The sequence below is a fragment of the Kitasatospora sp. NPDC089509 genome (assembly GCF_044749365.1).
Lineage (GTDB): Bacteria > Actinomycetota > Actinomycetes > Streptomycetales > Streptomycetaceae > Kitasatospora.
This window is the reverse complement of the sequence record NZ_JBIVHS010000016.1, coordinates 56,882-151,437: the sequence shown is the minus strand read 5'-3', so window position 1 is coordinate 151,437 and position 94,556 is coordinate 56,882. Positions and strand designations below refer to the sequence as shown.

At 73.9% G+C, this 94,556-nt stretch carries 81 protein-coding genes and 1 riboswitch (1 of these 82 cut by a window edge); of the genes, 46 read left to right on the top strand and 35 right to left on the bottom strand.

Going from position 1 to position 94,556, the window contains the following annotated elements; genetic code table 11:
* Nucleotides 1-109: 109 nt before the first annotated feature.
* Complete coding sequence (locus ACIP4P_RS29095) at nucleotides 110-2,116, bottom strand: ricin-type beta-trefoil lectin domain protein (protein ID WP_400923429.1); 2,007 nt, start codon at nucleotides 2,114-2,116, stop codon at nucleotides 110-112.
* A gap of 228 nt (nucleotides 2,117-2,344) precedes the next feature.
* Nucleotides 2,345-2,941 (bottom strand): cysteine hydrolase family protein, encoded by a 597-nt coding sequence (locus ACIP4P_RS29090; protein ID WP_400923427.1) that lies wholly within the window; start codon nucleotides 2,939-2,941, stop codon nucleotides 2,345-2,347.
* 72 nt (nucleotides 2,942-3,013) lie between these two features.
* On the opposite strand from ACIP4P_RS29090, the gene ACIP4P_RS29085 reads away from it, so the two are divergent.
* A complete protein-coding gene (locus ACIP4P_RS29085; protein WP_350510532.1) occupies nucleotides 3,014-3,973 on the top strand; it encodes a helix-turn-helix domain-containing protein in 960 nt (319 codons plus the stop codon).
* A gap of 61 nt (nucleotides 3,974-4,034) precedes the next feature.
* On the opposite strand, the gene ACIP4P_RS29080 is transcribed toward ACIP4P_RS29085, so the two are convergent.
* Nucleotides 4,035-6,035, bottom strand: coding sequence for an alkyl/aryl-sulfatase (locus tag ACIP4P_RS29080; RefSeq protein WP_400923424.1), 2,001 nt, complete (start codon nucleotides 6,033-6,035; stop codon nucleotides 4,035-4,037).
* A gap of 498 nt (nucleotides 6,036-6,533) precedes the next feature.
* Here ACIP4P_RS29080 and ACIP4P_RS29075 point away from each other — a divergent pair, with 498 nt between their 5' ends.
* The 9 genes from ACIP4P_RS29075 to ACIP4P_RS29035 all read left to right on the top strand — a co-directional run bounded on the left by ACIP4P_RS29075 (nucleotide 6,534) and on the right by ACIP4P_RS29035 (nucleotide 15,054).
* On the top strand, nucleotides 6,534-6,920 hold the full coding sequence (locus ACIP4P_RS29075; protein WP_400923422.1) for a hypothetical protein: 387 nt from the start codon (nucleotides 6,534-6,536) through the stop codon (nucleotides 6,918-6,920).
* 263 nt (nucleotides 6,921-7,183) lie between these two features.
* Entirely contained in the window at nucleotides 7,184-8,239 is a 1,056-nt protein-coding gene (locus tag ACIP4P_RS29070; RefSeq protein ID WP_400923420.1) for a substrate-binding domain-containing protein, read from the top strand.
* Between the two features lie 44 nt (nucleotides 8,240-8,283).
* Nucleotides 8,284-9,930 carry a sugar ABC transporter ATP-binding protein gene (locus ACIP4P_RS29065; protein ID WP_400923418.1) on the top strand — a complete coding sequence of 549 codons (1,647 nt, stop codon included), beginning with the start codon at nucleotides 8,284-8,286 and terminating at the stop codon, nucleotides 9,928-9,930.
* A complete protein-coding gene (locus ACIP4P_RS29060) occupies nucleotides 9,930-10,958 on the top strand; it encodes an ABC transporter permease (RefSeq protein ID WP_400923416.1) in 1,029 nt (342 codons plus the stop codon). Before ACIP4P_RS29065 ends, ACIP4P_RS29060 begins: the two co-directional genes overlap by 1 nt.
* 155 nt (nucleotides 10,959-11,113) lie before the next feature.
* Complete coding sequence (locus ACIP4P_RS29055; RefSeq protein ID WP_400923414.1) at nucleotides 11,114-11,617, top strand: hypothetical protein; 504 nt, start codon at nucleotides 11,114-11,116, stop codon at nucleotides 11,615-11,617.
* Nucleotides 11,614-12,015 carry a transcriptional regulator gene (locus ACIP4P_RS29050; RefSeq protein ID WP_400923412.1) on the top strand — a complete coding sequence of 134 codons (402 nt, stop codon included), beginning with the start codon at nucleotides 11,614-11,616 and terminating at the stop codon, nucleotides 12,013-12,015. Before ACIP4P_RS29055 ends, ACIP4P_RS29050 begins: the two co-directional genes overlap by 4 nt.
* A gap of 131 nt (nucleotides 12,016-12,146) precedes the next feature.
* A complete protein-coding gene (locus ACIP4P_RS29045; RefSeq protein WP_400923411.1) occupies nucleotides 12,147-13,289 on the top strand; it encodes a DUF4157 domain-containing protein in 1,143 nt (380 codons plus the stop codon).
* Nucleotides 13,290-13,335: 46 nt separating this feature from the next.
* Nucleotides 13,336-13,947, top strand: a complete 612-nt coding sequence (locus ACIP4P_RS29040; RefSeq protein WP_400923409.1) for a hypothetical protein — start codon at nucleotides 13,336-13,338, stop codon at nucleotides 13,945-13,947.
* A gap of 114 nt (nucleotides 13,948-14,061) precedes the next feature.
* The gene (locus ACIP4P_RS29035) at nucleotides 14,062-15,054 is read left to right on the top strand and encodes a hypothetical protein (protein ID WP_400923407.1); all 993 of its coding nucleotides are present in this window, start codon (nucleotides 14,062-14,064) and stop codon (nucleotides 15,052-15,054) included.
* Between the two features lie 40 nt (nucleotides 15,055-15,094).
* On the opposite strand, the gene ACIP4P_RS29030 is transcribed toward ACIP4P_RS29035, so the two are convergent.
* Nucleotides 15,095-16,615, bottom strand: a complete 1,521-nt coding sequence (locus ACIP4P_RS29030) for an NAD(P)/FAD-dependent oxidoreductase (RefSeq protein WP_400923405.1) — start codon at nucleotides 16,613-16,615, stop codon at nucleotides 15,095-15,097.
* A 95-nt stretch (nucleotides 16,616-16,710) separates the two neighbouring features.
* Entirely contained in the window at nucleotides 16,711-18,360 is a 1,650-nt protein-coding gene (locus ACIP4P_RS29025; RefSeq protein ID WP_400923403.1) for an alpha/beta hydrolase, read from the bottom strand.
* A gap of 71 nt (nucleotides 18,361-18,431) precedes the next feature.
* On the opposite strand from ACIP4P_RS29025, the gene ACIP4P_RS29020 reads away from it, so the two are divergent.
* The 4 genes from ACIP4P_RS29020 (at nucleotide 18,432) to ACIP4P_RS29005 (ending at nucleotide 21,930) form a co-directional block, all read left to right on the top strand.
* Nucleotides 18,432-19,130 (top strand): response regulator transcription factor, encoded by a 699-nt coding sequence (locus tag ACIP4P_RS29020; protein WP_400923401.1) that lies wholly within the window; start codon nucleotides 18,432-18,434, stop codon nucleotides 19,128-19,130.
* 26 nt (nucleotides 19,131-19,156) lie between these two features.
* Nucleotides 19,157-20,467 (top strand): sensor histidine kinase, encoded by a 1,311-nt coding sequence (locus ACIP4P_RS29015; protein WP_400923399.1) that lies wholly within the window; start codon nucleotides 19,157-19,159, stop codon nucleotides 20,465-20,467.
* A gap of 89 nt (nucleotides 20,468-20,556) precedes the next feature.
* A complete protein-coding gene (locus tag ACIP4P_RS29010; RefSeq protein WP_350510545.1) occupies nucleotides 20,557-20,808 on the top strand; it encodes a hypothetical protein in 252 nt (83 codons plus the stop codon).
* Nucleotides 20,809-20,889: 81 nt separating this feature from the next.
* Nucleotides 20,890-21,930, top strand: coding sequence for a glycosyltransferase family 4 protein (locus tag ACIP4P_RS29005; RefSeq protein ID WP_400923397.1), 1,041 nt, complete (start codon nucleotides 20,890-20,892; stop codon nucleotides 21,928-21,930).
* Here the strand turns inward: ACIP4P_RS29005 and ACIP4P_RS29000 are convergent.
* The 5 genes from ACIP4P_RS29000 to ACIP4P_RS28980 form a co-directional block, all read right to left on the bottom strand.
* Nucleotides 21,923-23,167: a glycosyltransferase gene (locus ACIP4P_RS29000; protein WP_400923395.1), complete on the bottom strand. Its 1,245-nt coding sequence runs from the start codon at nucleotides 23,165-23,167 to the stop codon at nucleotides 21,923-21,925. The genes ACIP4P_RS29005 and ACIP4P_RS29000 overlap by 8 nt on opposite strands.
* A 62-nt stretch (nucleotides 23,168-23,229) precedes the next feature.
* Complete coding sequence (locus ACIP4P_RS28995) at nucleotides 23,230-23,997, bottom strand: phosphotransferase (RefSeq protein ID WP_400923393.1); 768 nt, start codon at nucleotides 23,995-23,997, stop codon at nucleotides 23,230-23,232.
* 94 nt (nucleotides 23,998-24,091) lie between these two features.
* Complete coding sequence (locus ACIP4P_RS28990; protein ID WP_400923391.1) at nucleotides 24,092-24,859, bottom strand: SDR family NAD(P)-dependent oxidoreductase; 768 nt, start codon at nucleotides 24,857-24,859, stop codon at nucleotides 24,092-24,094.
* A 4-nt stretch (nucleotides 24,860-24,863) separates the two neighbouring features.
* The gene (locus ACIP4P_RS28985) at nucleotides 24,864-27,218 is read right to left on the bottom strand and encodes a glycosyl hydrolase family 95 catalytic domain-containing protein (protein WP_400923389.1); all 2,355 of its coding nucleotides are present in this window, start codon (nucleotides 27,216-27,218) and stop codon (nucleotides 24,864-24,866) included.
* A gap of 43 nt (nucleotides 27,219-27,261) precedes the next feature.
* On the bottom strand, nucleotides 27,262-28,260 hold the full coding sequence (locus ACIP4P_RS28980) for a LacI family DNA-binding transcriptional regulator (RefSeq protein WP_400923387.1): 999 nt from the start codon (nucleotides 28,258-28,260) through the stop codon (nucleotides 27,262-27,264).
* 268 nt (nucleotides 28,261-28,528) lie between these two features.
* Here ACIP4P_RS28980 and ACIP4P_RS28975 point away from each other — a divergent pair, with 268 nt between their 5' ends.
* From ACIP4P_RS28975 to ACIP4P_RS28930, 10 genes are all read left to right on the top strand, one after another.
* Nucleotides 28,529-29,824, top strand: coding sequence for an ABC transporter substrate-binding protein (locus ACIP4P_RS28975; RefSeq protein ID WP_400923385.1), 1,296 nt, complete (start codon nucleotides 28,529-28,531; stop codon nucleotides 29,822-29,824).
* 4 nt (nucleotides 29,825-29,828) lie between these two features.
* A complete protein-coding gene (locus ACIP4P_RS28970) occupies nucleotides 29,829-30,794 on the top strand; it encodes a carbohydrate ABC transporter permease (protein WP_400923383.1) in 966 nt (321 codons plus the stop codon).
* Between the two features lie 32 nt (nucleotides 30,795-30,826).
* Entirely contained in the window at nucleotides 30,827-31,699 is an 873-nt protein-coding gene (locus tag ACIP4P_RS28965) for a carbohydrate ABC transporter permease (protein ID WP_400923381.1), read from the top strand.
* Nucleotides 31,696-33,582 carry a DUF5107 domain-containing protein gene (locus tag ACIP4P_RS28960; protein ID WP_400923379.1) on the top strand — a complete coding sequence of 629 codons (1,887 nt, stop codon included), beginning with the start codon at nucleotides 31,696-31,698 and terminating at the stop codon, nucleotides 33,580-33,582. Before ACIP4P_RS28965 ends, ACIP4P_RS28960 begins: the two co-directional genes overlap by 4 nt.
* A 160-nt stretch (nucleotides 33,583-33,742) precedes the next feature.
* The gene (locus ACIP4P_RS28955; protein WP_400923377.1) at nucleotides 33,743-35,932 is read left to right on the top strand and encodes an RICIN domain-containing protein; all 2,190 of its coding nucleotides are present in this window, start codon (nucleotides 33,743-33,745) and stop codon (nucleotides 35,930-35,932) included.
* Nucleotides 35,933-36,033: 101 nt separating this feature from the next.
* A riboswitch (cobalamin riboswitch) is annotated at nucleotides 36,034-36,239 on the top strand.
* A 70-nt stretch (nucleotides 36,240-36,309) separates the two neighbouring features.
* Nucleotides 36,310-37,326: an ABC transporter substrate-binding protein gene (locus ACIP4P_RS28950; protein ID WP_400923376.1), complete on the top strand. Its 1,017-nt coding sequence runs from the start codon at nucleotides 36,310-36,312 to the stop codon at nucleotides 37,324-37,326.
* Entirely contained in the window at nucleotides 37,323-38,402 is a 1,080-nt protein-coding gene (locus tag ACIP4P_RS28945; protein WP_400923374.1) for a FecCD family ABC transporter permease, read from the top strand. Before ACIP4P_RS28950 ends, ACIP4P_RS28945 begins: the two co-directional genes overlap by 4 nt.
* Entirely contained in the window at nucleotides 38,399-39,217 is an 819-nt protein-coding gene (locus tag ACIP4P_RS28940) for an ABC transporter ATP-binding protein (RefSeq protein WP_400923372.1), read from the top strand. The genes ACIP4P_RS28945 and ACIP4P_RS28940 overlap by 4 nt, the downstream gene beginning before the upstream one ends.
* A complete protein-coding gene (locus tag ACIP4P_RS28935) occupies nucleotides 39,214-39,948 on the top strand; it encodes a (2Fe-2S) ferredoxin domain-containing protein (RefSeq protein ID WP_400923370.1) in 735 nt (244 codons plus the stop codon). Before ACIP4P_RS28940 ends, ACIP4P_RS28935 begins: the two co-directional genes overlap by 4 nt.
* Nucleotides 39,949-40,070: 122 nt before the next feature.
* A complete protein-coding gene (locus ACIP4P_RS28930; protein WP_400923368.1) occupies nucleotides 40,071-41,294 on the top strand; it encodes a chitinase in 1,224 nt (407 codons plus the stop codon).
* A 17-nt stretch (nucleotides 41,295-41,311) separates the two neighbouring features.
* Here ACIP4P_RS28930 and ACIP4P_RS28925 read toward each other — a convergent pair whose 3' ends face one another.
* Both ACIP4P_RS28925 and ACIP4P_RS28920 read right to left on the bottom strand, forming a co-directional pair.
* A complete protein-coding gene (locus ACIP4P_RS28925; protein WP_400923366.1) occupies nucleotides 41,312-42,154 on the bottom strand; it encodes an NAD(P)H-binding protein in 843 nt (280 codons plus the stop codon).
* Nucleotides 42,151-42,312 (bottom strand): hypothetical protein, encoded by a 162-nt coding sequence (locus tag ACIP4P_RS28920; protein WP_400923364.1) that lies wholly within the window; start codon nucleotides 42,310-42,312, stop codon nucleotides 42,151-42,153. The genes ACIP4P_RS28925 and ACIP4P_RS28920 overlap by 4 nt, the downstream gene beginning before the upstream one ends.
* An 89-nt stretch (nucleotides 42,313-42,401) precedes the next feature.
* On the opposite strand from ACIP4P_RS28920, the gene ACIP4P_RS28915 reads away from it, so the two are divergent.
* Nucleotides 42,402-43,007, top strand: coding sequence for a TetR/AcrR family transcriptional regulator (locus ACIP4P_RS28915; RefSeq protein WP_400923362.1), 606 nt, complete (start codon nucleotides 42,402-42,404; stop codon nucleotides 43,005-43,007).
* Nucleotides 43,008-43,123: 116 nt separating this feature from the next.
* Here the strand turns inward: ACIP4P_RS28915 and ACIP4P_RS28910 are convergent, their stop codons facing one another.
* Complete coding sequence (locus ACIP4P_RS28910) at nucleotides 43,124-43,624, bottom strand: hypothetical protein (RefSeq protein WP_400923360.1); 501 nt, start codon at nucleotides 43,622-43,624, stop codon at nucleotides 43,124-43,126.
* A gap of 459 nt (nucleotides 43,625-44,083) precedes the next feature.
* Here ACIP4P_RS28910 and ACIP4P_RS28905 point away from each other — a divergent pair, with 459 nt between their 5' ends.
* The gene (locus tag ACIP4P_RS28905; protein WP_400923358.1) at nucleotides 44,084-44,560 is read left to right on the top strand and encodes an SPW repeat protein; all 477 of its coding nucleotides are present in this window, start codon (nucleotides 44,084-44,086) and stop codon (nucleotides 44,558-44,560) included.
* A gap of 70 nt (nucleotides 44,561-44,630) precedes the next feature.
* Here ACIP4P_RS28905 and ACIP4P_RS28900 read toward each other — a convergent pair whose 3' ends face one another.
* On the bottom strand, nucleotides 44,631-45,341 hold the full coding sequence (locus ACIP4P_RS28900) for an SDR family oxidoreductase (RefSeq protein ID WP_400923356.1): 711 nt from the start codon (nucleotides 45,339-45,341) through the stop codon (nucleotides 44,631-44,633).
* Nucleotides 45,338-46,309, bottom strand: coding sequence for an oxaloacetate decarboxylase (locus tag ACIP4P_RS28895; protein WP_400923354.1), 972 nt, complete (start codon nucleotides 46,307-46,309; stop codon nucleotides 45,338-45,340). Before ACIP4P_RS28895 ends, ACIP4P_RS28900 begins: the two co-directional genes overlap by 4 nt.
* A gap of 364 nt (nucleotides 46,310-46,673) precedes the next feature.
* Here ACIP4P_RS28895 and ACIP4P_RS28890 point away from each other — a divergent pair, with 364 nt between their 5' ends.
* Nucleotides 46,674-47,618, top strand: a complete 945-nt coding sequence (locus ACIP4P_RS28890; protein WP_400923352.1) for a glycerophosphodiester phosphodiesterase family protein — start codon at nucleotides 46,674-46,676, stop codon at nucleotides 47,616-47,618.
* Nucleotides 47,619-47,660: 42 nt separating this feature from the next.
* On the opposite strand, the gene ACIP4P_RS28885 is transcribed toward ACIP4P_RS28890, so the two are convergent.
* Nucleotides 47,661-48,296: a hypothetical protein gene (locus ACIP4P_RS28885; RefSeq protein WP_400923350.1), complete on the bottom strand. Its 636-nt coding sequence runs from the start codon at nucleotides 48,294-48,296 to the stop codon at nucleotides 47,661-47,663.
* Between the two features lie 366 nt (nucleotides 48,297-48,662).
* On the opposite strand from ACIP4P_RS28885, the gene ACIP4P_RS28880 reads away from it, so the two are divergent.
* The 5 genes from ACIP4P_RS28880 (at nucleotide 48,663) to ACIP4P_RS28860 (ending at nucleotide 53,647) form a co-directional block, all read left to right on the top strand.
* Complete coding sequence (locus ACIP4P_RS28880; protein ID WP_400923348.1) at nucleotides 48,663-49,343, top strand: YoaK family protein; 681 nt, start codon at nucleotides 48,663-48,665, stop codon at nucleotides 49,341-49,343.
* Between the two features lie 193 nt (nucleotides 49,344-49,536).
* Nucleotides 49,537-50,124, top strand: a complete 588-nt coding sequence (locus ACIP4P_RS28875; protein WP_400923346.1) for a universal stress protein — start codon at nucleotides 49,537-49,539, stop codon at nucleotides 50,122-50,124.
* 167 nt (nucleotides 50,125-50,291) lie between these two features.
* Nucleotides 50,292-51,569 (top strand): hypothetical protein, encoded by a 1,278-nt coding sequence (locus ACIP4P_RS28870; RefSeq protein WP_400923344.1) that lies wholly within the window; start codon nucleotides 50,292-50,294, stop codon nucleotides 51,567-51,569.
* Between the two features lie 205 nt (nucleotides 51,570-51,774).
* Nucleotides 51,775-52,251: an SPW repeat protein gene (locus tag ACIP4P_RS28865; protein ID WP_400923342.1), complete on the top strand. Its 477-nt coding sequence runs from the start codon at nucleotides 51,775-51,777 to the stop codon at nucleotides 52,249-52,251.
* Nucleotides 52,252-52,372: 121 nt separating this feature from the next.
* Nucleotides 52,373-53,647: an MFS transporter gene (locus tag ACIP4P_RS28860; RefSeq protein WP_400923340.1), complete on the top strand. Its 1,275-nt coding sequence runs from the start codon at nucleotides 52,373-52,375 to the stop codon at nucleotides 53,645-53,647.
* A 27-nt stretch (nucleotides 53,648-53,674) separates the two neighbouring features.
* On the opposite strand, the gene ACIP4P_RS28855 is transcribed toward ACIP4P_RS28860, so the two are convergent.
* From ACIP4P_RS28855 to ACIP4P_RS28845, 3 genes are all read right to left on the bottom strand, one after another.
* Nucleotides 53,675-55,060, bottom strand: a complete 1,386-nt coding sequence (locus tag ACIP4P_RS28855; protein ID WP_400923338.1) for an MFS transporter — start codon at nucleotides 55,058-55,060, stop codon at nucleotides 53,675-53,677.
* 290 nt (nucleotides 55,061-55,350) lie between these two features.
* The gene (locus tag ACIP4P_RS28850; RefSeq protein WP_400923336.1) at nucleotides 55,351-55,842 is read right to left on the bottom strand and encodes a universal stress protein; all 492 of its coding nucleotides are present in this window, start codon (nucleotides 55,840-55,842) and stop codon (nucleotides 55,351-55,353) included.
* A gap of 3 nt (nucleotides 55,843-55,845) precedes the next feature.
* Entirely contained in the window at nucleotides 55,846-56,298 is a 453-nt protein-coding gene (locus tag ACIP4P_RS28845; protein WP_400923334.1) for a universal stress protein, read from the bottom strand.
* 288 nt (nucleotides 56,299-56,586) lie between these two features.
* Between ACIP4P_RS28845 and ACIP4P_RS28840 the strand changes: the two genes are divergently transcribed.
* Both ACIP4P_RS28840 and ACIP4P_RS28835 read left to right on the top strand, forming a co-directional pair.
* Entirely contained in the window at nucleotides 56,587-57,120 is a 534-nt protein-coding gene (locus ACIP4P_RS28840) for a universal stress protein (protein WP_400923332.1), read from the top strand.
* 34 nt (nucleotides 57,121-57,154) lie between these two features.
* The gene (locus ACIP4P_RS28835) at nucleotides 57,155-57,658 is read left to right on the top strand and encodes a universal stress protein (RefSeq protein ID WP_400923330.1); all 504 of its coding nucleotides are present in this window, start codon (nucleotides 57,155-57,157) and stop codon (nucleotides 57,656-57,658) included.
* Nucleotides 57,659-57,682: 24 nt separating this feature from the next.
* On the opposite strand, the gene ACIP4P_RS28830 is transcribed toward ACIP4P_RS28835, so the two are convergent.
* The 5 genes from ACIP4P_RS28830 to ACIP4P_RS28810 form a co-directional block, all read right to left on the bottom strand.
* On the bottom strand, nucleotides 57,683-58,552 hold the full coding sequence (locus ACIP4P_RS28830; RefSeq protein ID WP_400923328.1) for a DMT family transporter: 870 nt from the start codon (nucleotides 58,550-58,552) through the stop codon (nucleotides 57,683-57,685).
* Complete coding sequence (locus ACIP4P_RS28825; protein WP_400923326.1) at nucleotides 58,549-60,798, bottom strand: FUSC family protein; 2,250 nt, start codon at nucleotides 60,796-60,798, stop codon at nucleotides 58,549-58,551. Before ACIP4P_RS28825 ends, ACIP4P_RS28830 begins: the two co-directional genes overlap by 4 nt.
* Before the next feature lie 150 nt (nucleotides 60,799-60,948).
* Nucleotides 60,949-62,172, bottom strand: a complete 1,224-nt coding sequence (locus ACIP4P_RS28820; protein WP_400923324.1) for a sensor histidine kinase — start codon at nucleotides 62,170-62,172, stop codon at nucleotides 60,949-60,951.
* Between the two features lie 72 nt (nucleotides 62,173-62,244).
* The gene (locus ACIP4P_RS28815) at nucleotides 62,245-63,495 is read right to left on the bottom strand and encodes an FUSC family protein (RefSeq protein ID WP_400923322.1); all 1,251 of its coding nucleotides are present in this window, start codon (nucleotides 63,493-63,495) and stop codon (nucleotides 62,245-62,247) included.
* Nucleotides 63,492-64,025 (bottom strand): universal stress protein, encoded by a 534-nt coding sequence (locus tag ACIP4P_RS28810; RefSeq protein ID WP_400923320.1) that lies wholly within the window; start codon nucleotides 64,023-64,025, stop codon nucleotides 63,492-63,494. The genes ACIP4P_RS28815 and ACIP4P_RS28810 overlap by 4 nt, the downstream gene beginning before the upstream one ends.
* 363 nt (nucleotides 64,026-64,388) lie before the next feature.
* Here ACIP4P_RS28810 and ACIP4P_RS28805 point away from each other — a divergent pair, with 363 nt between their 5' ends.
* A complete protein-coding gene (locus ACIP4P_RS28805; RefSeq protein ID WP_400923318.1) occupies nucleotides 64,389-66,806 on the top strand; it encodes a SpoIIE family protein phosphatase in 2,418 nt (805 codons plus the stop codon).
* Between the two features lie 9 nt (nucleotides 66,807-66,815).
* Here ACIP4P_RS28805 and ACIP4P_RS28800 read toward each other — a convergent pair whose 3' ends face one another.
* From ACIP4P_RS28800 to ACIP4P_RS28790, 3 genes are all read right to left on the bottom strand, one after another.
* Complete coding sequence (locus ACIP4P_RS28800) at nucleotides 66,816-67,628, bottom strand: hypothetical protein (protein ID WP_400923316.1); 813 nt, start codon at nucleotides 67,626-67,628, stop codon at nucleotides 66,816-66,818.
* A 195-nt stretch (nucleotides 67,629-67,823) separates the two neighbouring features.
* Nucleotides 67,824-68,741, bottom strand: a complete 918-nt coding sequence (locus tag ACIP4P_RS28795) for a LysR family transcriptional regulator (RefSeq protein WP_400923314.1) — start codon at nucleotides 68,739-68,741, stop codon at nucleotides 67,824-67,826.
* A 31-nt stretch (nucleotides 68,742-68,772) separates the two neighbouring features.
* Nucleotides 68,773-69,204, bottom strand: a complete 432-nt coding sequence (locus tag ACIP4P_RS28790) for a hypothetical protein (RefSeq protein WP_400923312.1) — start codon at nucleotides 69,202-69,204, stop codon at nucleotides 68,773-68,775.
* Between the two features lie 245 nt (nucleotides 69,205-69,449).
* On the opposite strand from ACIP4P_RS28790, the gene ACIP4P_RS28785 reads away from it, so the two are divergent.
* The 3 genes from ACIP4P_RS28785 to ACIP4P_RS28775 all read left to right on the top strand — a co-directional run bounded on the left by ACIP4P_RS28785 (nucleotide 69,450) and on the right by ACIP4P_RS28775 (nucleotide 73,228).
* A complete protein-coding gene (locus ACIP4P_RS28785; protein WP_400923310.1) occupies nucleotides 69,450-70,097 on the top strand; it encodes a response regulator in 648 nt (215 codons plus the stop codon).
* A gap of 174 nt (nucleotides 70,098-70,271) precedes the next feature.
* Nucleotides 70,272-72,392, top strand: a complete 2,121-nt coding sequence (locus tag ACIP4P_RS28780; RefSeq protein ID WP_400923308.1) for a SpoIIE family protein phosphatase — start codon at nucleotides 70,272-70,274, stop codon at nucleotides 72,390-72,392.
* A gap of 203 nt (nucleotides 72,393-72,595) precedes the next feature.
* Nucleotides 72,596-73,228, top strand: a complete 633-nt coding sequence (locus ACIP4P_RS28775; protein ID WP_400923306.1) for a histidine phosphatase family protein — start codon at nucleotides 72,596-72,598, stop codon at nucleotides 73,226-73,228.
* Nucleotides 73,229-73,250: 22 nt separating this feature from the next.
* On the opposite strand, the gene ACIP4P_RS28770 is transcribed toward ACIP4P_RS28775, so the two are convergent.
* Nucleotides 73,251-74,798 (bottom strand): MFS transporter, encoded by a 1,548-nt coding sequence (locus ACIP4P_RS28770; protein ID WP_400923304.1) that lies wholly within the window; start codon nucleotides 74,796-74,798, stop codon nucleotides 73,251-73,253.
* A 427-nt stretch (nucleotides 74,799-75,225) separates the two neighbouring features.
* Here ACIP4P_RS28770 and ACIP4P_RS28765 point away from each other — a divergent pair, with 427 nt between their 5' ends.
* On the top strand, nucleotides 75,226-76,584 hold the full coding sequence (locus ACIP4P_RS28765) for a ricin-type beta-trefoil lectin domain protein (RefSeq protein WP_400923302.1): 1,359 nt from the start codon (nucleotides 75,226-75,228) through the stop codon (nucleotides 76,582-76,584).
* 416 nt (nucleotides 76,585-77,000) lie between these two features.
* A complete protein-coding gene (locus ACIP4P_RS28760; RefSeq protein ID WP_400923300.1) occupies nucleotides 77,001-78,173 on the top strand; it encodes a cytochrome P450 in 1,173 nt (390 codons plus the stop codon).
* Here ACIP4P_RS28760 and ACIP4P_RS28755 read toward each other — a convergent pair.
* From ACIP4P_RS28755 to ACIP4P_RS28735, 5 genes are all read right to left on the bottom strand, one after another.
* The gene (locus ACIP4P_RS28755) at nucleotides 78,163-78,324 is read right to left on the bottom strand and encodes a hypothetical protein (protein WP_400923298.1); all 162 of its coding nucleotides are present in this window, start codon (nucleotides 78,322-78,324) and stop codon (nucleotides 78,163-78,165) included. The genes ACIP4P_RS28760 and ACIP4P_RS28755 overlap by 11 nt on opposite strands.
* Nucleotides 78,325-78,467: 143 nt before the next feature.
* Nucleotides 78,468-79,208 (bottom strand): pyridoxamine 5'-phosphate oxidase family protein, encoded by a 741-nt coding sequence (locus ACIP4P_RS28750; RefSeq protein ID WP_400923296.1) that lies wholly within the window; start codon nucleotides 79,206-79,208, stop codon nucleotides 78,468-78,470.
* Nucleotides 79,205-80,617, bottom strand: coding sequence for a hypothetical protein (locus ACIP4P_RS28745; protein ID WP_400923294.1), 1,413 nt, complete (start codon nucleotides 80,615-80,617; stop codon nucleotides 79,205-79,207). The genes ACIP4P_RS28750 and ACIP4P_RS28745 overlap by 4 nt, the downstream gene beginning before the upstream one ends.
* Nucleotides 80,618-80,644: 27 nt before the next feature.
* A complete protein-coding gene (locus ACIP4P_RS28740; RefSeq protein WP_400923292.1) occupies nucleotides 80,645-81,850 on the bottom strand; it encodes a phosphatidylserine decarboxylase in 1,206 nt (401 codons plus the stop codon).
* A 133-nt stretch (nucleotides 81,851-81,983) separates the two neighbouring features.
* A complete protein-coding gene (locus tag ACIP4P_RS28735) occupies nucleotides 81,984-83,372 on the bottom strand; it encodes an SGNH/GDSL hydrolase family protein (protein ID WP_400923290.1) in 1,389 nt (462 codons plus the stop codon).
* 215 nt (nucleotides 83,373-83,587) lie between these two features.
* Between ACIP4P_RS28735 and ACIP4P_RS28730 the strand changes: the two genes are divergently transcribed.
* Nucleotides 83,588-85,033: a sensor histidine kinase gene (locus ACIP4P_RS28730; RefSeq protein WP_400923288.1), complete on the top strand. Its 1,446-nt coding sequence runs from the start codon at nucleotides 83,588-83,590 to the stop codon at nucleotides 85,031-85,033.
* Here the strand turns inward: ACIP4P_RS28730 and ACIP4P_RS28725 are convergent.
* Nucleotides 85,008-86,363 (bottom strand): DUF2079 domain-containing protein, encoded by a 1,356-nt coding sequence (locus ACIP4P_RS28725; RefSeq protein ID WP_400923287.1) that lies wholly within the window; start codon nucleotides 86,361-86,363, stop codon nucleotides 85,008-85,010. The genes ACIP4P_RS28730 and ACIP4P_RS28725 overlap by 26 nt on opposite strands.
* Nucleotides 86,364-86,464: 101 nt before the next feature.
* Here ACIP4P_RS28725 and ACIP4P_RS28720 point away from each other — a divergent pair, with 101 nt between their 5' ends.
* From ACIP4P_RS28720 to ACIP4P_RS28705, 4 genes are all read left to right on the top strand, one after another.
* On the top strand, nucleotides 86,465-87,160 hold the full coding sequence (locus ACIP4P_RS28720; RefSeq protein ID WP_400923285.1) for a response regulator transcription factor: 696 nt from the start codon (nucleotides 86,465-86,467) through the stop codon (nucleotides 87,158-87,160).
* A 126-nt stretch (nucleotides 87,161-87,286) separates the two neighbouring features.
* A complete protein-coding gene (locus tag ACIP4P_RS28715) occupies nucleotides 87,287-88,240 on the top strand; it encodes a hypothetical protein (RefSeq protein WP_350510570.1) in 954 nt (317 codons plus the stop codon).
* Between the two features lie 5 nt (nucleotides 88,241-88,245).
* Nucleotides 88,246-88,890, top strand: a complete 645-nt coding sequence (locus tag ACIP4P_RS28710; protein ID WP_400923283.1) for a hypothetical protein — start codon at nucleotides 88,246-88,248, stop codon at nucleotides 88,888-88,890.
* Nucleotides 88,877-89,794 (top strand): inositol monophosphatase family protein, encoded by a 918-nt coding sequence (locus ACIP4P_RS28705; protein ID WP_400923281.1) that lies wholly within the window; start codon nucleotides 88,877-88,879, stop codon nucleotides 89,792-89,794. Before ACIP4P_RS28710 ends, ACIP4P_RS28705 begins: the two co-directional genes overlap by 14 nt.
* A gap of 74 nt (nucleotides 89,795-89,868) precedes the next feature.
* Here the strand turns inward: ACIP4P_RS28705 and ACIP4P_RS28700 are convergent, their stop codons facing one another.
* Nucleotides 89,869-91,071 carry an SLC13 family permease gene (locus tag ACIP4P_RS28700; protein ID WP_400923279.1) on the bottom strand — a complete coding sequence of 401 codons (1,203 nt, stop codon included), beginning with the start codon at nucleotides 91,069-91,071 and terminating at the stop codon, nucleotides 89,869-89,871.
* Nucleotides 91,072-91,167: 96 nt separating this feature from the next.
* Between ACIP4P_RS28700 and ACIP4P_RS28695 the strand changes: the two genes are divergently transcribed.
* Nucleotides 91,168-94,556, top strand: partial view of a TIR domain-containing protein gene (locus ACIP4P_RS28695; protein ID WP_400923277.1) — the 5' portion only. 2,638 nt of this gene lie beyond the right edge of the window; the window shows 3,389 of its 6,027 coding nt (coding positions 1-3,389); its start codon is at nucleotides 91,168-91,170; the stop codon falls past the right edge of the window.

The following is a 94,556-nucleotide window of genomic DNA, read 5'->3' as shown; positions in this document are numbered from 1 at the left end:
GGGGGGGGGGTTTGGGGCGGGGGGGGGGGGGGGGGGGGGGGGCCCCGGGCCCCCCCCCCCCCCCCCCGCCGCACCCGCTGGACCGGGTCACCCTCCCGTCAGGTGGCGGTCAGCGGAGCTGGAAGGTCCACTCCTGCTTCCAGCCGCCCTCACAGGTCCACACGCCGAGCTGCTTGAAGTCGGAGTCCTCGGTCAGGCAGTCGTCCTTGTCGATCTGGATCCGGAACTTGCCGCCGCCGAGGCTGACGACCTGCCACTTCTGGTTGTCGGTGCCGCCCCACGCCTGCTGCTCGGCGACGTAGGTGTCGGGGTTCTCGGTGAGGTTGTAGCCGAGGTCGTTGACGATCCGGTAGCGGTCGCCGCCCAGCGGCTTGATCGTCCAGGTGGACCCCTTGTAGCCCAGGATCCCGGCCGCGATCGGCGCGCCCCAGGTCGAGGTCTCGGTCGGTGCCGTCGCGCCCAGCCCGTTGGAGAGCTTGATGAACAGCGGCCGCTCGGTCGGGACGGACTCCGCCGGGTTCGGGTCCGGCTTGGGCTTGGGGTCCGGCTTCGGCTTCGGGTTCGGGTCCGGCTTGGTCGGGTCGGTCGGGCCGGTCGGCGTGATCACGCCGCCGGACGCGTTTTCGAGGACCCACCCCTGGTGCCAGTCCTGCTTGCAGGTCCACACACCGAGCTGCTTGAAGTCCTCGTCGTGGGCGAGGCAGTCGTCACCGGAGATCCGGATCTGGTACTTGCCGTTGCCGATCCCGACCAGTTCCCACTTCTGCCGGTCGGCGTTGCTCCACGGCTGGAGTTCCGCCAGGTAGCCGCTGTTCTCGGTGAGGTCCAGCCCGTACGAGCTGGTGATCCGGTAGCGGCCGCCGCCGACCTGGGTGAGCTTCCACTTGGACTCGTTGCCGCCGCGGATCCCGGCGACGACCGACGCGCCGGCCGAGCCGCTGACCGGGACGGCGCCCAGGCCGTTGTCGAGCTTGAGGGTCACGTCGGCGCCGTTGCCGGGCGTGGGCGGGTTGGTCGGGTTGGTGGTCGGCGGGGTGCCGCCCCAGGCCCAGTTCTGGTTGGGCGCGTCCCGGTTGGTCTCGGAGCCGCAGGACCAGGTCACCACCGGGCTGCCGTTGCCGGTCTGGCCGCTGTAGTCGTCGATGCAGGCGTCCTTGGAGCGGTCCTCCTGGTCCACCAGGTGCCGGAACCCGCCGCTGGCCGACATGTTCCAGCGCTGTCCGGGGTTGTCCAGGCAGTCCCAGATCTGCAGCTTGGTGCCGTTCCCGGTGTTGTTGCCCGGCACGTCCAGGCACTTGCCGTTGGCCGCCTGCAGCCGGTACCCGTTGTAGGTCCACCGCTGGGCGTCGCCGCCGTTGCACTCCCACATCTGCACGGGGGTGCCGTTCGCGGTGCCGTTGCCGCTGACGTCCAGACAGGCGTGGTAGCCGGGGCGGCTGGAGTCGGGGGTCAGGCTGCCGGTCCTGGTGCCGTAGCCGGAGCGCCCGGGAAAGTGGATGGTGCGCACGTCACCGTCGCACTTGTACGGCCGCGCGGTGCCCGAACGACAGGTCCACGACTCCTTCTTGACGCTGTCGCCGTCGTTGCCGACGAACGCCCAGTTCATGAAGCCGCCGTCGGTCCGGTTGCGGAAAGTCGAGTCCCCCTGGAAGACCCAGATCCGGAACACGTCGTAGCCGGAGGGGTCCCGCTTCTCCTTGTCCATGTAGTGCTTGAGCTTGTAGGTGGTGTCGAGCAGCACCCCCTTGATGTCCGCCTTGTACTCACCCTTGAACCATTCGGTGTCGTACAGGTCGGTGCCCACCGTCTTGTACACCATGACGTTGAATCCGGGGAACTTCTGGCTCAGCTTCGACGCGGTGTCCTGGGTGAACTGCGCATTGTCCAGCTTGTTGTTGTTCGCGGCGTCGCGCATGCCCCGGATCATGTCGAAGGCCGAATTGATCAGCGCGGTCATGCAGTTGCCGCCGCCCACCGAGGCGGGCGTTCCGCAGCTGGTGTCCACGGGGGCGGCCGCGGAGGCGGTCTGCGCCTGCACGGTCATTCCGCCGGCGAGCACGGCGACCGCGACGACCCCGTGAGCCAGGGCGCGTTTCAGTCGGAACAGGGACTTCATATCGGATCCGTCTTTCTACTCGGTAAAGACGGATCGTAGGCCCGGGAATCCTCGGAATGGATTCCCCATACGTAATCCATACGAAGGGATCGAGCGCCCTGACGCTTTTCGGACCGGCCCGCTAAAAATGCATTACCGAATGAACCGGAATTCCGGATCGTCCGTTCGCCGCCCAGGGCGCCTTCACCGGAGACGCTCCGGCGCCTCCGCATCCTCGCCTGCGGCCGGTCAGGCCTTGGCGGCCGCCAGGACCGCGTCCGTCGTCACGACCTTGGCGAAGCGCATCGCGTGCAGGGTCGTGGCGGTGGCGCGGGCGAACTCGGCGGCGCGGACGACGGTGCCGTCCGGGCCGGTCATGTCGAAGGCGTGCATGGCGTCGGTCGGGAAGATCGCGTCGTAGCCGAGGTTCCCGGCCATCCGGGTGGTGGTCTCGCAGCACACGTTGGTGATCATCCCGCTGATCACCACCTGCCGGACGCCGCGCTGCTGGAGCCAGGCGTGCAGGTCGGGGGTGCCGTAGAAGGCGCTGTTCACGGTCTTGGTGATGTGCAGTTCGGGCGTGAGCGCCGCCACGAAGTCCTGCAGCCGGTGGCCGGGCGTGCCCGCGGCCAGCGGCCCGCCCGGGGCGGTGTGCTGCACGGTGACGATCGGGCGCCCGGTGGCCTGCCAGGCGTCGATCAGGTCGGCCATCCGCTGCTCGGCCTGGGGGTTGTCGCGGGGGCCGAAGTAGTCGGCGTCGTCGAAGCCCTGCTGGACGTCGATGAGCAGCAGGACCGCGTCGGGGTCGAGGGTGAGCGGGGCGTCGAAGGCGTCGGTGTTCGTCATGACGTCCATCCTGGGCGGCGGCCGACACCGGGCGTGATGGGCAGGAATGCCAACCATCGATATATTCCTGCCATGCGAACGGTGGGATGCCTGATCTTCGACGGTGTACGGGCCTTCGACTACGCGGTGATCGGCGAGGTGTGGGCGCAGCGGTCCTCGCGGACCGCCGTGCCCGCCTTCGAGCTGCGGGTCTGCGGGCCGGACGGCGCCCGGGTGCGGCTGGACGGCGGCCTGGAACGCGTCCCCGACCACGGGCTGGACGCGCTGGCCGACTGCGACCTGGTCATGGTCCCGGGCGTCGAGGACCCGTCGGCCGTCCCCGGTCCCGACGTCCTCGACGCGCTGCGGGCCGTCCACGCCCGCGGCGTGCCGCTCGCCTCGCTCTGCGCGGGCGCCTTCGTGCTCGCCGAGGCCGGGCTGCTGGACGGCCGGGAGGCCACCACCCACTGGGCGCTCGTCCCCGAACTGGCCCGCCGCTACCCGGCGGTGACGGTCCGCCCCGAGGTGCTGTTCACCGGCGGCGACGGCCTGTGGACCTCGGCCGGGGTGGCGGCCGGGATCGACCTCTGCCTCCACCTGGTCCGCACCGCCCACGGCCAGCGGGCCGCGGCCGCCATCGCCCGGTCCATGGTCACCGCCCCGTTCCGGACCGGCGGCCAGGCCCAGTTCATCCCCAGCCCGGTCCCGCCGCCGACCGGGGACGACCCGCTGGCGCGCGTCCGCGCCGGGATCCTCGCCTCCCTCGACACCCCGTGGACGGTGGGCCGGATGGCCGCCGACGCCGTGATGTCGGAGCGCACCTTCGCCCGCCGCTTCACCGCCGCCACCGGCACCACCCCGCTGCGCTGGCTGCTCGACCAGCGCATCCTCGCCGCCCAACGCCTGCTGGAGGAGAGCGATCTGCCGGTGGACGCCGTCGCCACCCACTGCGGTTTCGGCTCGGCGGTCTCCCTCCGCCCGGTCTTCACCTCCCGGGTCGGCGTGCCGCCCCGGGAGTACCGCCGGGCGTTCCGCGGCCGGGAGGACGGGTGACCGGTGGATCCCCCGGGCGGCGGCCGACACCTGGTGCCGGCCGCCGCCCGAGTGGCCCGGGTCAGGGAGTGGTCAGACCGAACCAGTACTCGAAGGTGTCGAGCAGCGCATTGAGGGTGTCCAGGGGTTCGATGGTGCCGCTGGTGACGGTGAGCTCGCCGGACTCCACCAGCTGCTGGGGGGTGGTCTCTCCGATGGCGAGGTTGTTCAGGCCGTCCCGGGTGACGGTGTAGGTCGCGTCCGTGCCGTGCAGCGCCCGCCCGGGGCTGTAGACGAGGACGCCGTTGCGCAGCCGGACGGTGCAGTGGTCCGGGTCGTCGGGCAGGCCGCCGGTGACGGTGAGACCGAGCGTCAGGGGCTGCGCGGCGGCCCCGGGTCCGTTGAGCCGGATGCCGACGTAGTCGAAGAGCATCTCCAACGTCATGGCCGCCAGCGTCGGCGCACCGATGATCTGCGGGGACGGCAGCCCCGGCGGGGTGCCGTCGGCCGGCCGGGTGCGCAGTTCGTGGGCGGCGGCGAGGTAGAAGTTGCGCCACGGTCCGCTCTCGGCCTGGTAGCCGAGCTGTTCCAGGACGTCGGCCTCCAGTGCGCGGGCGTCGGTGTCGGTGGGGTCGGCGAAGACGGCGTGGCTGAGCAGTTCGGCCGCCCAGCGGTAGTCCTCGGCGCTCGTCGCGTTCTCGAAGGTCTTCCGGGCCACGTCCACCACCTTGGCGGCTCCGCCCATCGCCTCGACGTAGCGGGGTCCGGCCTTCTCTGGGGGCAGGGTGTGCAGGTGGGCGGCGTTTCCGTCGTACCAGCCCAGGTAGCGCTGGTAGACGGCCTTGCTGTCGTGGTTGACGGTGCCGTAGTAGCCGCGGTTGAACCACTGCCCGGACAGGCTCTCGGGCATCTCGCCGTCGAGGTCCTCGCCGATCTCGGTGATCGTCCGACCGTGGTTGGCCAGCCGCAGCGACTGGTCGTGGAGGTAGCGGTAGAGGTCGGCCTGGCTGGTGAGGAAGGAGACGATCGCGTCCGGCGCCTCGTCGGTGTTCCAGCGGGGCCAGAAGTGGCTGGCGAACAGGGTCTCGGCGCGCCCGCCGAACCACTCGATGGCCTGGTTGAGGTACTGCGACCAGGCCTTGGCGTCGCGGACCTGGGCGCCGCGCAGGCTGTAGAGGTTGTGCAGGGTGGGCGTGGCGTTCTCGGCCATGCAGACGGCCTGGACGTCGGGCAGGTAGAAGTTCAGCTCCGCCGGGGCCTCGGTGCCCGGGGTGAGCTGGAACTCCAGGTTCACCGGACCGACGGGGACCACCTTGCCCCGCTCCGCCACCTCCGTGGTGACGGTGAAGGTCGGGGTCAACAGGCCCGACGAGCCGGTCGAGTTGGTCTTGCCCAGCCCGGCGTCGACCTGCCCCTCGGCGGAGCGCTCCAACAGCGCCCCGTACATGAACAGCGCCCGGCGCTGCATCGCGTTGCCGGCGTAGACGTTCTCGCTGACCGCGTGCTCCAGGAACCCGTCGGGGGCGATGACGTCCACGCCCTCCGGCAGCACGCCGCCCTCGAAGAGGCCCAACACGCCACCGTAGTGGTCGATGTGGGAGTGGGTGAAGATCACCGCACAGATCCTGCGGTCCTGCCCCCGGTGTGCGCGGTAGAGGTCGAGGGCGACCTTCGCGCACTCCTCGCTGACCAGCGGGTCCACCACCACGATGTCCCGGGAGGCACCCGTGGGGTCCTCCAGGAAACTGATGTTGGACAGGTCCATCCCGCGGACCTGGTAGACGGCGTTCGCCACGACCTCGAACAGGCCGGTGTTCATGTTCAGCAGCGCGTTGCGCCACAGGCTGGGGTTGACGGTGTCGGGCGCCTCCCCGGTCAGGAACGCGTACGGGCCCAGGCGCCAGGCCGGGAACTCGCTCCCCTCCCGGTCCACCGTGAGGTCCGCGGGCAGCGCCTCGATGAGCCCGCGGGCCGCGAGGGCGGCCTCCGGGTCCTGGTCCGGCGACGGGACGCCGATCGCGGCGTTCAGATCCGCCGTCAGCGAGGTCGCCGGTTGGGGCTTGCGGTGTGCGGAACCGGTCAAGGGACTTCCCTTCGTACGGCCGGGCGGGCCCGGCACGGCTCGACCCCCGTGGTGGCGGACCGTTCCACTCACGGACAGGCGCCATGCGGGCGCGGTCCGTGATCGGTCCGGGCACGGATCATGTCAGGCTGTGACCGGCGTCACCAGGCCGCGAACCGGCCACCGCACACCTCGATCGCGCCAGAACGAACCCGAACCCCCAGGCCCGGCCCGCGGAAAGGGTTCACCAACCCGCCCGGGTGCACGACGGGGCGCGCGCAGCACGGGCCTTGCCGCTCCCGCGCCCCCGTGCGCTGTGCCCCGGGACCGCCGGGCCGGGGGCCGTGGGCGTCAGGAGTCCTTGGCCTGCACCACGTTGACGTATCCAACGGTCTTGATGGCGAGGCTCGGCTCCCTCACCGCCCTGCGAACTGCCTGGACGATCGGATTCCGATGCGGGAGGGTGTCCGGCGGCGGGATCGCATCAGGGCGTCCGATCTCGAAGGAGTGCTGACGGACATGAGACTCGACCACCACCCCACGTGGGGCTACGCCGACCTCTCCGCGACGGCGGAGGAGTACCAGCGCCTCGCGGACGCGATCGCCACCGGAGCAGGGAGGGCCGATGTCACGGTCTCGCCCGGCGACGACGCGTTGGCGGGGGTCGAGGTCACGGGGACGGCCGGCCCCGGAGTGCTGCTCGGTTACGACCCCGAGCGGCGGGTTCTGGTGATCAGCGGTGACGAGCCCGGCCGGGCGCTGTTGGCGAGCATTCTGCGCGACCTGGGCGACTACGACGACGGCGGCCATCTGCACATCGAGCACCACCCCGGGCACTACTACCTCGCCGAAGGGTCCCTGGCGTTGATCGCCAGCAGCCCGCACGGCGGCATGCCGCGCCGCTGAACGGACGTCAGGGCGCAGCGGGAGCGGCAAGAACCGATCACAACCAGACAGAATCAAACAGGGGTACGTCCGCCGGGGCACCACCCCTCCCGCCGCATCCGCACCGGGCCCCGGCGGGCACCTCGAAAGGTGCGTGCGATTCTGTTCGCAAATGTTGACTCCTGGGCAATTCCGCTTCATATTGGCCGTGTTCACGCAAAGGCACCTTCCCTCTCCCCCGGCCCACCACCGGCCGGGATCCCCAAGGAGCCGGCTTGTTCCCCATGGCCTCACCGCGCCGCACACCCTCACGCCCGCTGTCCGTCGCCGCGTTGGGGCTCGCCGCCGGGCTCGCGCTCACGGCCTGCTCCACCGGCCAGGAGTCGACCTCCGGGGGCGCCGCCTCGGTCGCCCCGGTGAGCGGGAAGATCTCGATCAGCTACCTGCAGAAGCAGGGCGACCAGGAGTACTTCGTCGGCGAGGCCGCCGGTGCCAAGGCCAAGGCCGCCGAACTCGGCGTGGACCTGCGGGTGGTGGACCTCGGCAGCGACGCCAACAAGACCGTGAGCGAGGTCCGGTCCGCGATCGCCCAGAAGAGCAACGGCCTGATCGTCGTCGTCCCGGACCCGGCCGTCGGCCCCCAGGTGGTCCAGCTGGCCAAGGACGCCAGCACCGCGTTGCTCACCTCGGACGACCAGGTCTGCGCCACCGGACCCGACCCGGCGAAGTGCGCCAAGGCCGACCTGGTGCCCCGGGTCGGGTTCTCCGGCACGCAGATGGGCACCGAGGTCGGCAAGCGGGCCGCCGAGGAGTTCACCAAGGCGGGCTGGAACCCGGCCGACACCCGGATCATCTCCGCCTGGCAGCAGGACGTCACCGTCTGCGGTGACCGGGTCAAGGGCGCCGAGGCGGCCTTCTCCGCGACGGTGCCCGGCGTGCGGACCATCGACGTGGCCACCGACAACACCCCGACCGGCGCCCAGGACAAGGTCGCCGCCACCCTCACCGCCAACCCGGGCGTCAAGCACTGGGTGGTCTGGGGCTGCAACGACGAGAACGTCCAGGGCGGCGTCACCGCGCTGCAGAACGCCGGCGTCTCCCCCGCCGACATCGACGGCGTCGGCCTGGGCGCCTACCTGGCCTGCAAGGACTGGGGCAGCGGCAAGCCGTCCGGGATGAAGGCCGCGCTGTTCATCAACGGCAAGGACGTCGGGGCGCTCGCCGTCCAGACCCTCTACGACCGGCTGAAGAACGGCAAGGAGATGCCCGCCGAGGCCTTCGCCCCGACCAAGATGGTCGACGCGGCGAGCTGGCAGTCCGTCGGCGTGCCCTGCAGCTGACCCTCCGGCCGAGAGGCCGGACCCGCTCCGTCAGGGAGGCCGCGATGACGCACCACTCCCCCGTCCCGCCCTCGGGACCCGCCACCGAGGGACCCGCCACCGAGGGACTCGCCGCCGAGGGCATCGGCAAGCGCTTCGGCGCCGTCCGGGCGCTGGACGACGTGACCCTGCGCTTCCCGCCCGGCCGGGTCACCGCCCTGATGGGCGAGAACGGCGCGGGCAAGTCCACCCTGCTCAGGATCCTGACCGGCGACCACCGCCCGAGCGAGGGCACGGTGCGCCTGGACGGCGTCCCGCTCGCGCTCTCCTCCCCGATGGACGCCCGCCGGGCCGGGATCCGGATCATCCCGCAGGAACCGGAGATCATCCCGCACGTCTCGGTCGCCGAGAACGTGTACGCCGGTTCGCTGCCGCGCCGCACCGGCCACCGCCTGGACCGGCGGCTCGACCGGGCCGAGCTGCGCCGCCGGATCACCGCCGACCTGGCCCGGCTCGGCTTCGCCAAGGTCCTCGACCCCGACCTGCTCGGCTCCGAACTCACCGCCGCCCAGCGTCAGTTGGTCGAGATCCTGCGCGCCCTCACCGGCCGGGTGCCGGCCCGCGCCATCGCCTTCGACGAGCCCACCTCGTCGCTCTCCGAGCAGGAGAGCGAGGCGCTGTTCGCCCTGATCGGACGGCTGCGCGCGGAGGGGATCGCGGTCGTCTACGTGTCGCACCGGATGAAGGAGGTCTTCCGGCTCGCCGACCGGATCGCCGTCCTGCGCGACGGTGCGCTGGCGGGGGTGGTGGACGCGGCCGGGGCCGACGAGGCCGGGATCGTCCGGCTGATGGTCGGCCGCGACCTGTCCGCCCTGTTCACCCGGGAGCGGGTCGCCACCGACCGCGTCGTCCTCGACGTCCGGGGCCTCACCACCGACGCCGTCCGCGGCATCGACCTGCGGGTCCACGCGGGCGAGGTGGTGGCCCTGGCCGGACTGATCGGCGCCGGCCGCTCCGAACTCGCCCTCGCCCTGGCCGGTGACGCGCCGATCCGCTCGGGCACCGTCCTGCTGGACGGCGAACCGCTGCGCCTGCGCGGCCCCCGGGACGCGATCGCGGCCGGGATCGGCCTCGCCCCCGAGGAGCGCAAGGCGCAGGCGCTGCTGCTGCACCGGACCGTCCGGGACAACACCGCCCTGGTCAGCTACCCCGCGCTGCGCCGCCGCCGGTTCGTCCGCCGGGCGCAGGAACGCGCGCTCGCCCAGGAGTACGCCGACCGGCTGCGGGTCCGCGCGCCCTCGATCGAGGCCGAGGTGCGCACCCTGTCCGGCGGCAACCAGCAGAAGGTGGTGCTCGCCCGCTGGCTGGCCCGCCGCCCCGGGCTGTTGATCCTCGACGAGCCCACCCGCGGCGTCGACATCGGCGCCAAGGCCGAGATCTACCGGATCATCGCCGACCTGGCCCGCGACGGCGTCGCCGTCCTGGTGGTCTCCTCCGAACTGCCGGAAGTGCTCGGCCTCGCCGACCGCATCGTGGTGCTGCAGAACGGCCGGGTCACCGGCGAACTCGACCGCGCCGGGGCCACCGAGGAGGCCGTCCTCGCCCTCGCCATGGCCGACGACCTGGCCGCCCCCACGATCGCCGACGACCTGGCCGCCCCCGCCCCGCCCCCGTCGCCCCAGGACCCCAACTCCCCGACCGGAGCCGCCTGATGAGCACCAGCGCCGTCCCCGACAGCGGACCGGAGCGGGCGCACCCGGCGCGCCGCGCGCTCGCCCGGCTCGCCGCCCTCGGCGGGCAGAACCTCAGCCTGCTCGGCGCGCTGGTCGCCGTCCTCGCCCTCTTCGGCTGGCTCAACGACAACTTCCTGAGCTGGGACAACATCCAGGGCATCACCGAGGCCGTCACCATCGCTGGCCTGCTGGCCGTGGTCCAGACCGTGGTCATCGTCTGCGGCGGCCTGGACATCTCGGTCGGCTCCCAGGCCGGCCTGGCGTCCGTCACCAGCGCGATGGTCTTCACCTCCACCGGGTCGAGCGCCCCGCTGGGCATCGGCGCGGCCCTGCTGATCGGGGCGGCCATCGGCCTGCTCAACGGCGGCGTCATCGTCTACGGCCGGGTCAACGCGACCATCGCCACCCTGGCCGGCCTGGCCGCGTACAAAGGCCTGGCCCAGCTGGTCTCCGGCGGGCGCGCCCAGGGCTACGTCCTCGGCGACCCGGTGTTCGTCTTCCTCAGCCGCGGCAAGGTCGCCGGGCTGCCCACCATGGTGTGGCTGCTGATCCTGGTCGCCGCGGCCGTCCACGTACTGCTCACCTACACCGACATCGGCCGCAACATCTACGCGATCGGCGGCAACCCCACCGCCGCCCGGCTGGCCGGCATCGCCCTCAACAAGTACCTGATCTCCGCCTACGTGCTGGCCGGCACCGTCGCCGCCCTGGCCGGCGTGCTGCTCACCGCCCGCACCGGCTCCGGGCAGCCGGTCTCCGGCAGCGAGGGCCTTGAGCTGCAGTCGATCACCGCCGCCGCGCTCGGCGGCTGCGCGCTCAAGGGCGGCAAGGGCGGGGTCGGCGGCACCCTGCTGGCGGTGGCCCTGCTGGGCGCGCTGCAGAACGGGCTCACCGTCGAGGGGATCAACTCCTTCTGGCAGAACGTCGCCCAGGGCACCCTGCTGGTCGCCGCCGTGGTCGCCCAGCAGCGCCGCAACCGGGAGCGCGCCATCGGCCTGCCGGCCTGAGCCGGGTGCCCGCCCCTGCCCCTGCCCCGTCCCTGTCCCTGCCCCCGCCCCCGCCCCCGCCCCTGCCTCGGATTCACCCTTTCGCCTACTTGCCCAGCGGGAAAGTAGGGCTTACTTTCCTTGTAGGAAAGTAAGCGTCCGAAGGGGAGACCACCATGAGTACGCCCACCCCGTCCGAGGCCCGCGACGCGCTGGCCCGCGTCCGCAAGGCCCGCCTCGACGCCGCCCAGTCGCTGCGCGCCCCCTGGTGGGTGTGGGCGGTGTTCGGCGCCGTCATGGCCTCGTTCCTCGCCGCCGACGACTTCGGCCCCACCGCCCGGAGTGTCGCCTCGCTCGGCCTCGGCGCCCTCGCCGTCGCCTGGGTCGTCGCCGGGCGGCGCAGCCCGCGCGTGGCCGCCGCCTCCGGCACCCCGCACCGCAGCGCCCTGCCCGGGTACGCGGGGCTTCCCGTCGCGCTGGTCGCCCTGCTCGCCGGCGCCGTCGGGTACGGCACCGGCCACGCCGTGCACAGCCTGCTGACCGACTCCGGCATGCCCGCCTGGATCCGCGAGCACCCGTACACCACCGCCGCCCTCCCGTACGCCGCCCTCTACGTCGCCGCGGGCCTGCTGGCCGGCGCGGTGCTGCGGCGGCTGGCCCGTCGTACGGCGGTCCGGTGAAGGTGACCGATCCGACCGCGGGCGCCGTGTCCGGACTGGACCAGCTCCTCCTGGACCCGACCAGGCTGACCATCGTCTCCCTGGTGTCCGCGACCACCTGGTGCGAGTTCGCCTTCGTCCGCGACCACGCCGGGCTGAGCGACTCGGCGCTGTCCAAGCAGCTCACCACGCTCGGCGGCGCCGGTCTCGTCGAGATCCGCAAGGGCAGGGTCGGCGCACACCGCCGCACCTGGGTACGGGCCACCGACGTGGGCCGGGAGCGGTTGCGCGCGCACATCGCCGCGCTCCAGCAGATCGCCGACCGGGCCGGACAGGCCGCGGCGGACCGTCCGGACGATGGCTCCGACCGCGGCCCCGACGACGGCGCCGCCGCCTCGGGGGCCGGCCGGCCGGGGTGACAACCACCGGGTGCCCCCGAATTTGCCCCCAACACTGCCCCTTTGGTCCTTGCGCGAGCCACGGCACCCGCCGTAGACCGGCATGGAACACAGAGCGACCGCGGTGCGAACCGCCTGTCCAGGAGGTGGATGTGCACGCGCACGACCCGAAGACGCAGAGCCAGTCCGAGCGCCGCGACCGCGGCCGGCCGGCCGCACAGCGGCAGTCCGTCCCGGCGGACCCCCGTTCGCTCGCGGCGTTGCAGCGCAGCATAGGCAACGCGGCCGTCGTCCAACTGCTCCAGCAGCAGCGGGAGTCGGAGGAAGCGGCGGTCCAGCGTTCGACGGTCCACCAGGTGCTGCGGTCGCCGGGCCGTCCGCTGGCCGACGGCGTGCGGACGGAGATGGAGGCCCGCCTGGGCGCCGACTTCAGCAGCGTGCGGGTCCACGACGGCCCCACCGCGGCCCGCTCGGCGGCCGAGATGAGCGCCCGTGCCTACACCTCCGGCGAGCACGTGGTGATCGGCCAGGGCGGCGGCGACAAGCACACCCTGGCCCACGAGTTGACCCATGTCATCCAGCAGCGCTCGGGCCCGGTGTCCGGCACCGACCACGGGAACGGCCTGTCCGTCAGCGACCCCGGCGACCGCTTCGAGCGCGCCGCCGAGGCGAACGCCGTCCGGGCGCTGAGCGGGCCTGTGCCCGACGCCGCCGTCCAACGGGTCGCCGCTCCGGCAGCGGGCCCGGCGCAGGAGCTGCCGGTCCAGCGGGCGTTCGCCGGCGCCCCGTACGTCAACTACGGCGGGACGAACGGCAACGGCGTCGGCACCACGATGCACGCCGAGCTCTGGCCCGGGCAGCTCGGAACGGGCTCCGCGCCCAAGGAGCAGCCGTCCTGGTGGCCCAAGAGCGGCGCGACCGGCACCTGGTTCTCGAACTACATGGTGCAGGGGCACCTGCTCAACCACAACGTCGGCGGCCCCGGCGTCATGAAGAACATGACGCCGATCACCGCGTCCGCGAACTCGGCGCACCACTCCAAGGTCGAGAAGAAGATGAAGGACGAGGTGCTGAACAAGGGCCACGTGGTCGAGTACTACGTGGAGGCCGATTACAGCAGCCACCCCTCCGCAGCGGACTTCAAGACCGGCAACGCCAGCGTGGACACCGACATCGACAACAACTACGCCGCCAAGCTCGCCGGCAAGATCCACGCCGAGTACACGGTCTACGACACCGCGGGCAAGGAACTGGGCGGCGACGCCTGGGAGATCGAGAACAACCGGCTGAAGTGACCGCACCCGATGGCGCCGCCGAAGGCGCCGAAGGAGACGTACGTACGTGATCGACCCCCGTGCCCGGCTGACCGCGATGATCGCCGACCTGGAGCGCAACCCCCGGGTGGAGCTCCTGGAAGCTACCCTCGCGCCACCGACCCCACCGGCCGACCTAGAGTCCGCCGTCCGCCAGGCCGACGGCCGCCTCCCGGCGGGTGTCGAGGCCTTCTACCGCGAGGTCGGCGCCGTCCGCGTCACCTGGCGGCACACCGTTCCCGAACTGCTGAACGACGACCTCTCCGACCAGGGCCTGATCAACCTGCTGCCGCTGCACCAGGTCCTCGGCGACTGGCAGGGCATCACCTGGCACTCGGAGGAGGACCAGGAGTTCCGCGCCGTCCGGCCCTTCGACCGGTTCACCTCCGAGGCCTGCGCGGCGTTCGTCCCCCCGCGCGACTCCGTCCACTACCACTACCTCGGCGAGGAACTGCACGACACCGGGTACTCCTTCGACGCCTACCTGGAACGGCTGATCGCCTCCCGCGGCTTCTGGTACTGGCCGCAGACGCTCTGCCCGGGCCTGGAGAAGACCGAGGAGGTCACCGCGTTCCGCCACGTGATGCCGGCCGTCTTCCCGGACTACGACGACTCGCTGTTCCACCCGGCCGGGCACTGAGCCCGCTCGCGGGGCCCGCCACCTCGGCCGGGCCTCGCGAGGGGTGGGTGCGTACGGGGCCCGACCTCCTGATAGAACGATCGGGCCCTGCTCACCAGCGCCCGGAGAAACACCGTGAGGAAACCGTTCAGCCCGCTGTCCTACACCTCCGAGGAGAGCGCCCGGGACCACGAGGACTCCGCCGCCGGCAAGACCGGCACGGCGCGCCTGCGGTACATGGCCCAGGCCGCGCAGGACTGGACCGATGCCGAGTTCCACGAGCGCGCACTGGCCCTGCTCGACGGAGTGGCGGCGGCCCGCCCCACCTTCCGCAAGCTGAAGTGGGCGCTCCCGGACTACGCGTCCGCCCTGTTCCGGGCGGGCCGGACGGAGGAGGCCTGGGCCACGGTCGAGGCGGCCGAGAAGCACGCGTGCAAAGCGGGCGGCTCCGACGCCTACGAGGACGTGGCCGACTGCCTGGCCGCCGCCGGCCACCCGGCCCGGGCCGCCGACCACTACACGACCGCCCTCGACCTCCTGCTGCTGCGCGGTGACGACCCGAACCCCGCCCGGGCCCGCGGCAACCCCCGGACCGAACCGATCCCCCGGATCCGCGCGGCCCGCCACCGCGTGCGCGAACTGGTCGGCCCGCCCCAGGAGGAGGACCGGTCGGCCCGGATCGCCGCCTGCCTCGACGCCGTCCGAACCGCCGGCCGGACCCCCGACCAGGGCCGGCGCGAGCTGGCCGCGAACCTGGCCGCCACGGTCGAGGTCACCGACCCGGCCGGCCCGGGCCACCTGATCCTCCAACACACCGAGAAGCACGCCGAGTGGCGGCTGGCACTGTCCGCGAGCGGCACCTTCGCCATGCTTTTGCGGGTGACCACGCCCGCTCCCCGCCGACTGCGCCGCCTCCGGACCGAGCCGGTCGAACCCGCGGTCACCGACGTCGAGCGGGCCATCCTGGACACCGTCCTGGAGGCCGGCTGCACGCTGCTCCGGGCCGAGGACGCCGAGTCCGCGGTGACCTGGCCCGGCCCCCTCGGCGAACCGCTCGACGGCCCGCTCCACCAGGCACTGTTCGGCACCCTCCCGGGCATCCGCAGCAGCCTCCCGCGGCGCGGCTGACGACCGGGCACGGGCTGCTCCCGCCGGGCCGGAGATCACGTCACCCGGCGGCCGCGCGTGGGCCGGCGTTGTCGTAGTAGATCCGCAGCATGTCAGCCAGTTCGGGGAAGGCGGGGATGTAGGCGAGCACCTCCGGGGGCGGGGTGACCGTGTCGTGCAACTGCTCGGCGACCGCCCGGTACTGCGCCTCGTACATCGGGTCGAGGAGGACGGGCCATTCGACCGGCAGCGACCAGTTCCACTCGTGGCCGATCGCCAGCCGGTGCACGGTGGCGTAGCGGACGGTGTCCCGGCGGTCCATGGTCTGGATCGGCGGCCGGGTCGGCTGGAACAGCTCCAGTTCCGGCACGGGCGGCTTGCCGTCGATGATCCAGTCGGCCAGCTCGGCGGCCAGCAGCGGTGAGGTGTGCAGGCCGTCGCGGAACGTCCCGGTCATCATCCACAGGCCCGCCAGCCGGGTCTCGCCCAACAGCGGGAAGCCGTCCAGCGTCATCGGCCGGTTGCCGACCCGGGTGGCGGTGATGTCGCTGTGCCACAGGTCGCGGCGCAACTGCCGGGCGGCACAGTCCAGCAGGAAGGTGAGGTCGCGGACGGCCGGGTCGCTGCTGGGGTACGGCCTGGTGGTGTTGGTGGCGCCCACGTACACGTGGTGCGGGCCGCGCGGCACGGTGTGCAGCCCGCAGCCGAACGACCGGTTCGGTGTGCGCACGACGCTGTCCGGCGGCGGCGCGTCCGGGCGGTTCGACAGCACGACGGAGACGCCGAGCCCGCTGATCAGGCGCGGGATCGGTGCGGAGACCTCCATGGGAGCGGTGTCCAGCAGCGCCTGGGAGCCGACTCCGGCGGCGAGCACGACCCGGTCACCGGCCAGGACCGTCCCGTCGGCCAGACCGACACCGCGGACGGCGCCCGCGCCGTACACGAGCCGAACGGCGTGCTCGGGCACGAAGGTGCCGCCGTGCCGCAGGACGGCGGTGTGCAGCGCGTCGAGCAGTCGGCCGGAGTCGACCCCGTGCTCGCCCGGGATGAACAGGGCGGCCAGCGGCCGGGCGGTGGGCTGAGGATCCAGCCAAGGGACGGCCTCGGCCGGATCGACGGCCTCGAAGGGCTCCCCGTAGGTCTCCAGCGCGGTGCGGATCGCCGTCATCCCGGCATCGTCGATCTCCGCCATTCCGATGGAGTTGTGGATCACGACCGTGCCGCTGGCACACCGGATCCCGCCGACCCCGGTGTCCTCCTCCAGCGCGGCCAGCCAGTCGTCCCACCTGCGGGTGGCGGCCACGTCCAGCTCCAGCTTCGCCAGCCCGTACGGGTTGTCCAGGGTGGCCGCGGTCACCTCGCCGAAGCACCCGTTCATCGCCCCGGCCGCCGCCGACGCGGCCATCGGCCGGCCCTCCTCACCGACCACCGTGACCCGCAGCCCGCGCCGGAGCAGGACCAGCGTCAGCGACAGGCCGAGCACCCCGTTGCCGACCACCACCACGTCGAACGTCGACCCCAGACCTCCAGGAACGCTCAACTGCGGCACGTCGGAGGGACCTTGGCCTAAGGAAGGTGTCATGGACGGCATCCTGCCCGATCACTCGCCCGCCCACCAGAACGCCTGACCGGGCCGGGGCACCCGGTCCTCCAACGGTAGGCATCAGAAGCGGCAGGTCAGCAACTCGCCCCGGGTTGAACGAGCTTGAGGTCCACGAGGTAGACGTCGACGGCGTCGGTCACGCAGGCGTTGCTGCGCCCGTAGGCGGTGTGGCCCAGGCCCTGGTAGGTGAGGAGCATGCCGCCGGGGAGCTGGGCGGCGAGGCTCCGGGCGTCCTGGTACGGGGTCGCCGCGTCGCCGGTGGTGCCGACGACGAGGACCGGTGGCAGGCCGTCGGCCTGGACGCGGTGCGGCTTCAGCGGTCCGGTCGGCCAGGTGCGGCAGGTGAGGTCGGCGAGCACGGTGGCGGCGCCGAAGGGGCCGGACTCCTGGTGGGCGCGGTCGAGCAGCTGCCAGTAGGCCTGGGGGTCCTCGGGGTGCGGGTTGTCCAGGCAGTTGACGGCCGTCAGGACCTCGCCGCTGTTGTCGCGCGGAGCGGGATCGGCGGTGGCCTCGGCGGAACCGTCGCCCTGGAGGTCCTGGCCGTGGTCGGCGAGGTCCGCGAGCTTGCCGCCGTCGCCCTTGCGCGCCGCGGTCAGGGCCTCGGAGAGCGGCGCCCACTGCGCCTCCGGTGTGTACATCGACGCGGTGAGGGCACCGTGCAGGGCGTTCTCGTCGAGCCGCCGGTCGCTGCCCTTGATCCGCAGCGGGTGACGGGCGGTCTTCGCGTAGAGGTCGGCGATGAGCGTGCGGATGCCGTCCGGGGTGGCGGCCGGGCAGGCCGGTCCGACGACCTTGGCGCAGTTGTCGGCGTAGTCGTCGACGGCCTTGCGGAAGGCGCGGCCGCCGCTCAACGCCTCCTCGGACCAGTCCTTCGCGGGGTCCATGGCGCCGTCGAGGACGAGGGCGCGCACCCGCTGCGGGAACTGCTCGGCGTAGATGGTCCCGAGGTAGGTGCCGTAGGACCAGCCGACGTAGCTGAGCTTGTCGTCCCCGAGCGCGGCGCGCAGCACGTCCAGGTCGCGGGCGGCGTCGAGGGTGCCGATGTGCGGAAGGATCTCGCCGCTGCGGGCCCGGCAGGCGGCGGCCGTGCGGTCGGCGTCGGCGAGGGCGGCCCGGCGTTCGGCGTCCGTACGCGGGTAGAGGGGCTGCGGCGCCTCGTCCCCGGCCTGGTCGGGCGCGTCGTCCGGCGGGGTGCAGTCCACGGCGGGCTTGCTGCCGGCGACGCCGCGCGGGTCGAAGCCGACGATGTCGAAGTGCGCCCTGGCCGCCTTGGTGAAGGAGTCGACGCCACCGTCCTTCAGCTGGTCGACGCCGGAGGCGCCCGGTCCGCCCGGGTTGAAGACCAGGTTGCCGATGCGCTGGTCCGGCATCGCGGTGGCCGCCTTGACCACGGGGAGGGCGAAGGTCTTCCCGTTCTCCGGGTGGGCGTAGTCCATCGGGACGGTCAGGGTGGCGCAGCGCAGGTCGCCGCAGGCGGTCCAGTCGAGCTTCTGCCCGTAGAAGGGCTGGAGTGCCGGCCGGGACGAGGCCTCGACCGTCATCGTCGCCCGTGCGGCGGTCGCGCCGGGGGTGCAGGCCGCGAGCGGGACGGCACCCAGCACGGTCACGGCCAGGGCGAGGGCGGCACGCTGCTGGAGGGCGCGGCCCGCTGTCCCGGGGATGCGCGCGGCCGACCGCTGCTCCCGGTGCTCGGCCGGCTGCCTGTTCCTGGTGAATCGCTGCACTGCTCCGGTCCCATCCCACGTCGGCTGTCGGGTACGGAACAGGAGCTTGACCTGGGCACCATGAGATTTCGATGAGGTCGGTGCGGCTATCCTTGGCCGCCGTGCGAGTACTGGTGGTGGAGGACAACGACGACCTGCGGTTCGCCCTGACCGCTGCCCTGCGGGCGGACGGCCTGGCGGTGGACGAGGCGGCGGATCTACCGGAAGCCGACGAGGCGCTGTTCATCACCGACTACGACTGCGCCGTGTTCGACCGGATGCTGCCCTCCGGTGACGCCCTCGACCACGTGCGGGAGCTGCGCCGGGCCGGCCGCACCGTGCCGGTGCTGTTCCTCACCGCCCGCGACCGGGTCGCCGACCGGGTCGACGGGTTCGCCGCGGGCGGCGACGACTACCTGGTCAAGCCCTTCGCCGTGCCCGAGCTGATCGCCCGGGTCCGCAACCTGTGCCGCCGGTCCGGCACCGTCGCCCCGCCCGTGCACCGCCTGGCCGGCCTGGAGATCGACACCGCCCGCCGGCAGGTGCGCCGGGACGGCGTGCTGCTGCTCCTGACCGCCAAGGAGTTCGCCGTCCTGGAACTGCTGGCGACCCGCGCCGACCGGGCCGTACCGCGCGGCGAGATCGTCGAGAAGTGCTGGGACGAGATGGCCGAGCCCAACTCCAACGTGGTCGACGTCCTGGTCTCCCAGCTGCGCCGCAAACTCGGCGACCCGCCGCTGATCCACACCGTCCGGGGCGTCGGCTACCGGCTGGCCGAGGCCGGCCCGTGAGGGCGCTCCTGCGCCGGCGCCGGCCCGTGAGGGCGCTCCTACGCCGGCGCCGGAACACGGCCGCCCGCACCCCGGCCGAGCACCGGGCCCGACGGCTGCGCCGGCGCCTCACCGCCCTGTACGTCCTGACCAGCGCCGTCGGCCTGGTCGCCCTGGCCGCCTTCGCCGTCCACAGCGACGGCGTCTCCCGGCGCCACCAGACCGACAGCGAGCTGAAGGTGCAGGCCACTCAGGCCCTCACGGAGCTCTCCTTCGACGACAACGGCGCCCTCGACACCCACAACCTGGCCGAGTTCGTCGACGTCTCCTGCCCCGCCGTGACCGTGCTCTCCGGAAGCGGCGCCGACCACCTCCGGACCGTCTACACCCCGCGCCAGCCCTGCGCCCGCACCCCCGCCCCCGACACCCTCGCCGCGGCAGCGGCGGCCGTCGAGGACGGCAGCACCGCCACCGTCGACGCCCACGACGACCGCGGCCACCCGCTGCGCCTGCTCGCCCAGGTCTTCACCGGCCCGGACGGCAACAGCACCGGCGGCGCCGTCGTGGTGGCCGCCGACACCGCCGCCGACCGGGCCGCTCACCGCGACCTCGCCCTTCTCCTGGCCGGCGGCTGCGCCGTCCTGCTGGCGCTCTCCGCCCTCGCCGGCCACCTGCTCTCCGGCCGAGCCATCCGACCCGCCGTGACCGCCGTGCACCAGCACGAGGCCTTCCTCGCCGACGCCGCCCACGACCTGCGCACCCCCGCCGCCTCGCTGCGCCTGCTCGCCGAGACCGCCCTGCGCGACGACGCCGCCCGCCCCGAGGCGCTCCGCCGCACCGTGAACCTGGCCACCCGGATGGGCGACCTGGTCGACGGCCTGCTCACCAGCGCCCGGCTGACCGCCGGGGTCACCACCCTGGCCACCGAGCCGCTGCGCCTGGACCAGCTCGTCGAGACCGTCGTCGAGGACACCCACACCGACGGACACAGCGTCACCCTGCGCACCGAACCGACCGTCGTCGTGGCCGATCCGGACCTGCTCCGCCGGGCCGTCACCAACCTGCTGGCCAACGCCCTCACCCACGGCCACGCCCCCGGCCGGCCCGCCGAGGTCGAGCTCACCGTCACCGCCGACGGCGTCCTCACCGTGGACGACGCCGGACCGGGCGTCCCGCCCGAGCTCGCCGACTCGCTGTTCCAGCGCTTCCGCAGCGGCTCCGACTCCGCCGGCACCGGCCTCGGCCTCTCCATCGCCGCCTGGACCGCCCGCGCCCACCACGGCACGCTCACCGTCACCACCAGCGCCCGCGGCGGCGCGCGCTTCACGCTGACGCTCCCGGTGAAACGGCGGCCCTGACACCGGACGGTTCGTACTCCCTCCGGCTCCTCACGAAAACCTCAGGTCACCTCGGACACGCTGCGCGGAGCACCGAGAGGGGAACACCCGTGACCACCACCGCCCGCCACCGCTGCGCCGTCGCCCTGCTGGCGGCCGTCGTCCTCGGCACCTTCCTCGCGGGGATCGGCGCCGCCACCCCGAGTACCGCGGAACCCCGCGGCGGAACGGTCCAGACCACGGCCGACCGGCTGCGGCCGCTCCACTCACTGCTCCGCCGGCACCACACGGCCCGCGCGTCCGTGCTCGGCCGACTGCGGCTGCGCCCGCTGACGGTGGTCCTCACCCGGACCGGCCGCTGAGCGGCTGCCGTCCTTCCGAAGGTGATCACCGGGTTCTCCGACCTCCCCACACCTCCGGGGTCGGCTACCTATCGTGGTCGGATGATCTCCCACGTCTGGACGCCCTCCTCGTTCTGGACCCCGCCGCTTCCGCTGCTGCCGGGCAGCGGCGGGACGGAGACCTTCACCTTGGGCCAGTGCCGGGAGTTGACGCGCCGGGGCATCGACAACCAGGTGGTCACCTTCCGCCTCGGTGAGCAGGACGGCCGGGCGCAGGCGCCCGACGTGCGCTTCAACGGCTACCCGACCCCGGACGACGTCGGCCGGCTGGACGGCGAGGTGGTGCTGGCCACCGAGCCGCTGCGAATACCGACCGTCCGGGTGCCGTACGTGATGATGCACAACCTTCCGCTGGTCGGCCGGGATCCGGCGTTCTACCGGGACGGCTACGCGGGTCACCGGCTGCTCGCGCCCAGCTCCGCCGCCGCCCTCGGGTGGGCCGCCTACCTGGGACTCGACCCGGGCGGGATCGGCGTCGTCCACCCGTTCGCCGGCGTCGAGTTCGCGACCGAGCCGGAGCCGGCGCGCGGGGCCGGCCCGGTGCGGGTGCTGTTCGCGGGACGGCTCGGCCCCGAGAAGGGGATCTACACGCTGTTCGAGGCGCTGCACGCGTTCGCCGGGGACGAGGACTTCGCGTTCACGGTGGTGCTGGCGGGCGGCCAGGACGCCGCCTACCCCCTGGTCGAGCCGCTGGTGCGGGCCCACCCGATGATCGAGGCGGTGGCACCGCGCACCTCCGCACGGGAGATGGCGCGGCTGCTGGTGACCCAGGACGTGGTGGTGATGCCCAGCCACAGCGCCCTGTGGGTGGAGCCGTTCGGCACCCTGTCCGCCGAGGCGCAGCACGCGGGCTGCCGGGTGGTGGCCAGCGACCTGGGCGGCCTGCCCGAGTCCGATTGCGGAGGCCTGTCGCTGTGCCGCCCCGACGACCCGCTGGCGCTGGCCCGGGCGATCCGCCGGGCGGGCGCGCTCGGCCGCCTGACACCCGCCGAGCGCAGGGCTGCCGCCCGCCACCGCACCGTCGCGCACTCGGTCGACGAACTGTTGACCGCGCTGAACGACGGGCTGCCCGTCCTCAGCTGAGGCCCGTCGCGCCGACGCGCGGGGCGGCCACCCGGCGGTAGACCTCCCGGATGCCGTCGACCCACCGCTCGGCACCGTAGCCGCGGGTGGCGCGGTCCACGCAAGCCTGTCGGCGCCCTGCCGAGCCTGACGCCAGCACGTCGACCAGCGCCTTCGCCAGCGCGGCCGGATCCCGCGGCGGCACCAGCGCCCCGACGCGCGGGTCGGCGACGCTCCAGCGCAGGCCGCCGACACCGGTCGCCACGACCGGTGTGCCGCAGGCCATCGACTCCACGGCGACCAGGCCGAAGGGCTCGTAGTGCGAGGGCACGGCCGTGACGTCCGCAGCGCTGTAGTAGCGGGCCGTGGCCGCGTGCGGAACCGGTCCACGCAGGTCCACGCTCCCGGTCAGCCCGTGCCGCTCGACCAGCGCCGCCAGCGGACCTGGGCCGGCCCGCCGCTCCGGCGCATCGCCGCCCACGACGACGAGGACCGCTCCGGGGAGCGTCCGCCGGACGAGGGCGAAGGCGGCGACGAGGTCCTCCCAGCCCTTGCGCGCTTCGAGCCGCCCGACGAACAGGACCACCGGGGCGTCGGCCGGGAGGCTCAGTTCGGCACGGGCGAGGGCGCGATCACGCGGGGTCAGGAGCTCGGTGTCCACCCCGGGCGGTACCAGGTGAAGCCTGTCCAGCGGTGTTCCCAACAGCCGCCGCAGATCGGCGAGTTCACCAGGGCTGCTGGCCACCACGGCGGCAGCGCGCAGCCCGATGCGGCGTTCGATCCGGTGCCGGGCCGCGAAGTGCTCCTCGGCCTCGTCCGCCTCGTCCCGCCCGATCGCCGCCCGGCGCACCGCCCCCAGGGAGTGGTGGGTGTGCACCAGCGGTACCCCGTGTCGGTCGCCGAGCCGCAGGGCCGCGACGGCGGAGTACCAGTAGTGGCTGTGCACCACGTCGTATCCGCCCACCTCCTCGTGGAGTCCGACGACACCCGCGCAGAACTCGTCGAGGACGTCGCCGAACCGCTCGCGCGGCAGCGGCCCGACCGGTCCGGCCGGCACCCGGACGGTCCGCGCGCCGGGGGCGATCGGCTCCTGCCGGGCCAGCCGCCCGTCCGCCCAGCGGGTGACGACGTCGACCGTGCAGCCGGAGCCGGCCAGCCGTCGCGCCAGTTCCCGGACGTAGACGTTCTGACCCCCGCAGAACTCGCCTCCCGGGGTGGCCAACGGGTCGGCGTGGTCGGAGATGTGCAGGACGCGCATGCTGCTACCTCGGCGGGACGGAGTCGGTCGGATTCGTCGTACGGGGGATGTCGGACGGGGGATCAGGGGCGCCGGCGGCCGAAGGTCTCCTCGATCCAGCGGGCATCCGTCAGGTAGCGGCGGTCGTGACCCTCCGCCACGTGTCGGCCGAACGCCGGATGGCCCGCTGCCGCCTGCTCGCGCATCCAGGCGACGAGCGCTCTCAACCGCTCCGCCGCCGTGGCGGGCAGTCGGTCCCGCTCGTCCTGGGAGAGACCGTAGGAGTCGGCGAACAGGAGGAGCCGGCGCTTCGCCTCGGGAACCGGCAGGGTGTGTTCCACCTCGTCCGGGGCGTACAGCGGCACGAAGCGGTAGGCGGTGTAGGCGGCGTCCCACAGCCGGGGGCCGGGGTGGGCCGTGTCGAAGTCGATGAAGGCGACCGGAATCCCGTCCCGGAAGACCGTGTTGTACGTCGCCGCGTCGCCGTGGCAGATCACCTCGGCCGGCTCGCGCGGGGCGAACTGCCAGACGTCGCCCCGCTCCCGGACGAAGCCGACGGAGGCGTCGTGGAGAGCGCGCAGCAACCGCCCCGCGGCCACCAGCGAGGCGTCGCTCCGCACCTCGGGCGCGGCGAAGTCGTGCCCCACCGTCCCGGGAAGGTACTCGACGAGCTCCTCGGCGCCGTCGTCGCCGATCCCGTACGGGCGCGGCGCACCGGTGAATCCGGCCTCGCGCAGCTGCGCCAGCAGGCGCTGGACGGTGCCGCTCCAGGGGCCGGCCGGGCGCCGGACCAGTCCGCCTTCCCGGGTGACCAGGTTCACGCCGCCGACGAACACTTCCCGATCTTCCACCGGGCCAGGCTAACGAGGACGCGCCCCCTCGGCAGCCGGAATCCCACGATCCTCCGTATCCGCACGCCCGGAAGTCCCAGGCGCAACGCCGTGGTCAGGCCGAGTCCTTGACGATCGACCAGCCGCCGTCCACCACCAGGCTCGCCCCGGTGATGTAGGAGGCATCGGAGGAGGCCAGGAAGGCGACGGCGGCGGCCACCTCCTCGGGGGTGCCGAGCCGCTTGGCGACCGTGCCGGCCACGCTGTCGGCGCGCCCGGCCTCGTCCACCCGGTCCCAGGCGGGGGTGAGGATCGGGCCGGGCAGCACGGTGTTGACGCGCACCCGGGGCCCGTACTCGACGGCGAGTTGGCGGCCGAGCGCGCAGAGGGCGCCCTTCGCGGCCGCGTACGCCGGGTGGCCGGGCAGGCCGACCAGCGCGTGCACCGAGGAGGTGAGCACCAACGATCCCTCACTGTCCGACAGTTGGGTGGCGAACGCGCGAACGGCGAGCCAGCTGGCCTTGAGGGTGACGGCGAGTTGGCCGTCCCACTCGGTCTCGTCGAGTTCGTGCGCGGGCTTCACCACGACGGCGTAGGCGTTGCTGTGCAGGACGTCCAAGCGGCCGTAGCGGCGGGCGACGTGCTCGGTCAGTTCCTCCCACATCGCGGCGGAGCCGACGTCGCCGTGGCGGTACTCGGCCCGGCCGCCCGCGCGGGTGATGGCGTCCGCCAGCTGCTGCCCGGCCTCGTCGGCGATGTCGACGGCGATCACCGCCCCGCCTTCGGCGGCCAGCCGCCGGGTGGTCGCGGCGCCGATGCCGCTGGCGGCGCCGGTGATCAGCGCGACCCGGCCCTGGAAGCGTCGGCAGGTGTGCTCGTTCATGCGGTCACCGCGGTCCTCGGTCGTGGTCGGGGAGGGGCCTCAGCCGGTAGCTCGTTTCGGCCTCCGCCTCGATCGTCATGATGCCAGGGGTGGTGGTGCGGACGGCGGACGTCACCGCCCGGATGCCCGGCGGCAGTTGAACGGTGAGGCGCTGGGCCCGGGTGACGTGGACGGTCGCTTCGGTGAGACGGCCGTCGGCCCAGGACAGGTCGACGGTGCTGCCGCCGCGCGCCCGAAGGCCGGTGGCCCGGCCGTCGGGCCAGGCGGCGGGCAGGGCGGGGAGCAGCCGCAGTACGCCGTTGTGGCTCTGCAGCAGCATTTCGGCGACGGCGGCGGTGAGGCCGAGGTTTCCGTCGAGCTGGAAGAGGTCCGGCGGGTGGAGGCCGAACAGGTTGGGCGCGGTGTAGTCGGTGAGCAGGGAGCGGAGGGCACGGTGGGCGAGGTCGCCGTCGCCGAGGCGGGCGGCCAGGGCGGCGGCCCAGGCGGCGCTCCAGCCGGTGCTGCCGCCACCGTGGGCCAGCCGGCGTTCCAGGGCGAGGCGGGCGGGCGCGACCAGGGCGGGCGCGGTGAGGGGGTCGATCGCGCTGCCCGGGTGGAGGCCGTGGAGGTGGGAGAAGTGGCGGTGGCCCGGGTCCTCCTCGGGCAGGTCGCGCCACCATTCCAGCAGCCGTCCGTCGGCGGCGGTCGCAGGTGGGCGCAGCCGGGCCCGGGCGGCGTCCAGCTCGGCGGTCAACTCCTTGTCGGTGCCCAGGAGTCGGGCGGCGGCCGCGGTGCTGGCGAAGAGTTCGGCGGTGAGCCAGTGGTCGAGGGTGGCGCCGGCGGTGACAGCGGCGAGGTCGCCGTCGGGGAGCCGGAAGTGGTGCTCGGGGGAGGTGGAGGGGCAGGTGACCAGGGTTCCGTCGCCGTCCTCGGTGAGCAGGTCGAGCAGGAAGCGGGCGGCGTCGCGCATCAGCGGGTAGGCGTGGTCGGCGAGGAAGTGCCGGTCGCCGCCGAAGAGGTAGTGCTCCCACAGGTGGGCGCAGAGCCAGGCGGCGGCGGTCGGCCAGTTGGCCCAGGACGGCGAGCCGCTGACCGGGTTGGTGGCGCGCCACAGGTCGGTGTTGTGGTGGACGGTCCAGCCGGCGGCGCCGTAGTAGGTGCGGGCGGTGCGGGTGCCGGGTTCGGCGAGGGCGGCGATCAGGTCGAGGAGGGGTCGGTGGCAGTCGGCCAGGCCGGTGGTCTCGGCGGGCCAGTAGGCCATCTGGAGGTTGATGTTGGTGGTCCAGTTGGCGTTCCAGGGCGGGGCGACCTCGGTGTTCCAGAGGCCCTGGAGAGTGGCCGGCTGGCCGCCGGGGCGGGAGGAAGCGATCAGCAGGTAGCGGCCATAGGCGAACTGGAGGGCCGTCAGACCCGGGTCCTCGCCGCCGGCCCGGACGGCGGCGAGCCGTTCGTCGGTGGGACGGTCGTCGGGCGCCGGTCCCAGGTCGAGCGAGACGGTGCGGAACAGCCGCCGGTAGTCGGCGGTGTGCTCGTCGAGCAGTTCCCCGTACGGCCGGTCCGTCGCCAGCTGCTCCAGAACCTCCGCGAGCGGGCCCTCCCCCGGGCCTACGGGCATGGCGAAAGGCCCCTGGTATCCGGTGCCGACGGCGACCAGCAGCAGCACCTCGTCGGCGCCGTGAACGGTCACCGCCGCGCCGGTCCGCGCCACCCGTCCTCCGGTCGCCAGCACCCGCAGTCCGGCGGCGAAGCCCATGCCCTCGCCGTCCCGGTAGTGGGCCGGGTCGTCCTCGCCAAAGGCGACGTGGGCGGGCGCCCGGCCGGTGACGGCCAGAGTGCCTGGGACCGGGTGGTGGTGGCGGGCGCCCGGGTGCGGGGTGGCGAACCGGGCGGTGAGGGTGACCGCACCGGGGGCGGAAGCGCTGATCCGGGTGACCAGCAGTCCGGCGGGCGCGGAGGCGAAGGACTCCCGCAGCAGGTCGACCCCGTCGGTACGGCAGGACACCCGGTGGACGGCGGCGTCCAGGTCCAACAGCCGTACGTGGTCAGATACTTCGCGACCCGGAAACGCCAAGTTCAGCGTGGCCAACGGCTGGAAGGCCTCGGTGAACGGCCCCTGCATCCGCTCGGCCAGCCGGTCGGCGAGGCCGGGCGCCCGCTCGTCGAGGACAGCGGCCCTCAGCGCCGCCAGGTGCTCGGCCGCGCCCTCACGATCACGCGGGCCGGGCCCGCCGGACCAGAGCGTGTCGGCGTTGAGGTGGACGGTCTCCTCGGCGCCGCCGCCGTACAGCAGCGCGCCGAGGCGGCCGTTGCCCAGCGGCAGCGCTTCCAGGAAGCCGGTGGCCGGTCCGCGGTACCACAGTTCGGTCGGGGCGTGGGACAACTGAGCGCTCCTGTCGACGAGTTCCGTAATCCGCCCGCCGAGCTCAGCCGGCCGGCGGCGCGGTGCTCCCCCGGACGATCAGCTCCGGGCGCATCAGCTGCACCGAGTTGGCCGGGGTGCCGGTCTTGGTGAGGGCGCGCAGCAGCAGTTCGGTGGCCTGCCGGGCCATCTCCCGCTTGGGGATGGACACCGTGGTGAGCGCCGGGTGGGTGAGCAGGACTTCGGAGATGTCCTGGCCGATCAGCGAGAGGTCGTGCGGCACCGAGCGCCCGGCCGCCCGGGCGGCCTCCAGGGCGCCGAGGGCGAGCACGTCGTGGGTGGTGAACAGCGCCGTCACCCCGGGGTCGGTGGCGAGCAGCGCCTCCGCCGCGGCGAAGCCGCCCGCCGGGGTGGGTGCGGCGGCGTAGCGGACGGCGTCGTCGGAGACGGTGAGCCCGTCCGCGGCGAAGGCCCGGCGGAAGCCGGCGACGCGCGCGGTGTGGGCCGGGCTGGCGAGCACGGCGACCCGCCGGTGGCCGAGTTCGCGCAGGTGGCGGCCGGCCAGGTAGCCGGCCCGCTCGTAGTCGATGGTGACCACCGGGAAGCGGTCCGGTGCCTCGGTCTCCCAGGCGCAGAGCACCACCGGGAAGCGGGCGTCGGAGAGCAGCGGGAGGTGGCCGAGCAGGTCCTGGTCGCCGGCGATCAGCAGGGCGTCGACCGAGCGGCTGGTGAGCCCGGCGAGGTGTCGCCGGGCCCGTTCGCCGTCCAGCCGGGTGGTGCAGAGCAGCAGGTGGTGGCCGGCCTCCTCCAGGACGTCCTCGACCTCCTCGACCATCTCCCCGTAGAACGCGCCGGCCACGGTGGGAACGAAGAAGCCGACGGTCCTGGTGCTGCCGGTGGCCAGGGAGCGGGCCACCAGGTTCGGGGTGTAGCCGAGTTCCTCGATCGCCGCACGTACTCGGGCGGCCGTGGTCGGGCGGACCGCGACCCGGCCGGTGATGACGTTGGAGACGGTCTGCTTGGTGACCCCCGCCCGCTCGGCCACGTCCTGCATCGTCACCATCGGCGTTCCCTCGTATTTGACCGGTTAAGTGGAGCAGCTCGCAAAGTAGTCACGCCACGTCACCCCGTCAAGCCACCTGTGCCTCACGACCGTTGATCCACCGGGGAAGCAGCATCCAGGGACGGCTCCCGTTCCGGATTTCTTCGACCGACCTCTTGTTTTACCGGTCAAAGCCGCACTACGGTTCCGAGCCAGTCGGGGGCCCCGGTGCGAGGGGCCCGCCGACCGCTACCCCGCGCGGCTCCCGCGCCTCGGAGAGGACACACTCATGGGCAGAACGACGATGCCGTCCCGGCGGGTGGCCGGTGCGGCCCTGGCCGCCGCGCTGGTCGCGGGCCTGACGGCCTGCGGCTCCGGCGGCGGCGGGGGGAACGGCGGGAACGGCTTCACCTACTGGTCGATGTGGCGCGCCGACGAACCGCAGGCGCAGGTGCTCAAGGGCGCGATCGCCGACTTCACCGCCGCCACCGGCGTCAAGGTCACCGTCAACTGGACCGGTCGCGACATCGCCAAGAAGATCGGCCCGGCGATCGCCGCCAACCAGGCCCCCGACCTCTGGGACGAGTCCAACGACGTGGTCTACGGCTCGGTGGCCGCCGCCGGCCAGGCCCTGGACCTCTCCCCCGTGCTGTCCCTCCAGGTCCCCGGCGAGAACGTCCCGGTCTCCGCCGTCGTCCCGGCCAAGTACCTCGACGTGCTGCCCAAGGACCCGTCCGGCCAGAACCACTACCTGATCCCCTACTACCTGGCCACCACCGGCATGTTCTACAACGCCGCCGACCCCGACCTCGCCGCCGCGATGCCGAGCGCCCCCACCGACTGGCCCGGCCTGCTCAAGGTGTGCGACGCCCTCAAGGCCAAGGGCAAGGCCTGCCTCGCCTCCGAGGGCGAGGACCCGTGGACCAACGGCCTCTACTTCGACTACCTGCTGAACGCCGCCGGAATCGACTTCGCCAAGCTCTCCGCCGACCGGACCGGCGCCCTCTGGGACGATCCGGCCGTCCTCAAGGCCGCCCAGGACCTGGAGCAGCTGATCAAGGGCGGCCACCTCATCCCCGGCTACGACGCCACCAAGTACCCCGCCCAGGAGACCAACTGGGCTGGCGGCAAGGCGGCCTTCTACATGGACGGCAGCTACGTCACCGGCGAGGTCGCCAAGCAGGTCCCGACCGGCTGGAAGTTCGGCTCCATCCTGCCGCCCGGCGCCAAGACCCCGGACGTCTCGCTGTTCGGCTTCTCGATCCCCAAGCGGGCCAAGAACGCCGGGGCCGCCGAGAAGTTCATCGCCTTCTTCCTGCAGAAGAAGCAGGTCTCGGGGATGGCCACCACCGCCCTCAACCTCACCCCGCGCACCGACGTCCCCGCCCCCGCCGGCCTGGAGGACGCCCAGAAGTCGCTCAGTGCCCCGACCGTCCGGCTGCCCTACGACGGCGTGGCCGGCGACTGGTCGGCCAAGGTGTTCGAGCAGAACTTCCTGGACTTCTGGCACGGACAGACCGACGCCGCCCGGTTCACCGCCAAGTGCAAGGCCGACCAGGTCGCGTACTGGAAGACCCAGGGCTGAGCCGGTGGCGACCACGATCCAGCACCGGCCCCGGACCCCCGGCGTGCGGGCCGCCCGCACCGCCCGCCGCCCACCCGGCGCGGGCCCCCACGAACGCCAACAGCGCCGGACATTCTGGCCGTTCACCGCCCCCGCACTGCTCGCCTACGCGGTGCTGTTCCTCGCCCCGGTCGGCTACGCCGTGTGGACCAGCCTGTACAAGTGGGACGGCATGGGCGACATGCAGTGGCGCGGCCTGAAGAACTACCAACAGCTCTTCGACGACCCGGTGTTCCGCACCTCGCTGGTCAACACCCTGGCGCTGATGGCGGTCGGCGGCACGATCACCTTCCTGATCAGCTTCCTGCTGACCCTGGTGCTGCGGGAGATGAAGGGCCGGCTGTTCGCCCGGTCCGTGCTCTTCTTCCCCTCCCTCGTCAACGGCATGGTCTTCGGCATCGCGGCCGGCTTCCTGTTCTCCCCCTCCGGCCCGGTCAACCAGGCGCTGGAGTTCCTCGGGGTGACCACCCCGCCGAAGTGGCTCTCCACCACCAACCTGTTCCCGATGGTCCTCGGCACCGTGATCTGGACGGCCACCGGCTACTACACCTCGATCATCATGGCCGCCGTCGACCAGATCCCGCCCCACCTGTACGAGGCCGCCGAACTCGACGGGGCGAACGCCTTCCAGCGCTTCCGCCACGTCACCCTGCCCTGCGCCTGGGACGTCATCTCGGTCTGCGCGGTGCTCTGGACGGTCAGCTCGGTGAAGATCTTCGAGCTCATCCTGCTCTTCGGCGGCAGCAGCAACCGCTTCCCCCCGGTGGACAGTTGGAACACCGCCATGTACGTGTACGCCGAGGCCTTCCCGCGGGCCACCGTCCCCCGGCTGGGCGTCGCGACGGCCGCCGCCGTGGTCACCCTGCTGATGGTCACCGTGGTGACGGTCGTCCTGCGCCGGCTGCTGCGCCGCGAACCGATCGAGTACTGAGCCGCATGCGTACCGAATCGAGCCCCCAGCCGATGAACCCGCTACGAAAGGCCACCACCGTGCCCGGCACCCGCCGATCGGCAGGCCCGGCGGTCCGGATCGGCACGGCGGTCGTCTGGACCGTCGTCGCCGCCAACCTGCTGCTGCTCCTGTGGATCCTGCTCACCTCGCTGCGCGACGGCCCCGACATCCTCAAACACAACTTCGCCCTCCCCGACGCCCTGAGCTTCGGCAACTACACCACCGCCCTGGACGAGGGCGGCTTCGCCCAGGCCGCGCTGAACAGCGTCGTCGTCGCCGTCTGCTCCTCGCTGCTGGCGATCGCCCTCGCCGCGCCCTGCGCCTACGCGCTGGCCCGGCGCCGCTCCCGCACCTCCTCCGCCGTCTCCCTGCTCTTCGCCCTCGGCCTCGGCGTCCCCGGCCAGGTGCTGGTGGTGCCGCTGTTCGTCGGCCTGGCCCAGGTCGACCTCACCGACAGCGACCTCGGACTCGGCCTGGTCTACATCGGCCTGGCCATGCCCTTCACCGTCTTCCTGCTGACCGGCTTCTTCTCCGGCATCCCGCGCTCCCTGGAGGAGGCCGCCGTCCTGGACGGCGCCGGACCGCTGCGCACCTTCCTCCAGGTGGTCCTGCCGGTCGCCCGCGGCGGGCTGATCACCGCGTTCCTGCTGCAGTTCATCACCGGCTGGAACGAGACCCTCTTCGCGATCGTGCTGACGAACAGCCAGAGCCACGTCACCCTCCCGGTGGCGCTCTCCTCGTTCGTCGCCTCCCAGCAGTTCAACGGCCTGGACTACGGCACCACGTTCGCCGGAGTCTGCATCATCCTCGCCCCGATGATCGCGCTGTTCTCCTGGATGGGGACCCGGATCATCCAGGGCATGACGGTTGGAATCGGAAAATGACCTCCTCGCTGCGCACCGACCTGCTGCGGATCGACGGGACGGCCGACCCGGCCGCCGGGGTGCTGCCGATCCTGCACGGCCTCTCCCCCTCCACCGCCGACGGCGCCGGGGTGGACGAGGAGATGCGCCGCAACCTCGCCTACGGCGCCCCGCCCTCGCTGCTGCCGTACACCCGGCAGGGCGACTACGACCGCCACCGCGGCGAACGCCGACTGCCGTCCGTGGTCCTGGAGAACGAGCAGCTGACCGCGACCTTCCTTCCCTCGCTCGGCGGCCGGCTCTGGTCACTCGTCCACCGGCCGAGCGGCCGCGAGCTGCTGCACCGCAACCCGGTCCTCCAGCCCGCCAACCTCGCGCTGCGCGACGCCTGGCTGGCCGGCGGGGTGGAGTGGAACCTCGGCATGACCGGCCACTGGCCGCTCACCTGCGAGCCGCTGCACGCCGTCCGCCTCACCGCGCCGGACGGCACCCCGGTGCTGCGGATGTACGCCTTCGAGCGGCTGCGCCGGGTGGTGCTGCGACTGGACGCCTGGCTGCCCGCCGGATCGCCCGTCCTCCTCGTCCACGTCGAACTCCACAACCCCGCCCCGCACACCACCCCGGTCTACTGGTGGTCCAACATCGCCGTCCCCCAGGACGCCGGCACCCGGGTGATCGGCCCGGCCGACCACGCCTTCCACTGCGACTACGTCAGCGACCTCACCCGGGTCGGCTTCCCCCACCTGGACGGCGGCGACCGCAGCTACCCCGGCCGGGTCGCCCGCGCCGCCGACTACTTCCTCGACCTGCCGGACGGCGAACGCCGGTGGATCGCCGCGCTGGACGCGGAGGGCACCGGCCTGGTCCAGGCCTCCACCGACCGGCTGCGCGGCCGCAAGCTGTTCTGCTGGGGCACCTCCACCGGCGGCCGGCACTGGCAGGAATGGCTCTCCGGCCCGGACGCCGCCTACCTGGAGATCCAGGCCGGCCTGGCCCGCACCCAGCTGGAACACCTGCCGATGCCCGGCGGCGCGACCTGGTCCTGGACCGAGGCGTACGGGCTGCTCAGCGTCGACCCGCTTGCGGTGCACGGCAGTTGGGACCAGGCCAGGGAAGCAACCGGCGCGGCTCTCGCCCAGCTCCTGCCGCCCGCCGCCCTGGACGCGGCCCACCGACAGGCCGCCGCCTTCGGGGAACCCGTGGAGCAGCTCGCCGAGGGATCCGGCTGGGCCGCCCTGGAGATCGAGGCCGGCCACCTCCCGTCCTCCCCCCTGCTGCCGTTCGGCACCCCGGGCCCCGAACAGGAGCCCTGGCGGCGGCTGCTCACCACCGACACCCTCCCGATCAGCGACCCACCCGCCGCCCCGGTCACCGGCACCCACTGGCGCACCCGGCTGGAGCAGCACGCCGAGGACTGGCACGCCCTGTACCAGCTCGGCCTGCTGCGCCTGGCCGACGGCGAGCCCGACCCGGCCCGCGAGGCGTTCAAGCGCTCCCTCGGCGAGCAGCGCACCCCCTGGGCCCTGCGCGCGCTGGCCTTCCTCACCGCCGACCGGCGGGAAGCCGCCGACCTGATGTCCGAGGCCCATCAGCTCCGCACGGAGCTAAGGGAGTTGACGATCGAGACGCTGGACGCCCTGCTGGCCGCCGACCGCGCGCAGCAGGCCATGGCCGTGATCGAAGCCCTGCCCGCGGCGACCCGCGCCCACGGCCGGATCCGGCTCGCCGAGGCCACTGCCGCCCACGCCCTCGGCGACGACGACCGGGTGCGCCGGCTGCTGGCCGAGGGCATCCGGGTGGACAACATGCGTGAGGGCGAGGTCTCCCTGGACACCCTCTGGCTGGCCGTCCACCCCGACCTGCCGGTCCCGGCGCACTACGACTTCCGGATGTCCGACAGCTGACCTCCCCCGCCGCACCACCCCACGAGCCGGTCGGGACCCCCACCCCGACCCGCCGACGCCGACCCCCGGCGCCGGTACACCCGGGGCCCACCCCCACCCCAGGGCCCCGAGAGCAGAAGGAGTCCCTGTGTCAGCTCCTCGACGAAAAGTGCTCGGCGCGGTGACCGCCCTGACCCTGGCCCTGGTCGGCGGCACCACCTTCGGCACCACGGCCTCGGCGAAACCGTCCGCCCCCTCCTCGGCCGGGTACACCGTCACCATCGGCTCCACCGGCCCGTACAACTACGCCGACGACACCCCCGCCGCCCCCTTCCTCGACAAGGACGGCACCTTCCACTTCCAGGAGTCCCACTCGCTCTACGGCGCGACCGACTCCCGCCAGTGGAACTTCTACACCGGCAGCAACTTCGAGACCGCCACCCCGGATTCCGGCCTCGACAACGCCGTGAACCCGGCCAACCCGAACGACCGGAACAACGACACCACCTGGCGCTGCAACCACAGCCCCACCGGCGTCAACTCCACCTCCGCGCCCGCCGGTTCGGGCTACTCCCAGCCGAACTACTGCGACCTGGTCGGCCTCTGGGTCGACCCGGACACCGGCGACTGGCACGGCCTGGTGCACAACGAGTTCACCCCGCAGCCCTTCGGCGACGGCCTGCACTACGACGCGATCGACACCGCCGTCTCCCACGACCAGGGCCACACCTGGACCATCTCCGGCCACGCCATCACCTCCCCGTACAGCACCACCCGGGGCGACAACTCGGCGTTCCCGAACCAGACGTACAACTACGGCGACGGCGACCAGCGGCTGTTCGTCGACACCGCCTCCGGCTACTTCTACGTCTTCTACGGCTCCCGGATCGTCCCCAAGGCGGGCGTCGGCGGCAGCAACGGCGGCCTGGCGCACGTCGCCCGCGCCCCGATCTCCGGCAAGATGGCGCCCGGCACCTGGCAGAAGTGGTACGACGGCAGCTGGACCCAGCCCGGCACCGGCGGCCTGGAGAGCAACATGGTCCCGGCCACCAGCGCCGCCCCCAGCGGCTACACCCCCGTCGCCCAGGACTACGACCCGGCCAACACCGGCAGCGTCGACCAGCAGGTCGCGGCCGGGGTGCTGCCCGCCAAGTCGCAGCTGTTCATCATGAACGTCTCCTACGACGCCTACCTCGGCCTGTACATCGGCGAACCCGAGGTGGTCTCCGGTACGGCCCCGCAGCAGTTCTACGTCACCGACGACCTCGCCACCCAGCAGTGGCACCTGGCCGGCGACTCCGGCAGCTACACCTCCGGCTCCTGGTACCGCTGGATGCTGGACAGCGCCAACCTCACCAGCACCACCGTCATCGGCAAGACCTTCCGTTCCTACTGCTCGATCGCCTGTGCCAAGTCGGACGGCGAGTACGCCAACGTCACCGTCGACTCCAGCTCCCCCGCCGTCGCGCCCTTCGACCCGGCCAGGACCTACCGGATCGCCAGCGGCGACGGCCGGATCCTGACCCAGGCCGCGAACGGCTCCGCCACCGCCTCCACCGCCGCCCCGACCGGCTCCGCCCTGGAGACCTGGACCTTCACCGGCAACGGCGACGGCTCCTACCGGATCAGCAACGCCGGCAGCGGCCAGCTGCTCGGCGTCGACGCCACCGGGACGGCGGGCCGCGCCTGGGGTGCCAAGCCCACCGTCACCGCCCCCGCCACCGGTACGGCCGCCGTCGGCCAGCAGTGGTTCGTCCTGCCCGACACCACCGGAAGCGGCGGCTACCGCCTGGTCAACCGCTACAGCGGCCTGGTCATCGGCCTGACCGCCGGCAACGGCGGCACCGCCGAGACCGCCGCACCCCGCAACTGGACCGACACCAGCGGCAGCAGCGTCGGCGGCGGCCGCACCGCCGCCCAGCAGACCCTCACCATGACCGCCGTCGGCACCGCCGGCGGCAACCTCGACGGCACCCACACCCTCACCGCGAGCGGCAAGGCCCTCGACGACCCCGGCCACAGCACCACCGCGGGCACCCAGCTGATCACCTGGACCCGCAACGGCGGCGCCAACCAGAACTGGCAGTTCACCCGGCAGCCCGACGGCTCCTACCAGCTCGTCAACGCCGAGTCCCAGCTCTGCGCGGACGACAACGGCGGCTCCACCGCCCCCGGCACCGCCGTCATCCAGTGGACCTGCACCGGCAACGACAACCAGCACTGGACCGCCACCCGACTCCCGGACGGCACCTACACCCTGACCAACGTCCACACCGGCCTGCTCCTCACCACCGCCTCCACCGCCGACGGCGCGCTGGTCACCCAGCGGCCGGACACCGGCTCGGTGCTCCAGCACTGGACCCTCGGCTGACACCCCACCGGCCGCCGCCCGTCCCGCGGGCGGCGGCCCTTGCCGTCCCACCGGGTAAACAGTCACCCAAGACCTGGCCGACACCGCCCTGACCTCGCCTGATACCGTGCCATCGCCGTGGTGTACGGGAAACCGGTCTGAGTCCGGTGCGGCCCTCGCCACTGTTGCCGCGGAGTTCCGCGGCCCTCGCTGACCGGCTCGCCCAGCGGTCAGGGCCACTGGGCGGACCTCAAGGTCCGCTCGGGAAGGTCGGCCGCGGCACGTCGATGCGGAAGCCAGGAGACCGGCCACGGCGCGACATGTTCCACGAGGGTTTTGGAGAACACGTGCCCAGCGGTCTGCCGCGTCCGGTCCGATCCATACGTTCCGTACGTCCCATGAGTCCGATACGTCCCACCGGTCCGATCCGCGTCGGCCGGGCGGCCGCCACGGCCTTCCTGCTCACCGGCGTGCTCGGCGCCTGCACCGGCGCCCCCGCGCCCAGCACCTCCGCCGGGGCGACCGGCAGCGCCGCGCCGGTCAGCGTGGACAACTGCGGGACCACCGTGACGGTCGGCGCACCGCCCGCCCGGCTGGTGACGCTCAACGAGGGTGCCACCGAAGTGGCCCTGGCCCTCGGCCTCCAGTCCCGGATGGCCGGTACCGCCTACCTCGACGACTCCATTCCGGAGAAGTGGAAGGCGGCCTACGACTCAGTCCCGGTGCTCTCCGAGAAGTACCCGACGAAGGAGAAGCTCCTCGCGGCCCGTCCGGACTTCCTGTACTCCTCCTACGCCAGCGCGTTCTCCGACAAGGTCGCGGGCACCCGGGAGGAACTGCAGGGCCAGGGCATCCCGTCGTACGTGTCCCCGTTCGGCTGCTCGGACAAGAGCAAGGTGGCGCCGACCACCTGGCAGTCGGTGTGGGGCGAACTGACCGACGTCGCCAAGGTCTTCGGCGTCCAGGACCGGGCCGCCGCGATCCAGCAGCAGCAGGAGCAGCAGCTGGCCCAGTTCAAGGCGACGGCCGCGGGCAAGGACCTGAAGGTCCTGTGGTTCGACTCGGACACCAAGACGCCGTTCGTCGGCGCCGGCCACGGCGGGCCGCAGCTCGTGCTGGACGCCGTGGGCGCCCGCAACGTCTTCGCGGACCTGCCCGGCGGCTGGCAGAACGTGAGTTGGGAGAAGGTCGTCGCGGCGGACCCGGACGCCATCGTCCTCGCGGACGCGAGCTGGGACACGGCCCAGTCCAAGATCGACTACTTGGAGCAGGACCCGGTGCTGAGCAAGCTCGGCGCCGTTCAGCGCAAGGCCTTCGTGGTGGTCCCGTTCTCGGAGTCGACTCCCGGCGTGCTGCTCGCCGACGGCGCCGCCAAGGTGTCCGCGGGACTGGGTCAACTGCACCCGGCTTCATGACCACCGCACCCCACGCCGTCGTGCGGCCCGCAGGTCGGGGCCGCGCGACGGCGGCCCTGGCCGTCGGTGCGGCCCTGCTCCTGGCCACCGTGCTCCTCGGCCTCGCCGTCGGCTCGCAGCCCGAGCCGGTCCGGACGGTGATCGACGTCGTGGTGCGCCGGCTCGGGCTGGCCGACCCGCACGTGACCCTGCTGGACGACCAGATCGTCTGGCAGTTGCGGCTGCCCCGGGTGCTGGGAGCGGCCGCCACCGGCGCCGGCCTCGCGGTCTGCGGTGCGGTGTTGCAGACGCTGACCGGGAACGACCTGGCCGATCCCTTCCTGCTCGGGATCTCGGAGGGAGCCGCCGTCGGCGCGGTCACCGTGATCGTGCTCGGCGTCGGCGTGTCCGGCGCCGTGGGCACCGGCGCGGTGGCGCTGGCGGCCTTCGCCGGCGCCCTGCTCGCCACCGTCGTCGTGCTGGCCCTGGCCGGCGCGCGCACCCGCTCGCTGCCGAGCTCCCGTACCGTGCTGGCCGGCGTCGCGGTGGGACAGCTGTGCGGGGCCTACACCTCGTTCGTCGTGATGGTCCTCGGGGACCGCAACGCGGCGCGCGGTGTCATGGAGTGGACGCTGGGTTCGGTGGCCGGCGTGCGGTGGCCCACCGCCGTGTTCCTGGTCGCGGTCGCGCTGATCGGCGTCACGGTCCTCGCCTCCTCGGCCCGCGACCTGGACGCCTTCGCCTTCGGCGAGACCGCCGCCCGCTCCCTCGGCGTCCACGTCGACCGCACCCGCTGGCTGCTGATCGCCACCGCCGCGCTGGTGACCGCGTGCCTGGTCGCCAACACCGGCGTGATCGGGTTCCTCGGCCTGGTCGTCCCCCATCTGGTCCGGCTCGTCTGCGGACCGCGGCACGCCCTGCTGCTGCCCGTGTCGGCCCTGGTGGGCGCGTCCCTCCTGGTGGGCAGCGACGTCCTGGCGCGCTCGGTCCTCCCCGACCGGGAGATCCCCGTCGGCGTCATCACGGCCGGGCTCGGAGCGCCCTTCTTCGCCTGGCTGCTGTGGCGCCAGGGGCGGGCCGACGGGAGGGCGTTGTGACCGTGACCTCCCCCGTCGACCTGCGCACGGAGGACCTCGGCGTGCGGATCGGCGGAGCCACCCTCCTGGACGCGGTCTCGGTCGCGTTCGGCCCCGGCCGGATCACCGGCCTGCTCGGGCCCAACGGCGCCGGGAAGACCACCCTGCTGCGCGCGGTCGCCGGACTGACCCGGCCGAGCGCGGGACGGGTCCTCCTGGACGGCGCGGACCTCCACGCGCTCACCGCCCGCCGACGCGCACGCCAGGTGGCCTTCATGGAGCAGCAGGCGGACACCCGGCTGGCGCTGCCGGTCCGTCAGGTCATCGAACTCGGACGCACACCGCACCGGGGCCGCTGGCCGGTGCCGCCGAACTCCGCCGCCGACGCCCACGAGCGGTCCGTGCTCGCCGAGGCCGTCGCCGCGGCCGACGTCGGCCACCTGCTCGACCGCTCCTGGCCGACGCTGTCGGGCGGCGAGCGGCAGCGGGTCCAGCTCGCGCGGGCGCTGGTGCAGGAGCCCGGCGTGCTCCTGCTCGACGAGCCCACCAACCACCTCGACCTGCGCCACCAGCTCGGCTTCCTCGAAACCGTCCGCGGGCTGGGCATCACCACGGTGGCCGCACTGCACGACCTCGAACTCGCCGCCGCCTACTGCGACGAGGTCGCCGTCCTGCGCGACGGCCGGCTGGTCGCCCACGGGCCCAGCTCCGAGGTGCTCACCTCCGCCATGATCGCCCGGGTCTACGGCGTCGACGCCACCGTGGAACGCCACCCCCGGCACGACCGGCCGCACATCCGGTGGAACGGACTGCTCCCCGAAGGGACTTCGCCATGACCCCCCTCTCCCCTCGCGCCGCCGTGGTCCTGGTCGGCATGTCGATCGGGGAGGCCGTCCGTCGTGACGAGCTGCTCCGGACGGCGGCGGCGCACCGGGCCTCGATCGCCTTCCTGCAGCAGGCGGACCCCTCCCTGTCCGCCGAGCTGACCAGGCTGGCCGATGCCGGCACCGAGACCGTGGTCCTGGTCGGCGTCCGCCTCGCGGGCTCCGGCCCGGCCCAGTCCTGGCTGCGGCGGATCGCCGCACACTGGTGGCGCGAACGCGCGGGCCACCGCCCCGAACTCCTCGTCGCGACCCGTCTCGCCGACTCGCCGGACGCGGTCGCCACGGTGGCCGCGGCGACGAAGGCCGTCACCGGCTCGGAGCCCGGCCTCACCTCCGCGGCCTGGGAGGAGGTCACCGGCCACCGGCACCAGGTCCTGGTCTGCCGGGGCCCGCGCTGCACGGCCCTGGGCGCGGAGGAGGGCGCACGCGCCCTGGTACGGGAACTGGCGGCGCAGGGCCTCGGCGACGACGACGTACTGGTCACCCAGACCGGCTGCCAGTTCCCCTGCAACCAGGCCCCGGTCGTCACCGTCCAGCCGGACGACGTCTGGTACGGGAGCGTCGACCCGGCCGTCGCCGGCCGCATCGTCACCGAACACCTCGTCGACGGACGCCCGGTCGAGTCCCACCGGCTCCCCCGCCACCGGAGGGAGCAGGCGGGCCACCACGACACCTCGCTCTGAGCCGCCGGATGCTCCGGACGGGGGAACGGGGGCCGCCGCGCAGCGGTTCGGGGGCAGTCGTGGAGAGGGCGTCCGTACTGTGCTGCGGCAGGTTCCCGGTCGGTCCGAACGTGAGGACATCGATGCGCCGCACCTCCCAACTGGCCTCGGGCCTCGTTCCGTTGCTGCTCGCCGCCGCCACCGTGCTGGCCGCCCCCTCCTCCGGGCGCGCCGACACCCTGCCGGGCCCGGGCTTCCCGCCCCGCTACACCGCCCCGTTCCTCGGGACCTGGGATTCGGGGGACCTCCTGACCGAGGCCCACCGGGCCACGGGGCTCGACTACTTCACGCTCGGCTTCGTCCTCAGCGACGGCGGCTGCAACGGCGCGTTCGACGGCACCATCCCGGTGACGGAGGAGGGGTGGCCGAGCGCCGTGAGCCGGCTGCGGGCCGACGGCGGCGATGTCATCGTCTCGTTCGGCGGTGGATTCGGCACCGAACTCGCCCGGGCCTGCGACTCGGTGGACGCGCTGAAGGCCGCCTACCGGCGGGTCGTCGACGCACTCGACCTGACCAGGATCGACTTCGACGTCGAGGGCGCCGCGGTGGACGACACCGTCTCGGTCGATCGCCGGGACCAGGCCGTGGCCGCGCTGCAGCGCGAGTACGCCGCCATCGGCCGCACCCTGCACGTGCACTACACGCTTCCCGTCAACCCCGACGGCCTGTCACCCGACGCCGTCCGGCTGCTGCGGAACGCCAAGGAGCGGGGCGTCACCGTCTCCGTGGTCAACATCATGACCATGGACTACGGCCCCGACCTGGACATGGGCGGTGCGGCCGTCGAGGCTGCCGAGGGACTCCTCGAACAGATGGCGCAGATCTGGCCCGAGAAGACGACCGCCGAGCTGTGGAGGATGCAGGGCAACACCCCGAGGATCGGGGTGAACGACTTCACCAACGAGGTCTTCTCCGCCGAGGACGCCAGGACCCTGGCCGCCTTCGCCGACGACAAGGGCATCCAGTTGCTCGCCTTCTGGTCGGTCGGCCGCGACCGGGCCTGCCCGACGACCGGTGAACTCAGCGAGAGCTGCAGCGGCGTACCCCAGCAACCGGCCGATTTCTCGCACCTGCTCAGCCGCTCACGGCCTCGGCCCGCTCCCGACAGGTGGCCGACGGGCTGCCTCGGCGTCGACCCTCCGTACGCGGCCTGCGCCGGCGCGCTCACCCCGTCCCCGGGGGTGCCGCTGTTCGCGACGCCGGGCCCGGACACCGGCGCCCCGGCAGGCGCCTGGTGCCACGACGGACGGAGTCGGAGCGTCTGGTCCCGGCCGGCGGCCTCGTGTCCGTGGCCGGTCGGGCCCTGAGCGCCGGGGCGGGCGTCTCATGCCGGTTCCTGTTCCACCAGGGAACGGAAGCCGCGCGGCGGGCGGCCGGTGAGGCGCTGGACGGTGTCGGTGACGCGGTCCTCGGCGCCCTCGGCGATGGCGCGGTCCATCGCGGCGAGCATGGCGGCGAACTCGGCGGGCATGCCGGTGCCGGTCAGGTGCTCGCGCATCTGCTCGTCGGTCAGCCGCCGGTGGACGACCGGCCGGCCGGTGACCTCGGCGAGGATCACGGCGACGTCGGCGTAGCTCAGGGCCTGCGGCCCGGTGAGGACGAGGTCGGTGTCGGGGGCCTGCGGGTCGGTCAGGGCGTGCACGGCGACGGCGGCGATGTCGTCGGCGTCGACGAAGCCGACCCGTCCCTCGCCGGTCGCCGTGAGCAGGACACCGTCGGTCCGCACGCTGTGGGCGTGCGGGTGGTCGCCGGTGAAGTTCTGCATGAACCAGGAGGGCCGCAGCACCGCCCACTCCTCGAAGAGCTCGGGCAGGGCCCGGTGGACCGGTCCCGTGGCCGGGCCCCCGGCGGGGATCGCCGAGGAGCTGAGCAGCACCGCACGGCGCACCCCGGCGGCGCGGGCCTGTTCGAGGAAGGGCAGCATGACGGCGGCCGGTTCCATCGCGCCGATCGGCGGGACGAGGTAGACCCGGTCGGTGCCGCTCAGGGCGGCGGCGAAGGTCGCGGGATCGTGCCAGTCGAAGCGGACCGCCTCGGCGCCGGCCACCGGGGTGGCGCGGCGACTCGCGGCCTTGACCCGGTGCCCGCGGGCGACCAGACGGGCGGTGACGCGGCTGCCGGTGGTGCCGGTGGCGCCGATGACCAGGGTGGCGCGGGCCGTGCTCATCGGGCGCTCCTCGTGAAGTCGGCCGCGGGGTCCGGCGCGAAGGGGAACTCCAGCGCTCCGTCCTCGTGCCAGAGGCCGATCCGGCCGGCGTCGTCCTTGTCGAGCAGCAGTCGCAGGCCGTGACGGAAGACGTCCGTCGCCGATGGGCCGATGGTCATGGGTGCTCCATCCCGTACGATACGGACCGCGGGTCCGCTTACGGGCTCGACAATACGGACCGGCGGTCCGCTTCACAACCGGAGGATCCGTGGAACCCGTCGCCGAGCGCCGGCCGCGCAAGGACGCGGCCCGCAACCGGGAGGCCGTCCTGGCGGCCGCCGACGACCTCTTCGCGCACTGCGAGAGCCCCGAGGCCGTCACCATGGCCGACATCGCCGCCGCCGCCGGCGTCGGCAAGGCCACGCTCTTCCGCGGCTTCGGCGACCGCACCGGCCTGATCCACGCCCTCTACGAAGCGCGGCTGGAACCGGTCAGGATCGCGATCGAGGCAGGCCCGCCACCCCTCGGGCCCGGCGCCCCACCCCTGCAACGGGTACCCGCACTCCTCGACGCCGTGCTGTGCTTCAAGCTCGACAACCGCCACCTCGCCCTGGCCCTGGAGTCGGCCGGCAGCAGCGACAGCCCTTACCGGGCAGCGCACTACGACCGCTGGCACCGCACGCTGCAAGCCGTGCTGGAACAGATCCCCGGGCTCACTGACAGCGCCTTCACCGCGCACGCCCTGCTCGCCGCCACCCGCGCCGACCTCGTCGAGTACCTGGCCGGCCACGAACAGGTGCCCCGCGAGCGGCTGCGGGCCCAACTCGCCGCCTACACCGCCAGACTCCTGGGCCCCCTCCCCCAGCAGGGGTGACCACCTACACCCCGGAACAGCCGTAAGACCTCCGTCACCCGAACTGCGCTGCCGGACACCGGCCCTGAGGACTTCGCCCTCGAAGGCCGGCGTCCGGCGCCGCCCGGTGGGTCGGATCAGCGCACGGTGACCGTGAAGACCGGGGACGCGGCGGTGTTCCCGCTGATGATGCGCAGGTCGTTCGGGCCCTTGATGCCGAGCTCCACCCTCAGGTCGTAGGCGCCGCGGTGGCCGGTGTGCATCGACGCAGGCAGGGAGACGAACCTGCCGTGCTGCTCCTGCTGCAGGGTGACGAGGCTGCCCGGCGCGATGCCGCTCGTGGTGCCGGTCACCCGGAACTGGTGCCAGGCCCGCACCGAGTGGGTCGACGGCTTCGCGGTGATCGCCGGGTGCGCCACCGCCGTCGCGGAGGACGCCTTCGGCACCGCCGGGGCCGTCGGCTCCGGGACGGCGGGGGCGGACGCCCTCGGCACCGCCGGGGCGGCCGGGACGGCGGCGGCATGCCGGTCCGGGTGCGGCCCGGGGGTGGCGGCGACGGCCGATCCCGCCAGGCCGACGGTGGTCGCGACGATGCCGCCGACGACCGCGATTCGCATGGTGCTCGCCTTGCTGGTCATGGGTGAATTCCCTTCGGGAGAACGGTGGTTCGCCGTCGGTGGCACGGTCGTGCGACCGAGCGGCGGAGCGGGTGGCGGGGGCCGGGGCAGGTGCCGGGGCGAGGCTGCCGTCGGGTGGCCAGAGCACGCACGGACTCCACCCGACGGCACCCCCTGGCGACGTCCGGCCCCCCGATCCGGTCCCGCCGTCGTCCACCGTCGCTCCGGCCCCTTCGCCCCGGCTTCCTCCGGTCGGCCCTCCCGCCGGGGGAACCGGGTGTCCACCGGTGCGGCGGTTCCCCCGACCGGGCAACGGCTCCCCCGCCCCGTCGACCGGTCGGGGGAACCGCCGCACCGGACCGCCGTCCTAGCGTCGGTCGGGACGGCGACGCGCAGGGCGTCCGCCGTCCCCGGGCGGAGAACCACCGCACAGCGGAGGCCACTTCAGCCGCACACCCCAGAACGAAGGAGGCGGGTCGCATGTCCGACCTCTCCCAGCACTCCAACGACCTGTCCGACCACCCCGACGTGACCGAGATGCGGGCCAGGTACGCCCGCGTCCTGGACGGCCCCAAGGCGAAGGCGGTGGCGGGCACCCTCACCCTGACCGGCCTCTACCTGGCCCTCTCGGGGTGGATGGTCCACTTCGACGCGAGCAACCGCGCACTGACCACCACCAACCTCGTCCTCGGCATCGCCGTCGCCCTGCTCGGTATCGGCCTGTCCGTCGCACCGGACCGGATGCCGGCCCAGGCCCGGGCCGCCATCCCGGCCGGCCTGTTCCTGGTGATCGCCCCGTGGGTCGTCACGGCCGGACACCACGCCTCGGCCGGGATGATCTGGAACAACGTGCTCACCGGGGCACTGAGCTGCGTGCTGGCGATGACGGCGGCCGGACTGGTCGGCCACGCCACGGACGACGGACCGGCCCGTCGACGCCCCGCCCACCGGTACTGACGTACCCCGGCCGCGATGGAGGGGCCCGGGTCGCCTGGCAGACAGGCCACCCGGGCCCCTCCCCGTCCGTTCAGATCTCCTGGCCGGTCGGTCGGATCGTCACGGCGGTGACGTCGACGCCGGGCGGCCGGGTCAGGGCCCAGACGATCGAGGCGGCGGTCTGGTCGGCCGTCAGCATCGGGGCGTCGTCCGGTCGGGGTGTGCCGCCGGGCCGGTCCCAGTAGTCGGTGTCGACCCGGCCGGGAGCGACGAGGGTGACGCCGATACCGGATCCGGCCACCAGGCGACGGGTGTTCTCGGCCAGGGCGGTCACCGCCCACTTGGTGGCGCCGTAGAGGTTGCCGGGCATGGTGACCTGCCCGGCGACGCTGCCGACCAGCACGATCCGGCCGCGGGTGCGGGTGAGTTCCGGCAGCGCGGCGTTGATCAGCAGAGCGGGGCCCAGCACGTTGGTGAGCACCATGGCGCGCCACTGCCGGGGGTCGCCGTCGGCCAGCGTGCCGGCCGCGCCGAAGCCCGCGTTGGCCACGGCGTTGTCCAGCCGGCCGAAGCGCTCCACAGTGGCTGCGACGGCCGCCCGCACCTCCGCGGGCTCGCTCGCGTCCCCGGGCACGGCGAGCACCGCCTCGGGGCGGGCGAGGTCCTCGGCGAAACGCCGGAGCCGCTCCTCCCCGCGCGCGGTGACCGCGACCCGGTGACCGAGCCCCAGCAGCAACCGGGCCGTAGCGGCACCGATCCCGCTGCTGGCCCCGGTGATCAGGGTGACCGGGGATTCCGTCATCGTCCGCCTCCGCCGTGGGTGGGGCAGGACGCCGGGTCCGCCGGAAGCCGGTCGACCATGGAGGAGTCACTCCGCCCGTCGCCGCCGGGGCCGTGGAGGTACTCCCGCTCCTTCGCCCTGATCCGGTCCAGCCCGACGAGCTCGTTGAACTGCCCGAAGTCCACCATGTCCGCCGCCAGGGCCGACACGTCGCCCGTGGCGAGCAGGCCGGTGACGACGTCGGCGACGGCACGGGCGATGGTGTACGAGGCGACGGTGGGATAGATCACCATGGAGAACCCGATCCCCTGCAGCTCCCCGGCGGTGAGCAGCGGGGTGGCGCCACCGGGGATGATGTTGGCCATGGTGGGGATGCCGCGCGCGGCGGTGATCTCACCGGCGATGCGCCGCAGTTGCTTCTCGGTGGTCGGCGACTCGACGAAGACGGCGTCCGCTCCGGCGTCGATGTAGCGGTGGGCCCGTGCCATGGCGTCGTCGATGCCGTGCACCGCCAGCGCGTCCGTGCGGGCCATGATCAGCATCTCCCCGTCGGAGCGGGCGTCGACCGCCGCCCGGATCTTGGCGACCATCTCCTCGACGGGGACCACACGTTTGCCGTTCATGTGACCGCACCGCTTGGGCAGCGGCTGGTCCTCGACGAACAGGCCCGCCACACCGGCCCGTTCGAGCTGCCGCACGGTCCAGGCGACGTTCGTGGCATCGCCGTAGCCGTTGTCGGCGTCGGTGAAGACGGGGATGTCCACCGCGTCGACGGTCCGCCAGGCCGCGTCGACCATCTCCTTCGCGCCGAGGACCTCAAGGTCCGGAAGCCCCAGCAGCGCCGCCGAGTTGGCGTAGCCGCCCAGACCCACGGCCCGGAAGCCGGCCCGCTCGATGATCCGCGCACACAGCGGGTCGTGGGCGACGGGCACCATCAGGATCTCCGGGGCGGCCAGGTCCTGGCGGAACAGGCGACGCCTGCGGGTCACCGCGGTCGTCCCGGCGGGCCCTTCCCCTCCGGACCGGCCCGGTCCGGCACCGCCGGCGACGGCCTGCGCAGCACCGTATCGACTGTCACACATCACAACCTCCCAGGGGACGAACCGCCGGCGCCCGGGTACGCACCGGTCCTCCTCGAAGCCTGCCGGTGACGCGGGGCGGCGCGGGTCGGCCGATCGGGCCCCGCGCCGGATGAACTGCTGCTCCGGCCGGCCGACGCCTCGTCCACCTTCGGTCGGGCTCTCCCCCGGTGCGGGGGCCGATCGGCCGACCCGCTTCACCCCGCTCCCCCGGCACCCTTCAACGAGGACCCGACCCACCGGCGGTGCGGGCCGTCCCCACCGGGAGGTTGTGATGAGTGACCGACGAAACGTGCGTGCCCGGACCGCTTCCGGCGCCCTACCGCTGGTGATCGCCCACCGCGGCGGCGCCGGCGAGGCGCCCGAGAACACCATGGCCGCCGTGCACACGGCGCTGGACGCCGGCGCCGATCTGCTCTGGCTCAGCGTCCAGTTCAGCGCGGACCGGGTACCGGTGCTCCACCGGCCCTCCCGGCTGGAGGAACTGACCGACGGCACCGGCACGGTGGGCGAGCACACCGCCCGCGCCCTGACCCGCCTGGACGCCGCCCGCCACTTCCGGCACCCGAACGGCACCGTCCCCTACCCCCCGCACGACCCGCTCACCGCGCTGCCCACCCTGGAGGCGGCGCTGCGCGCCCTGCCGCCGTACCTGCCCGTCGTCCTGGACCTGAAGTCCCCCACCAGGCCGGCTCCGGCCGGCGGGCCCCCACCGCTGACCTCGCTGCTGGACCGCCTGGCGGGCGAGGGCGTGCCCACCTGGTCGCGCCTCCTCTTCTACTCCACCCGGGACGCCGACCTCCACGCCCTGCGCGCCCACCCGGACGCCCGCACCTTCGAGCCGCGCGGCACCACCCGCACCCGGCTGCTGCGCGCACGCCTGAGCGGCGGCTTCCCCCACCCGCCGGCCCCGGGGACCTGGGCGGGCTTCGAACTGCGGCGGGACCTCGTCGTCGGCGAGTGCTGCGCCCTCGGCCCCGGCTCCGGCAAGGTGCCGGACGCGATGTTGTGGGACCGGCCGACCGTCGACGGGTTCCACGAGTGCCCGGACGTCACCGTGGTGTTCTTCGACATCGACACCCGCGAGGACTTCGCCACCGCCGCCGCCCTGGGGGCCGACGCCGTCCTCACCGATGTCCCGGCGGCGATGACGGCCTACCGCAGCGCCCTGGCGGCCTCCCCCGTACGCGACTCCGCTCCGACCGTGACCGTGCGCTGAGACCCCCGGCGCCCCCGCGAACGGGGGACGCCGGGATGGGTCTCAGCGCACGGTCACGGTGAAGACCGGGGAGGTCACGGACCCGACGGTCATGCGCAGGTGGTTCACCCCCTTGATACCCAGCTCCACCCGCATCCGGTAGCCGCCGTGGTGGTCGGTGTGCACCGAGGCGGGCAGCGGGACGAACCTGCCGTGCTGCTCCTGCTGCAGCGTGACGGTGCTGCCCGGGGCGATGCCGCTGGTGGTCCCGGAGACGTGGAACGGGTGCCAGGCCTGCACCGACTTCACCGACGGGACGGCCGTGACGGCCGCGTGCACCGTGGACCGGTGGGCCGGCGCGACGCAGGCGGGGCCGTGCCGGTGGTGCCCGTGCGGGCCGGGGCCGCAGCACGCCCCGTGCCCGGCGGAGGCACCGCCGTGCTCGGCCGGCACCGCGTTGCCGCCCGTGCCGATCGGGACCCAGCGGCCGTCGATCCGCACGTAGTGGATCTGGGCGTCGGTCGGCCCGGAGGTGCTGCCGCCGTCGCCCGCTCCGGCCACGGCGTGCCGCACGTTTCCGGCCTGCGGCTGCCCGCTCTGTCCTGTGGTGGTCGCCGCTGCGGAGCCGGCCAGGCCCAGGGTGGCGGCGACCGCCGCACCGGCGGCCGCGAACCGCATCGTCCTGTGGTTGCTCCCCATGAACTCGCTCCTCTCGGGGAGGGCGGCGGCCCGCCGCCCGGGGTGTGGAACGGAAGGCGGATCCGGGTCCCGACTCTCGGCCGGTGCCCCTCCGGGCGCACTCCCCCGACGCCTCGCACCGGCCGGACACCGAAGCGATCCGGTCCGTCGCCCCCAGCCTGCCGCTCCTCCCGCCCCGCGGTGTCCACCGTTCGGTCCATGCGCCGGAGGACCCCCGCTCCCCCGGCCCGGGCCCGCTTGCGGCCGCGTACGACGGGCCGCAGGGTGGGCCCATGACCGTGTGCCGACCCGACCGCCCGGTACCGCCGCGACCCGACGGGACGTAGCGGCGTGCGTCCTCCGCCCGGACGGTCGTGGTACCGGGCCGTGCTGCGTCACGATCCGCTGCCCGTCGCGCTGGTGGCCCTGACCGTGATGACCGGCATGCTGGACGCGATCAGTTTCCTCGGGCTGGGCAGAGTGTTCCTGGCGATGATGACGGGCAACGCCATCTTCCTCGGCCTGTCGGTCAGCGGGGTGGCGGGCTTCTCCACCCTCCGCTTGCTGCTGGCCTTCGTCTGTTTCACCGCGGGGATCGTGGTGGGCACCCGAGCCGGGCGGGTGGCCGAACGGCGGGCGCGCCGGCACTGGTTCTTCTGCGCCATGGCGGTCGAGATGCTGGTGCTCGCGGTCGCCGCCGGGCTCGCCTTCCTGGTCCCGGCCACCGACCCTGCGACCCGCACGTCGATCATCGCGCTGCTCGCGCTGGCGATGGGTGCGCGGTGCGCCACGGTCCGTCGCCTGGCCGTACCCGATCTGCCGGTCACCGTCGGACTGACCGGCACGCTCATCGCCCTCGTCCAGGACTCCCCGCTGACCGGCGGGACCGACGAACTCGCCCTGCGCAAGACCGGCGTGGTCGTGGCGATGCCCCTGGGGGCGGCCCTCGGCGGCCTGCTGATGACCGCGTTCGGCCTGGGCTGGTCACTGCTGGCGGCGCTCGGTCTCGTCCTGCTCGTCACGACGGGAGTGTGGTGGCACCCGGCGGGCCCCGCGAGGCGCGGCTGACGGCCGGTGGCCCGCGCACGGCCCGACCGCCCGGTGGGCGGGCCGGCTCCCCCGGTGGATCGGCCGATCGCAGGACCCTGTCGCCGCTGCCCCGTCCGTAGCGTCGACAGTGGCCCCGCGGACGGCGCAACGTCCGACGGCGAACCCCTCCCCGGGGCCGCTCAAGACGCAACCGCACGGACGGGAGAGAGCGATGTCGGTACTGGTGAAGCGCGTGGTGGTCGGTGTGGACGGCTCGCCCGGCAGCCTGGCGGCACTGGAGCGGGCCGCGCACGAGGCGATCCGCCACCACGCCCAGCTGTGCCCGGTCCTGGCCTGGGACCTTTCGGGCGGCGAGGCGCTGCACTCCTCGCAGCCGACCCTGTTCCCCGCCTTCCTCGAAGTGGCCCGACGCGCCGAACGGGAGGCCGAGAAACGGCTGGCCGAGGCCTGCGACGCCGTTCTCGCCCGGATCCCGGACGAGGTGGACCTCTGCCCCCAGGTCCTCAGGGCGGACCCCGGCCCGGTCCTGGTCGCCTGCTCGCGGCACAGCACCGACCTGCTCGTGCTGGGCACGGGCGTCCACGGGCTGCTCCACCGGCTACGCCACGGCTCCACCCGCCGACACTGCCTGCGGCACGCCCGGTGCCCGGTCCTGGTGGTCACCAGGACCGGGCACGGCTGCGGCGCCTCCGAGGCCGGAAGCGGGCGGCGAAACCACCGACACACGACGCCGGGCGGCGACCGGACGACGGCCCTCTCCTCGGTGCGCGAGCTGCCGATCCCCATGCGGCTGCGGTAGGCCGGCCCTCCCGCGATTCGTCCTCTCCGTCCCGCAGCCCGGGCCGAGCAGGGACGATAGGCGCACGCTGTCCGGCCTGAGATTCTTTCTCCTTGCCCCGCCGGTTCCCCCCGGGTTTCCCTTCCTACGGACTCGAACGACCCTCCCGTGGAAGGAATCCCACCATCGTGACCTCCCGCCGCCTCCGCCTGCTCTGCCTACCCCTCACCGTGGCCTCCGTGCTCGTCCCGGTCACCGGCGCGGTCGCCGCCGCCGGCGGGTCGCCGCCACAGCTGCGGGCGGGCGGTCCGCCGTCCGACCCGGAGTCGGTCACGGTGCTCCGCCCCGGGGCCGACGGCGCCGTGACACCACTCGCCGGTCCGCACCTGCGGCTGGTGCACCTTCAGGCGGACGGCCGGGCGCAGCTCACCGGCGGGAACGGCGGGAACGGCCCGCAGGACACCGGACAGGTGCGGGCCGGGGACGTGATCGCCAGTCCCGCCTCCGGCGCGACACCCCACGGCGCGCTCGTCAAGGTGACCGGGGTCCACCCCGGCACCGACGGCACGGTCACCGTGGACACCCGCCCCGCCGACCTCGTCGACGCACTGGGCGACGCGAGCGCGGACCTGACCGTCCCGCTCACCGCCGCCGACCTCTCGGTCCGCCCCGCCCCCGGAGGGAAGGTCAACACCGCTCCGGGCAGCGGTGGTTCGACCGGTGTGCGGTTCGATGTCGACGTTCCGATGCCCTCCGGGGTCACGCCCACCGACGGCCACAGCTCGGCGCTCACCGCCCACCTGCGGTTCGACCCCCGGCTCCTCTTCTCCTACCAGCGCGCCCACTGGTACGGCGCAGCCCCCTCCAAGGCCGAGATCGGACTGACCGGGGACTACGACCAGAGCATCGAACTGCACGCCCAGGGAACGGCCGCCTACAGCAGCGGACACCGGCCGCTGCACATCCCGGTCGCCGAGGTGAACGTCGACAAGACCGTCTGGCTCGGACCGGTGCCCATCGTCCTCACCCTCAAGGTCGACTACTTCTACGACGTCTCCGCCGACGGAAAGATCACCGTCGACGCCGAGGAACACTCCCAGGGCCAACTGCGGGTCGGCGCCCACTACGACGCGAACGGCGGCTGGAGCGCCCTGACCAGCCCCGACCCGACGAGCCGGGGCAGCTCCTCGCGGATCACCGGATCGGCCACCGCCAAGGCCGGCGTGGGCAGTCACGTCGCACTCGGCCTGTACGGGTCGGTGGGCGTGACCGCCGACACCGAGCCCTATCTCAAGGCCACCGCCAAGGGCGAGGACGCACAAGCCGATTGGGCGCTCTACGGCGGACTGGACATCACCGGCTCCTTCTTCGCCGACCTGCGCGTGTTCGGCACCAAGGTCCTCGACAAGACCTGGACGCTGCCGCCGTTCCACCGGGAGTGGCAGCTGGCCCGGGGGCGCGTCTGAACCGGCCCGAGCGGCGGCATCGGGTTCGACGCTGACCGCCGGTTCCCCCGCCCCGTCGGCCGGTCGGGGGAACCGCGGCACCGGACCGCCGTCCTACCGTCGATCGGGACGACGCGGAGCAGACCGCCTGCCGCCCCCAGCGGCGAACGGCCGCCTCGCGGAGTCCCTTTCAGTCGCCCGGCCCAGAACGAAGGAGGCGGGTCGCATGTCCGACCTCTCCCACCACTCCAACGACCTGTCCGACCACCCCGACGTGACCGAGATGCGGGCCAGGTACGCCCGCGTCCTGGACGGCCCCAAGGCGAAGGCGGTCGCCGGCTCCCTCACCCTGACCGGCCTCTACCTGGCCCTCTCCGGGTGGATGGTCCACTTCGACGCGAGCAACCGCGCACTGACCACCACCAACCTCGTCCTCGGCATCTCCGTCGCCCTGCTCGGCATCGGCCTGTCCGTCGCACCGGACCGGATGCCGGCCCAGGCCCGAGCCGCCATCCCGGCCGGCCTGTTCCTGGTGATCGCCCCGTGGGTCGTCACGGCCGGACACCACGCCTCCGCCGGAATGATCTGGAACAACGTGATCGTCGGAGCACTCAGCTGCGTGCTGGCGATGACGGCCGCAGGCATGGTCGGCCACGCCACGGACGACGGACCGGCCCGCAGGCGTCCCGCCCACCGGTACTGACCGCACCGACCGTGACAGCAGGGGCCCGGGTCGCCTGGCAGACAGGCCACCCGGGCCCCGCCGCGTCCAGGGCCCCTGTCCCCGCTTTCCCCAACTCACCACCCCGACCGCTGGAGCAGTCGTGCTCAACGCCTACCGTGACCTCTTCGCCGTCCCCGGAACCCGCCTGCTGGTGACCGCGGGCCTCGCCGCCCGCGCGCCACGCGCGATGGTGGGTCTGGGGATCGTCGGCATGGTGTGCCAGCGCACCGGGAACTACGCGCTCGCCGGGGCCCTGTGCTGCTGCTACTCGCTCTCCGTCGCCGCGGCCGGCCCGCTGGTCGCCCGCGCCGTCGACCGCCACGGGCAGCGCCGGGCGGCCCGGGCCACCACCGCGGCCGGTGCCTGCGCCCTCGTGGCCCTGCTGCTGTGCAGCGCGCTCGGCGCGCCCCTGTGGACGCAGTTCCCGTGGGCGGTCCTGGCCGGGGTGCTGCCCAACGTCGGCGGGATGATGCGGGCGCGCTGGCAGGCCCGCTACCGCGAGGGCCCGCGCCTGCACACCGCGTTCTCGATGGAGTCGGTGGCCGACGAGGTCAGCTTCGTCATCGGCCCGATCCTCGCGCTGTCCCTCGCCACCCAGGTGTTCCCGGAGGCCGGTGTGGCGGTCGCCCTGCTCTGCACAGTGGCGGGCACCTGGATCGTCACGGCACGGCGCGGCGGGGAACCGGCGGCCCGGCCCGCGGAGCGGGAGCACCGGGGCTCGCTGCTGGTGCGCCACCCCGGGCTCTCCGTGCTGGTGCTCGTGTTCTGTGCCTTCGGCGCCGTCTTCGGCGCGATCGAGGTGATCACCGTCGCCTTCGCCACCGCGCACGGCCACCGGGCGGCGGCCTCCTTCGCCCTGGCCGGATTCGGCGTGACCAGCGGTGCGGCCGGCCTGGTCATGGGCGCCTGCCGGGGGCGCTTCCTGACGCCCCGCCACCTGGTCGTCGGGCTCGGTGTGCTGGCTCTGAGCCTGATCCCGCTGCTCGTCGTCGGGAGCCTGCCGGTGCTGGTCGCGGAGTTGCTGCTGACCGGGCTGTTCATCTCCCCGAACGTCATCATCGCGAACGCCCTCGTGGAGCGGATCGTCCCGCAGGCCCGCCTCAACGAGGGCCTCACCTGGCTGCTGTCGGGCACCAGTCTCGGGGTGTCGCTGGGCTCGCTCGTCGGCGGGTTCGCGGTGGACCGGGTCGGCACCCCCATGGCGTACGGGGTCCCGGTGACCTTCGGCCTGTGCAGCACGGTGATCGCCGCCGCCGGGTGCCGGACGATGAGCCGGGCCGTGCGGCCGCCGTCCGCCATCCGTGCCGGGACCGGCACGGACGCGCGCGGTGTCAGGGACGCCGAGAAGGACGCGCCGAGCCCGGCGGCCCGCTGAGCCCGGTCGGTCGGACGGGCGGTCCGGTCAATGGCCCCGGTAGCTCTTCGTGGCGGCGGCGCGGCGCTCCGGCGACGGCGGCCCGGGCCGGGTACGCGGCGCGAGGACGACGGTCACCAGGACGGTGGCGACACCGCTGACGATCCCGAACACCCCGGCCAGGGTGTAGCCGTCGGCGGTCGGCAGGAGGTCGCCGGCCGGCGTCCGGGCGGCCAGCACGGTGGCGCTGAGCGCGCTGCCGGTGGCGTAGCCGACGCACCGCAGGACCTGGTTGAGGCTGATGGCGCTGCCGGTCTCCGTCCCCGGGACGGCGTCGACCACGAGCTGCGGGATGACGGCGAAGCCGCAGCCGATCCCGAGTCCGCAGATGCCCATGGCCACGAAGAGGTCCCACAGGGCGCCGTGGCGGAGCGTGAACCACACCATCGAGGCGAGGAAGACCAGGCAGGAGAGGAGCAGGACGCCCTGCGGGGACATCCGGCGCGCCAGGGCGTGCTCGGCCTGGTTGGCCGCGACGCTCATCACCGAGAACGGGAGCAGGGCGAGGCCGGTCACCGCGATGGAGGCGCCGAAGCCGTAGCCGGTGTCGGTCGGGGTCTGCGCCAGCCGGGTGACGAGGGAGAGCAGCAGGTACATCCCGATGCCCAGCACCACGATGACGGTGTTGGCGGCGAGCACCGGGCGGTGCCGGGCCACCCGCAGGTCGACCAGCGGCCGGGGCAGCCGCAGCTCGACCCACACCCAGACAGCGAGCACCAGGACGGAGCCGACCGCGAGCGCCAGCAGGCGCCTGGACGTCCAGCCCCAGGTGTCGCCCTCGGAGAGCACCAGCAGGACGCCCGCCAGGCCCAGCCCGAGCAGCACGGCGCCGATCGGGTCCATCCCCCGCGACGGCAGCCCCGCGCTGGAGGGCAGGACCCGCAGACCGGTCAGCAGGGCCAGCGCGCTGATCACGGCCCCGAACCAGAAGGCGCCGTGCAGACCCAGCCACTGGGCGACCAGTCCGGTCAGCGGGTAGCCGAGCCCGACCCCGGCCGCAGTGGTGATCGACAGCATCCCGACCGCGTGCGCACCGCGTTCACCGGGCAGGTGGTCGTGGGCGGTCGCGATCGCCAGCGGCACCAGACCGACCCCGATTCCCTGCAACGCCCGGCCCAGTAGCAGTGCCAGGAAGTCCAGCGGCAGGGCCGCGAGCACACAGCCCAGCACCGCGCAGCCCACCGCCACCAGTGAGGCGGTCCGGCGGTGCGGGCCGTCGCCCAACCGGCCGAACACCGGGGTCGCGACCGTGCCCGCGAGCAAGGTCACCGTCAGGGACCACTGCGCGTCGGACAGCGACACCCCGTAGGAGTGCGCCATCTGCGGCACCAGCGGGGCGCCGAGACTGCTGATCACGGCCAGCGACATCCCCATGAAGACGAGCCCAGGGACCAGCGCCCCGGGCGTACCCGCCCCGGCGCGTCCGGAGCCCGATCGTCCCTGCTCGGAAGCCGTCATCACCGTCACCCGTGCCCTGTCGATACGGAAACCGGGCGACCGCGGCGGGTACGGTCCGTCACCGGCCCTCACCGCATGCCCGTGCACACGCTAAGCGGCACCTCGGCCGTCCGCCCGACGGCGAGCACGGCAGCGCCCGGGGCACGATGCCCCGGGCGCTGCCGTGCTCGCAGGACCGCCCCGAGAGGCGCTCCCGGCCGGATCCGTCATACGCTCCGCTCCCCCGCCTCCGGGACCACCACCACCCGGCAGCCGGCGTGCTTCATGCAGTGCTCGGCGGTGGGCCCGATCCGCGGGCCGAACACACGGCGCCGGCGCGCGGCGCCCAGCACCAGCAGGGCGGCGCCCCGCGACCGGCCGGTCAGTTCCTCCTGGGTGTTGCCGAGCAGCAGCCGTCGGCGGACCGGTACGGCGGGCCGAGCCCCCACCACCTCCGCGACGGTCCGGGCGAGCGTGCGCCCCGCCGCCGCCTTCTCCGCCCGGACGTCCGGCCGGGCCATCGCCGCGCCGTACATCACCGGGTAGAGCCAGCAGGTCACCGCCTCCACCTCGCCGCCGGTCGCCCAGGCCTCCTCGACCGCCCAGGCCAGCGCCCGCCGCGAGGCCGGGGATCCGTCGACCCCGACCACGATCCGGCGCCCTCCCGTGGGTCGGGTGCCCGCCGCGGCGTTCCCGCGTCCCGTCTCCGTGTACCCCATGGTTCACACCTCCTCGGCCGGCGCGACCAGCACCGGGCAGGTCGCGTGCTTCAGGCAGTGCCGGCGCACCGGGTGCCGGTGCAGCCAGGCGGGCTTGCGCGCACCCGTGCCGACGACCAGCATCGCGTGGTCGGCGGTCGCGCAGTCGACCAGGACATCGCCCGGCTCGCCCCGGATCACCTCGGGTTCGACCACCAGGCCGGGGAAGTCGTCCGCCAGCGCCTGTTCGCAGGCCTGGGCCAGCCGGAACTCGGCCGCCTCCACCCAGATCCGCCGGTACGCGGGCGGCGACGGCCAGCGCCGTTCCATGCCCTCGCCCTCCGGCGGCGCGAACGCGAGCACCGGCCGCAGCACGGCGCCGCGCCGTTCCGCCTCGTCCGCGCCGAGCCGCAGGGCCGCCCTGCCGCCGGCCGAACCGTCGACCCCGACGATGACCTGCTTCACCTCTGTGACCATGGCTGTCCAGCCTTTCTTCCGTGCTCTGTGGACACCCTCCACGCTAGGAAGCACAGGCCCTCGCCGAGGTCCCCCGATCGGTGGTCGAGGCGGGTGACGGCCGGTCGCCGGACGGCTCCCGGCCCCTTCCCGCCGGCTCCGACCGGCGGCGCTGACGTCCTCCGGCCGGTCCGCCGATCGGCGGACCGGTCCGGGCCCGCCGGATTCCTAACGTGGTTGGTGGCCCCGCGGTCCGGGGCCGCAACCGAGTGCAGGGGCGACCCTGCCGGAGTCCGAGGAGGACGAGAGATGTCGATGATCGTCGAGCGCGTCGTGGTCGGTGTGGACGGTTCCGAGGGGAGCCTGACGGCCCTGGAGCTGGCCGCCGAGGAGGCGGCCCGCCACCACGCGCAGCTGTGCCCCGTCCTGGCCTGGGACGTCCCGGGCGGCGAGGCCATGCCCTCCTCGCAGCCGGTGCCGTTCCCGACCTTCGAGGACACCGTCCGGCAGTGCGAGCAGCGGGCCGAGCGCCGGATGGCGAAGGCCTGCGAGGCCGTCCTCGCCTCGCTCCCGGCCGATGTCGAGGTCCGCCCCAGCGTGCTGCGCGCCCAGCCCGGGCCCGCCTTGGTCGCGCTCGCCCGGCACGACACCGACATGCTCGTGGTCGGCGTCGGGCACCGCTCCCTGGGCGAACGGCTGCGCCGCCGTTCGACCCGCCGCTACTGCCTCAAGCACGCCGAGTGCCCGGTGCTGGTGGTGACCGACGAGCCGTCCACCGGGCGGGACGGGGAGCCGGCCCGCGGGTCCGCGGACCGCGACCTGCCCACCACCGGGCGCCGGTGAAGACCGGGCCGACGCCTGCGGAAAGGAACGCCACATGAGCACCACCATCACCCGCGTCGTGGTCGGGGTCGACGGCTCCCGGGACAGCCTGCTGGCCCTGCGGACGGCCGCCGAGGAGGCCCGCCGCCACCGGGCGGAACTGAAGCCCGTGATCGCCTACTCCTCGCCGCAGGGCGAGTACCTGGACTTCCGCTTCCCGCCCGAGGGCGGAATGGCCAAGCTGCTGCACGACAAGGCGCGCGACCGCCTGATCACGTGCTGCGCCCGGGTCCTCGGCGGCGCACCGGAGGACCTGACCTGCTCGCCCGTCGCCGTGCTCGGCCCGGTGGGCCCGGTCCTGGTCGGCATGGCCCGAAACGCGGGCACCCTGCTGGTCATCGGCGGCGGCTCGCACGGGCTGCTCCACCGGCTGACCGAGAGCTCCGTCCGCAACTACTGCGTTCGGCACCACCAGGGGCCGGTCCTGGTCGTGCCGCTGCCGGGAGCCGTCGCCGCGACGGACCGGCGGGGAGAGGACCACGTCCGGACGGCCCCCTGACACCCCGTGGTACGGCCGGGCCCGTCAATGCCCGCCGGGCCGCGGCCCGAGCGCCTGCGACTCGACCCTCGGCAGGATCATCACCCCCACCACCACGAGCGCGGTGCCGACGGCCGCCGGAAGCAGCCACCATCCGGTGCGCACGTCCTCGTCGTACAGCAGGAGGCCCAGGACGAGGCTGATCACCGCGTCGCCCAAGGTGAGCGCGGGCTGGGAGGCCAGCAGCGGGCCGGACTCGACCGCGTTGGACAGCAGGAACAGCGAGCAGACGCCCACTCCGGCGAAGCCGTAGGTCTGCCAGCAGGTGAGGAACGCGACGGCGCCGTGCCCGGCCGTCGCGGTGGCGGACTTCAGCAGCGCGGCGGTCAGGGCGTACCCGATCGCCGCCGCCGCGCCGAACAGGGCCGCCCTCGCCTTGCCCCGGCCGAACCGCAGCGCGGCCAGGACGCACCCGGCCATCGCGCCGCCCGCCGCCACCAGGGTGGGCAGCCACAGCACCATCGGCGCGTGGTCCCGGCCGCCGGACGGGCTCGCCGCTCCCAGCGCCAGGGCGATGCCGACGGTCACCGAGCCGATCCCCCACCAGCCCAGCGGCGGCAGTCGGCGCCGGAACGCGGCGCAGGCGATCAGCAGGACGAAGGTCAGCTCGATGACGAAGATCGGCTGCACCAGGGCCAGCGAGCCCACCGCGAGCGCCAGCGCCTGGAAGAGCGCCGCGCCCAGCACCGCCGCCATCCCGCCGAGCCAGACCCGGTCCCGCAGCAGGTCGCGCATCAGCCGCAGGCTGAACGCGTCGTGGTGCGGAACGTCGCGGGCGGCGGCGCGCTGGAGCACCATGGCGGAGGCGTTGCTGAGCGCGGCCAGCACGGCGAACGCCACGGCGAGCCAGGTCACCGGGCCGGGCCCTGGTGGCCTCCGGTCCCCGGTGCCGGAGGCCACCCCTCGCTCCGGGCCGCGCGGGAACGGGCGGTGTCGGCGGCGACCGCGGCGAACCAGGCCTCCGTGTCGGCCACCAGCAGGGCTTCGGCCGGCACCGGGTCGGCGCGCCCGTGATCGGTGCGCCCCGTCGACCCCGGGCCCTCGGCGGCCGGGCCGGGGTGGCCCCGGTCCCCGGCCCCGCCCGCGCGCAGCTCCGCCGCGGCCTGTTCGCACTCCGCGCGGACCAGGTCCGCTCCGGCGGTGAGGCGCTCGGCGACGGCCGGTGCCGCGGCTGCCACGGCCGGACCGGCGGCCGCGTGCCGGGCCAGCAGCAGCGAGCCGCCGGTGAGGACGTCGTAGCCGACGAGCATGTTCGCCCCCCACGGCGGGTCGCCCACCGTCCGGTACATCCGCTCGTTCCGGTACTGCAGATGGGTGCTCTGGGCGAGCAGCAGGGCCCGCCGGGTCGCCGCCAGCGGGACCGTCGCCGGCACGGGCTTGCCGCAGAGCCGGTCCGTGACCGCGCGAACGCCCTCGCCACTGCGGTCGAGCAGGTCCGCGACGTCGGAGCGGAGCTGGCCGTGCGCTCCCCTGGGCCAGGCCACCAGCGCGGCGACCGTCCCGATCAGGCCGCCCACCAGCACGTTGACGACGCGCAGGGTGGGGATGCCCCAGTCGGCGTCCGTGATCTGGCCGAAGATCAGCACCATCGCCAGGGTGATCATCGCCTGGATCCACCACGGCTTCAGCAGCGGGCAGACCGTGAAGCCGACCAGGAAGGCGATCGGGGTCGCCACGGCGTAGAAGACCGGGTTGTGCTCCACCACCGTCAGCATCGCCACCGAGACCAGGGCGCCGGCGACGGTCCCGATGACCGACGGGAGCAGGGCGGTGCGGGTGTCCGCGGCGGAGGTGCGCATCAGGCTGAGCAGCGCCAGCAGGACCCAGAACCCGTGCGGCAGGTCGAACGCCCCCACGACCAGCCGGGCGACCGCGAGCGCGACGGACAGCCGGACCGCGTTCTGGAACAGCACCGAGCGGGGGTGCAGGTGCAGCCGCAGCCGGGCCAGCAGCCAGGCGGGCGTCGACAGGACGGCGTAGCCGAACGGGCCGGACGGGTCCTGGCCGGCCGGAAGGCGGTCACCGAGCGCGATCCGGCTCGCCCGGTCCACGACGAGCACGGCCTCGGCGACCGCACGCAGCGCCGCGTCCCGCTGCTGCTCGGCACCGGGCACCCCGACGGCAGCGCGCTGCTCCCGGCGACCGTCGAAGTCCCTGACCAGGAGCACGAGTTCGAGGGCGTCGCCATCGCGGGCCGCGCTTCGCAGGTTCCCCGCCACCCGTTCCAGGACCGCCGCCGCGCCCGCCAGCAGGCGGCCCGCGTCCGGGCCGGACCCGGCACCGGTCTCGACGACGTCGGCGATCCGCCCGCTGAGGTAGGCCAGCGCCACCCGGGTGTGGGTGAGGCCGCGGTCGCGCAGCGAAACCGAGGTCGGGCGCGCGTCGGGGGGCGTCGCGGCGAGCAGGGCGGCGCGCTGCGCCTCGTCGACGCGCCGCCGGGCGTCCGCGAGGTCCGGCCGGTCGCGGGGGTCTGCTCCAGCAGCGGCGCAGTAACCGGCGAGGGCCGCCGCCGCCTCGGCCAGGCGCAGCCGGTAGGGGGCGGGCGGCGGGTCGGCCCACAACAGCTGGTCCGTCACCACGGTCAGCAGGATGCCGACGGTGATCCCGCCCAGGCGGTAGCCGAGCTGGTCGGGTTCGTACGGCGGGAAGCACGGGAGCACGTAGTAGAGCTGCACCGCCGCCGCGAGCACGGCCGCGCGCGGGCCGACGACCTCCAGGAGCGACGCGAGGAACCCGACGACCAGCAGGCCGAGCGCCGCGGCCCAGTCGGTGACGGCGAGCAGCGTGCCGGCCGTCACCATCAGCCAGGCCACCGGCAGGACCGTCAGCAGGACGCGGGCCCGCGCGCGCGGCGGTCCGGGGAGCTTGGCGAAGAGCACCAGCGGCAGCGCGCCGAACACGCTGTACAGCGCCATCTGGGGTCGGCCGAAGCCGTAGTCCAGGACGTAGAACCCGGTGCAGCCGGCCAGGACGAGCCACAGCGCGCGGCGGAACGTGCCGCGCGCTTCGTCGCCCCGCAGCAGTCGCATCAGCCGCGCCGGCCAGGGCGGTCCAGGGGTACCCGGGTCGGTCCGGGTGACGCGCTCGCCGGTCCCGGTCACGCGACGGCCCTGGTCACGACGGCCTCCCGGGCGCGACGGCGGGTGCGGTCCCGGGCTGAGTCCTCGGGACCTGCGGTCCTGCTCAGGCTCACGCCACCCGCGGGGCTCGGCAAGCACGGGCGGGCGCCTGGGTGAACCGGCAGCCCCGATTCACCCGGCCGTGAGCGCGCCGCCCGGTGCCCCGCTGCCCGCAGCCCCGGCGGGCATCCTGACCTCGACGGTGGTGGCGTGGTGCGGCTCGCTCGTCACGAGGAACCGGCCGCCCGCGCTCTCGACGCGGACGTAGTGGCTGGCGAGGCCGATGTGGCCGCCGCGCAGCTTGCTCCACACGACGGCGGGATCGAAGCCCACCCCGTCGTCCCGGACCGTCAGCACGGTGTCGGGCCCGCCGCTGCTCAGCGTCAGCCAGACGTTGCGCGCCCCGGCGTGCTTGACGGTGTTGTTGAGCAGCTCCCGGGCGGCCGAGTAGAGCAGGCCCTGCTCGTGCACCGGGCCGGTGGGCGGCAGGTCGTAGTGCACCGTGAAGCCGCCACGCCGGGCGGCGCGCTCCCCCAGGGCTCGCAGCGCGGCGGCCAGCCCGGCCGCCGCCAGCACCTGCGGGTGCAGGTCGAACGTGACGTCACGGATCTCCTGGACGGTCCGGCGCAACTCGTCCTCGACCCGGTCCAGCTCCGGTGAGGGCGCCGCCTGGCGGGCGTCCTCCAGGTCCTGGAGGGCCGCCAGCAGGTTCTGCACCGCGCTGTCGTGCAGCGCGTCCGCCAGTTCGGTCCGTTCGCGGGCCTCGGCGGCGAGCGCGTCGCGCAGCAGGGCCTCGCGGGTGTCCAGGAGCTGGGAGACCGCCCTGGCCTGCCGTCGCAGCAGCCAGGCGATCAGCACGCAACCCAGCACGTCCCACAGCAGGTAGGCCTCGTCCACCACCACGAGCCAGTTCCGCGTCGCGTCGCCACGCGCCAGCACCGGGACGGCCAGCAGCGCGTACGCCAGCACGCAGGCGCCGCCGAGCCAGGCGGTGACGGCCGGCAGCTGCCAGAGCACGCTGGCCATCGGCAGGACGTAGTAGGCGTAGCGCACCGCCGAGTCCTGCCCGCCGGAGAGGGCCGCGAGCAGGCTGACCGCGGCGATGTCGACGGTGGCGGCCCACACCGCGGTGCGCAGCCCGCCGAGCGGGTCCCGGCGCACCGCGACCAGGCGCAGCACGGCCCAGGCGGCGTAGCCGGCGACGGCGACGAAGTACCAGGGGCTGATCCGGTGCCCGGCCCAGTCCCAACCGGCCAGCAACAGCGGCAGCAGGAACGGCAGCCGCAGCCAGGCGACGTAGCGGGCGGTCAGCTGGGACATCCCGCCGAGCTGCTGCTCGCGCCAGCGCGTCGTCATGGCCCACCGTCCGGACGGGTTCGCAGGACCGGCCGCGGCGGGCCGCACGGCCCCGCGGCCCGGACTGCCACGCTACGCGGACGGGCGGGACGCCGCGCCTCGGCCGTCCCGGCACCGGGGCCTGCCGCCGGCGGGTACGGCGCGCGGTCCGGTCGACTCCACGGCACCGCCCGACACACCACCGGGTCGGTCGGTGTCACGACCGGGGCACGGGCACCGGGATGCACCGGACCGGTGGAGGTGGACGGCGGTGACGGCCAGCACGCCGCCGAGAACGTTGAGCAGGACCCGTACCGCTCCGGCGGACCAGCTCATGGGTTTCGCCATGTCTTCGAGCAGGATCAGCAGCGGTGGCGCGCACACCGCCCAGTAGAGGTAGTTGGCGGGGCGCACGGTGAACGCGGCCAGGGCGCAGCAGCCGGTGACGACGGCGAGGACCGGCGGCGACGGGGCGAGGAGCAGGACGGCGGTGACGGCCACGGCGCCGACCGAGTTCCCCACCACCCGTTTGCCCGCCTTCACGCCGGTGGCGGTACAGCTGACCTGCGAGCTGAGCAGCACCGAGGTGACCAGCCAGTGACCCTCGCCGCGGATCGCGCCCAGACCGGTGAGGACGGCCGTCGTGGCGGCGACGAGCAGGCCGAGCCGGACGGCCCGGCCGCGTCGCGCCGCCTGCTGCTCCGCCCGGGGGACGCCACTGCTCGGTCCGGCCGGCCGTCGTCCTGTTCGGCGGGAGCGCGACCGGAGCGCCCTCCCGCCGAACAGGGCGGCGGCCAGCAGCGCCAACCAGGCGCCGCCGAGCAGTTGCAGTGCCCCGGCGAAGCCGACCATCCGGCCCGATCCGTCGACGCCGATGATCAGCAGGGCGAGCGCCGCGTTCGCACCGAGCGCGGGCCACAACGCCCCGGTCACGGCGGCGGCGGTGACGATCACGGCGCCGGCCCACGGCAGCCCGGCGGCGTACACCGACCAGACCCCGGCCAGGGTGACGGCGGCGGTGCGCAGCCCGATCGCCCCGGCCCGCGCCCGCAGGCCCCCGGTGAGCGAGGGAATGGCGACGAACAGCGCGGCCGTGGCGACGTCGGCGCCCTCCGCCGGGTGTCCGCCGAGGACACCGAGCAGCAGCGGGACGGCGATGCCGAGCCCGGCGACCAGCCCGTAGGTGAGGTCCGCGGGGTTCTCGGGTCGCCACCGGAGGCCGGCCAGGACCGCTGCCCGCAGTCCGGCCGCGGTCGCGGCGGCATCGGAGCGGATCCGCGCGCCGCCACCGCACCGGGCGGTCGTGAGGACCGCCGTGGCCGCGCCGCCCGGCCGACGGCTCACCGGTCCGCCCGGCGGGCGGACCGGCGGACGGACCGGCGCGACCGTCCGGCGGGGTTCGCGCCCGCTGCGGGCTCCTCGCCGGGCCGGACCAGGAACACCGGGCAGCGGGCGGTCCTGACGCACCGCCAGGCCGTCGACGGCCCGGAGACGATCCGGCGCAGGCGGCCGCGGGCGGGCGCCCCGAGGACGATGAGGTCACCGGCCGAGGTGGCCATGGCCGCGAGCTTCGCGCCCACCGCCCCGTGCACGATCCGCCGGACGATCTCCGGCCGACCGTCGCCGAAGTCGGCCAGCGCCTGTGCGCAGGCCTCGTCCAGCAGGGCCTCGGCACGGCGGTCCCGGATCCGGGGCAGCGCGGTCTCCGAAGAGTCGTCCAGGTAGGCGCCCGCGCCGTCGGGCAGGGTCACCCCGGTCACCAGCCACAGCGGCAGGCCCCGGCAGGTCGCGACCCACGCCGCTCGGCGCAGCGCGGCCAGGCTGGCGGGTGAACCGTCGACGCCGACGATGACGCGGTTGGTGGAGGTGGTCATGGGGTGGCTCCCTTCGGTGCTTCCCGCGCCGGCCGCCGCCGGGGGCAGCGGCACGCGTGAGTCCTCGGCGGCACGCGCGGTGCCGTCGGGGTGGCGGGGATCGGCTGTCCGGGACCAGCGGCGGCCCCGGCTGCCGTCCACCGTACGAAGGGCGTCGGACCGACCAGGTCGGCCGATCGGCGGAGCACGCGGTGGACGCCGGCCGGCCGTCCTCGTCCGACGAGCGCCCCGGCGGGCGGCGGCCCGGCCTCGGCCGCACGCTCCGCCGATCGGCCGAGGCCCGCGCCGGCCGCCGCCGCGAACCTGGAACACCTGCCGCCCGGTACACAGCCGAGCGGAGAGCCCGGAGAACGGAGGCCCTCCATGAGCACGACCGACGCCCGCACCCCCGGAACCGATCCCGACCGGGCCAGGCCCGCCGCCGTGGTCGACGACGACGGCGGGATCACCCTCTGGACCCCGACCGCCCGCCACCTGCTCGGATACGGTCCCGACGAGGTCACCGGCCACCCGGCCGCCCGGCTGCTGGCCGCGCCGCTGCCCGTCCCGGTCCTGCGCGCCGTCGCGGCCCACCGCGCCTGGTCCGGCCTGCTCTGGGCCCGGCACCGCGACGGCCACCCGGTCGAGCTGGGAGTCGAGGCGTACCCCTGCCCCCAGGTCGGCGGCAGCTGGCGGTGGGTCCTGCTCGTCGAACCCGACCGCCGAACCGAGGAGCGCCTCGTCGGCCGCGCCTTCACCCAGTCCCCGATCGCGCTGGCCGTCTACGACAACGCCGGCAAGCTCCTGCACGCCAACGACGCGATCGTCCGGCTCGCCGGGCAGAGCCTGGCACGGATGCGCGGACTCGCCCTGGAGGAAATCCACCCCTACCCGCCGTACCTCGAACTGGGCGCGCTGCAACAGCAGGTCCTGACGACCGGGACGGCGGTGCGCACCCGCCTGGACGGGGCCCCGCCAGGCGGCGGCGGGGCTTGCACCTGGGACGTCTGTGTCACCCCGCTGCGCACCGGGGACGGGCGGGTGAACGGCCTGGGTGTCGCCATCATCGACGTCACCCACGAGGCCCGGGCACGCCGTCGACTGCTGCTCGCCAACGAAGCCTGCGACCGCATCGGCGGCACGCTGGACGCCACCCGCACGGCGCGCGAACTCGTCGAGACCCTCACCGACGGGTTCGCCGACTTCGCCTCCGTCGACCTCTACGACGCCCCGCGTCCCGGCGAGGGCCGGTCCGCCGACCGCGCCAACGCCACCACGCTGCGCCGCGCCCACGCCTCCACGCTCGACGGTTGTCCCGGGACTCCGCGGCCGGGCCAGTCCGTCGAGTACCCGGCGGGCTCCCCCTTGGCCCGCGCCCTCGCCGACGGCGGCCTGCACCTGTACCGGCTCGACGCCGCCGGGGCCGAGGACCTCCCGCCCGCCCTGCGCGCGGCCGCCGTCCATTCCCTCCTGCTGGTGCCGATCACGGCCCGCGGCGAACGGCTGGGCCTGGCCACCGTCGCCCGTCACCGGCGGAGGGAGGCCTTCGACCGCGACGACCTGCTGCTCGCTCAGGAGATCGTCCAGCGCGCCGCGATCAGCATCGACAACGCCCGCCGCTACGCCCACGAGCGGGACATCGCCATGGCCCTGCAACGGGCCCTGCTGCCCTGCCACGTCCCCGACCAGCGCGCGCTGGACCTCGCCCTGCGCTACCGCCCCGGCCAGGAAGGCCGCGACATCGGCGGTGTCTGGTGCGACGTCATCCCGCTGTCCGGCGCACGGGTGGCCTTGGTCGCCGGTGACGTCACCGCCCGGGGCATCGACGCCTCGGCGACCACGGGACGCCTGCGCACCGCCGTCCGCGCCCTGGCCGACCTCGACCTCGCCCCCGACGAACTCCTCGCCCACCTCGACGACCTCGTCACCCAACTCGCCCACGAGGAAGGTTCCGACGAGGAGCACTCCGACGCCCACCGACCCGGCGGCCGGTCCGCCTCGGGCACCGGCGCCACCTGCCTCTACGCCGTCTACGACCCGGTCACCCGCCGGCTGTGCGTCGCGAGCGCCGGGCACCCGGCCCCCGTGGTCCACCGCCCCGGCCGGGCACCGGAACCCCTCCCGGTGGCCGCCGGACCTCCCCTCGGGACCGGCGGGATCACCTTCGAGAGCGTCGAAGTGGACCTCCCCGATGCCACCGTCCTCGCCCTGTACGGCGGCCGGATCCGCGATGCGGGTGGGGACGGCCCGGAAACCGTGTGCCGAGCCCTGGCCGGCATCGGCACGGCCGACGACCTCGGACCCGGCTGCGACCGGGTGCTGCGGGCCCTGCTGGCCGACGCCACCGACGACGACGTCGCACTGCTCACCGCGCGCACCCACGGGCTCCCCGCGTCGCGGGTGGCGAGCTGGGACGTCCCGTCGGTGCCCGAGGCCGTCGGCCGGATCCGCCACGAGCTGGGCGGCCTGCTCGCCCGGTGGGGGCTGCCGGACGCGGTGTTCACCACCGAGCTGGTCGTCACCGAGCTGGTCACCAACGCGATCCGCTACGGACGGGCGCCCGTCCGGCTGCGGCTGATCCGCGACCGCCGGCTGATCTGCGAGATCTCCGACGGCGGGGCGACCGCGCCGCGGCTGCGCCGGGCCGGGGCGGACGACGAGGGCGGGCGCGGTCTGTACCTGGTCGCCCAGCTCACCCGGCGCTGGGGCACCCGGTTCACGCCGGAGGGCAAGACCATCTGGACCGAACAGGACCTGCCCGAGCAGGATCCGGCCGAGCAGGACCTGCCCCGATCGGCGTGAACCGGTGGGTCACCCGGTGGGGGTCGGCTGTCCGGTGGCCCCGTTCTCCTTCCGCTCCTGCGTCGGGGGCAGGTCGTCGCCCGGGCGGGGTGCTTGGGGGGCCGGAGCCTGCGGGGCCCCCTTGGTGCGGTCGGTCTGGTGCAGGTTCGGTCCGACCTTCACCTGCCCGTTGCCCGCCTTGCAGGAGGCCTTCTCGTCGGCGGTCATCGGCCGGCTCTTGACCACCACGGCGTTGTTGACCCCGTCCGTCCCGTTGGGCGCCGGGCTGGTGACGGTGTCCCCCCAGTACCAGTAGTAGTGCCCCCAGTGCGGGTTGTCGTAGTGGGTCTGCCACATGCCCGAGACCTGGTGCATCACCTGGGCGCGGGAGATCCAGCCGACCTCTCCCGGCTGGACGGTGGTGCCGAGCGAGCCGCCCTCGGTGTGCGAGGTCGACCAGGTGTGGCCGTACTTGGCCGTGACGCTCGCGTCCACGATCCCGGCGATCTTGCCGCCGACCGTCACGGAGACGTCCAGCGAGTCGGTGGAGCCGACGGTGTCCGACCAACTCATCCCCTGCGTCACGGGCGAACTGCTGCAGTTGTAGAGCGTGTCGGAGACCTGCCGGTAGTCGCCCAGGTAGGACGTCTGCACCACCGGATCGTTGAAGGTGCACTTGCCGGTCCCGCTCGCGCAGTCCGCCATCAGCTGCTGCCGGGTGGGCTTCTCGGCCGCGCCCGCGGCCGAGGCACTGCCGGGGAACCCGGCCACCACCGCCGCCACCAGGCCTGCCGTCCCGAGCACGGTCGCCGCGCCGCGGGCTCCGTTCACACGCTTCACCATGGAAAACCCCTCTCGTTCGCGCCGACCACGACGCGTTCCGGGTCCGAGGACGCTCCGCACCGGAGCGGGAAGAGCCGTCGTCGGCTCATGAGGGGAGCCAACAGGGGCTTCGCACCGAGATCCAGACCCGGCGGCGGAAACCGAAGGGCCGATAGACGACTTCTACCGGCGCCTTCGTCCCGGCCGGCGGCAGGCTCACCCCTGCGCCCGGTCGCCGCCTCCGCCGTCCCGCCCGCAGGTTCCACCGGCCAGCCGGTGCAGCCGGGCGGCGCGCTCGGTCGCCCCCGCCGGCGCCCCCGGCGCCGCGAACAGGACGACCTCCCGGCGGGCGGCCGGTTCGGGAACGGCGGTGAGCGGCCGCAGCGCCGGCGGGACGGCGCCCGCCGGGACGGCCGCGATCCCCGCCCCCCTCGCGGCCAGCGAGACGGCCGCCTGGACGCCGGGCACCCGGATCACCGGACCGGGCGGCATCGCCGTGCGTCCGGAGTCTGGGAAGGGCTGCCAGTCGTCGTCGTAGCGGATCCAGCGCCGACCGCTCAGGTCGGCGGGCGCGACCCGGCGGCCACGCAGCGGGTCGTCCGGCGGGCAGACGACGAGGAGGTCCTCGGAGTACAGCGGCCACAGCGTGCCGGCCCAGTGCCGCGGCCGGCTGCCGACGCCGAAGTCGGCTGCCCCGGACAGGACTTGGTGCTGCGGCGGGCGCCCGCTCGGCGGCCCCTCGACGAGCAGGTCGGTCCCGGTGTCCGCCCTCGCCCAGGCGGCGAGCGCGGGCAGCAGCCCGGGCAGGTACGAGGGCGGGACGGCCAGCCGCAGGGTGCGCCCGCACCCGGCCTCGGCGGAGCGGGCTTCGAGGCCGGCCTGTTCCGCGCTCTGCAACGCGCGCCGCGCGTGCGGCAGGAACGCCTCGCCGGCCGGCGTCGGGCGGGTGCCGTCGGCGCCGCGCACCAGCAGCCTGGCGCCCACCGCCCGTTCGAGGGCCCGGAGTTGCTGGGAGAGCGTCGGCTCGGTCACGTGCAGCCGCTGGGCGGCACGGGTGAGGCGGCCCTCCTCGACGGTGGCCACGAGGTACTCGAGTTGCCGCAGGGACAGCCTGGAGTTGCCGGGTGTACTCATCGCGCGCCGCCTCTCCTCCGGCCTTCGGGGATCAATCGGCCCATTCGGAGCGGCAGTTCCGGTAGAGGATCGTGACGTGCTCGTAGCCCGCTTCCGAAGGGGCGGGCGAGCGTGCGGGGTTGGTCAGCGCGGAGACCCTGGCGTTCAACAGCCGCAGTCGGCGCAGCCGTTGGTGGGAATCGGAGACCGTCACCACCGCCTCCGCAGTCGGGCCGGCCCCTTCGGACCGGCGGGTGCGGACCAGGGCGGCAGCGGACTCGGGGCGGAGAGCCAGGGTGATCCGCCCGTGGCGCCGCGCGTCCGGCCGCGCCAGGGCGAGCACCTGTTCCACGGTGGTGGCGCCGGTACAGCGCAACACCTCCGGCCCGCAGGTCAGACCGCAGATCCCGTGGACGGCGAGGACGGGCAGCCCGTCCAGCGCGAGCGTGCAGGTACGGGGGGCCAGTGCGCTGCTGGTGGTCATGGCGAGCCTCCGGCTCCGGTACGTCGGACCGTCGTCCGCGGCCCGTCGGCGCCAGGCTACGGACGGCCGCAGGGCCGGCCGGTCCTCCGTTCGGCGGATCGGGGGGATGACGGCCGGGGGCCGGGAGACGTGCCGGACCGCCACAGTCCGGGACGGGCAGGGGCGCCGGGGGCTCCTTATGGTGGTGGCGAGGGCCTGCGGCGCACGAGTGTGCGGTGACGAGGCGCGAGGCGAGGCGGTGCGCGATGCCGATGACGGACGAGCGGGTCACGGTGGTGGTGGCGGACGACCACCCGGTGTACCGGGAGGGCATCACCCGCGGCCTCCAGGCCAGCGGGCAGATCACCGTGGTGGCCGAGGCGGAGGACGGCCGCGCGGCCCTGGAGGCGGTGCGCCGCCTGGAACCCCAGGTGGCGCTCGTGGACTACCGCCTGCCGGGTCTGGACGGCATCGCGGTGGCGCACGCGGTGGCCCGCGACCACCTGCCCACCCGGGTGCTGCTGCTGTCGGCGACCACCGACAGCGCCGTGGTCTTCCGGGCCCTGGAGGAGGGCGCGAGCGGCTACCTGGCCAAGGACTCACGACGCTCCGAGATCGTGGACGCCGTGCTGAAGGTGGCGCACGGCAAGCAGGTCGTCGCCCCGGACCTGGCCGGCGGCCTGGTCGAGGAGATCAGGATGCGCGCCGACCGCGACACCACGGTGCTCACCGAGCGCGAACGGCAGGTGCTCACCGGATTCGCCGCCGGGCGGAGCATCCCGCAGGTCGCGGCCGAGCTGTTCCTCGGGGCCAGCACCGTGAAGACCCACGCCCAGCGGCTGTACGAGAAGCTCGGCGTCTCCGACCGGGCCGCCGCCGTCGCCGAGGCCATGCGGCGCGGCCTGCTCGAATGACGCGCACACGCGGGACCGGCCCCGGACTCCGCCCGATCTGCGCCCGCCGTGGCCGCGTGCCACGCTGGATCCACCAACCGGCCACTCACCCGACCCGCCCACCGGGCCGCCCGCGCCGTGCCGCGGGCAGCCGCCGGTGCGCGGACGGGCCGGGCGACCACGCGGAGGGCAGCCATGGGCCGGACACCTCGGCGAACCGCGCCGGACCCCGTCCCGCACACCGGGACGACCGCACCCGAGGCGGACCCGTCGGCCGGGGCGGACCTCTCCGGGCTGGCCTTCGAGCACGCGACCGTCGGCCTCGCGCTCCTGGACCGCGACGGCCTGGAGCTGGCCGCCAACGCCGCCTGGTCGGCGCTGCTGGGTGACCCGCCGGAGGGCGCGACGCCCGTGAGGTGGACCGCCCGGCTGTCCGGCCGGGCCCGGGTCTCGGCCCGGGCCACCGTGCGGGCGGCCCGTACCCCCGAGCGTCCGGCCGCCACGGTGCTGCGGCTGCCGCCCCGCCACGGCACGCCCGGGCGGGACCGGTCGGTCCTGCTGTCCGTACGCCGGATCGAGCCCGACCGACGGGACGGCGGGAACGGACCGGCCGGGCCCTCGCCCCTCTGGCTGGCCCAGGTCCGGGAGCTGACCGAAGCCGACGAGGCCCTGGACCCGACGCTGCGACTGGCGCTCCTGACCGCCGGGGTGGCGGTGTGGGCGTACGACCTGGCGACCGGCGAGGAGCGGTGGTTCGCCGGTTCGCAGTCCCTGTTCGGCCTGCCGATGGACGCGGCCACGGGACGGACCGGCCAGCAGGTGCTGGCGGCGATGGAACCCGAGGACCGGGAGCGGATGCTGCGGGTGTCCTCCCGGATCTCGCAGGGCTCGGACCGGTTGGAGACCCGGTACGCGATGCGGGACGGCCGGGGGCGGTTGCGCTGGATGCACGTCGACGGCCGGGTGCACGAGCTGGGCGACCCGCCCCACCGCTGGCTCGTCGGGGTGACGCGCGAGGTCACCGAGGAGGTGCGGCGCAGCGGCCGGCTGCGGCAGCGGCTGCTCTCGGAGACGGAGCGGGCGGCCATGATCGAGGAGGTGGCCACCGCGCTGCTCGGGGCCTCGACGGTGGCGGACGTGGCGTCCGCCGTGACCGGCCCCTTCCACCAGGCGGTCGACGCGGCCGGGGCGGTGGTCCTGGTCCCGGAGGAGGGGCGGCTCGTGCCGCTGGCGGCGTCCGGCACCGGGGTGGGGTCCGCGAAGGTCCTGAACGGGGTGCGGGTCGATGATCCGTCACTGCCCGTGACCCGGGTCCTGGAGGAGCGCCGGGCGCACTTCGCGTCCTCGCGCGCGCAGTTGCGTGCGCTGTGCCGGGGTGAACCGCACGAGCGGGTCGAATCCGCGCCCGGCGAGTCGTGGGCGCTGCTGCCCCTGCGGTGCGGCGGTGACGCGACGGGGGCGCTGGTGCTGGCGTACGCGACCCGGCACGACTTCTCCGTGGAGGAGCGGGCGACGCTGCTGGCCCTGGCGGGTCTGACCAGCCAGGCGCTGGAGCGGTCGGCGCTGGTGCAGGACCGGCTGGCGCTGGGGCAGGCGGTCCAGAAGGCGCTGCTGCCGCACGACCTGCCGGACCTGACGGGCGTGCCGGGGCTGGCGGGGCTGCGGATGGCCTGCCGCTACCAGCCGGCCCGCGACGGGGCGGGGGTGGGCGGTGACTGGTACGACGTGTTCCGGCTGCCCGCCGGCGGCCTGGGCGTGAGCATCGGTGACGTCGAGGGGCACGGGGTCGAGTCGGCGGCGGTGATGGGGCAGGTGCGGACGGCGCTGCGCGCGTACGCGTGGACGGGGGTGGGCGTGCAGCGGGTGCTGACGGCGACGAACGAGCTGGTGTGCTCGCTGGGCGGGGTCCTGTTCACGACGTGCAGCTATGCCGAGGTGGATCCGGTCGCCGGCGTGCTGGAGGCCGCGTCGGCGGGCCACGTCCCGGGGGTGCTCGGGCTGGTGGACGGCGGGACGGCGTTGCTCGCGCCCGAGCCGGGACCGCCGCTGGGGGTGCTGACGGGCGCGGAGTACCCGGTGGCGCGCGAGCCGTTGGCCGGGCTGGCGGTGCTGACACTGCTGACGGACGGTCTGGTGGAGGGCCCCGACGAGGACCTGGACGCGGGGCTGGAGCGGGTGCGGACGATCGTGGCGGAGCACCGGTCGCGGGGGCCGGAGGCACTGGCCGGGGCGCTGATCGACTCGTCCGGCTCGACCGGCCACCTCGACGACGCGACGCTGCTGGTCCTGGACTGGGCGTCGCCGCGCTCCGGGTGAGCGCCTCCCGGCCCACCCGTCGCTCCCCCGGGTCGTCCGTCCGCTCCCCCGGGTCGTCCGTCCGCTCCCCCGATCGGCCGACCCGTCCGGCCCGCGGGCCCGGGCAGGCTGGCCGGTGTCCGCCCGCGGTCGCCGCGGACGGGCCCATCCGACCACCCGGCCACCCGGCCGGGCCCGGCGACGAGCGAAGGAGGACCCCTGCCATGGGTGACCTGTTGCTGATCCGGCACGGCGAGACCGAGTGGAGCCGCCAGGGGCGGCACACCGGCTCCACCGACCTGCCGCTGACCCGTTACGGGGAGGCCCAGGCCCACGCCCTCGCGAGTGCGCTGACGGTCCTCGAACCCGCCCGCGTGCTGGTCAGTCCGCTGCGCAGGGCGGTCCGGACGGCGCAGCTGGCCGGCCTGTCCGACCTCCGGATCGAGCCGGACCTCAGGGAGTGGGACTACGGCGGCTACGAAGGGGTGACGACGGCCGACATCCGGCACGCGCGGCCGGGCTGGGACCTGTGGACCGAAGGCGTCCTCCCCGGTGGTCACGAGCACCCGGGCGAGAGCCCCGCCGACGTGGCCGCACGCTGCGACCGGGTGCTGGCCGGGATCGCGCCGCTCCTGGACGGCGGGGCGGACGAGGCCGGGGGCGCGGTCGTACTCGTCTCGCACGGCCACCTCCTGCGGGTGCTGACCGCCCGCTACCTGGGCCTGCCCCCGGCCGACGGGGCGCTGTTCACCATGGCCACCGCGGCGCACTGCCGCCTGGGCACCGACCGCGGCCGACGGGTCGTCCTCGGCTGGAACCTCCCGACCCGCCCGGTCCCGCCCGAGGAGCGGTGCTGACCGCCCCGTCGGGGCGCGGCGCTCAGTGGGTGTGCTCGGTGGGCCGCAGGTCGCGGGGGACCCACAGCAGCGCCGCCACGGCAGCGGCCAGCGCCAGCCCGGCGGCGGTCAGGAAGGCCGGTGTGATGGCCTCGGTGTAGGCGTGCGCGGCGCTGCGCAGCAGGAGGGTGCCGGTCTCGCCGCCGAGTTCCCCGGCGATCCGGGCCGCCTCGGCGACCGAGTCGCGCGCCGTCTGCACCGTCCGGGGGTCGAGCCCGGTGACGTCCAGGCCGGAGCGGTAGAGCGCGGAGGCCAGGCTGCCGATGATGGCGACCCCGAAGGCCGCGCCCAGCTCGTAGCTGGTCTCCTCGATGGCGGCGGCGCCGCCGACCTCGTCGGGCGGGGTGAGGGCCATCATGGTCACCGACGCGACGGTGGTGGCCACCCCGGCGCCCAGGCCCAGCAGGGCCAGGCTCAGTGCGAAGGCGGGGTAGCCGATGTCCGTCGAGCGCTGGAGGATCCAGGGCAGGCCGAGGCCGACCGCCATCACCGTCATACCGGAGGCCAGGACGTACGGGATCGGCAGGTTGCGCATCAGCGCCGGGGTGGTGACGGAGGCGAGGATCAGCGCGACGGGAGCCGGCAGCAGGCGTACCCCGGCCTGGAAGGGGCTGTAGCCGAGGGAGAACTGGAGCCACTGCGTCACCAGGAAGAGGACCGCGCCCATCCCGATCATCGCCAACAGGATCGCGACGGCCGCCACGCTGAAGGCGGGCCGGGCGAACAGCCGTACCTGGAGCAGGGGGTGCGTCAGCCGCAGCTGGCGGCGGACGAAGACCGTCAGGGACAGGGCCGCCACGGCCAGCAGGATCCAGCTCAGCGGCTCCGAGGCTCCGTTGTGCCCCAGTTCCTTGATCCCGGCGGCCAGCGCGACCATGCCGACGATCGACTGGCCCACGCCCCACCAGTCCCAGCCGGCGCCGACGGCGGCGGAACGGGACTCGGGCAGCAGCCAGGAACCGAACGCGAGGACGGCGGCGGCGATCGGAAGGTTGAGCAGGAAGGCCGAGTGCCAGCCGTACGCCTGGATCAGCAGACCGCCGACGACCGGCCCGAGCGCCATGCCCGCCCCGAACACGGCGGCCCAGACGGCATAGGCGAACGCGCGCTCACCGGGGTCGGAGAAGGCGTGCCGCAGGATGGACAGCGTGGAGGGCATGATCGCCGCACCGCCGACGCCGAGCAGGGCGCGGGCCGCGATCAGCTGCCAGGGCGCGACGGCGAAGACGGCGAGCAGCGACGCGAGCGCGAAGATCCCGAAGCCCACCAGCAGCAGGCGTTTGCGCCCCCAGCGGTCGCCGAGCGCGCCGGCGGTGATCAGCAGCCCGGACAGGGCCAGCGCATAGCTGTCGACGATCCACAGCTGCTCGACGGCGCCCGGCCGGAGGTCCTCGACGATGGACGGGAAGGCCACGTTGAGGATCGTCGTGTCCATCGAGATGATCAGCAGACTGCCGGACAGGACCGCCAGGACGGTCCACCGTCGCGGGTCGTCCTGGCCCGGCCCGGAGCGCTCGGTGGTCGCGGGCATGGGGGCGGGTCCTCTCACTGGGAAGGGCGACGGGTGCCTACGGCCCAGGGACGGCAGTCCGCCGGGGCACCGCTGCGCTCACCTTCGCAGAGCACGGACGCGCCCGCCCGGCCGGATACGCCGGATCAGCGGTGGCCGAGGTGCTGTGCGTCGGGCCGGATACCGTCCGGGGGCATGTCCAGGCGGTCGGTCAGCGGCCGTCGCCGGTCCGGGGCGGCCTTCACGAGTTGACGCTACGGAGTGCCCTTCCCCCCTCTTGACGCCTTGACAGGTACATGAGTTGAATGTGCCTCAGCTCAACACACGATGGGACGACTCCAGGCTCGTCCGGCGGCATCCGCCGGACCGGAGCCCCCGCTCCGCCGCGGTACCGGCCCCCACCCCACCTCGCGGGCCGGCTCCGCGCCCCCTCCGTTGGGAGCCGCAGATGACCCGTGACCCCGCGCGCCGCCGCACCGGCCGACGCGCCCGCCTCCTCACCCGCTCCGGCCGCCGCCTCGCGGTCCTGGCCGTCCTGGGCCTGCTCGTCGCGCTGACCGGACACGTGCCCGCCGCCGACGCCGCCACCACCACGGCGACAGCCCCGCCGACCCTCGCCGGGCCGCCCCCGGGCTGGACGACCGTGTTCAGCGACGACTTCTCGGGCCCCGCCGGCGCCCGGCCGTCCGGGGCGAACTGGACGTACGACACCGGCCCGGGATCGAACTTCGGCACCGGTGAGATCGAGACCATGACCGACTCGACCGCCAACGTCCACCTCGACGGCAACGGCCACCTGGACATCACCGCCCTCGGCAGCGGCGGCTCCTGGACCTCCGGGCGGATCCGGACGCCCAGCGCGGTCGCCGGCGCACCGGCCGGCGGCAAGCTGCAGGTCACGGCCTCGATCATGCAGCCCTCCCCCGCCGGCGGCCTGGGGTACTGGCCCGCGTTCTGGATGCTGGGCCCGGGACAGTGGCCCGAGAACGGCGAGATCGACATCATGGAGGACGTCAACGCCCGCTCGCAGCTGGCCGGCACCGTCCACTGCGGCACCTCCCCCGGCGGCGTGTGCAACGAGGGCACCGGGATCGGCAGCGGCCTGCGCGCCTGCCCGGGCTGCCAGAGCGGCTACCACGACTACGCGATGGTCCTGGACCGCACCAACCCGAGCGCCGAGTCGATCACCTGGTACCTCGACGGCGCCGCGTACTTCACCGTGACGGAGAACCAGGTCGGCACCGCCGTCTGGCAGCAGGCCTTCGACCACCCGCTGTCGATCATCTTCGACCTGGCCATCGGCGGCGGGTTCCCCAACGGCGTCTGCGGGTGCACCACCCCGACGGCCGACACCACCTCCGGGGCGACGATGAGCGTCGCCTCCGTCGCGGCCTACACCACCAACGGCGGTGGCAGCGGCGGCGGTTCGGCGATCACCGGCTACGGCGGCCTCTGCCTGGACGACCGCGCCGCCTCCACCGCCGACTACAACCCGGTGCAGATCTACACCTGCAACGGCACGCCCGCCCAGCAGTGGACGGTCGTCCAGGCCGGCAGCACCCTGCACGTGCTGGGCAAGTGCCTGGACGTCTACGCGGCCGGCACCTCGAACGGAACCGCGGTGGACCTCTACACCTGCAACAACACCGGCTCCCAGGTCTGGATCCCGCGCTCCGACGGTTCGCTCTACAACCCGCAGTCCGGCAGGTGCCTGGACGACCCAGGCTGGTCCACCACCGCGGGCACCCAGGTGCAGATCTGGGACTGCACCGGCGGCGCCAACCAGAAGTGGACCCTGCCCGCCTGAGAGAGCGATACGTCAGCTGAGGTCCGGTTCGTGATCGGGGGGTGCGCGCCGGCCGGATCGCTGAAGAATGACCGGGGCCGCCTCCCGACTCCGGCGGCCCCGGTCATGCGGACGTCCTCGTCGGGTCCGTCGGCTGGACGCCGTTCCCGAGCACATCGCCCCGGGGCCGCCCGCGCCCGAGGTGCCGGTCCGAAGGCTTCGTCGTACTCGGATGCACACATTCGTCGTACTCGGATGCACACAAATGACTGATGCCGCGAGCGGGAGTCCGGAACCGTTGGCCATCGCGTGGGCTCCCGTGTCCGGTCTCGTGGGGTTGCCAGGGTGGTGACGCGCCGTGAAGACTGTGGCCGCCCGCGAGTCACGACTCAGGAGGACCGGTGCTCGGAGTTCAACCAGGCAACGTACCAACGCTGTTGGAAGAGATCTCCGGCCGGTGGCAGCACCTGCGCGAGGCCGGGCCGGTGCGGTACGACGAGAGCCGCGACCAGTGGCAGGTGCTGGACCACCAGAACGTCGCTGCGGTGCTGTCCGACCCGGCGACCTTCTCCTCGGACCTCGCCGCCCTGGCGCCGACCCAGGAGGACTTCGAGACGTTCCGGCAGGGCAACTTCGTCGGCATGGACCCGCCGGAGCACCGGCGGCTGCGCGCCCTGGTGAGCCAGGCGTTCACGCCGCGGGTGGTGGCGGGGATGGAGCCGCGGATCGAGGCGCTGTGCGCGCGCCTGCTGGACGAGGTCGCCGACCACGACCGGTTCGACCTGGTCGACGCACTGGCCTACCCGCTGCCGATCATCGTCATCGCGGAACTGCTCGGCGTCCCGCCCGAGGAGCACCGGCTCTTCCAGGAGTGGGCCGGCGTCCTGTTCGGCGGCGACCAGCTCGGCGAGAACCCCGACATGGCCGACCTGGCGAAGGCGCTGGAGGCCATCGCCCCGACCGTCCGCGCGATGAACGGGTACGTGCTGGACCACATCCGCCGCCGCCGCACCGACCCGGGGGACGATCTCACCAGCCGGCTGATCGCCGCCGAGGTGGACGGCGAACGGCTCGCGGACGAGCAGATGGTCGGATTCGTCGCCCTGCTGCTGGTCGCGGGGCACGTCACCACGACCGCGCTGCTGGGCAACGCGGTGCTGGCCTTCGACCGGCACCCCGGGGCGGACGCCGCACTCCGGGCCGATCCGGCTCTGCTGCCCCCGGCCATCGAGGAGGTGCTGCGCTGGCTGCCGCCGTTCCCCGAGCTGGGGCGCCGCATCACCCGGCCCGTGGAGCTCGGCGGTCATGAACTGCCCGCCGACACGATGCTGACGGTGCACCTCGGCAGCGCCAACCGTGATCCGTCCCGGTTCGAGGCGCCCGAGACCTTCGACGTGGCCCGCCGCTCCAATCCCCACCTGACCTTCGGCCACGGCATCCACTTCTGCTTCGGCGCGCCGCTGGCCCGGCTGGAGGCACGGATCGCCCTGCGCATGCTGCAGGACCGGTTCCGCTCGCTGGCCGTCCCGCGCTACGAGGACGTCGAGTACCAGAACCCCGCCGTGCTCCTCGGGGTGCGCCGGCTGCCGGTCGAGGTCGTCAGGACGTAGTTCCAGGAGCTCCAGGGGCGACGGGGCGCTCCGGGACCAAGCCGCCGTAGCCGACGGCCAGGGTGAGGTGGGCACCGGTGGTGCAGGTACGGGTGACCTCGGCGGCCTCCTCGGGGGCACGGGCGGTGCTGTCGGGCAGGGCGTCGGTCATCCCGGCGAGGTGGACCCGCCGGCGCGCGTCCGGGCGGGTGAGGCGGTCGGCGGCCCGGGATCGGGAACGAGGCCGCAGCCGGAGGGCTGCGGCCTCGCCACGGTGAACGCCGTCCCGCCGTACCGGCTGTGGTTCCCGGCGGCTCACGTGCCCCGGTGGATGAGCTTCTGGACGGAGGCGGGCGGGTCGGCACCCAGGTCCTTGACGTGCGAGTCGGGAACGGCCGGCCCGTAGACCTGACGGATCGGGAGCAGACCGCCCCAGGCCCGGCCACCGTCCCAGTCCCGGTCGTCCTGGTGTTCGTGTTCCGGCTCGGGGGCGTGGTGCCGCTTGAGCCGCACCGTCGCCTTCTCCGTGAGGCTGATGGAGAGGACCCCGACGGTGGGGGTCTGCTTCCCGTCCGAGTCCAGTTCGCTGGCCTTGCCGTCGCTGCCGTCCTTGATCGGGCGCAGCTCCGCCCACCGGCCCGGGATGACCTGGTCGGTGAGCGCCTCGAACGCCTTCGTCCGGTCCTTCGGGTCGACCTTCCTCGCCGTGCCGTCCACCACCACGGAGCGGTAGTTGAGGGAGGTGCTGATCGCCGCGCGCCCGACCAGCAGGCTGTCGAGGACGGTGACGGTCAGGCAGACCGCGACCCCGTCGGCCTTCCACAGCTGCCGCAGCGAGGGATTCAGCTTCGACTCCGGCGGCCAGTCGACGGAGCCGTGCAGGTAGAGCAGCTTCTCGTTCCCCTTCTCGTGGTACGCGTAGACCATGGGCACGCACCTCGGCCGACCCGTCCCGGGGTCGACGTGGGCGAGGGTGCACACGTACCCCTGTTTGAGGACGGCGACGGCCGCCGACAGGTCGTCCGTCTCCTTCGTCCTCTTGACGTGACCGCTCACTCGGTCTCCTTGTCGGCGTCCGCCTGGGCCTTGGCCAGGACGGCCCGGGCCGCGCTCTCGGGGTCCTGTCCGTGGAAGGGGCGGTCGAACAGCCAGTTGTAGAGCATCTCCCGGCAGATCCGCGGCTGGTAGGCCGGTACCTCGTGCCCGGAGTCGGGCACCGCGACCTGGGTGACGTTGTTCAGGGTGCGGACGAAGCCCTTCGGGTGGCCCTGCGCCTGTTTCCAGATCAACCGCGGGGCGCTGCGCCAGCCGTTCTTCATGATCTCGTCGAGGATCTCCTCGGTGCTCTGGTACCCGCAGGCGGTGTCGAAGTCCCCGGTGTAGAGCAGGACCTTGTAGTTCTCCTCCGCGTGGATGAGCTCGGCGTACAGCGGCGAGGCGTCCGCCATGTTGTCGGCCTTCAGCGCGGTGGCCACCGGGCCGGAATTGTCCGCGGACTCCCACGCGTGGTCGACGTGCAGGGCCTCCTTGACGGCGGGGGTGTTGAGGTAGACCGGCAGCGCGCCGGCGGACAGGTCCTCCCAGCGCCGTACGTCGTAGACGTCGAAGTCGCCCCCGTAGGCCAGGATCGCGTTGACCAGGCCGTTGCCGAGATCGGTGGCCTTCTTCATCTCGCCGGCCTTGAGGACGTCCTGGAAGTGCTTGTACGAGGAATCCAGGACGTCCTTCTGGCCCTTGCCGACGAACCCGGACGCGTAGGCGTAGTCGATCATGACGCGGATCGAGAGTTCCGGTCTGATCCAGCCGTTGCCCACCGCGATCCCCTTCAGATCGAGGTGTGTTCTGGGCTTCTTGAGGTTCTCCTGGTGGATCTTCCGGGCGATGTACGGCACGTACTTGCCCGCGTAGCTCTCACCGCAGACGTAGAGGGGGCAGTTCTGGTACTCCGGGTACGTTTCGAGGAACTGGACCAGCGCCCGGTGGAACATCTCGCTGAGTTCGTCCTCGTCCTGGACGTACGTCTTCGACGTCTTGCAGTAGCTGTACCCCGCGCCGACCGGCTGGTCCCAGTAGAGGACGTGGGCTTCCTGGTTCCAGGTGTCGGGGCTGACCGAGACGGTCCCGGCCGCGTCGTCACCGACGCGCAGCGGTCCGTTCTCCAGGAACAGGCCCAGGAGCGACGAAGCGCCGGGGCCGCCGTTGAGCCAGATCAACAGGGGCGCCTCCTCGATCACGTCCTTCTGCTGGTCGGCGTCGAGGTGGGGGTCGCAGGTCTGGCTCTCGAAGAACCAGTAGAACAAACGGCTCGATTCGGTACCGGGGCCGTCGACGTCCGCGTACCCGGCGTAGGACCGGACCGTCTTCGGGCCTCCTTCCTCCTCCTTCTTCCCGGGGTCGGGAAAGAAGTGGATCGTCCCGGTGTTGAGCGCGTTCGCCGGGATCGCGTAGACGGGCTGACGCAGCATGGTGCACCTTCCGTTCCGGGAGGGAGGTCAGGACGTCGGCGCGACGCCGCCGGGCAGCGGGCGGACGTAGCGCTCGAAGTGGCGTTCGGTGTGCGCGACCTCCTGGAGGACTCCGATGCGCTGGCCCAGGAGCAGTTGGAGCGCGGGGAACCGCTTCTCCTCGAACAGCAGGATGTTGAGTGAACCGCCGTACTGGAAGTAGCCGATCTCGTCGCCCTTCTTCACCGCGACCGGGGCCGAATCCGCCGTGATCTTCCGGAACGGATCGCGGAACCGCACGGAGCCGATCGAGTTGAGGCCGACGGGCACCAGGGCCACGTAGCCCTCGCCGTCCGGATCCCCGTTGTGGTCCACGTACGGGGTCTTGATGATGGCGTATCCGCGCCGGAAGTCCTCGAACAGGCTGTAGTCGTAGCCGTAGCCGACGTTCCCCTTGTTGAGCAGGTCGGGGAAGTCCCGGATCCCGTAGTAGACGCCGCCGATGTCGTCGCGGGACTCGACCACCTCGCCGCCGACCGGGGCGTGGTAGCGGTGGTAGGTGTCGGGCATCAGGATGCACGACACGGCCGTGCCGCCGATGAACTTCTCGGCGTACTCGGAGCCGTCGAGCAGCCTGCTGACGCTCATGGTCACGGCCGCCTTGATCGGGAGCGGCGTGTCGGGTGCCAGATTGTCGACGATCATGTTGACGATGCAGTCGGTCGGGGCGGTCACGACGCTGGGGTCTTCGGGGTGGTCGATCGGCCGCTTGCCGGGTTTCAGTTCCCTGATGAAGAACTTGTTGAGGGTCGACCAGTCCCCCTTCTTGAAGTCGGCCATCCGCTTCGGGCCGAGTTCGTCGATCCACTGCAGGACCAGCTTCTCGGAATCCGGGGAGTCCATCTGACGGCCCTGCAGCTGCGTGAAGTCGGCCAGCATGTCACGCCCTGACGCACTGGTCACGAATGCGAGCCCGGCAGCGTTCTCGTAGCTGATCCAGCTGAATTTCCGGATGTACTTCAGCCCGTCGGAAATGGGCTGCTTCCAACCCCAGTCGTACCATTCGACGAAGAATTCGGCCAGGGTCTTTCCGGTCGCTCCCCGCCAGTCCTTGTAGACGTCCGAGTCCGGGTACACCGTGGGCGGCGTCAAGCCTCTGATCGCCGCGTCGAATTTCTTTCTGAAATCGCTTTCTTCGTCATCGTAGAGCTTCTCGACCTTTTCCTTGAACTCTTTGATGTTCTGCGAGGCCACGTCGGGCTTCCTTCCGTGCGGTGGGATCCCCCGGGTGCTGTCGCACCCTCCCGACCAGTACGTCCCGACCCGTGGAGAACCGCGCCCGTAGCTACGCCGTTCGTCTGGAAACCACCTCCGCGTGGCGGTACGGCTACGGCAGGAACGCGCCGAGGTCGACCGAGTCGGCCATCGCCTGGTAACCGGCGTCGTTCGGGTGGAGGTGGTCGCCGGAGTCGTAGGCGGGGTCGAGCGTCAGCGGGTTGTCGGGGTTCCGCAGCGCCCGGTCGAAGTCGATGACGTCGTCGAACGCTCCGCTGGTCAGGATCCACCGGTTCACGGCCTCGCGGATCTGCTCGCCGTAGCTCGTGTAGTACTTGGCGCCCTGGAACGGCAGGATCGTCCCGCCGGTGATCCGCACTCCGGCCGCGTGCGCCTGGCAGATGACGTCCAGCAGGCCGTCCTCCAACTCGGTCGCCGTCAGCGGGCCGGTGCCGTCGGGGCCGATGTTGTCGCCGATGTCGTTGATGCCTTCGAGCAGGACGACGTCCTTGACGTGCGGCCGGCTGAGCACGTCGTGCCGGAAGCGGCTGATCAGGGACTTGTTGAAGCCGTCGGTGCCGGCGTCCGTGAGGATCCGGTTGGAGCCGATCCCGGTGTCCACCACGCCGCGGGTGGCCCCGCCGTCGCTCGCGCCCAGGCGGCGCGCGAGGTCGTCGGGCCAGCGGCGGTTGGCGCCCGGGGTGGAGCCGACCCCGTCGGTGATGGAGTCGCCGACGGCGACCAGGGTGCCGGTGGCCGTCGGCGAGGCCACGTCGAGACCGGCCAGGACGAACCACTGCCGGCTGGTGGCGGGGTAGTTGTCGGTGCCGTCGTCGGCGACGTGGTTGCCGGTCGCGGAGATCCACGTGGTGTCGAGGGCCCGTTGGTGCCAGGTGTCGGCGCCGGCGGGGCTCTCGGGCAGGTAGACGCTCACCAGCAGGTCCTGGTCGGCGTCCACGTCCATCGGCACCGGGTCGCTGAGGACGTCCTGTCCGGCGGGGATGGTGACGGTGCCGGCGCCGTCGAACGTCACCGTGCGGTGGGTGCCGTCCACGGCCGTGCCGGCGGCGCCCGCGGTGGCGCTCTGCCGGGCGAGGTCGACGGCTCCGACGGTCAGTGGCGAGCTGCCGTAGAGGTTGCTCAGCCGCACCCGCGGCAGGGCGCCGGACACCGAGGTGTGGGCGACCATGCGGATGGTCTGGTCGTGGAAGGTCGCCCCGTTGCTCTGGCCGGCGGCCATCAGGCCGTTGCCGAAGGTGGCGACCCGGGTCGGCCGGGTGGGCTTCCGGTGCGGGTGCGCGGCGTGGTGGGCGCGCCGGCGGAAGTCGGCGGGCCCGGCGGCGTCGGCGGCGTCCTCGGCCGGCGGGCAGGAGCCGTCGAAGCGGGCCGGGGAGTTCCACTTCGGCGTTGCGGCGGCGGCCGGCGGCCAGGCGGGCCCGGCCGTGGCGAGCACTCCGGCCACGGTCAGGAGGGCGAGCCGTGATCTGACCTGACGTCCCATGGGATTCCTTTGTTCGTCACGGTGTTCGTGAAGACGTTCGTGAAGATGTTCGTGAAGGTGCTCGGTGCCATCCAAGGGCACGACGGCCGGATGGTCGTCGAAGTGGCACGAGCTGCTGCCGCACCCGGCGGAGGCCCGCGCGGAGGCTGTCCTCCGGGCTCGGGTAGCGTCAGCGGCCGGTGGGCCCCGGCGGGGCGGTGGATCGAGGGGGCCCGGTGGACGTGGGACTGCGGCGGTTGTCCGTCCGGATGCGGGCGGCGATCGCCTCGGCGCTGGCCTCGGTCCTGGCCTTCGGCTTGGCGGCGGTGTGGGTGAGCGACGCGGTGCGCCGGCAGTGGCTGCCCGCGGCCGAGGCCCGTGCCATGGGCGACACGGCGTTGCTGGACGAGGCGATCACGGCCGGCATGGGCTGGAACGGCCCGCCGCCGCTGCCGGGGTACCAGGACTCCGCATACCTGGTGCTGTTCCAGGACGGTACGTTGGCCAAGTCCGACCGGATCACCCGCTCCGACGTCGTCGATCTCCCGGCCCTGCCGCCCGGCGCCCCGAGGTTCGTCAACCGTCGGGTGGACCTGCCGGTGCTCGCCGCCACACGCGGGAACGGGCCGGGGCGGACGGCCCCCTTCATCTGCCGGACGACCGGGACGGTCCCGTCCACGGACCTGGCCGCGATGTTCGGCGCGGACCGGCCCGCGCAGCAGCTCACCATCTACGTCATGGTCGACGACACCATGGCCAACCGTGCCTCGGAGCTGGTCACCCGCATCCTGGGCTGGTACCTGGTGCCCGGCGCCTCGCTGTTCGTCGCCGCCGTCGCCTGGCTGGTCACCGGGCTCGCGCTGCGCCCGGTGGAGGCGATCCGCCGGCGGATGGCGCGGATCGGCGGCGGCGCGTTCCACGAGCGGGTGCCGGTGCCGCCCGGGCGGGACGGCATCGCGCGGCTCGCGGAGACCACCAACGCCACGCTGGGCAGGCTGGAGCATGCCGTCACCGAGCAGCGCCGGCTGGTCGCGGACGCCTCGCACGAGCTGCGCACCCCCATCGCGGTGCTGCGCAACTCGCTGGAGGTGGCGCTGGCGCACCCGGAGCAGGCCCGCTGGCCCGAGGTGGCGGCGGACGCGCTCGCGGACACCGAGCGCCTCCAACGCCTCGCCGACGACCTGCTGTTGCTCGCCCGCACCGATGAGAGACGGGTCGGCGAGGGCGTGGCGGAGTGGATCGACCTGGACGACCTGGTCACCGAGCAGGTGGCCGAGCGCGGCTGCTTCCCCGGCGGGCCGCCGGTGCTCGCCACCGCTCTGGAACCGGTGACCGTCCCCGGCACCGAGCTGCTGCTCGGCCGGCTGCTGCGCAACCTGCTGGACAACGCGGTGCGGCACGCCACCGACGAAGTGCTGGTCTCCCTGCGGGTGGTGGACGGCCGGGCGGTGCTCGTCGTCGCCGACGACGGTCCGGGCATCCCGGCCGCGGACCGGGAGCGGGTCTTCGAACGGTTCGTGCGGCTCGACGAGTCCCGGGACCGGGCGGACGGCGGCGCCGGCCTCGGGCTGGCGCTGGTGCGCAGCATCGCGGCCGCGCTCGGCGGGACGGCGCGGGCGGTCGAACCGCGGGCGGGCCGGGGCGCGGAGCTGGTCGTCAGCCTGCCCACCGGTACACCGTGATCCCACCGCCGGAGGCCGCCTCGCGGTACCCGGCGGCCGGGAGCCCCGCGACGGCGGACCGCTCTTCGACCGAGGCCGGTGAGGAGTCGCCGCCGCCCTCGTCGCGGCGGTCCAGGACGGCCACCCACTCCGCGACCGGTCGGGCCCACGGCCCGCTGGTGCCCGGGGGCGTCAGCCGGGGGAAGAGCGAGACCGTGCAGCGGCCGGTCAGTTGCGCCGCCAGCTCGTTCGAGGCCGCGACCCGGGCACCGTCCGGGACCACCGCCAGCACCTGCCGCGCCTCGGTGACCCGCAGACCGGCCGGGCCGGGCGGGGGCACCGGCAGGGCGACGGCCGCCACCAGCAGCGCGAGCACCGGGACCGCCAGGCGCAACCAACCGGCGTACCACCGGCCGATCCGCCGCAGGCCGTCCGCGAAGGCCAGGAAGAGCACCGGCATCAGGACCGCGCTGTAGTGGTAACGGGTGCCCCAGTAGAGCGGGTTGACGGCCCAGAAGCGGGCGGCCAGCGGCGCCACGGCGAGCAGCACCAGTGGGGAGCGCAGCGCCAGGTACCCCGTGGGGGCCAGCAGGGCGAGCACCGTCCACCACTTCGTCCCCGGCAGCAGCAGCCGGGAGAGCGGATCGCCGCCGTCCCACTCCCCCGCGTCGGCATAGGCGTAGCGCCCGTCCGGATGGTTCGCCGGGATCACCAGCAGTACGACCACCGCCGTCACCAGGACGGCCGTCACCACCACCGCGGCCCCCAGCCGCCGGTGCCGTCGCGCCATCAGGTACACCCCGACACCGGCCACCAGCAGCCCCTGGTCCTCCTTCACCAGCAGCAGCGGCAGCGCCCAGCAGGCGGCCGCCACCGCCCGGTCCCGGGCGAGCGCCTCGACCGCGAAGGCGGCCAGCGGGACCGCGAAGGCCACCTCGTGGAAGTCGAACTCCAGCGCGGCCCACAGCCCCCAGGACAGCCCGTACGCCGTGCCGAGCAGCGTTCCGCCGACCCGGCCGGACACCTCGATCGCCAGCCTGGTCACCGGCACCACCGAGACGGCGATCAGCACGGCCTGCGCGACCAGCAGGGTGACCGCGCCGGGGAAGAGCCGGTACACCGGGGCGAGCAGCGCGAGCACCGGGCTGAAGTGGTCCCCGAGCAGGTTGAAGCCGGTCCCCTTCAGGGTCGACACCGGCGGCCCCAGAGCGGCGTAGCCGCGCACCCCCTGCTCGAAGATCCCCAGGTCGAACCCGTAGGTCTCGAATCGGAGTTGGCGCGGCACCGAGACCGCGCAGTACAGCGCGCAGAGCACGGCGGCGAGCAGGTACGGGATCGATCGTCTGGACACGGCCGAGACCGTAGGGAAGCCGCGCTGAAGGCTTCCTGAAGCAAGCTGAAGATCCTTTCAGACTCCGGCCGGTGCGCCGGGGCCTGGACTACGCTGCCCTGGTGAAACTCCTGTTGGTCGAGGACGAGGAACGGCTGGCGCGCTCGCTCAGCCAGGGGCTGCGGGCCGAGGGCTACGCCGTCGACGTGGCGCGGGACGGCGTCAGCGGTCTGGCCCACGCGGCCTCCGGCGGCTACGCGGCCGTGGTGCTGGACCTCATGCTGCCCGGGATGAACGGCTTCCGGGTCTGCGAGGAGCTGCGCCGGGCCGAGAACCCGGTACCGGTGCTGGTGCTGACCGCGAAGAACGGCGAGTACGACGAGGCCGAGGCGCTGGACTCCGGCGCCGACGACTTCCTCAGCAAGCCGTTCTCCCACGTGGTGCTGACCGCCCGGCTGCGCGCCCTGCTCCGGCGCGGCGGGGCCGGGCGCCCGGCCGTCCTGGAGGTCGGCGACCTCCGGGTGGACCCGGCCGCCCGGCGCTGCACCGCGGGCGGGGAACAGGTGCGTCTGACCACCAAGGAGTTCGGCGTCCTGGAGTGCCTGGCCCGCCGGCCCGACCAGGCGGTCCCGAAGGGGGAGATCCTGGACGCGGTCTGGGACAGCGCGTTCCGGGGCGACCTCAACATCGTCGAGGTGTACGTCTCCGCCCTGCGCCGCAAGCTCGCCCGTGCGGCGGCCCGGTGCGAGATCGAGACGGTCCGCGGCGTCGGCTACCGCCTGGTCCCGCTGCGACGCCCCGGACAGCTCGCGCACTGAGCTCCCGTGCGCCGTCGGCGCCGCCGGATACCGGCCATCGTGCCCGGTCAGGTCGCCGAAAGGCCACCGCCCTATGGCAGTTGACGCGTCCCCGGCCCTACCATGAAAGCGGTCGGAGGGGGGGCGATGGCCGGGATCAGGGCTGAGCCGGGACGGCGTCTGGAGCGCGCGCTCGCCTGGGCGATCAGGAACTCGGACGGCGTCGTGGCGTTCACCGGTGCCGTGGTCGTCGGTGTGCTCGACCTGCTCGGCGACGTCGTCCCGGAGCGGGTCGTCTCCGGCGCCACCCTCCTGGTGCTGGCCGCCCTGGTGTACGGGACGCTCGCGGACCGCAGGCGCCGCGCGGCGGACATCCAGGACGCGATGGCCGGGACGAGGCGGGCGCTGGAGGACATGACGGCGATCCGCGAACTGGCGGGCTCCGAGGTCGAGCAGGCGCTCGCCCGGGCGCGGCAGAACACCGACCGGTGGGTGTTCAAGGGCGGCACCGGGACGTACCTGCGCGCCGTGACCCTCCCCGAGTGCGTCCGCGAGGCCCAGCACCGGCGCCGCGCCCTCACCGTCAAGATCGACATCGTGCACCCCGCCGACGAGCGGGCCTGCCGGGCCTACGCCCGCTTCCGCCAGAGCTTCGGCCGCCCCTCGGACGGCGAGCCCTGGACCACCGGCCGCACCCGCAAGGAGTCGCTCGCCACCGTGCTCGCCGCCTGCTGGTACCGCCAGCGGCTGGACACCCTGGAGATCGACGTCCACCTCTCCTCGGTGGTCCCGACCCTGCGCTACGACCTCTCGGCCTCCTGCGCGATCGTCACCCAGGACGACCCGAGCCGGGTGAGCCTGTACGTCGAGAAGGGCCGGCCGCTCTACGACTACTACGTCACCGACCTGCACCACTACCGCGAACAGGCCGTCAAGCTCGACCTCCGCGACGCGGAACCGCTCGGCGACGAGCCCACCGTCGAGGAGGTACGGCGGCTGTTCGACCGGCTGGGGCTGCCCCTGCCGACCGATCTGACGGACCGGGACGTCGGCGACGTCGTCGACAAGGCGCTGCGGGCGGAGAACCCGTACCGGAGGTGACACTGATGGACTTCGCCGTGCTGGAACGGCTGGCCGGGCGCACCGCGGCCGCGCCCGCGCTGCCCGGACTGGTGATCCGGGAGCTGGAGGAGATCGCCTCCGGCGCCCGCCCGCTGAGCGCCGTGGTGCACCCGCTCGGCTTCTACTGCCTGCCGGTACTCCGGGAGGGCGAACTCGGCGTGTGCGTGCACGTCTTCGAGCCGGGCGGCCCGCCGGAGTCGCTGGTGCACTGCCACAGTTGGGAGTTGACCAGCAGCGTGCTGTACGGGCGGATCGGCAACACCCGGATCCGGGTGTCCGACACGCTGGAGCGGCCGACCCACCGGCTCTTCGTGGTCGAGAGCGACCGCTCGGGCGTGGACCGGATACGGCCGACCTCGCGGCTGGTGCACAGCGAGGTCGAGTCCCGGCACACCAGCGCCCGCGGGGACACCTACACCCTGGCCGCCGGGACGTTCCACACGACCGTCGTGCCCGAGGGCGTCCCGGCGGCCACGCTGGTCCTCGCCCGGTCCCTCCCGGACGGCCGGGACCTCATGCTCGGGCCGGTGCACGCCCCCGCGTGGCGGACGGTGCGCCGGACCTGCGACCCCGACCGGACCACCCGGCTCGCCCGGACCTGCGCGAGGAGGATCCGTGAGCGGGGATAGCGGGCACCTCGGGCACAGCGGGCACCTCGGGCACAGCGGAGGTGGCGGCCGTAGCGGGGACCCGGCCGGACCGCCGGGCCCGGGCGCCGGGTTCGCCGCCGAGTGCCGGACGGCGGTGGAGGCGGCGGAACAGGCCGGTGCGCTGCTGCGCTCGCGCTTCCAGCAGGAGCACACCGTCCGGACCAAGGGCGACCGCGGCGACGTCGTGACCGACCTCGACCTGCTGGCCGAGAGCCTGGTGGTGGCCCGGATCCGGGAGCGCTACCCGCACGACCGGATCCTCGCCGAGGAGGCCGGTCTGCTCGACGGCGACCGGCCGGACCGGACCTGGCTGATCGATCCGCTCGACGGCAGCAACAACGTGGTGATCGGCCTGGCCGCCTACGTGGTCGGGATCGCGTTGTGCGTCGGACAGCAGCCGGTGGTGGGCGTCGTGCACGACCCGGTGACCGGCCGGACCTGGCAGGCGCGGCGCGGCTGCGGGGCGTACGGCCCGCACGGGCGGATCGCCGGACAGCCGTACCGGCGGCCGGCGGCCGGGCCGGTTCTGGCCTGGACCCAGGGGCACGGCGTGGCCAGGGACGACCCGACGGCCCGTGGGCTCCGGACGGCGCTGGAGGGCGGCTCCCGGCGGCTGCTCCAGCTGTGGGCCCCGCTGCTCACCTGGTCGATGCTGGTGCACGGGGGCATCGACGGCTTCGTCGGCTACCGGCCGGAGGAGATCGACCTGCCGGCCGGCAGCCTGCTCGCCGCCGAGGCCGGGTTGGCGGTCCGGCGCCTGGACGGCGGCGAGTTCAGCCACCGGATCGGGCAGCGGGACACCGATCGCAGCTTCGTCGCCGGGCGCCCCGAGGCGATCGGTCACCTGCTGGACCTCGTCGCACGGGCGGGCCGCATGCCGTGACCCGCCGACGCGGCGCCCGCGTCAGGCCGTGACCCGCCGTGACCCGCCCGCGCGGCGCCCGACCGGCACCCGCGTCACGCCGTGAGCGCGAGCGCCGCCGTCGCCGCGAGCACCGCCGTGACGGCCAGCACGCCGCCCGCCGCGGTGACCCGCCCGACCGGCACCTTGACGCCGAAGGAGCGGCACCGCTCGTACCAGATCAGCGTCGCGAGCGAGCCCCACGGCAGTATCACCGGGCCCGCGTTGGTGCCGACCAGCAGTGCGAGCAGCTGGGTGTGGTTGCCGGCCGGTACGGCGGCCTCGCCGGCCAGGTAGACCGGCAGGTTGTTCAGCACGTTGGACAGGCCCGCCCCGGCCAGTGCGGCCCGGAACTGCCCGGCCACGCCGCCGTCCGTGCCGATCGCGTTCTCCAGCAGGTGGTGCAGCCCGTGCGCGTCGACGGTCTGGACGACCAGGAACATGCCCGGCACCAGGACCAGCAACCGCCACGGCACCAGCGAGGGCCGCAGCTCCGCCGGGCGGCGGATGGCGAACGCCACCACCGCGACGGCGGCCGTCGCGCTGGAGGCCAGCCACAGCGGCAGGTCGGCCAGCAGCACGGCGAGCAGGAAGACGCCGCAGCAGGCCGCGCAGATCCGGAACAGCACCGGATCGGCCGGCCGCAGCGGCAGCGGCGGCCGGTAGCCGTCCGCGCCGCGCCGGCCGCGCCGCCAGAAGAACACCCACAGGCAGGCCATCGTCACGGCCACCGCGGCGAGTTGGGGTGCCCACATCACCCGGGCCATGCCGGCCGGGGAGAGCGCGACCCGGTCCGCCGCCAGCAGATTGGTCAGGTTGGAGACGGGCAGCAGCAGGCTGGAGGTGTTCGCGAGCCAGACCGTGGTCATCGCGAGCGGCAGCGGCGCGATCCCCACCCGTCCGGCGAGCGCCAGCATGACCGGCGTCAGGAGCACGGCCGTGGTGTCCAGGTTGAGCGTGACGGTGGTGAGCGAGGCGAAGGCCACGCACAGCACGAACAGCGCGGTGTAGCTGCCCCGGCCGACCCGGGCCACCCAGGTCGCCACGGAGTCGAACACCTCTGCGGCGCTGGTCAGTTCGGCGAGCACGATGACACTGGCCAGGAAGCCGAGCAGCGGCCCGATCCGGGCCATCGCGGCCCCGGCCGACTCCGTCGGCAGCAACCCGCTCGCCACGCAGGCCAACCCGCACGCGAGCAGCCCGGCGGCCACCCAGTCCAGCACTTCCAGACGCCTCAGGAACAACACGGGCAGTAGCATCGCACGCCGATCCGGGTCCGGACAGGCCACCGTCCCGGCCCGGCCGGGCTCGTCGCACCCTCCCCAAGAGCTGATGAACTGTCATAAAATTGGCGCATGGGAGCGCTTGACGCCGACCACGGGGACACCTCCGGGCCGCTCGATTTCTTCATCAGCTACTCGCCGGCCGACGAACGATGGGCCACCTGGATCGCCTGGACGCTGGAGGAGTCCGGGTACCGGACCTTCCTCCAGGCCTGGGACTTCGTTCCGGGCACCAACTTCGTCGACTTCATGGACCGCGGAATCACCGAGTCCGCCGCCGTGATCGCCCTGCTGTCCAGCCACTACGAGCGCTCGCGCTACGGCCGGCTGGAGTGGCAGGCCGCGCTGCGGGCCGATCCGGACGCCCCGGAGCGGCGGCTGATCACCGTACGGATCGAGGACATCGCGGTCGACGGCCTGCTGGCCATGATCTCCTACGTCGACCTGGCCGGCGTCGGGGACCCGGAGCGGGCCCGCCGGCTGCTGCTGGCCCGGATCGAGCAGGCGCTGGACGGCCACGCCCGGCCCCGGCTGCGGCCCGGCTTCCCCGGCGGCCCGAACGGCGGCGCCCCCGCCGGGCCGCCGACCGGCGCCACCTACCTGCCGGACGGCGCCCTGGCACCCTCGCCACTGGTCCGCCCGATCGGCCTGACCGGCTGGAGCGGGCGGCGGCGCCCGTCCGCCCGACCCGAGTTCCCGCCCACCGCGCAGGACCGCACCGGGCGCGATGCGGTCACCGTCCTGCAACTGGCCGGTCCGGCCTTCGGCCGCGGTCAGGACCCGGTCGACCTCCAGGCCGCGATCTGGGGCGACCTGGTCGCCCTCGCCGACAGCGGTGCGCCCGCCCCCGAACTGCTCGTCGTCACCGGCGACCTGACCGCCTCCGGCAGCCCCCGCGAGTGCGACCAGGCACTCGCCTTCCTGACCGGCCTGCGCACCCTGCTCGGCCTGGAACCGCACCGGGTCGCCGTCGTGCCCGGCCCCCAGGACGTCAGCCTCGCCGCCTCCCGCGCCTACTTCAACACCTGCGAGGCCGACGAACAGCCGCCGCGCCCGCCGTACTGGCCCAAGTGGCGCCACTACACCCGGCTGTTCCAGGAGCTCTACCAGGGCCTGGACACGGTCTTCGACAGCGACCAGCCGTGGACGCTGTTCCCGGTGCCCGAACTCGGCACCGTGATCGCCGGACTCAACTCCTCGCTCGCCCACAGCCACCGGCCCGACGACCAGTACGGCTGGCTCGGCCCCGAGCAGGCCGCCTGGTTCGCCCAGGCCCTGCGACCGTACGAGGCCGAGGGCTGGCTGCGGATCGGCGCGCTGTCCCACCCGCTCACCGCCCCGTCGAGGACCGCCGCCACCGGCACCGGCACCGCCGCGGGCTCCGGCGCCGGCCGGCACCCGGGCGCGCTGCGCGACCTCGACCGCTTCACCCGGCTCACCGCGCCCCGGCTCCAACTCCTGCTGCACGGCCCGACCGACGGCCGCACCGCGGTGTCGGCCCTGCCCGTCCCGAACGGCGAACTGACCGTCGCCCGGGTCGCCGCGCCCGGCACCCACCAGCTGCTCCGGCTCACCCCCGACGGCCTCACCCGCTGGCCCGGCCCGTCCGGCAGCTCCCACGAACACCTCGACCGCCCGTGGCACGGCACCCACCGCGCCTTCGGCCCCGCGCCGGGCCCGGCCGCCGCCACCCCGCCCGTCGAGACCCCCGACCGCGAGGTCCGGGAGCTCGCCTCCCCGCTGGAGGCGCTCACCGCCCGCGTCGCCGAGGTGTGCCGCACCCGGCACCAGGGCGCCCAACTGCGCTCCGTCGACGGCCCGTTGCCCCAACTCCTGGTCACCTGGAACGAGTCCGGCTTCGTGCGCCAGCAGCGCGTCGCCGTCTGCCTCGGCACCCCGCAGGCCGACGACATCGACCGCTTCATCTCCCAGGTGCACGCCGCCGAGTCGGCGGCGCCCGCCGGCACCGGGGGCGACGCCGAACTCGTCTACGAGGGCGCACCGCCCGGCCGCGGGCTGCGCGACCACGCCCGCCGGCGCGGCGTGCGGCTGCGCAGCTTCGTCGAGTTCCAGGGCCTGCTGGACCTGCACGACTACGTGGCCGCGCAGGGCGAACGGCTGCGCTCCGACGACCGGTACCCGCCGAGCCTCTACCTCCCGCAGCGCTTCCGCCGGCTCGACCACGACTCCGCCACCGAGGGCGACGCCCTAGTGGACCACCTGCTGGCCCGACTCGACGGCGACCAGGGCCGCTTCGTCCTGCTGCTCGGCGACTTCGGGCACGGCAAGACCTTCGCCCTGCGCGAGCTCGCCCGCCGGATTCCGATCGAACTGCCGCAGCTGACACCGCTGTTCATCGAGCTCCAGGCGCTCGACCGGGCGCACTCCTTCGACGAGCTGGTCGCCGCCCACCTGGCCGGCCACGGCATCGACACCATCGACCTGCGGGCCTTCCGCTACATGCTCCGCCAGGGCCGGATCGTGCTGCTCTTCGACGGCTTCGACGAACTCGTGAACCGGGTCAGCTACGAGCGCGCCGCCGACCACCTGCGGGTCCTGCTGGACGCCTCGGTGGACAGCGCCAAGATCGTGGTCAGCAGCCGCACCCAGCACTTCCGCTCCCAGCAGCAGGTGCTCACCGCACTCGGCGAGGCCGTCCGCCTGCACCCGCAGCGCGAACTGCTCGACCTCCAGGAGTTCACCCCCGCCCAGATCCGCAGCTACCTCGTCAACCGCTACGGCGACGAGGCCGTCGCCGAGCGCCGGCTGCGCCTGCTCCAGGACATCCCCGACCTCCTGACCCTGTGCCGCAACCCCCGCCTGCTCAGCTTCGTCGCCGAACTCGCCCACAACCGGCTCCGCTCGGTGGCCAGCGCCGGGCGCGCACTCAGCGCCGCCCGGCTCTACCAGGAGGTGTTCAGCGCCTGGCTGGAGTTCGAGGAGCGGCGCGGCCGGGGCGGTCCCGGTTCCGCCCCCGGACTCAGCCTGGACCAGCTGTGGGCGGCCGTCACCGAACTGGCCGTCCGGCTCTGGGAGAGCGGTCGCGACACCCTGCCGCTGGACGAACTCACCGACCTGGCGGGCACCCTGACCCCGCTCGCGGACGCCCGCCAGTCCGCCGCGCACACCGCGCACGCGGTCGGCTCCGGCAGCCTCCTGGTGCGCACCGACGACGGGATGTTCGAGTTCATCCACAGCTCCGTCATGGAGTGGCTGGTGGCCCGGGAGGCGGCCGTCCGGCTGACCGCGGCCCCGGCCGGCGGCCGCCCCGACGGCGGACTGCTCACCCGGGCGCGGTTCAGCCGCCTCGCCGTCGAGTTCCTGTGCGACCTCGCCGATCACCGGCTCTGCCAGGAGTGGGCGGAAGGCGTCCTGGCCGCCCCCGCCCCGGAACCGGCCCGGGCCATCGGCCGGCTGCGCGTCCCGCGCCGGACCGCCCCCGACGACGAGGTCGCCCGCGC

Coding starts and splice junctions, on each gene's coding strand:
- ACIP4P_RS29060 (WP_400923416.1), top strand. CDS start 9,930: ATGAGCACCAGCGCCGTCCCCGACAGCGGACCGGAGCGGGCGCACCCG.
- ACIP4P_RS28810 (WP_400923320.1), bottom strand. CDS start 64,025: ATGACCACCTCCACCAACCGCGTCATCGTCGGCGTCGACGGTTCACCC.
- ACIP4P_RS29065 (WP_400923418.1), top strand. CDS start 8,284: ATGACGCACCACTCCCCCGTCCCGCCCTCGGGACCCGCCACCGAGGGA.
- ACIP4P_RS28800 (WP_400923316.1), bottom strand. CDS start 67,628: ATGGTGAAGCGTGTGAACGGAGCCCGCGGCGCGGCGACCGTGCTCGGG.
- ACIP4P_RS28785 (WP_400923310.1), top strand. CDS start 69,450: ATGCCGATGACGGACGAGCGGGTCACGGTGGTGGTGGCGGACGACCAC.
- ACIP4P_RS28945 (WP_400923374.1), top strand. CDS start 37,323: ATGACCACCGCACCCCACGCCGTCGTGCGGCCCGCAGGTCGGGGCCGC.
- ACIP4P_RS28835 (WP_400923330.1), top strand. CDS start 57,155: ATGAGCACCACCATCACCCGCGTCGTGGTCGGGGTCGACGGCTCCCGG.
- ACIP4P_RS28890 (WP_400923352.1), top strand. CDS start 46,674: ATGAGTGACCGACGAAACGTGCGTGCCCGGACCGCTTCCGGCGCCCTA.
- ACIP4P_RS28845 (WP_400923334.1), bottom strand. CDS start 56,298: ATGGTCACAGAGGTGAAGCAGGTCATCGTCGGGGTCGACGGTTCGGCC.
- ACIP4P_RS28885 (WP_400923350.1), bottom strand. CDS start 48,296: ATGGGGAGCAACCACAGGACGATGCGGTTCGCGGCCGCCGGTGCGGCG.
- ACIP4P_RS28735 (WP_400923290.1), bottom strand. CDS start 83,372: ATGGGACGTCAGGTCAGATCACGGCTCGCCCTCCTGACCGTGGCCGGA.
- ACIP4P_RS28790 (WP_400923312.1), bottom strand. CDS start 69,204: ATGACCACCAGCAGCGCACTGGCCCCCCGTACCTGCACGCTCGCGCTG.
- ACIP4P_RS29020 (WP_400923401.1), top strand. CDS start 18,432: ATGAGGTCGGTGCGGCTATCCTTGGCCGCCGTGCGAGTACTGGTGGTG.
- ACIP4P_RS28910 (WP_400923360.1), bottom strand. CDS start 43,624: ATGACCAGCAAGGCGAGCACCATGCGAATCGCGGTCGTCGGCGGCATC.
- ACIP4P_RS29075 (WP_400923422.1), top strand. CDS start 6,534: ATGAGACTCGACCACCACCCCACGTGGGGCTACGCCGACCTCTCCGCG.
- ACIP4P_RS28765 (WP_400923302.1), top strand. CDS start 75,226: ATGACCCGTGACCCCGCGCGCCGCCGCACCGGCCGACGCGCCCGCCTC.
- ACIP4P_RS28900 (WP_400923356.1), bottom strand. CDS start 45,341: ATGACGGAATCCCCGGTCACCCTGATCACCGGGGCCAGCAGCGGGATC.
- ACIP4P_RS28950 (WP_400923376.1), top strand. CDS start 36,310: ATGAGTCCGATACGTCCCACCGGTCCGATCCGCGTCGGCCGGGCGGCC.
- ACIP4P_RS28930 (WP_400923368.1), top strand. CDS start 40,071: ATGCGCCGCACCTCCCAACTGGCCTCGGGCCTCGTTCCGTTGCTGCTC.
- ACIP4P_RS28865 (WP_400923342.1), top strand. CDS start 51,775: ATGTCCGACCTCTCCCACCACTCCAACGACCTGTCCGACCACCCCGAC.
- ACIP4P_RS29000 (WP_400923395.1), bottom strand. CDS start 23,167: ATGCGCGTCCTGCACATCTCCGACCACGCCGACCCGTTGGCCACCCCG.
- ACIP4P_RS29055 (WP_400923414.1), top strand. CDS start 11,114: ATGAGTACGCCCACCCCGTCCGAGGCCCGCGACGCGCTGGCCCGCGTC.
- ACIP4P_RS29030 (WP_400923405.1), bottom strand. CDS start 16,615: ATGACACCTTCCTTAGGCCAAGGTCCCTCCGACGTGCCGCAGTTGAGC.
- ACIP4P_RS28700 (WP_400923279.1), bottom strand. CDS start 91,071: ATGCTACTGCCCGTGTTGTTCCTGAGGCGTCTGGAAGTGCTGGACTGG.
- ACIP4P_RS28745 (WP_400923294.1), bottom strand. CDS start 80,617: ATGCTGCGTCAGCCCGTCTACGCGATCCCGGCGAACGCGCTCAACACC.
- ACIP4P_RS28780 (WP_400923308.1), top strand. CDS start 70,272: ATGGGCCGGACACCTCGGCGAACCGCGCCGGACCCCGTCCCGCACACC.
- ACIP4P_RS28715 (WP_350510570.1), top strand. CDS start 87,287: ATGGCCGGGATCAGGGCTGAGCCGGGACGGCGTCTGGAGCGCGCGCTC.
- ACIP4P_RS28965 (WP_400923381.1), top strand. CDS start 30,827: ATGAACCCGCTACGAAAGGCCACCACCGTGCCCGGCACCCGCCGATCG.
- ACIP4P_RS29090 (WP_400923427.1), bottom strand. CDS start 2,941: ATGACGAACACCGACGCCTTCGACGCCCCGCTCACCCTCGACCCCGAC.
- ACIP4P_RS28775 (WP_400923306.1), top strand. CDS start 72,596: ATGGGTGACCTGTTGCTGATCCGGCACGGCGAGACCGAGTGGAGCCGC.
- ACIP4P_RS28905 (WP_400923358.1), top strand. CDS start 44,084: ATGTCCGACCTCTCCCAGCACTCCAACGACCTGTCCGACCACCCCGAC.
- ACIP4P_RS28935 (WP_400923370.1), top strand. CDS start 39,214: ATGACCCCCCTCTCCCCTCGCGCCGCCGTGGTCCTGGTCGGCATGTCG.
- ACIP4P_RS28875 (WP_400923346.1), top strand. CDS start 49,537: ATGTCGGTACTGGTGAAGCGCGTGGTGGTCGGTGTGGACGGCTCGCCC.
- ACIP4P_RS28850 (WP_400923336.1), bottom strand. CDS start 55,842: ATGGGGTACACGGAGACGGGACGCGGGAACGCCGCGGCGGGCACCCGA.
- ACIP4P_RS28755 (WP_400923298.1), bottom strand. CDS start 78,324: ATGACCGACGCCCTGCCCGACAGCACCGCCCGTGCCCCCGAGGAGGCC.
- ACIP4P_RS29085 (WP_350510532.1), top strand. CDS start 3,014: ATGCGAACGGTGGGATGCCTGATCTTCGACGGTGTACGGGCCTTCGAC.
- ACIP4P_RS28960 (WP_400923379.1), top strand. CDS start 31,696: ATGACCTCCTCGCTGCGCACCGACCTGCTGCGGATCGACGGGACGGCC.
- ACIP4P_RS28795 (WP_400923314.1), bottom strand. CDS start 68,741: ATGAGTACACCCGGCAACTCCAGGCTGTCCCTGCGGCAACTCGAGTAC.
- ACIP4P_RS28840 (WP_400923332.1), top strand. CDS start 56,587: ATGTCGATGATCGTCGAGCGCGTCGTGGTCGGTGTGGACGGTTCCGAG.
- ACIP4P_RS28925 (WP_400923366.1), bottom strand. CDS start 42,154: ATGAGCACGGCCCGCGCCACCCTGGTCATCGGCGCCACCGGCACCACC.
- ACIP4P_RS28770 (WP_400923304.1), bottom strand. CDS start 74,798: ATGCCCGCGACCACCGAGCGCTCCGGGCCGGGCCAGGACGACCCGCGA.
- ACIP4P_RS28975 (WP_400923385.1), top strand. CDS start 28,529: ATGGGCAGAACGACGATGCCGTCCCGGCGGGTGGCCGGTGCGGCCCTG.
- ACIP4P_RS28980 (WP_400923387.1), bottom strand. CDS start 28,260: ATGGTGACGATGCAGGACGTGGCCGAGCGGGCGGGGGTCACCAAGCAG.
- ACIP4P_RS28990 (WP_400923391.1), bottom strand. CDS start 24,859: ATGAACGAGCACACCTGCCGACGCTTCCAGGGCCGGGTCGCGCTGATC.
- ACIP4P_RS29095 (WP_400923429.1), bottom strand. CDS start 2,116: ATGAAGTCCCTGTTCCGACTGAAACGCGCCCTGGCTCACGGGGTCGTC.
- ACIP4P_RS28855 (WP_400923338.1), bottom strand. CDS start 55,060: ATGGGGATGTCGCTGGCCGTGATCAGCAGTCTCGGCGCCCCGCTGGTG.
- ACIP4P_RS29070 (WP_400923420.1), top strand. CDS start 7,184: ATGGCCTCACCGCGCCGCACACCCTCACGCCCGCTGTCCGTCGCCGCG.
- ACIP4P_RS29005 (WP_400923397.1), top strand. CDS start 20,890: ATGATCTCCCACGTCTGGACGCCCTCCTCGTTCTGGACCCCGCCGCTT.
- ACIP4P_RS28920 (WP_400923364.1), bottom strand. CDS start 42,312: ATGACCATCGGCCCATCGGCGACGGACGTCTTCCGTCACGGCCTGCGA.
- ACIP4P_RS28820 (WP_400923324.1), bottom strand. CDS start 62,172: ATGACGACGCGCTGGCGCGAGCAGCAGCTCGGCGGGATGTCCCAGCTG.
- ACIP4P_RS28805 (WP_400923318.1), top strand. CDS start 64,389: ATGAGCACGACCGACGCCCGCACCCCCGGAACCGATCCCGACCGGGCC.
- ACIP4P_RS28710 (WP_400923283.1), top strand. CDS start 88,246: ATGGACTTCGCCGTGCTGGAACGGCTGGCCGGGCGCACCGCGGCCGCG.